We start from the raw sequence: 112,775 nt of genomic DNA, 5'->3' as shown, positions 1-112,775 counted from the left end.
GCCCGCGACGCAGGCTGGTGCGGGTGAAGGCCGCCCAGCCGGCGTGCGAGGCGGCGTCAATGCGGTGCCCGGCACGGGCGAGCACCCGAGCGGCGTGCTCCGCCCAGCGGCCGGCGGTCGCCGCCGCGTCGCCCCACAGCTCGCGGCAGGCCGCGACCGCGAAGGCGACCTGTTCCGGCGCGCCGGTGAACCCGGCGGGTCCGTCGGCGACCCGGATCGTGCCGTCCGGGCGGACCCGCACGCTCGGGAAGTGGTGGTGCAGGCTGGCCAGCGTGGCCAGGTGGGTGGCGTCCCGCCGGCCGGCGGCGAAGCCGGCGCGCAGCTCGTCGTCGTCGCGGCGGTGCCGGATGGCGTGCAGGACCAGCGCGTCGCCGGCCGCCTCGATCCGGGCGACCACCTGCACCGGCGCGCTCCAGGCCGACGGCGAGTTCGCCGACCAGAACGCCAGCCAGGCGGCGAGCCGGGCGTGGAAGTCGGCCTGGACGGCGACCGGGAGCGCTGACCCGTCGGGCGCGCGCAGCGCGGCGGCGGCGATGCGGTCCCGGGTGACGAGCGGCGTCGCGGGGCGGCTCGGAGCGGCCGCCGCGGCACCGGTGGTGGAGGCGACGGCCAGGCCGGTCACGGTGACCGCCGAGGCCGCCGCCGCGCCGGCGAGCAGTCGCCGACGGTCGAGCGGTTGTCCGTTGTCGTTCATCGTCGGCCCTTCGTCGACGGCAGTGGCCTGACGGTATCGACCGGAAGCGATCAGAAAAACACCCTGCGTGACGGGAGGCCGACAGGAAAACCGGGGATACCCGGCGGCGTGAACGACTGTTCCTGTGCCCGGTTCACGCACCACCCGTCCGGACGGACGGTCAGGCCCGGAGCAACCCGGCCACGGCCCGCTGCGCGTGCACGACAGTCGCCGCCGGCAGGTCGAGCGCCCAGAGCGCGGCGGCCAGGTAGTCCAGGACGCGCCAGCACTGCTCCCCGGTCAGCGGCGACCGCCGCGGTCCACCGAGGACCGGCCCAGCGGCGTCCGCGGGCCCGCCGTCCGGACTCCGCCCCATCCCGCGCAGCGCCGCGTCCAGCCGGGCGGTGAGCAGCGCGGCGAGCCGCCGGCGGTCCACCCCGATCAGGTACGGCGCCAGCTCCGCGTCGGCCGCGATCAGCCGCAGCCAGCGGTGCACCGCCGCGCGCACGGCGACCGGGCCGAGCCGGTCGGAAGGCTCGCGGGAACAGGTCACCAGCTCCGTGGTCCGCACGACCAGGGGTACGGATGATCGAGCCCGGTCAGTTCACCGCAACGCTTGATATCGATGATTGCCGATATATAGGCTGGCGGCGTTCCGCTCACCCCCCATCCCAAGGAGTGCGAACCATGCGTAAGCCCAAGCTGTCCCGGATCCTCGCCACCCTCGCGGCCGCGACGCTGGCAGCGCTCGGCGCGGTAGCCGTCAACCCGGCTCCGGCCTCCGCCGCCGTCCGCAACGTCTGCTACAACATCAGCCAGGCCGGCCCGTTCGCCAACACGGCGGTGCAGGCGGCGGCGATCTGGAACAACTACACGAACAACATCAACATGGCCCAGTGCGGGTCCAACCTGCGGATCACCTACACCTACGGCGGTGGCTCGTACGCCCAGCGCACCAGCCTCGGCAACGGCCGCGTGGTGATCGACTACTACCAGGCCCAGCAGTACTCGCCGCTGCGCATCATGACGCACGAGATCGGCCACATCCTCGGCCTGCCGGACAACTACAACGGCAACTGCGCCCTCCTGATGTCCGGCGGCAGCGCCGGTACGAGCTGCACCAACCCGTACCCCAGCTCCGCCGAGGCCGCCCGGGTCGACTCGCTGTTCGGCTTCGCCGCCCGCAGCGCGACGCCCGCCCAGGTCTTCACCGGCAGCTGGCCGGCCGCCTCGACGGTGGGCGCGCAGCGCTGACGACGCCTGACGACGGGGTCGGCGGGTCACCGCCGGCCCCGTCCGCGCGTCCGGCCCTTCCCCGCCGCACCGGCCGCCGCCTTGCCGGGCTTCCCGGCCGCAGCCTTGTCCGGCCGCCCGGTCGCCGGCCTGCCGGACTTCCCGGCTCCCGTCCTGTCCGGCCTCCCGCCGCCTGGCCGGTCCGCGCGCCGGCCGGACGTCGCGTCGTCGGCGAGATCCGCCGCGCGGCCGCTCAGCTCCTCGACCCGCTCCCGGAGCCGGCGGAGCGACTCGGCACCGCCGTCCACGCCGGACACGTCGTCGAGCAGGCCGACGTAGTCGGCGGCCAGCCGCCGGTACGCCGGGGCGACCGGCCCGGCGCGCCCGTCCAAGTCGATGATCTGCTGGGCGAGAACAGCGGTGGCGGCCCCGAGCGCGGCCCGCTCGTCGGCGCGCGCGTCCCGCCCGGCCCGCCGCGCGTCGGCCAGCCGACCGGCCCGCCGCCCACCGAACCAGAGCACCGCCGCACCGGCGACGACCCCGGCCACCGCGCCGCCGGCCAGCAGATAGCGGGGCAACGACGGGCTGATGGTACGAGCACCGTCCGGCACCAGACCGGCCCGGACCAGCCGGTCGTAGTTGAGCACGATCACCTTCAGCGCCTCGACCGGCCGGTCCACGAACGCGTCAGCGCCCCGGCCGATCGTGGTCTCGACGACCACGGCCCGCCCGAGGTCACGCGGGCCGTCGCCGCCCAGGCGGGAGCAGCCGTACGTGTCCCAGTCATCACCGTCGCGGCTCATCGCCAGCACCAGCGTGCCCTGCGTGGCGCGCTCGGTGTCGTCGCACGCCTCCCGCAGGTCGGCGCCCGGCTCCATGATCAGCACCACCAGCCGCCGGTTGCCGACGACCCGTTCGGCGGCGGCCCGGTCCAGGTCCACCCCGGGCGCCGCGTAGACCGAGGAGCCGCGTACCTGCCGCGCCACCGGCCCGTCCAGGATGCCGCTGGTCCACAGCGCCCAGCCGGCCAGCGCCAGGCAGGCCAGCACCGCCCGGCCGAACGCGGTACCGACCAGGCGGCCCAGCAGCCGGCGCGGGCCGGTCGCCGCCGCGCCACGACGGGCCGCCGCCCGCTCCGGACGGGTCGCGACGCGGCTCACGACAGCCTCGCCCGCAGGTAGACGTCCGGCCGGTAGCCGGGCATCCGCACCTCCCGGGCCACGTCGTCCAGCTCGGCCGCCGCGTCGGCGAGCAGATCGCGTACGTGCCGGTCCGGCAACCCGTCGTCGAAGGCGTCCCGGGCCGCCCGCAACCGGCCCACGCCCCGGACCAGCGCCGGGTCGCTACGCGCGTCGGTGAGCAGCGACAACTCCACCGCCAGCGCGGAGAGCCCGGCCAGCCGGGCCGGCGTGCCACCGGGACCGACGTCGGCCCGACGGCGGCCGGACCCCCGCACGGTACGGATCGACAGCACCACGAAACCCGCCACGCACCCGGCGAAGAGCCAGGGCAGCGCCGGCAACGCCACCCGCAGCGGGTCGAACGGCCGGTACGGCAGCGGGCGGTCGAACAGCCCCGCGTACCGCACGTCGGTCACCTGGGCCAGATACGCGCCGAGCACGTTCTGCTGGGGATAGGCGTAACGGCCGAGCCGCCCGCCGAACTGGGCGTAGAAGCTCGCGGCGGCGACCTCGGCGAACGACGCCGCACCCGGACCGTGGTACTCGATCCAGTCGCCGTACATCACCACCAGCGGCTGGTCCGGGGCGAGCCGGTGCAGCGCCGGCCCGTACGCGGGCAGCGGCTCCCCGTACGGCTGGACGGGCAGCACCACGAACCAGGCGCCGTCCGGGAACGCGGCGCCCGCCGCCTTCTCCGGCAGCCGGGGCAGCGAGGCGCCGGTGCCCACGTACCGGCCGGTGGCGCGCAACGCGGTGACCACCGGGGCCAGTTCCGGGCCGGTCGGTTCCCGCCAGCGCAGGTCGTCGCCGTCCGGCGGGGTCGGCTGGTCGTGCAGCGTCGCCAGCAGCGTGAGCAGCGGGCCGGTCACGTCGGCGGTGGCGAACCGGGCCCGCCAGCCCGGCAGGTCGTCCGGCGAGGCCACGTAGATGCCACCGCTGACCTCGGTGCCGACGATCCGGATCCCGGCGCTCTCCACGTCCTTCACCCGCCGGCGTTCGGCCTCGTCGAGACCGGGCGGGGCGACCAGGATGCGGGTGCCACGGTCACCGATGGCGGCCCGGACCCGCTGCTCGTCCCAGCGCGCGACAGCGCCCGGCAGCCGGACCACCGGATCGGCCGCGACCAGCGCGGTCATCTCCTCGACCGAGGGCACGCTCGCGTCGCTCAACTCCCCGGCCGAGCCCTCCGGCAGCGCGGCGGTCGACGGGGAACGCCCGTAGCTGACCTCCACGCTCTGCCGCTGCGCCACCAGGAACACCACGAGCACGGTCGCCGCGGCGGCCAGCAGCGACCAGCGCAGCAGCTCCCGGCGTACCCTCGTCATCGCCCGGCCCGCCACAGCCCGTCGGCGCGGCGGGCGTGCTCCGCCGCCGCGCGGGCCGCGTCGGCGCCACCGCGTGCGGCGGCGAGCAGCTCGGCGCGGGCCAGCAGACGCTCGGCCTCCGGCACCGCCGTCAGGGACGCGTCCCGGCTCACCGTGGCATCGTGGATCGCCGCCCGCGCCGACGACCAGGCGACCCGCCGCCCCTCGGCCCGGGCACGGCGCCGGGGCAGCAACACGGCGAGGAAACCGGCGGCCACCGCCACCACACCCCCGACCAGCCACTGCAGCACGCTCGCGGTCATGATCTCTGTCTAACGCACCGCCGCCAGCCCCGCGCGCCGAGGGTGGCGGTGTACCACCGGCCTGCCACCTACGACGACGAATAGCCCTCGTTGAAGCCCTCCATGAACCCGCCCGCGAACCCGGAGACGACACATCCGGCACAGCACAGGATCACCAGCAGCGCCGGCACCATGACCCACAGGACGATCGCCCACCTGCCCATCCCCTCGCTCGGCTGCTCCACGAACGCCGGCGGCGGATAGTGCGGCTGTTGCGGGTACGGCTGCTGTTGGTACGGCTGGTGCTGGTACGGATCCTGCTGATAGGGATCGTGAGGGTACATCCGGCCATCGTGCCCACCGGCCGGGACCGCCGGAAGATCCGAACGGTCCGCCGGTCATGCCGCGACGGCCCTCTCGTCACGCCCGGTGGGCATCGAGGTGGGTCAGTACCGTCTGGTTGGCCTCCCAGCCGTCCGGGAACTTCACCGGCACGTCCAGGTGCACCCGCTCGGTCGACGGATAGGCGTCGAGCAGCTCGCCGATCCCGGCCCGCGCCACCACCACGCAGGCGTGCCGGTGCCGCGAAGCCAGCACGCACAGCCGCCCCGACTCCAGGTGGAACGCGGTGGCGTCACGTCGCCCGGAGAGCGGGTGCAGCACGATCGTCACGTCGTACTCCCGGCCCTGGAGCCGGTTGGCGGTGTCCACCGTGATGCCCGCCCCGGCCGCGCCCAGCCGGGACCGGATGGCCGCGACCTGGTCGCGGTGCGCGGCCCCGACGGCGATCCGGTCCGCGGTGACCGGCGCACCGCCGGGCGCGGCCTCGCTCACCGCGACCGCGCCGCGCCGCAGCACCCGCAGTGCCAGCTCCGCGCAGGCCGCGGCCGCTTCTCCGTCGGTACGCACGGTGTGCCGGGCCGGCAGCTCGTGCAACGCCCAGCCGGTGGCGGCGGCCACCTCGACGGAGGCGTCGTAGGCGTCACCCGCACCGGGCTCGGTGAACGTCAGCGCCCGGTCGGCCGGCCCGGTCCCGGCGCGGAACCCGGTGAACGGGTAGAACGCGGCGGACACCACCGGGGCGGCCGAGTCGGGCAGCCGCCACGACACCGGCAGCCGGTGCACCGGCAGCTCCGGGTTGTGCCGCAGCAGCGTGGCCACCGCCGACTGCATCGGATCCCAGGTCAGGCCGGTCCAGCGGAACGTCTCGACGGTGCTGAACGGATCGAGCTGACCGGGGTCGCCGACGAACAGGGCCCGCTCGAACCGCCCCGCCACGCGCAGCAGCGCGTCGGCGCGCATCTGGTACGCCTCGTCCACGATCGCCCACGGCCAACTCCCCTCGGTGACGGTGGCCCACTTGGCCGCCGTACCGATGGTCACCGCCGGCCCGCCCAGGTCGGCGACCTTCGCCGCGACCCGGACCGCCGGGTGGGCGTTGACCCGCTCGGTGGGCCGGTAGTCGGTGGCGGAGAGCCGCCCGACGCGCAGTTCCGGCGCCCTGCGGCCCAGCCGCTCGATGAGGTCGTCCACCTGCTCGTTGGTCTGCGCCACGATCATCAGCGGGTCGCCGGTGGCGGCGGTCTCGACGGCGGCACGGACCACGAGGGTCGACTTCCCGGCACCGGGAGGCGAGTCCACGACGACGCCGCGATGCGTGCCGTCGCGCAGATCCCGCAGCACACGCTGGATCACCTGCTCGGCTTCGTGCAAGGAAGGGCCCCCTTTTAACGTCTCCGGTAGAGGCGGGGCCCCTTCTTAACACGCCACGGGGCAGGACCGCGCGGCGACGCCAGGGAGATCACCACCCATCGATCACCTTGCACCCGGCTGCCACACTCTCCGTCAGGGACGACGGGGGAATCGCAGGCGAGACGATGGACCTTCGCCGCAGTCGCATCGGTTGTGTCATCGCTTTCGTCCTGCTGCCGTTCGGTCTCTGCATGGTGCTGTTCGGGCTGGGCGGGAGCACCCTTCGAATGATCGGCGGGCTGATCCTCGGCGGGCTCGTCATGCTCGCCGGCGTCGCGGGCGTCGTCGAGGCGGTCCGGCCGTTCCGGTTCCACATCGGCCTCGAAGGCTTGACCGTCCGGACGGCCGAGCTGAACCGGCTGCTGCCCTGGGCAGAGATCGACCACCTGGTCCTGTACCAGCCACCGCCGGTGCTGGCCGACAAGTGTCCGCACCCACTTGCGGCCTCGTACCGCCTATGGTTTGCGGGCGAGCAGGCCGACGAAGGTGTGGTAGGTGTCGGTCTGCTCCGGGGCGGGCGCGTCCGGGTCCGGACGCCACTCGGCCAGCGGTACCAGGCCCGGCTCCAGCAGCGTCAGCCCGTCGGCGAACGCGAGGATCTCCTCGTCGGTACGCCAGCGGCCGGTACCGAGCGACTCGTTGAACACCCGCTCGACCTCGCGGGCCTTGCGGGAGCCCTCAGGATCCCGCTCACCCGGGTCGCGGAAGTGCGAGATCGCGACGTAACTGCCGGACGGCAGCGCGTCGATCAGCGCCGCCGCCACCGATCGCGGATCCTCGTCGTCGCCGATGTGGTGCAGGATCGCGAACAGCAGCAGCCCGATCGGGCGGTCGAAGTCGAGGAACCGGCGGACGTCCGGGTCGTTGAGGATCTCCTCCGGCTCCCGGATGTCGGCCTGGATCACCGTCGCGGTGCCCTCCGCGGCGAGCAGCGCCCGCCCGTGCGCCAGGACGATCGGGTCGTTGTCCACGTACACGACGCGGGCGGCCGGGTTGTGCTCGACGGCGACCTCGTGCACGTTGCCCTGGGTGGGCAGCCCCGACCCGATGTCGAGGAACTGGTCGATGCCCGCCTCGGTCACGAGGTGACGGATCACCCGGCGCAGGAACGCCCGGTTCGCCTGACCGGCGGCCGGCCCGTCCGGCGTGATCCGCAGGGCGTGCTCGGCGACCTTCCGGTCGACCTCGAAGTTGTCCTTGCCGCCCAGGAAGTAGTCGTAGACCCGGGCCACGCTGGGAACGGTGACGTCGATTCCGGGCGGTGCGGCCTTGTCGCGGGTCACAGGCTTCTCCAGAGTCCGTGGGCGGTTCCGGGCGTTTTCGGGGAGTGTAGCGACCGTACCGTGTGGATGGTCACCCTCCTTGGGATCGCTCCCAGCGGACCAGCCCGTCACCAGGACGTTCATCGATCGACACGCCGAACCAGCGCCGGGCTCACCGCAGTTCCGCCGCCCCGCACGACCCGCCGTGACCGTCCCGTAGTCCGCAGCGCCCGCCGCCGGGCAGCCGTACGTCGCACCAGACCCGGTATCGCAGGTGCTGCGCGTCCTCCTCGCTGAGCGTCGTCTCGCCGAAGTCGACGGCGTCCAGGTGCCCGAGCGACCGGGCGAGCGCGGCGGCCAGCTCGGCGGCGACGTCCCGGCACGTCAGCGTGGTCGGCAGGTGGATGATCCAGCGCGGCTCACTCATCGTGCCCGCGCCGCCGGCAGCCGTTGTGGCGGGACTGCCACTGCCGCAGCGCCTGGCGGACCCGCTCCGACTCGGTGCGCGTGGTGGTCAGCTCCCGGTGCAGCCGGTCCATCTCGTCGGCGACCCGGCACAGGTAGTCGTGCACCTGCGCCGGGTCCAGCCCACGCCAGCGGGTGTCGAAGACGGCGCTGCGCACGTGGTACGCCTGCACCTGCTCCCCGGTCACGTAGATCACGACGCCACCGCCCCGGTCGCCACGGCCTCGTCGGGCAGCCCGGCCGCGGCGAGCGTCGCCCTCCCCCACCGGGCCAGCCGACAGGGGTACGGAACGCGCTCGCTGCGGCACAGCGGCCCCTGCGGCCAGTGCTCGGGTACGTGTACGCGCACGGCCAGCGCGGCGACTAGCAGTTCCTCGTCGGTGACCGGGGTGTGTACGGGGAAATCGGCGAGTACGGCGGACATCGGCAGGCGCCTCCGGGGTCGGGTCTGGTGGAGTGGCGCCGGGGCGGGCGGGGACGGCGGGAGCCGCGATCGGGGGACGCGATACCACCGGAGCCCAGCACCCGCCCCGGGCCATGCGCCGACCCTCAGCCCTTCTCGGCAGACGGCGCATGCCCTGATGATCGTGGCCGCCATGCACACGCCGCATACACTCCGTCACCGTCACGGAACACCGGGCGATATACACGGTGCGTATACCGGGCCGCTCCGGAACGGGTTGAATGGCTAGGCTCGACTTCGGACACAGGTTCTCCGCGAACGGCGAGGTTGCCGGTGACACCTGCGAACTGCCCCCGCTGCGGCGGCCGCCTGGCGCGCGACAACAGCACGGGACGCTGCGCGCCCTGCCAGGCCGCCGAACGCGACCGCCTCAGCACGCCGCCCGCCGTACCCGACTCGTTCTGGGACCATGAACCGGTACGGACGGCGCTGGCCCGGCGGCATCTCGGGCAGGTGATCCGGGCGTACCGCCACCACCCGTACCACGGGCGGAGCCCGCTGCCGCAGAGCGTCGTCGCGGGGTGGCTGGGGATCACGCAGGCACAGTTGAGCCGGATCGAGAACGGGCCAGCCCTGGTGCATCTCGACCGGCTGACGCACTGGGCGACAGTGCTCCGCATCCCGCCGGGTTCTCTCTGGTTCTCAGTCGGTCCAGACTCTCCGGCCAGTGCTCCGGCCGACGGGATCCGCGCAACACCAGACCTGGGCCGGCGAACCCTCCTGGCCGGCATCGCCGCAGTGTCAGCAGGAGCCGGGCTGGTCGGGGTCGCTGAGCAGCTCCGGCCCCGGCGTATCGGCAGTGCGGACGTCTCTCGGCTGAATGCGGTCCTGGAGCTCTACCGGTCGGTCGACTACGAATGCGGTGGCGGCCTGCTCTATCGGGAGGTCGCTCGCTTCGCGGAGTCGGTGTACCGCATGCTCGACTGGTCGCACGCGCCCGGGCTGACACCTCGCCTGGTCGCGGCGGTCGCGGCGGCGCGTCAGTTGGCCGGCTGGACCGCGCTGGACGCCGGCCGGCACGCGGACGCTCAGCGGCATTTCGCCGCCGGCGAGCGGGCCGCGATTTCCGCTGACGATGCACCACTGGCGGCCCTGATCCGCTATTCGCAGGCCAAGCAGCTACAACACCTTCGGCACAACCAGGACGCTCTGGCCGCTTTGCGGCTGGCGCAGACTCAGCTGGGATCCCGGGCGACCCCGGCCGTGAAGGCGCTGCTCTGGGGCGCGGAGGCCGCCTCGACAGCCGCACTCGGCGACCACCGAAGCGCGCTGACCCTCCTCGGTCAGGCGAGTGATCAGTTCGAGCGTGTGGATCCCGGACGTGAGCCGACCTGGATGGCCTTCTACGACCGTGGCGAGCTGCTAGCTCAGTACGGTCGCGTGTACCGCGACATGGCCCGGCAGGCCGGAACGCACGCGGCACAGGCGGTGCGGAGCGTCGAAGAGGCGATTGTCGCCTTCGGCCCGGCGAACGTCCGCAGCATGGTCCTGAACGAGGTCGGCTTGTGCAGCGCGCTCTTCCTCACCGATGAGCCCGAGCGGGCGGTCGCTGTCGGCACGCGCGTGGTGGAGCAGTCGCGTGCGCTGACTTCCAGCCGAGTGGTTGATCGAGTTATCAACCTGCGCCGTGATCTGGGACGGCACCGTCACCTTCCCGTCGTTGCCGAGTTCGAACGGACGCTCAGCGCACGAGCCGCGGCCACGGTATGAGCGGACGGTTCTCGGAAGAAGCGATGACCCGCGCCATGCGGGAGATCGCCGACGGTCTTGACGTACCAGCCGACGACGCTCGGCTCCTGCGGCTGACCAACAACGCCGTGTTCGCGTTGCCGGAATCCGGGCTCGTCATCCGCATCGCGCGGACGCACCGGCTCCGGGACCGGGTGACGAAGGTCGTTCAGCTCGCGCGATGGTTCGCCGAGCTGGACGCGCCCACGATCCGGCTGACGCCCGGCGTGGCGCAGCCGGTTGCGGTCGGTGAGTTGACCGCCTCGGTATGGGCCTACGTGCCACCCATCGCACCTGCTCCAACCGTGGGTGACCTCGGCTCGGTGCTGCGGCGGTTCCATGCGCTCGGACCCCCGCCCTTCCCTCTGGCCAACTGGGATCCGATCGGGGATGCGCGTCGACGCCTGGCAGATGCCGACGGGTTGAGCGCAGAGGACCACGACTGTTTGATGACGTGGTGCGACCGCTTGGAGCCGCAGGTCGCCGATCTCAACCAACGCGTGGAGCAGTCGCTCATCCACGGGGACGCGCACGTCGGCAACCTGCTCCGGGATCCGTCGGGCGGCATCCTGCTCTGCGACTTCGACGCCACTTGTCTCGGGCCTTGGCAGGTGGACCTGGCAGCGGTGGCCGTGGGCGAGGCGCGCTTCGGAAAGGCCGGGGCGCATCGGGCGCTCGCCGAGGCGTACGGGTACGACGTGACGTGCGACCGCGACTGGCCACTACTGCGGGAAGCTCGCGAGCTGAAGATGATCGCTGCTGCCACGCCGCTTCTCGCAAGTTCGGCGAGCGTGGCGGCCGAATTCTCCAACCGATTGAAGTCAGTCGCACAGCACGATCACGATCTACGTTGGAAGCCATTCGCTGATCTCGGCTGATCGCCCTTCGTCGAGCGCCCGCCTCGGTCCGACTCCAACTTCGTCCGGGATCGCCGGAAGAGGTGGCAGCGGCCTTCGCCCGGTACAGTGACAGCCTGCGGGCATGAGTGAAGCGCCGGAGCTCTGCCTCTCATCGCCTTTGCCCATCGGGTCAGACGATTCGTCGAGCTGCCCATGGCTGACGGCTAGCGAGGCTGAGCAACCCGACTCGCAATCGAGCGCCCCGTTTACCCTTGGGCATCGGTACCGAGGAGGTTTCATGGCACGGGTACGGTCAATCAGCGCATCCGGGCAGCGCATCAAGCCCCATCCCACTGAGGTCGACTGCGAGTACGCCGTGATTGAGGAAGGCAAGTTCGCCTGTTGCACCTCAGCACCTTCGGAAGCGACGACCGCGCAAGCGAGCGTAAATCCAGTCAGAGTCTCCAGCTGGATCTGCAAACCGCGCGTCAGCTCATTGAGGTGATTGAGGATGCCTTTCCCGGGATCCGTCGGCAGTGAGCAGTGAGCCGGTACAGGGATACTTGGCTCGAAGCGGACCTTCGCCAAAGAATCGACCAGGACGTCTGAATGGTGCGGGCAGCACCCGACCCAGCAGCACTGCCACCCCACCGGCGATCACCCCGACCATCGCCCCGGTGACCAGGCTCGACATCACCGCCGTACCCCGCAACAACGCCTCCCGCGCCCCCGACTCCAGCCCGGCCAGCCCCGGCGCGTCCATCCCCAGCGACGAGTCCCAGAACACCTGGTGAGCGGCCGCCAGGAACACGCCGTACAGCGCCCCGATCACCACCATCATCAGGAACGGTCGCGGCGGCCGCCGCCACAGCACGGCGGCCACCCAGCACAGCGGCGGCCCGACCGCCAGCAGCGCGGCCACGACAGTGCCTTCCGGCACGACGTCCAGATCGTGCAGCGCCACGCGCGGGGCGGCCAGCGCGGCGAGCGCGACCAGCGCCGGCCAGGAGAAGCCGAGGGTACGGCGACCCGCGCTCATCGCGTCACCTCCGGCGAGACCGAAGCCGGCGCCGGTGCCGGAGCGGACACCGGATCCGATGCGCGAGCCGGCACCGAGCCCGGCGCGGTCGAGCGCACGAAGCGAAGCAGCGCGACGAACGCCAGGACGGCCGTCACCGCACCTCCGGCGAAGCGCACCCAGTGACCGGCAACGAACTCGGCGGCGACCTGACGCAGGTACTCGGCGGAGTGCGTGCCGGGCGGGTCGACGAACATGATCTCGTTGCGCGGCCAGAAGAAGACGGCGGAGAACAGGAACTCGCAGACGACGAACACGGCTGTGGCGCCGGCGACCCACCAGCGCAGCCGGCGGTCGCGCCAGGTGAGCAGGGTGGCGGCGACGCTGCTCAGGATCACCGACGCGCCGAGCGGCGGGAAGTAGTCGTGCGGGCCGCCGTGGACGAGGAACTCACGGGCCCGGTCGAGCGAGGCCGGCGTGTCGTTGAAGATGTTCGGGTAGAGCATGACGGTCTCGGCGGCGACCCCGCCGAACGACATCATCGACGCCCATACCATGACAATAAGGGCGATCCAGGTCAGTCTTGTGCGTACCACGAGGGCTCTCCTCACGTTTCGGGGACGCCATCGACGCTAGGTCCGCCGCCCTCGACCGTCGTCCGCGTGGCCGCGCGACCGGATGTCGCTCCTCGGCGTACGCCTCGGGCTCGTCCCTGACGCCTGCGGACGACAGCGGTGAGGGTCCGTGCGGACCTAGGCTCGAAGGCGTGCCCGACACCTCGCCCACCCGCGCCGACGTGCTGCTCGCGGCGGCCACGCTCGGCCTGGTCGCGGTGGCCGTGGCGGCCGAGCGGCCCGCGCCCGGCGGCGCGGCGCTCGCGGTCGTGGTCGGCGCCGTGCTCGGCGGACTGGTGCTGTGCGCCAGGCGGTGGCCGCTGCCGGCGCTGCTGGCGACGGCTGTCGTCATCCTCGGGTACTACACGCTGGACCTGCCGCCGGTCGGGGTGGCCGCCCCGGCCGCCGCAGTCCTCTACCGGGCGTCCGAGCGCGGGCGTGTCGTCCCGGCCGCCGTGGTCGCCGGGAGCCTGCTGGCCGTGTCGGTGGCCGCTCGGCTCGCCGAGGGCGACGACATCGCGGTTGTCGTCGGTACGGAACTCGGCTCCGAGGCGGCGTTGGTGCTCGCCGTCATCGCTCTCGGTGACGCGGTACGCAACCGCAGGTCGCTGCGAGCGGCACTGGTACGGCAGGCGGTCGCGGCCGACGAGGAACGCCATCGGGAGGCGGCCCGGCAGGTCGAGGCGGAACGGCTGCGCATCGCCCGGGAGGTGCACGACGCGCTCGGGCACACGATGTCGGTGATCACGTTGCAGTCCGCTGTCGCCCGGGAGGCGCTCGCCGACAGCGATGCGGCGCAGGCGGAGGACGCACTGGCCGCCATCCGGTCGGTGAGCGGCAGCGCGATGGCGGAGCTGCGGGCGACGCTGGGCACGCTGCGCCGCGAGCCCGGGCCACGAGAACCGGTCCCCGGCTTCGACCGGCTCCCGGCGCTCGTGGACGGCGTACGCCGGGGTGGGCTGGTCGTGGACCTGCGGATCGAGGGTCCGGTGGACACGCTGCCCGCGGTGGTGGGCAGCACCGTCTACCGGGTCGTGCAGGAGGCGTTGACGAACGTCCTGCGCCACGCCGACGCCACCCGGGTCACCGTGACTGTGCGCGCCACGCCCGGCCGGCTCGCGCTGGAGGTGGTGGACGACGGCCGCGGCGGTCTGCCCGCCGGGTACGGGACGGGCCAGGGCCTGCGCGGCATGGCCGAGCGGGTGGCCCTGCTGGGCGGCACCGTCGAAACCGGCACCGTCCAGACCGGCCCCAGAGCGACCGGCGACACCGGCGGCTTCCGGGTGTCGGTCCACCTGCCGCTCGCGGGGGTGGCCTCGTGAACCCGATCCGCGTCGTCCTCGTCGACGACCAGCACCTGGTCCGCACCGGCCTGCGCGCGCTGCTCGACCGGGCACCGGACATCGAGGTGGTGGGCGAGGCCGGCGACGGCGGCAGCGGACTCTCGGTGGTACGGCAGCAGCGGCCCGACATCGTGCTGATGGACGTACGGATGCCCGGCGGGGACGGGCTGGCGGCGACCCGGCGGATCCTGACCGACCCCACCTTGGACGGCGTGCAGGTGGTCATGCTGACCACATTCGACGACGACGAGTACCTGTTCGAGGCGATCCGCGCCGGGGCGGCCGGTTTCCTCCTCAAGGACACCCCGCCCGACGCGCTGCGGGACGCGGTCCGGACGGTGGCCGGTGGCGACGCGCTGCTCTCCCCCGCCGTCACACGTCGGGTGTTGGCCGCGGCGGCCCGTTCACCGGTGGCCGATCCGGGGCGGCTCGCCGGACTGACCGCCCGGGAACGGGACGTGCTGGCGCAGGTGGGCACCGGACGGTCGAACACGGAGATCGGGCAGGCGTTGTTCCTGAGCCCTGACACCGCACGCACCTACGTGAGCCGGCTGCTCCAGAAGCTGAACGCCCGCGACCGGGCGCAGCTCGTCGTGATCGCGTACGAGAGCGGGCTGGTCCGCCCCGGCGAGGGCTGAGCCGCGCCGGGGCGGGTCACAGTCAGGACGACGCCGCGTCCGCCGGCTCCGTAGCCGCGTGCCGGCCACCGTTGCGCCGTTCGTCGCCGTGCCCCGGCCACCACGCCTTGTGGCCGATCAGCCCGGTCAGCGCCGGTACGAAGAACATCGACATGACGAACGCGGACAGCACGATCCCGATCGCCACCGCGAAGCCCATCTGCTGGAGGAACGAGATCGGCGCGAGCATCAGCACCCCGAACGTGCCGGCCAGGATCAGCCCGGCGGCGGCGACTGTGGGGCCGGCGTGTTCCACCCCGATCGCGGCGGCCTGGTGCGGCTCGTGACCCTCGCGCGCCTCCTCGCGTAGCCGGGCGATCATCAGGATGTTGTAGTCGGTGCCGATCGCCACCACGAACAGGTAGAGGATGATCGGCAACTGGAACGTCACACCCGGGTTGCCCTGGAGCCCCTGGAACACGTAGACCGTCGCGCCGAGCGTGGCGGCGAAGTTGAGCAGCACCGCGATCACCAGGTAGACCGGTGCGACGAGGCTGCGCAGCAACAGCGCGAGGATGAGCGCGATCAGGGCGGCGGCGACCGGAAGGATCACCGACAGGTCCCGGTTGTTGGCCGAGTTGATGTCCGCGAAGATCGCCGTGGCGCCGCCGACCAGGGCCTTGGTGCCCGGCGGAGCGGCCTCGTGCAGCGCGTCCCGCAGGTCGTCGCGGACCAGCGTGATCGCCTCGTTGGACATCGGGTTCTCGTCCAGCAGCAGGTTGATCCGGGCGACGCTCGGGTCGGTCGCGCTGCGCTCCGGCGGCTGCGCCTGCCCGACACCGGGTGCCCGCGCCGACGCGGCGGCGAAGTCGTTCACCTGCTGGTCGGTGAGCGGAGTGCCGTTGCCGGTGGTCAGGTAGACCTCGGTGGGCGCGAGCGCACCGGCGGCGAATCCGCGCTGGAGATCCTGTGCGGCCCGCGCCGACTCGGTGTCCTGCGGGAAGCCGGCACTGAAGTCGTAGTCGGCCTTGTAGCCGAGCACCCCGGCGGCGAGCGCGACGAGCAGCGCGCCGGAGGCCGCGGCCACGACGGCCGGACGGCGGCCGACGACGACGCCGAGCCGCCGGGACAGCGTCGCCTTGGGCGGGCGCTGCCACGCCTTCGACGGCCAGAACACCCACCGGCCGAGCAGGGACACGAGCGCCGGGATCAGGGTCAGCGAGGTGACGAGCATGACGCCGACGGCGATGGCGAGCGCCGGGCCGAGCGAGCCGAAGAAGCCGAGCGAGGCGAGCAGCAGCACCAGGAACGCCACGATGACCGCACCGGCGGCCGAGGTGATGACCTCGCCGACCCGCTGTACCGAGACGATCATGGCGGTGCGCTTGTCGTCGCCCGCGCGCAGCCGCTCCCGGTAGCGGAACAGCAGGAACAGGATGTAGTCGGTGCCGATGCCGAACAGCACGATCAGCAGGATGGTCTGCAGGTCCTGGCTGACGTTGAGGTCGAACGCCTTGCCGGCGGCGGCGACCAGCCCGGTGGTGACGGACATGACCACGCTGATGACCACCACCGGCAGCAGCGCGGCGATCGGGCTGCGGAAGATGATCAGGATCAGCCCGATGATGAGGACGATGGTGGCGACACCGACGACGGCGAACGCCTCGTTGAACGTGTCCTCGTTGTCGACGAAGCTCGCCACGTCGCCCGCCACCCCGGCGGTCAGGCCGCTGCCGGCCAGGTCCGCGGCGAGGCCGGCGCGCAGGTCGCGTACCGCGTCGAGCAGCTTCGGGTCGTCGGGGCTGTCGGCGTCGAGACCGACGGTGATCACCTGCACCGACCGGTCCGGCGCGACCGCCTGCGGGCCGGTCAGATAGCCGGTGGTCTGCGGGATGTTCCGGGCCTTGAGCGCGGCGGCGAGCTGCCCCACGCGCGCCTCGTCGGCCGGAGTCAGCGGCTTGCCGTCGCTGCGTTTGACCACGATCGTGGCGGTGGCGGTGGCCGCCTGCGGGAACGACTTCTCGGCCAGCTCGGTGGCCTGCACCGATTCGTAGGAGCGCGGCAGGAAGCTCTCCTGGTCCGCGGAGGTGATGTCGCTCAGCGAAGGGCTGGCGGCGATGATCGCGATCGCGGCGACGACCCAGCCGCCGATCACCCACCATGCCTTGCCCACGACGAATCTGCCCAGGCGCTCGAACATCGTTTCCCCCGTGTGTTCGGCTGTGTCACGCGTGATCCTACGCTGTGTGAGCAATCCCTTTCGGACGCCTCGCGGACTTCCGTCGATGATCCGGGTGATCCAGGATCGACCGATGAGCGTGCGACTGCCCGGTCCCGGAGTGCTGACGGCCTGGTTGGCCGCGACCGTGCCGGCGCCGCTCGTCGTCTACGAGTGGACCCACCGGTGGGAGGAGGACCAGCCGCTCTCCACCGCGCTGTGGTGGCCCGTACTCGGGTCGCCGGTGCTCGCCGCCGTGGTGGCGGCCCGGCAACCCCGGCGCCCCATGGCGGCCGTCGGCGTGTCCACGCTGGTCACCGCGACGCTGCTCGCGGTGTCACTGGCGTACTTCCGGTGGGTCGTGCCGCTGACCGGCGAGGCCCGCTGGGGGCAGGCACTGCTCACCGGCGCGGCGCTCGCGGTGGCCGGCGCGCTGATCGGGTACGCCGTGGGCGGGCGCCTGCCCCACCGGGCCCGCCCGGCGTCGCGGCGCGGCTATCTGGTCGGCGGGCCGGTTCACGGTGCCGGCCGGCGGGGCGTACGCGGTCTTCTCGGTGGGCTTCTCCCCGGCGGACCCGGACTGCCGTGTCACCGGCGGCGGCTCGGCGGTCCGGGCGGCCGAGCCGGTCTCCGTCCCGCCGGGCGACTACGGCGGCGACGCCGCCACCTACGCCTGGGTGGCCACCGTGCGGGTGCCGTCGCCGGGTCCGTGGACGCTCGACTGCCGCGCGGACGACCCGGAGGCGTCCTACGTGGTGGGTGACGTGCCGGAGATCCGGGGCGCGGTGGGCGAGGTGATCCACTGGCCGGTGGGCGTGATCTGGCTGCTCGGCGCGGTGCCCGGCCTGCTGATCGTCGCGCACACCGCCCGGCGACGGCGCGCGTCCTGCCCGACGGTCCTTACCGCCGCCGGAAATACATAGAGGTAAAAGCGATATGCCTCAGAGTCATAATCATGACTCTGAGGCATATCGGTCTCGACGGCATACGTCTTCAACGAGGCTGGACCACCGAGCCCCGGCGCTCGACGACGGCTGGCGTCACCGACGGCTGCCCGGCGGCGGCGGACGCGACGTGAACCGGGCGGCGGAAGTGTCGTAGGCGACTCGTAGCCTGACGCGGTCAACGACGATCGCAGGGAGGCGACGTGCTCGACCACTTCTCCGTAGCGGTGCGCGACCTGGCGGCCAGCGGCGCCTTCTACGACGCCGTCCTCGCCCCGCTGGGCGGGCGGCGGCTGATGGAGCCGGGCCCGATCGGCTACGGCGTCGACGCGCCCGACTTCTGGGTGGAGCCCGCACCCTCCGGCGCCACGCCGGTGCCCGTGCACATCGCGTTCAGCGCCACCGACCGCGCGACGGTCCGGGCGTTCCACGACGCGGCCGTCGCGGCCGGCGCGGAGGTGCTGCACGCGCCGAAGGAGTGGCCGGAATACCACGCCGCCTACTACGGTGCGTTCGTCCGCGACCCGGACGGCAACAACATCGAGGCGGTCTGCCACCGTCCGGAGTGAGTCCGGGTGCGTCCGGGAGGCACGATGGACCGGTGGAGATCGAGCCGGTCGAGCACGCTCCAGTACGCGCCGTCCGCAGGGCCTGGCTGGCGCAGCGCTGGCACGATCTCGCGTTCCTGCATTGGGCGGTCCCGCCGGAGCGAGTGGCGCCGCTGCTGCCCGCCGGCACCCGGCCGGACACGCTCGACGGCGTCACCTACGTCGGGCTGATCGGTTTCCGGATGGTCGGGCTGGGGCTCGGCCGCGGCCCGGGTGTGCCCTACTTCGGCACGTTCTGGGAGACGAACGTCCGGCTCTACTCGGTCGACGGCTCGGGGCGGCGCGCGGTCGTGTTCCGCTCGCTCGACGCGTCCCGGCTGGTGCCGGTGCTGGTGGCCCAGGTGAGCCTGCGCCTGCCGTACAAGTGGTCTTCGATGCGGCTGGACCGTGCCGGCGACACGCTCACCTACCGCTGCCGCCGCCGCTGGCCAGGTCCGGCCGGCGCGACCAGCCGGATGACGGTCCGCGTCGGCGCGCCGATCCCCGAGCCGACGCCGCTCGAACACTTCCTCACCGCCCGCTGGGGCCTGCACACCCGGGCATACGGCCGTACCCGGCACCTGCCGAACTGGCATCCGCAGTGGCCGCTGCACCGCGCCGAGCTGCTGCACCTGGACGACGATCTGGTCACCGCCGCCGGCCTGCCCGCACCGGACGGCCCACCGGCGAGCGTGCTCTACTCCCCGGGCGTCCCGGTCGTCTTCGGCGGCCCCACGTCGGTCGGGTGACCGCCAGCCGCACGCGAGGCACACCGGCCGGGCGGCCGTCAGCGCACCGGGTCGTGGGTGCCGTGCGGCACGTCGGGACGGCATCGGCGTACCCGCTCGGCGGCCATCCGACCGCCTGCCGCCAGCCCGTACCGCTCGACCGCGGCGAGCCCGTACGCGCTGCACGTCGGCGTGTAGCGACAGGTCGCCGGCCAGCGGTGCGACAGCCAGCGCCGGTAACCGAGGATGGCGGCCCGGCCGGCCCGATCCACGGCGGGCCGCCGGACGACACCGGCGGTCACCGAGCCGAGGGTGAGCAGCATCGAGAAGAGGCCCAGGTCGCAGCAGCCCGGCCCGTCACAGGTGGGCACGTCGCAGTTGCACCAGTCCCGGCTCTTCTTCCTGTGGCGCCGCTTCCGGAAGATCACCACGCCATGATGCGACACCCGCGCCAGTGTCGACGAGGCGACCGGACCGGGTCCGGTGCGATCGGGCCGGCGGGCGTCCGGGAACCTAGCGTCGAGGGCGTCACCAGGAAGGAACATCGGGTGCTGGATCGGTTCAACGCGGCGCTCGACCACCTCGAACAGCGGCTCGACCAGCCGCTCGACGTGGCCGCGTCGGCCCGGATCGCGGGCGTGTCGGAACACCACTTCGGCCGGCTGTTCTCGGCGCTGGCCGGGCTGCCGCTGTCGGAGTACGTGCGCCGCCGCCGGATGACGCTGGCGGGCGCCGACGTGCTCGCCGGCCGGGAGTCGCTGCTCGCCGTGGCGGTCCGCTGGGGGTACGGCTCGAACGAGGCGTTCGCCCGCGCGTTCCGGGCCGTGCACGGCGTCGGGCCGACGCAGGCCCGGCAGGCCGGGGCGGTGCTGCGGTCCCAGCCCCGGATCTCCTTCCGGCTCGTCGTCGAAGGGAACACCAGCATGGACTACCGGATCGTGACCAAGGACGCCTTCCGGCTCGCCGGGCTGACGGCCCGGGTGCCGCTCGTGCACGAGGGGATGAACCCGCACATCGTGGCGTTCGTCAGGGGCATCGAACCGGCCACGGTACGCCGGATCGAGGCGCTCTCCGACCAGGAGCCGCACGGGGTCGTCAACGTCAGCGCCGAGCTGACCGGCTCCCGCGACGAGGGCACCGAGCTGGACTACTGGTACGCGGCGGTGACCGGCGCGGACGTGCCGGACGACCTGCGCAGCCTGCCCGTCGAGGCCGGCGACTGGGCGGTGTTCTCCAGTTCCGGCGCGTTCCCGGTGGCGGTGCAGCACCTGTGGCGGGCCGTGTTCACGTCCTGGTTCCCGTCGAACCCGTACGAGACCCGCCCGGGGCCGGAGATCTCGCGGGTCCGGGTCGCCGAGGACGGTGGCACCGCCGACGCGGAGCTGTGGATCCCGGTGCGCCGGGTCTAGGGCCGGGCCACCGCCGCCGCTCGCGCCGACGCGGCCGGCACGTCGTGCACGTGGTACGGGTGTTCGCCCGGCTCGATGGCGGCGAGGAACATCGCGTACACGGCGGCCTGCCGCAGCGGCGCGACCGGCCGGAGCAGGTCGACGGCCCGGCGCGGGTCGCTGCCGGGCACGTCGGTCCGCCACCGCCGCGCCCACGCGTCGACCAGCCGGGCGGCGGCGTCCGCGTCGACGTCCTCGGTGAGGCGCAGGATGTCGAAGGCGGGGTGGCCGACGAACGAGTCCGCCCAGTCGATCACGGTCCGGTGCCGGTCGTCGCCGCGCACGTTGCCGGGGTGCAGGTCGCCGTGCACGAGCGTGTCCGGCAGGCCGCAGTCGACGACCTGCCGGAGCCGGTGGTCGAGCCCGTCGAGCAGACCGGCGGCGGCCGGCACGTCGTGCCCGGCGAGCATCTCGCGGATCCAGGCCGCGAGCCTCGCCCCGCGCAGATCGGGCACCCCCGCCGCGACCAGCTCATCGACGACCCCGCACGCCCGCAGTTGCACCGCATGATGCCCGGCCGCGATCGCGGCCCGCTCCCGTTCCCCGGCCCCGTACCGGTCCTCGCCCGGCACGTCCGCCAGCAGCATCCGCCCCTCCCTGTCGGCGGCGAGCACCACCGGCCCGTCGACCAATTCGCCGGGGAAGGTCAGGACTGTGGGCTCGTGGTGGGCGAAGGGCGGGAGCTGCTTCAGCCACGTGGGGCCCTGATCCGTGTCGAGACGCCAGATGGCGGAGAGGTTCCAGGTGCGCTGCTGCGCCACCGCCGCCACCCGGCGGCCGAGCCGGCGCAGCTCGCCGGTCGCCCAGGCGATACTGCGGGCCGGACCGCCCGCCTCCGCCCACGGCTGGCGCAGCGGATGCGGCGCGAGGTCCACGACTGCGGGTTCCGGGGGTACGCCAAGCGCGCCCACGGCCGGTTCCAGCGGTACGGCCGGCGCGGCGACGACCTGCGCCAGGTAGCGGACGTGACCGCCGGGCGGCGCCGGGCGGTCGGCGTCGAGCAGTCGCAGCACGGCGACCTCCAGACCGTGGCGCTGCCGAACCTCAGCCACGATCGAGCCGACCTCCTGCCACCACGGCTCCGGTACGCCGAACGGAGGCAGCGCGCCGAGCGGGCGACCGGTGGCGTCGAGCAGGACCAGCGTCACGGTGCGGGACACGGCCGGACGGTATCCGGGCACCCCTACGGGAGGCGAGCGGATTCACCGCCAGACGGTACGTCGGAACCCCTTGTGACCGGCGCACACGTCGCGCTGGCCGCCGGTGCGGCTGACCGACCCGTCGCGGCACTGCACCAGCCAGCCGCGATCGGACCAGAACCCGGGTACGCACTCGAACCAGTCGCACACCCCGGCGGCCGGCCGGCGGATGCGCTGGCCGCCGCAGAAGTCGTACCCGAAGGGGTTCGCCGGGGCGCCGCAGAGGCGCTCGACCGGCGGCTGCGGCGTGCCGCGCGGCGGTGCGGGACGGGCGCGGGACGGCTCGGGGCTCGTGCTGGGCCGGACCTGGACGGCGGGCGCGACGTGCGGCGGCGCGGGCGTGCCGTTGGCCCCCGGGGTCGCGGCGGCGGCGCGCTCCGAGCCGGCCCGCGTGGGCGGGTTGGACTCGACGAGCATCGCCGGCACGATCAACGCGAGCGCCGCGCCGACCGCCACTGTCCGGCGGCCGCCGGGCACCAGCGCGGTGACGCGGGCCTGGGCGGGGGTGAGCACGGCCGGGCGTTCCGGCCGCGCCGCGGTGTGCTCCGCGATCAGCTCGTCCAGCTCGGCCACGACCGCGGCGCGCTGTTCGATCGCGTCGGCGAACGCCAGCGTGAGCGTGAACCGGAAGTCGGCCGCCGCGCCGGTGGGCAGCAGCAGCCCGGAGGTACGCCGCCGGTCCAGCACCTGGATCAGGGTGACCGGCGCGCCGGGGTCGTGGGACAGGCCGGTCATCCGGCCGTACGCCCAGTCGCGCCGGCCGCGTCCGCCGAGCAGCACCAGCCGCCGGTTGGTGAGCACGGCGAGCCCGGCGTCGACCACCTTGACGCCCTCGGGGCGGCGGGGCCGCAGCGCGGGCGGGTCGGGGTCGACTGTCAGTTCGGGGGCGGGCAGCACGGCGGTGTGCCGCACCTCCACCAGTTGCGCGGCCGGGAGTGTCCAGAAGACCACCTCGCCGGGGGCCAGCTCCATCGGCAGGCCGACCCCCGCCTGGGCCGAGCCGTGGAAGGACACCGCGAGGGTACGCAGGCGGCGCAGTTCGTCGTCCCGGCGTCGCCACGCCTCGTCGGCGGCGCGGAAGGCCCGCTGACGCCGCTCGTTCTGCCGGTGCGCCCACCGGTACCGCCATGTGGAACCCGTCGAATCAGTCTTCGCCACGCCGACTCCTCCGCCGCGCGAGCCCACCAATCGGGGTGTCATTCATGTCAACGGTGCGGCAGGGGTACCAAGACACGCGAAAGCCACCAATTAGACCGATCGGCTGATTGACCGACACAATCGGCGGAAACTCTTGCGTCGATTCACGTTCCGTGCCGCCGGGTCGCGGCGGTCTCGCTTCCTCATGCGAGCGCGTGGACACGTCGGTAACGTCAGCCGCAACGGCGGGGCGGAGCGGCCCCGGGCGGCGAGGAGGTGCACCGGTGGGCGACCCGGCCGTGGTGGTGGGAGTGGACATCGGCACCACCAGCTCCAAGGCCGTCGCGTTCGACACCACCGGGCGGCAACTGGCCAGCCACTCGATCGGCTATCCGCTGGAGGAGCCGAACCCGGGCTGGGCCGAGCAGGATCCGGACCTCATCCACCAGGCCGTGGTCGGCGTGATCCGCGCGGTCGTGGACGAGTTGCCCGTACCGGTGACCGGCCTGTCGTTCAGCACCGCCATGCACAGCCTGATCGGGCTGGACGCCGACGGCAACCCGTTGACCCCCTCGATCACCTGGGCCGACTCGCGGGCCAGCGCGCAGGCCGAGCGCCTGCGCGCCGCGCCGTCCGGGCTCGCCCTGCACCGGCGCACCGGCACCCCGGTGCACCCGATGGCACCGCTGCCCAAGCTGGTCTGGTTCGCCGAGCAGGAACCCAAACTGCACGAGCGGGTCGCGCACTGGGTGGGCATCAAGGACCTCGTCCTGCGGCGGCTCGCCGAGGCGCTGGTCACCGACCACTCGGTCGCCTCCGCAACCGGCCTGATGGACATCCACCGGCTGGCCTGGGACACCGAGGCGCTCCGCGTCGCCGGCATCACCGAGGAGCAGCTTCCCCAGCTCGTACCGACCACCCACGTGCTCCCAGGGCTCACCGCCGAGGCGGCGCGGGTCACCGGGCTGCCTGTGGACACCCCGATCGTGGTGGGCGCCGGTGACGGACCGCTGGCGAACCTCGGGCTCGGCGCGGTACGGCCCGGCGTGGTGGCCTGCTCGATCGGCACCAGCGGCGCGATGCGGGTCATGGTGGAACGCCCCGGCGTGGACCCGCTCGGCGGCGTGTTCTGCTACGCGCTCACCGAGGACCGCTGGGTGGTCGGCGGCGCGATCAACAACGGCGGGATCGTCCTCCAGTGGGCGAACGACGCGCTCGCCCCCGAGCTGGGCGAGAACGCCGAGGTGGAGCTGCTCGACCTGGCCGCCACCGCGCCGGTCGGCTCCGGCGGGCTGATCATGCTGCCGTACCTGCTGAGCGAACGGGCGCCGCACTGGAGCGCGCTACCCCGCGGCGCGTACGTCGGGCTGACCCACGGTCACGGCCGGCCGCACCTGGTCCGAGCCGCGCTGGAGGGCGTCTGCCAGCAGCTCGCCCTGGTCCTCGCCTCGGTCCGGGCGGCCGGCAACGAGGTACGCGAGATCCGCGCCAGCGGTGGTTTCGCCCGTAGCGCGCTGTGGCGGCAGATCCTCGCCGACGTGCTGGGCATGCCGGTGCGGTTCCCCGCCGGGCACGAGGGGTCCGGCTTCGGCGCCGCGCTGCTCGGCATGCAGGCGCTCGGCCTGATCCCCTCGATCGAGGTCGCCGCCGATCTGGTCCGGATCGAGGAGACGGTCCGCCCGGATCCCGCCTCCGCCGCCACGTACGCGGCGCTGCTCCCGCTGTTCTCCGAGCTGTACGACGCACTCGTACCCACGTTCGCGTCCCTGCGGCGGATGGCGCCGAGCCTGCCGCCGGAGCCGCCACCCACCGCACCACCCCGCTGACGACCGAAGGGCGTGATAGCCGTGGTCACACTGCTCGCCGCACCCGCGGAACCGCTCACGAACGCCGGTGACACCCAGCTCGTCCTCGCGGCCCTGCTGGGCATCGCCGCGGTGGTGCTGCTCATCGCGTGGGGCAAGGTGCACCCGTTCCTGGCGCTGATCCTCGGCGCGGCGGTGCTCGGCGTGGTCGCCGCCGTACCCGTGGACAAGATCGTCACGTCGTTCAGCGGCGGCGTCGGCTCCACAGTCGGCGGGGTGGGCCTGCTGATCGCGCTCGGCGCGATGATCGGCGGCCTGCTGGCCGAGTCCGGCGGGGCGGACGGCATCGTGGAACGGGTGGTCGGCCGGGTCTCCGGAACCGCGCTGCCCTGGGCGATGGCCGGGGTGGCCGCGCTCATCGGCCTGCCGCTGTTCTTCGAGGTCGGCGTGGTGCTGCTGGTGCCGATCGTGCTGCTCGTCTCGCTGCGGGTGGACGTGCCGCTGATGAAGATCGGCATTCCCGCGCTCGCCGGCCTGTCGGTGCTGCACGGCCTGGTGCCGCCGCACCCCGGCCCGCTGGTGGCGATCGACGCGCTCGGCGCCAACCTCGGTCAGACGCTCGCCCTGGGCCTGCTGGTGGCGATCCCCACCGTGATCATCGCTGGCCCGGTCTTCGGCAACCTCATCGCCCGGTACGTGCCGGCCACCGCCCCGGCGGAGCTGCTGCCCACCCGGCGGGACGTCGCCGCCGACCGCAGCCCGACCCGGCCCGGTGACGGCCGGCTCGACGCCGACGGCGACCTGGTCACCGAGGACGACCTGCTCAACCCCGGCACCGGCCGCCCCGGTGCCGCGATCGAGGAACCGGCCGGGCGGCGGTCGACCCGGCCCCCGGCGCTCTGGGCGGCAGTGGTCACCGTGCTGCTGCCGGTGGTGCTGATGCTGCTGCGGGCGATCGGTGAACTGTCGCTCGACGAGGGCACCGCCGGCCGCAAGGCGCTGGACATCGTCGGCACCCCGATCATCGCGCTGCTCGCGGGCGTCATCTTCGCCATGATCTTCCTGGGCTACCGGTCCGGCTTCAGCCGTACCCAGGTCTCGGGTTTCCTCGGCGGCTCGCTGCCGCCGATCGCCGGCATCCTGCTGATCGTCGCCGCCGGTGGCGGCTTCAAGCAGGTGCTCGTCGACGCCGGCGTGGGCGACCTGGTCGCGGACGCCGCCGAGGGCGCGAACCTCTCCCCGCTCCTGCTCGGCTGGCTGGTGGCGGTCGGCATCCGGGTCGCCACCGGCTCGGCCACGGTCGCCACCATCACCGCCGCCGGCATCGTCGCGCCGCTGGCCGCCACGCTCGCCGGCCCCGAGGTGGCGCTGCTGGCGCTGGCCATCGGCTGCGGGTCGCTGTTCTTCTCCCACGTCAACGACGCCGGCTTCTGGCTGGTGAAGGAGTACTTCGGGTTGACCGTGGGGCAGACCATCAAGAGCTGGTCGGTGATGGAGACCATCATCTCGGTGGTCGGCTTCCTCGGCGTCCTGCTGCTCGACGTCTTCATCTAGCCGAGGTCAGGGAGCCTCGACGCCGGAGATGCGGAACTTGTGCACCTCGGCGCCGAGGATCTCCGTCACCTGCTCGGCCTCCGGGCCGGAGCCCCGGAACGCCAGCAACTGCTCGTCGGACTCCCACCGCTCGTAGACGTTGATCCGGCCCGGCTCGACCAGGTCGGCGCTGACCGCGAAGTCGACGCAGCCGGGCGCGGCCCGGGCCGCGCGGACGGCGGCCTCGCAGGACGCCAGGTAGGCGTCCCGCCGGGCCGGATCGACGTAGAGGGTGCCGGCGACGATGAGCATGCCGGCCATCCTGCCACCGGCTCCCGGTCAGGACCGGGTGATCGCGTTGGCGTGGATCGCCTCGTTCAGGTACGCCGCCATCCCGGGCCGCAGCGCCTCGAAGTACGCGGTGAACCGCGGGTCCGCCACGTACATGTCGGCCAGGCCGGTGTGGATCTCGTACGAGCAGTCGTACCACCACGTCGTGATGAGCTGCCGGTGCTCCTCGGCCAGCGCCATCGCCTCCGGCCCGTCAGCCGGCGCGCCCGAGTCCATGAGCGCGGCGAACCGCCGCCCCCAGTCCTCGTTCTCCGCCTTGTTGCGCAACCAGTCCTCCTTCGAGTAGCGGCCCGCGCGCTCCTGCGACTGCCGGTACGCCTCGGTGTCACCCCAGCGCTGCTCGGCCTCCTCGGCGTGCTCGTCCGGGTCGAAGTCCCCGAACACCTCGAACCGCTCCTCCGGCGTCAACTGGATCCCCAACGTCCTCGCCTCCATCGCGTGTTCGATCGCCGCGACCATCTCCTGGAGCTTCCCGATCCGCCCGGACAGCAACTCGTGCTGCCGGCGCAGGTGCGCCACCGGGTCGGCGTCCGGATCGTCCAGGATCTCGGCGATCTCCTCCAGCGGGAACCCCAGCTCGCGGTAGTACCGGATGAGCTGCAACCGGTCCAGGTCCGCCTCGTCGTAGCGGCGGTAGCCCGCCGGCGTGCGCCCGCTGGGCCGCAGCAGCCCGATCTCGTCGTAGTGGTGCAGCGTCCGGACCGTCACCCGGGCCGCCCGCGCCACCTGACCCACCGTGTACGCCATGGTTCCCTCCCTTCCGCGACCAAGACTCCCGCCTCCCGCTGCGTGAGGGTCAAGCCGGCAAAACACGCCGACGCCCCCGACCAGGATCGGCCGGGGGCGTCGCCGGTGCGGTCAGTTGGTGACCTTCTCCTTCTCCGGGGCGGCGAAGGTCGCGTCGGCGGGAGTCCGGAAGGCGTGCACCAGGCCGGCGATCGAGAGCAGCAGGAGCAGGCCCGCGCCGAGGTACATGGCCAGGGCGCCCTGCTCGGCCTTGCGGCCGAACTCGCTGAAGCCGTACGAGGTGAGCAGCAGGCCGCGCAGCGTCTCGCCCTTGAACACGGTCTCCCGCTGGGCGGTCACCTCGGCGAGCTGCTTCTGCAGGTCGGCCAGGTTGGCGGCGTTGCTCTGCTGGGCCTGGGCCACCTGCTCGCGCAGCGCGCTCTGCGGCTCGCCCAGGTCGGCGTAGGTCTTGCCGCCGGCCATGTCCTTCAGGTGCAGGCCGATGTAGTCGTTGGCGTAGCACTCGGCCTGCTTGCCGGTGGTCATCTTCTGGCCGGCGTACTCACGCAGGCAGTCCGACTGCTTCTCCTCGTCGGACAGCTCGTCCGCCGGGGTGAAGGTGATGTGCTGCGCGCCGAGCTGGTCGCGAACGTAGTCGTTGGCGAAGTTGGCGTTCGTCGTCAGGACGACGCCGACGACGAGCAGCAGGACCGCCAGGCCCAGCCCACCGATGCTGAACAGCAGGTCGAGCGTCCGTCGCTTCATATCAGGCTCCCGTGTGGAGGATGTGTTCCCGTGAGGTGTTGACGAGAACCATCCTGGCGGTGGCCGACCCGCTGCGAGCAGGGTCGAACCCCCTGTCCCCGCCGGGACCTTCGGCCCCCGTGCACCCGGGCCGGTCAGCGCTCGGCGCCGGCCCCGGACAACGCGGGAAGCAGGTCCGGCAGGGCGGCCGGACGGCCGTACCGCCAGCCCTGGCCCTGCCGGCAGCCGATCGCGGTGACCGCCGCGTGCTGCGCGACCGTCTCCACGCCCTCGGCGACCACGGCCAGGTCGAACGCACCGGCCAGCCGGTTCACCATCTCCACGGTGGCGTAGGCGCGGGCGTCGCCGGCGTCCAGCCGGGACACGAACGACCTGTCGATCTTCAGTTCGGTGGCCGGGATGCGGTGCAGGTAGCTCAGCGAGGAGTATCCGGTGCCGAAGTCGTCGATGGCGATGCGGATGCCGAGGTCACGCAGCTGGGACAGCCGGTCGAGCACCGACTCGCTGCCCTCGATCAGCGCCGACTCGGTCAGTTCCAGGGTGAGCGCGCGGGGCGGCAGACCGGCCGCGCCGACCGCGCCGGTGACGGTGGCGATCAGGTCCGGCCGGCACAGGTGGGCGGCGGCGATGTTCACCGCGACCGTCACGTCCGGCGCGTGCTCGCGCCAGGTCGCAGCGGCCCGGCACGCCTCGTGGATGACCCACCTGTCGATGGCGACGATGAGCCCGGTCTCCTCGGCCAGCGGCAGGAACCGGGCCGGGGTCAGCACGCCCAGCCGGGGATGCCGCCAGCGCACCAGCGCCTCGGCGCTGCGTACCGTCCCGGTGTCCAGGTCCACGATGGGCTGGAACTCCATCAGCAACTGCCCCTCGTCGACCGCGCGGCGCAGGTCGGCGATGAGTTCCGCCCGGCTGACCGCCGACTCCCGCAGTTCCGGGGTGCACGTGCGGTACGCGGCTTTGCCTGCCGCCTTCGCCGCGTACATGGCGATGTCGGCGTCGCGGAGCAGGTCTGTGTGGGACGTGTGCTGCGGCCCGTACTCGGCGATGCCGATGCTCGCCGACGGGTGGACGCCGAGATCCTCCTCGCCGGGTAACGGCTCCAGGGCGGCCAGCAGCCGGACCGCGAGCCCTTCGGGTGACACCTGACGTTCCCCTGCGACCAGCACCGCGAACTCGTCGCCCCCGAGCCGGGCGATCATCCCGTCCGGGCCGACCGCGTCCCGCATGCGCTCCGCGGTGGCGGTCAGCAGCCGATCCCCGGCGGCGTGCCCGAACCTGTCGTTCACCTGCTTGAAGCCGTCCAGGTCGAGCAGCACCACGGCGACCGGGCCACCCGCGCGCAACGCCCGCCGCAGCCGCCGGACGAACGTCAGCCGGTTGGGCAGGCCGGTGAGCTGGTCGGAGTATGCGAGCCGGCGCAGCCGCCCGACCAGCCGCAGGTTCTCGTTCGCGGCCAGGCCCTGGCGCAGCGCCAGCACCCCGAGCAGGCCCATCATGCCGACGAAGACCACCTGCGGGGTCTGCCCGCTGGGCTGCCGCGACAGCAGGACCGCGACGATCGCGCCACCCACCGGCAGGTACGGCAGCGCGACCCGCCACCACGGCGGCAGCGGCGAGTCGACCACGTCGTCCTCGCCGTCCCCGTCGTTCGGCGGCGGATAGCGGGTGGCCAGGCCGACCAGCAGGTAGCTCAGCGGCCAGCAGACGTCGACCGGGTGGCCCGGCGTGTAGTCGCCGCGTGCGACCAGGGAGACGTAGACGGCGTCCGCGCCGGACCGGATCGCCAGGCCCGCACCGATCACGGTGAGCGCCCGCCACATCGGACGGCCCGGACCGGCGACCGCCACCAGGATGGTGAGCTGCATCAGGTCGAACATCGGGTAGAGCAGCCCGAACGTGCGCATGGGGTCCGCCAGGTCGGCGTCGGTGATCCGGTGGAACACCACCACCCAGCCGATCGGGATGAGGGCCAGCCCCACGATCACCCCGTCGAGCAGGGTGCGCGCCCGGCCGATCACGCTCCGCGGGCCGGTACGGGAGCAGAGCAGCGCGCCGGTGCCGGTGACGATGCCGGCGGCGAACAGGCCCGCCACCAGCGGAGTGTGGGGCAGGCCGAGCCCGCCGAGCCGTTCCACGGTCCACACCGCACGGCCGAGCGCGGCGAGGGCCATGGTGGCGGCGAGCAGTTCCCAGAATCGGCGCAGCCCGGCCGGCTGACGTCGCGAGGCGCCGGCGCAGAGCACTGCCGCCCAGCTCGACACCGCCATCGCGCCGAGGTCGCTCACCAGCGCCGCACCGGGCAGCCGGGCGGCCAGCCAGGCCATCTCCCCGAGTACGACGACAGCGGCCGCGACGAGTCCGACACGGCCGACGAGCGGATGACGGGCCGGCGCCGCCGCGGCGAGGCTCACGTCGTGCTGGGATACAACAATGCGCTCCGGCTCTCTTTCAGACGTGCACCCTCGACGACGAGGACCGGACGACGGACGGCGCAAGCCTAGCCAGCGCCGGGGACGGCCGCCAGAGTCGGCGGCTGTCGGTCAGCGGACCGCAGGCGGGTGCCGGTAGACGGAGACCAGGACGCCGTAGCGTGCCTGCCCCGGCGGCGCCTCCTCGGCTTCGCCCACCAATGCGTCCAGCGTGGACCGCAGCCGCTGGGCCTGGGCCGGGGTGAGCCGCAGGTGCCGCAGGTGCACGAGCGGGTCGGGGTCGCCGGCGAGTTCCTCGGCGTACGCCCCCAGAAGTGCCGCCGTGGCGCCCGCGTCGGTGTCGACGCCGGCGAGCCGGCGGAACGCGCGTTCGTGGTAGCGCTCGGTGCCGCCCCGGACCTGGCGGCTGTGCGCCGGGCGGACCATGCCGGCCTCGGTCAGCACCCCGAGGTGGTGGGCCACAGTGCCCTTGGCCGCGCGGAGCCGGGCGGCGAGCTGGCTGACCGTGGCGGGTCCGGCCCCGAGCGCGAACAGCAGCCGGTGCCGGAACGGGTGGGCCAGCGCCTTGAAGTGCGCCGTGCTGTGGATCTCCAGGTCGTCGGTCACCACGAAAGCGTCTAGTTCTCTTGACGCTTTTGTCAACCGGCTGCTCTACTTCTCCCCCACCACGAGAACGGGGAACCGATGCATCCGGACGAGATCACGAGCATCGTCGAGCGGGCCGCCGGCCTGGTCGCCGACGAGTACGTCCTTCCCGACGTCGCCGACCGGATCGCCGGCCACCTGCGCGAGCGATCGCGCGCCGGGACGTACGCCGGTGCGGGCGACCCCGCCACGCTCGGCGCGCTGGTCACCGCAGACCTCCAGTCCGTCAACGGCGACCTGCACCTGCGGCTCAAGCACCACGACCAGCCGCTGTCCGACAAGGCCGACGACCCGACCGGGGAGCACTTCGCGCGCCTCGCCGCGCTCGGCATGGGCGGCGTGACCCGGGTGCAACGGCTGCCGGGCAACGTCGGGCTGCTGGAGATCCAGCCGTACGTGTTCCCGCCCGACCTGGCCGGCGACGCGCTGACCGCCGCGCTGCGGCTGCTCGCCGGCACCGACGCGCTCCTGCTCGACCTGCGCGACACCGAGGGTGGCAGCCCGGACGGGGTCGCCCTGATCTGCGGCTGGTTCTTCGCCGAACCGACGCACCTGCACACCATGCACGAGCGCTCCGGCACCACCCGCCAGTTCTGGACCGCCGCCTGGCTGCCCGTCCCCCGGTACGCGCCGGACAAGCCGGTCCACGTGCTCACCGGCCCGGCCACGTTCTCCGGCGGCGAGGAACTGGCGTACGACCTTCAGCAGTTCGGCCGCGCCACAGTGGTCGGTGAGCCGACCCGCGGCGGCGCGCATCCCCGCATCGGGCACCGGCTGCACCCGCACCTGGAACTGACGGTGCCGGTGGCCCGGCCCGTGCACGCGGCGAGCGGCACGAACTGGGAGGGCTGCGGCGTCGCCCCGGACGTGGCGACCCCGGCCGACCGGGCACGCGACGTCGCGTACCGCAGGAGTCTGGAAGCGCTGCTGGCGGCGGACCCGGACCGGCCGACGGCGGCCGAGACCCGGACGGCTCTCGCCGCCCTGGGCTGATCCGCGCGGGTCAGGACCAGTCCTCCGCCGGGGCCGGGTCCGGCGACGCGACGGCCGCGCCGGGCGGCCCGCCGTGCGTCCACGGCGTCTCCTCCGGCGCGGGGAACGCGCCGCCCGGCAGGAAACCGTCGGACAGGCTGGTCAGGCAGATCCGCTCGCCCACCTCGGGCACGCTTCCGGGCGGCGCGGTCAGTCCCCGGCCCATCCCGCCGGACAGTTCGAGCACCACCTCGGTCTTCCCGTCGCCGCCCGGCGTCACGAACACGACCTTCGCCTTCTGGCCCGGGCGGGCCGGGGAGTACAGCGTCGCGCCCACCGGCATCGGCACCGGCTCGGTGGTGACCACCTGGATGCGCGGGCGCAGCACCGGCCGCTTACCGGAGTCGTCCACCCGCGCCGGGTCGGCGAGCGTCACCTCACCGACGAACGCCTCCCCGGACAGCCGGTGCTCGGCCATCACCAGCGGATCGTCGTAGGCGCGCTGCACCGCCCACGCGGTCGACGCCCGCTCCAGCCGCTGCAACCGCAGCGCCGCCGCCACCGCGCCGTCGCGCCGCGGCTGCGGGCCGCCGCCTGCGTCGACGTGCTCGGCGTGCGCGGTGAACGCGTCCCGGTCACCGGCCCACCGGCCGGTCACCCGCGCGCCGGCCGGCAGCGTCCGCAGCAGCCCGACGCCGCGCCACATCAGCTCCCAGGTGGGCGCGAGCTGGTCGCGCAACAGGCCAGCGAGTTCGTCGTACGCGGCCGCGCGCGCCGCCAGGTCGCCCTCGGCCCGGGCGTACGCCTCGATCGCCGGGGCGAGCCGGCGGTTGTCGAAGTCCGGATCGGTGGCCGGCCCGGCCGGCGGGCAGCGTGCCGGATCCTCGGCGCGTGCCGCCGCCTCGGCGCCGGTCAGCCCGTCCGGCGGGTCCAGCCAGCCCAGCACCGCCGGCAGGTGCAGATCCTCCACCACGCTCTGCCCGGTCGCCCAGTGCAACGTCAGCGCGTCGGTGACCGCCAGCAGAGCCGACGAGCCCGGTTGCTCGGCGCGCTCCGCGAAGAACGTCAGCCAGCGGCCGAGCAGCGGCACCGAATGGTGCACCGGATAGTCGCCGTCGGTCCGGCGGAACCGGGTCGAGCGGCCGAACAACCGCAGGAACGTGATCCCGGCCGGGTTCGGCACCAGCAGTTGCGGCGCGTCGACGTACCGGTGGCGGACGTCGCGGCCCCGGTCCACCGGCACCGCCTCGGTCAGGTCGCGGAACTCGTCCAGGTACGGCAGCACGATCCCGGCCAGCTCGGCGGCGAACGCGAACCGCTGGTCCCGGTTGCGCGGCTGCGGCACCACCAGCAGCCGGGCCTCGTCGGGTGCGGCGCCCACCATCGCCGCGAGCGGGGCGTTCGCCTCACCGGCCAGCGCGAGCGGCACCAGCACCAGCGGCCGGTCCGACAGGTGCAGGTGGCGGACCGTGGCCACCGGTTGGGCCCGCCCGGCGGCGACCGCCTGCGCCCGGGCGAGCGCGCGCAGCGTACTCACGCGGGGTGTCCGGCGAGGGCGTCGGCGCGCAGGCGCGCGGCGGCCCGCAACAGGGCGGCGGCCTCCGCCTGCTCCGGCTCCGGCGCGGCCACGCCCTCGGCCAGTGCCAGCACATCGGCGACGTCCTCCACGCCGCCCAGCGCCTCACGGACCGGCCGGCCCAGCGCGCCGGTCTGCCCGCGCGCCTCGTGCCGGCAGAAGTACGCCAGCTCGCAGGCGGCCAGGCAGTCGGGCGCGTAGCGCGCCGGCACCCGGTGCAGCGCGGCGGCGAGCGTGGCCGGATCGGCCGCCGGGTCGACTGTGAACCCGGCCGGTACGGCGGCGAGCAGCTCCTCGACCCGGGCCATCCGGGCCAGCTGGCGGCGCAGCACCAGCAGTTGCCGGCGCACGTCGAGCAGGCTGGCCACCGGCTGGTTGGCGAAGTCACGCGGGCAGACCAGCACCACCTCGTGCGACACCAGCTCCGGGTCGCGTCCCTCGGCGGCGAGCAGCTCGCGCAGCGCCAGCACGTACACGGCGGACTGGATCGCGGCGGCGGCGACCTTGCCCGGGTCGGCCTGCCCGTCGATCACCGGAAACGACTTGATCTCCACGACGTGGAACCGGCCCGCCAGCCGGGCGGCGACCAGGTCCGGTTCCAGGTACACCCGGGTACCCGCCACGTCCAGGCCGAGCAGCGGGTGGTCGAACAGCGCCGGGCCGTCGCCGCTCGCGGTCAGCGCCGCCCGCGAGCGTTCCGGCCGGTCGTCGTCGGCGCCCAGATCGGTCCAGGTCGCATCGGCCGGGACCGGTACGCCGAGCCGCTCCGCGACCAGGCGCAACAACTCCGTCCCGCCGTCGGCCTTGACCTGGGCCTCGAAGGCGTTGCCCCGGGTGATCGCGAAGCGGGACTGGCCGAACCTCGCCGGGAAGCCGAGCTGCTCGGCGAGCGCCGGCTTGTCCGCACCGGCGCTGTCCAGCACGGCCCGCCGGGTGCAGCCCGGGTTGCCGGTCAGCGCGGCGATGGTGCGGGCGTTGTGCCGCCGGGGCGGCCCACCACCCCTGATCTGCGCCAGCCGTTCCTCCACCCGGTGAAGTGTAAGGAAGGGCCCCTTGTTAACGCCTCCGGTAGAGGAAGGGGCCCCTCTTAACGCGGCGGCGGACCCTCCGTCAGCGGCCGGCGGAGCGGTTCCAGGGCGAGCGCGGGGACTGCGCTCCCGCCAGCGGACGACGCCGGCGGCGGTGCCGGCGCCCCGGCGCGCAGGGCGGACGGGCAGCGGTGTGCACCGGTGGGGCGATCGGGGTGGCCGGCGGGCGGCCGATCAGCCAGCAGAGGAAGCGGGTCACGGTCAGCCGACCGGGAGGCGCTCGGCCTCGGCACGGGAGATGTCGTACTCGGCGCCGCAGAACGTGCACTGCTGCGCGTACCGGGTGCGCAGCGGGATCAGCGGGATGAAGAAGAGGCTGAACTTGGTGACCCGGCGGGTGATCACCTGGGCGGCCTGGTTGCCGCAGTTGCGGCAGACCTCGGTGACGACGCCGGACCGGACGACCTTGGTCCGCAGCCCGAAGATGAAGAACATCGCCCGGCATTACCCACCCGGGGTCCATGTTAAAAGGGGCCCCCTCCTCTACCGGAGACGTTAAGAGGGGGCCCTTCCTTACACCTCAAGCGAGCCAGATCGGCTTCCAGTCCGGCATCTCGTGGAAGCGCCGCAGCTCGGCGAGCCCGGCGACGGTACCGCTCCAGGCCGCGTACGGGGGGTTGCCCTCGTCGAAGCCGGACTGCACGAACGTCAGCTTCGTACGGCCCTCGGACTCGGCCAGCTCCCACGAGGTGACTCCGACCGGTCCCCAGTCGACGGAGATGGCCTTGCCCGGCGTCACGTCGAGCACCTTGGCCGCGTAGCCGGCGTCGAAGCCGCCCATCGCGTACCGGCCGCCCTCCCAGGGCTCGATGCCGATCGGGTAGCCGAACCAGGCGCTGGCCTGCTCCGAGTCGGTGAGCGAGGTCCACACCTTGTCCATCGGCGCGTCGATGAGCATCTCGCCGCGCATGTCTGCGGAGGTGAAGTCGGTACGCGGCAGCAGCGGCCGCCCCTCCAGGTGCGCGTTGAGGTTGGCGATCGCCAGCGCCCAGTACGTCTGGAGCACGCCCCGGATGCCACTGCCGCTCATCGCCGCCTCGAAGTCGAAGTGGCTCTGCCGCAGCGTGAGTATGGTGGCGTCGCCGTCGGGCTCCAGCTCGAACTCGGTGGTGGTCTCCACCCCGTCGAGCGTCCACGCGAAGCGCAGCGTCCGGTCGTCGGCGTGCAGCAGCCGCTGGTGTGGCGCGTCGCCCTCGGGCGTGTAGCGCCCCCAGAACTCGTACCGCCGGGGCAGCTCGACCTCGGCGTGCTCGGCCAGCCACACGCGCAGCTCGGCGGGGTCGGTCAGGGCCCGGCGGACGGTCGCCACCGGGGCGGCGAGGCGGGCGCGGACGGTCATCGGCTCAGTCATGCTTGTCGCCTTTCGGGTAGCAGGCCACGGCGAGTTTGAAGGCGTCTCCCTCGGCGCCGCCGTAGCGCGTGAACAGGTCCTGCAACGTCGTCTGCAGGTCGTGCAGGAACTCCTGCCGCCGCTCGGCGGGCACCCGGATCTCACCGGAGACGCCGATGGACGGCAGCTCTGGGGCGGTGCGGTCGAGCGCGGCGATGTCGGCCTGGACCTCCTCCATCAGGTCGAGCAGGTAGCCCAGGCTCAGCTCGTCGCGGGCCCGGCGGGTGCCGCCGATGCGGCCGACCAGCCGGGGCGAGAGCCAGTAGGACCGGGCGACGGCCTGGTAGATGCCCTCGGTGATGCCGCGCACCTGCCGCTGCGCCACCTGCTCGGCCAGCCCGGCCGCGACGAGCTGCTTGACGTGGTAGTAGACGCGCTGCGGCGTCTGCTCCAGCCGGGCCGCGACCTCGGTGCAGGTGCGGGGCTCGGCGAGTTGCCGCAGCACCTCGATGCGCTGCGGCTTGAGCAGGACTTCGGCCTGCTCGCGCTGTTCCAGGTACAGGACGTCTCTCATGGCAAAATCAGTTTGTACGTACAAAACTTCTTTGTCAATGGCTCCGGAGAAAGGCCGCGCGGTTCGCGCGGCCTTTCTCCGGTACGTCGCGTCAGGGCGTCCAGTCCGGACGCAGCGGGTACCCGTTCACCCCGTCCGGGCCGTTGTGCGTGGCGAGCACGTGGTGCAACTGGATGCCGTTGCGCTCGAACGCCAGCCGGGAGCCGGCCATGTAGAGCCCCCACACCCTGGCGGTGCCCGGCCCGACCTCGCCGACGCAGAAGTCCCAGTGCTCCACCAGGTTGCGGCACCAGCCGGCGAGCGTCAGCGCGTAGTGCTGCCGCAGGTTCTCCTCGTGGTGCACCTCGAACCCGGCGTCGTGGATCTCGCTGATCAGCCGGCCCGGACCGGCCAGCTCCCCGTCCGGGAAGACGTACCTGTCGATGAACACGCCGGAGCGGTGCGGCGCCCGGTTGTCGGCCCGGGTGATGCAGTGGTTGAGCAGCCGCCCACCGGGCTTGAGCCGGGCGCGCAGCGCACCGAAGTAGGCCGGGTAGTTGCGGACCCCGATGTGCTCGGTCAGCCCGATCGAGGAGATCGCGTCGAACTGCTCGCGCGGCGCGTCCCGATAGTCCAGGTGGCGCACCTCGGCCAACTCGCTCAGCCCTTCCCGCTCGATCGCGGCCCGCGCCCAGTCGGCCTGCGCCCTCGACAGCGTCACACCGAGCGCCTTGACGCCGTACTCCCGGGCCGCGTGCCGGACCATGCCGCCCCAGCCGCAGCCGACGTCCAGCAGCCGCATCCCCGGCTTGAGCGCCAGCTTGCCGGCGACCAGGTCGTACTTGTTCCGCTGCGCCTCTTCCAGGGTGTCGCCGGGACTGCGGAAGACCGCGCAGGTGTACGTCATGGACGGCCCGAGCACCTTCTCGTAGAAGGCGTTCGACACGTCGTAGTGGTGCGAGATCGCGGTGCTGTCCCGGGTACGCGAGTGACGCAGGCCGGTCATCAGCCGCCGCCAGCGCGGCGCCGCCTCCTGCGGCGGGGGCGGCGGCGGGCGCAGCCGTTCCCAGCCCAGGCCCCGGACCAGCGCGAGCGCCTCGCTCATCGCCGGGACGCGCCGCGGCACCTCGTCCTTGATCACCCGCAGCGCCTCGTACGGGTCGCCCGGGTGCACCCCCTCCAGCCCCAGGTCCCCGCTGACGTAGGCCCGGGCCATGCCCAGGTCGCCCGGTGCGGTGAGCAGGTAGGACAGACCCCGCTCGGTGCGGATCGCCAGGGTGATCCCGGCGTCGGCCGGGCCCACCGCGCTGCCGTCGTAGCCGGTGACCCGGACGGGCAGGTCGCCGGTGGTGACCGCGCGGACCACGTCCGCGACTGTGGGTCCGGTACGCCGCCCGCCCGCCGGCGGGCCGGCCGGGGTGCTCGCCGCCCCCGGTGTTCGGTCGGTCAGACTCATGCTCGGGATACCGCCTTCTCGTACAGTCCGGTGAGTCGGTGGTCCGGGTCGTAGCGGTCCTTCACGGCACGCCAGGTGTCCCCGCCGTAGAGGCGGTCGAACTCGCCCCGGTCGTAGTACGCGTCGGAGTAGAGCGACTTGTGGCCGCCCACCTCCGACACCATGCGCTCGATCTGGCGGTTCACGTCACCGTCGGCGGCGCCCGCCGCGATGGGCACGCTTCCCCAGAAGCCGATGTTCACATACGTTTCGCCCGGTTGGAGCGGATATAACGGCCACGCCTTCGCCGACCCGGGACCGGACGGCTCCCGCAGCCGCAGCGGGCACAGCCACACCGGCGTCATGCCCACGTTCGCGGCGAACCAGCGCAGGAACTCGGGCGTGCGGTCGAGCGGGACCTCCACGTCCTGCACCACCCGCTCCCGGGCCGGGCGGCCCCGCCACCTGTCGACCCGGGCGGCCACCTGGTGCCGGTGCTCCAGCCGCACGATCCGGTGGTAGACGTCGCTGCGCCGGTAGCGTCGCGGCCACAGCCGCCGTACCACCGGGTGCTGCACCCCGAACGCCGCCGAGCACCAGAACCAGTCGGTGTCCCAGCGCCAGAGATAGTCGTACGCGGTGAGCGCGTCCCGGGTGCGCCGGCGCAGCGAGCGGTAGTAGATCTCCTGGCCGGTGTAGTCGGACGGGCCGTCGTCGGCCTCGTCGGTGAACGCGCCGAGCACCAGGTAGGCCTCGCCGGGGCTGAACACCACTCCGTCCATGGCGTCGACCGGCTCCCCGCCCCAGGCCCCCTTGGCGACCACCTCGCCGATCGCGTCGACCAGTTCCTCCAACCGGGTGAACCGGATGTTGCGCAGCGACACGTGCCGGCCGATCGGTTGCAGCTCGATGCGCAGCCGGGTGGCGTAGCCGAGGCTGCCCAGCGAGTTCGGGAAGGCCCGGTGCAGGTCGGCGTGCTCGCCCCGGGGCCCTGTCGTGACGATCTCCCCCGCGCCGGTGAGCACGTCCATCTCCAGCACCGACTCGTGCGGCAGGCCGTTGCGGAAGGAGGTGGACTCGATGCCCAGACCGGTCACCGCGCCGCCCAGCGTGATGGTGCGCAACTGCGGCACGACCAGCGGCATCAGACCGTGCGGCAGCGTCGCGTCGACCAGATCCTCGTAGGTGCACATGCCCTGCACGTCGGCCGTGCGCGCGGCCGGGTCCACGGCGAGCACTCCGGTCAGGCCGCTCACGTCCAGCCCCGGCGTACGGGGCGCGGAGCGGGGCCGGAACAGGTTCGAGGTCTGCTTGGCCAGCCGTACGGGCTCCCCGGCGGGCACCGCGGCGTAGGAGCGCCGCAGCGTGTCCACCGCCCGTTCATGATCACGGACAGCGTGCATGAGATCACCTTACGCTCGGGTACGACAAGTTCGTGGGATGTCCACGGTGGCCTTTCGGCGACTCGCCGCCGACGGGCGCGTTACCGTGACCGCCATGCCGAATCCCGCGCTGACCGCTCTCGATCACGCCGGCCTGCCGTACCGGGTGATCCGGCACGGTCCGGTCGCGAGCCTCGCCGAGGCGGCCGCCGCGCGCGGCGTCGAGGTGCCGGACGTGGTCAAGACGATCGTGGTCCGCCGCGGCGAGGGCGACCTGCTGTTCGTGCTCACGCCCGGCGGCCGGGTGATCTCCTGGCCGAAGCTGCGCGCCCTGCTCGGGGTCAGCCGGCTGTCGATGCCCGACGCCGAGGCGGCGAAGGCCGCCACCGGGTACGCGCGCGGCACCATCACGCCGTTCGGCTCCACCACCGCCTGGCCGGTGGTCGCCGACGAGCGGCTGCGCGGCCGGGAGATCACGCTCGGCGCGGGCGAGCACGGCCTCGCCGTCGCGGTCCACGCGGACACCGCGCTGGCCGCGCTGGGCGCGACGGTGGCCGACGTGACCGACGAGGAGCCGACGCGCTGAGCGGTAGCCGACGCGCGCAGCGGTGGCCGGTACGCGGTCACCGGCATAGCGTGGAGGGCATGCCGAAAGCCGTCTGGAACGACCTCGTCGTCGCCGAGAGCGACGACACCGTGCTGGTCGAGGGCAACCACTACTTCCCCCGTACCGCGCTGCGCGACGACCTGATCCGCTCCTCCGACACCCACACGGTCTGCCCGTGGAAGGGCACCGCCTCCTACTACACGCTCGAACACGGCGGCGCCACCAGCCCGGACGCCGTCTGGTACTACCCCGATCCCAAGCCGGAGGCGGAGATGGTCCGCGACCGCGTGGCCTTCTGGAAGGACGTCCGGGTCGTCGACTGAGCCACCGTGCCGCCGGGGCGACTGGCACCCGGCGGCCCCGGTGGGTCACTATGCCCCCATGGCCGACCCGCGTTCCGACCCGTCCGGCACCGTGTACGGCGGCGCCCGCCGCGCCCGTGGCGTGCGTGGCGTCCGGCTGCCCCGGGATCCGCTGATGCGGGTCGCGCTGGGCGTCGGCGTGGCGGGCGTACTCCTCGGGGCCTTCTTCGCCACCGGAGTGCTCGGTGGCGGCGGCGACCGGCCGGTGGTGCCGGCGGCCGCAGCGCCCACCGCGGCACCGAGCGAGCCGAGCGCGGAACCGACAGCGGAGCCCGCTCCGTCGTCGTCACCCTCGCCGAGCGCGGCGCCGAGCAAACCCGCCGCGCCGGTCGCCACGCCGAGGGTGATCCGGGGCGTACCGTCCGGGCGGTGCCTCGGCGTCACAGGCGACGAGGCCGAGGGCGCGCAGGCAGCGCTCGCCGACTGCACCGGCGGGCCGGAGCAGCAGTGGGTGGTCACGCCGGTCACGAACGACACCTACCTGCTCGTCAACGCGGCGAGCAGCAAATGCCTGGACGTCAACGAGGCGAAGACCGACGACGGCGCGGACGTGCAGCAGTGGTCCTGCAACGGCCAGGCCAACCAGCAGTGGCGGTTCCAGGCGGCCGGCAACGGCGCGGCGCTGCTGGTCGCCGTGCACAGCGGCAAGTGCGCGCAGGTCGACGACGCGGGCACCGAGGCCGGGCGCGAGCTGGAGCAGGCGCCGTGCGGCGGCGCTCCCGAGCAGCAGTGGGCGGCCGGCTGACCGGTCAGCCCCGGTAGCTCCAGGCCCGCCGGCCCGCCGCGACCGGCAGCGCGAACGCGGGTTCTCCGGCGGGACGCCGACGCAGGAGCAGCGACAGCCCGGCCGCGCCGATCGACAGCGCACCCGCCACGTACCAGGCCAGCGCGTAGTCGCCGAGCCGGTCCCGGACCAGACCGGCGCCGGTGGCCGCGAGCGCGGCGCCGAACTGGTGCGCGGCGAACACCCAGCCGAACACCACCGCGCCGGACGCGCCGAACCACTCCCGGCACAGCGCCACGGTCGGCGGGACGGTGGCCACCCAGTCCAGCCCGTAGAAGACGATGAAGACCAGCATGCTCGGCTCGGCCGTACCGGCGAACAGGCTCGGCAGCACCAGCAGCGACGCCCCGCGCAACGCGTAGTAGGCGCCGAGCAGCAGCCGGGCGTCGACCCGGTCGGTGAGCCAGCCGGAGGCGATCGAGCCGGCGATGTCGAAGAGCCCGACCACGGCGAGCAGCCCGGCCGCGGTGGTCTCCGGCATGCCGTGGTCGTGCGCAGCCGGCACGAAGTGCGTACCGACCAGGCCGTTCGTGGTCGCGCCGCAGATCGCGAAGCCACCGGCGAGCAGCCAGAACGGCCGCGTCCGCGCGGCGGCGGCGAACGCGCCGACCGCCCGCGCCGCCGCGCCGCCCTCCGGCCGGGCCGACGGCACGACCTCGGTCGCCCCGTAGGCGGGCCGCCCCAGGTCCGCCGGATGCTCCCGCAACAACCACACCACAAGGGGTACGACCGCCAGCGCGGCTCCGGCCACGACGAGTGCCGCCGTGCGCCAGCCGTGATCGCGTACCAGCAGCGCGAGCAGCGGAAGAAAGACGAGCTGCCCGGCCGCGCCCCCGGCGGTGAGCACACCCGTCACCAGGCCGCGGCGCTTGACGAACCAGCGCCCGGTGACCGTCGCCACGAACGCCAGGGCCATCGAGCCGGTGCCCAGCCCGACGAGGACGCCCCAGCACAGGACGAGCTGCCAGCTCTCGGTCATCCCCACGGTCAGGCCGCTGCCGGCGGCCACCAGCACCAGCGCGCCGGCCACCACCCGGCGGATGCCGAACCGGTCCATCAGCGCGGCGGCGAACGGCGCGGTGAGGCCGTACAGCAGCAGGTTGACCGAGACGGCGGCGGAGATGGTCGCCAGCGGCCAGCCGAACTCGCCGTGCAGCGGGTGCAGCAGCACACCGGGGGTGGCGCGGAAACCGGCCGCGCCGACGAGCGCGACGAAGGCGACGGCGGCGACGAGCCAGGCCGGGTGCAGACGGAAGCGGGTCACCAGCCGAGTCTCGGGCCGGGCCGTTCCGCCGACGAGTGGCCGGAAAGCCATCATGCGCAATAATCGGGCCATGTCCGTACCGCACCGGGTCGCCGTCCTCGCCCTCGACGGCGTGGTGGCGCTCGACCTCGGCACCCCGGCCCAGGTCCTCGGCGCCGCCCGCGCCGACGACCGGACCCCGCTGTACGCGGTGGCGACCTGCACTCCGGGCGGGCGGCCGGTCCGCAGCAGCGCCGGCTTCCAGATCCTCCCCGACCACGGCCTGGAACTGCTGGAGCGCGCCGACACGGTGATCGTCCCCGGCATCCACACCGGTTCGCCGCTGCACGAGGGCACGGTGGCCGCCGAGGTGGCCCAGGCGCTGCGCGCGGCGTACGACCGGGGCGCCCGCGTCATGTCCATCTGCACCGGCGCGTTCGTGCTCGCCGCCGCCGGCCTGCTCGACGGCCGCCCGGCCACGACGCACTGGGCGTACGCGTCCCGCTTCCGCCGCCTGCACCCCGGCGTACGGCTCGACCCCGACGTGCTCTTCGTCGACGACGGTCGCGTGCTCACTTCGGCCGGCGTGGCCGCCGGCATCGACCTGTGCCTGCACGTCGTCCGCACCGACCACGGCAGCGCGGTGGCGAACCGGGCGGCCCGGCGCTGCGTGGTGCCGCCGTGGCGCGACGGCGGGCAGGCCCAGTACATCGAACGGCCGGTGCCCCGCGGCGCTGAGAACGGCACCGCCGCCACCCGCGAGTGGGCACGCCAGCGGCTGCACGAGCCGGTGGCGCTGCGCGAGATGGCGGCGCACGCGCGGATGAGCGTCCGTACGTTCACCCGGCACTTCCGCTCCGAGACCGGGCTCAGCCCGGCGCAGTGGCTGCTCCAGCAGCGCACCGAGCACGCCCGGGTGCTGCTGGAGACGACGGATCTGAGCGTGGACCGGATCGCCCGGGACTCGGGTTTCGGCACCACCGCCGCACTGCGCCAGCACTTCCACGCGCGAGTAGGCGTGTCCCCCACCGCCTACCGCCGCACGTTCCGCCGCCCGCCCCCCGCCGCGCCCGCCGTTATCGTCGATCTTGGAGTTGCGGCGCCCGGAAGGCCGGGCATGTCGCAGTTGTCCACCGCCACAACTGCATGATCGCGTCTCTGCCGGTCAGGCGAGGTGGGGCTGGCGGCGCAGGGCGCGGAGCTGGGCGAGATGCAGCGGCAGGTGCACACGGATGTGCAGGTCCAGCACCCTCCCCCACGGCAGGGAGTCGTCCACGTCCAGGTCGAAGCCCTCGCGTAGCACCGTGTCCACCGGCGTCTCCGCCGCCGGGCCGAGCCGCTCCGCCAGCGCGCACAGCTTCTGGCTGGTGGCCCGGAACAGTGCCGCCAGGCCGTCCACCCCGCCGCATTCGGAGACGAGCGCATCCAGTTGCGGCCGGTGGATGGTGTCCAGGTCGTAGTAGGCGAACGGTGAGCCGGCCAGCACCGCCTCGGTCGCCTCGCTCATCAGCTCGTCGTTGGCGGCGAGGTGCGCGACGATCTGCTCGGCGCTCAACTGCCCTTCCGGCGGCGGGCCGAACCCGCCCGCGTCCAGTTCCGCGAACAACTCCTCGTACGCCTGCCGCAGTGCCGGGGCGTCCACCTCGTCCATGCCCCGCATCCAACCCCCGCCACCGCTGCACCCACCCCGGCTACAGGGCCCGGTTCACCCGGACGCGTGAAGGCCGGCACCCCGTTGGTTCGGGGTGCCGGCCTGTCTCGCTGTGGGTCTTACTTGGTCCAGTGTTCGGCGACCAGGTCGGCGGCCTGCTGTTCCCACTGGGCGTAGTGGTCGGGGTAGGCGGAGACCTGGACGGTCTGGGCGGCCTTGGTCAGCGGCATGTCCTGCCAGCCGTCGACCTGCTTCAGACCCTTCAGGAACGCCGTGGTCGAGTACTCGGGGTCGGTGATCTGCTCCACCGTGCCCCACCCGCTCGACGGGCGCTGCTGGAACAGGCCCTGCGAGTCGTGGTCGTTACGGTCACCCAGGTGACCGAGGTTCTCCAGCTTCGACTCCTGCAACGCCGTCGCGATCGACACCACCGCGGCACGCTCGTCCATCCCGGCCTTCTTCGTCGCCGCGATGATCGCCTTCACATTCGCGACCTGCTCGTCGTTCAGCTCGATCCGCGACTGCTCACCCTGCACACCATGCGGGACCAGCTTGTCACCCTGCACGGTGGCCGTGACCGGCGTGGCGCTCGCGGTCGTGTCGGCCGCGTGGGCGGCGACGGGGCCGGCGAACACGCCACCGGTGAAAGCCAGGCCAGCAATACCCAGGATGCTCTTACGCAGGATCGTGTTCATGAGGGGGCTCCATTCGGGGGTCGACACACCCGCAGGGGCGGGATGCGTGGGCACCGTCAGGCGCTCAAGAAGTCTTCGGGGGATTTCTCGGCTGCTCGCGGGGCGGAGGGCCACTACGCGGCGCCGGAAGCATGTCCAACGACCCGCCACCCGGCATCATTCCCGGGCACCTCGGCCGCCGGGCAGCGGCGGGCTCATGTCGTCGGAACCATGCTCAACGACCGGGGCCTAAGGTCTGTTCCCACCGAAGGCGAGGCGCTCGGAGGCGCGGGCCTTGCTCGGTCGTTCACCCGGTTACAACGCCACCGGCCCGCCCACGATTCCGGCACCAGAGTGCCACCCACCACCCCCGAACCCGACACACACCCCACTCACAGGGTTGATCATGAAGTTGACGGCGACAAAACGGACACCAAGTGCCGTCAACTTCATGATCAACTTGGCCGGGCAGTGCGGCGACTGGACGGGAGCGGAGCAGCCGCCGACGGGTCACGCGATCTTGCAGTTCGAGCCCTCTGAGCGCCCTATTTACGCGGTTTACGGGGCACCGAAGTGCAAGATCGCGGGTCGGGGCGACGAGAGCTCCCCCCGAGAAGGCCCCGGGTCGGCGATCTTGGAGCTGTGGTCCTCGCATACCTCGCTAAACGGGCATCCTGGGTGCCGTAAATCCAAGATCGACGAGGCGACGTGGGGAGCGCGGGTCAGCGGCGGCCGTGGCGGGCTCGTAGGTAGTCGGAGACGACGTACTCGCCCAGGTCGTCCAAGTCCGGGGTGAACATGCGGCCACCCGAGCGCCGCGCCACCGCGTCCACGAACCGGCGCAGCCCCGGATCGTCGCCGAGCATGAACAGGTTGAGCGTGGCGCCGTACCGGGTCAGCCGGTCCACCTCCCGGATCGTCGCCGAGATGGTCTCCGGCAGCGGCGGCCAGTGGAAGTACGCCTCACCGTCCTCCGGGTCCAGGTGCGCTGTCGGCTCGCCGTCGGTCACCACCAGCACCACCGGCTCGGCGCCCGGGTGGCGGCGCAGGTGCCGGCCGGCGATCCGCAGCGCGTGCTGGAGGTTGGTGCCCTGCTGCATGTCCGGCTCCACCGCCGCCAGCTCCTGCTGGGTGAGCGGCATCGCCTCCCGGCCGAAGCCGACGATCTGCAGCGCGTCCTGCGGGAACCTGGTCGCCATCAGGTGCGACAGGGCCAGCGCGGTCTGTTTCATCGGACCCCAGCGCCCCTGCGAGATCATCGAGTACGACAGGTCGACGCAGAGCACCACCGCCGCCGAGGCCCGCCGTTCGGTCTCCATCACCTCGAAGTCCTCGACCGCGAGCGGCACCGGCACTCCGGGCCCGGCGCGACGGACCGCGCGGGTGAGCGTGCGCACCACGTCCAGCGGCTGCTCGTCGCCGTACTCGCAGGGGCGGGACGCACCGCTCACCTCGCCCGCCGCACCGGCCGAGCGGAGGTCGTGCTGGCCGCGTGGGCCGGCGGTCAGGTCGGCGAAGACGCGTCGCAGCGCGGTGCCGGCGAGCCGGCGCAGGGCCTTCGGGCTGAGCGTCAGCCCTTCCGCGTCACGGGTGACCCAGCCCTGGCGGCGCAGTTCGCGTTCCAGCTCCCGCAACCGGCGTACGTCGTCGGCGGCGTCCCGGCCCAGCGTGCGGGCTACCGCCTCCACGTCGACGTCGTCGAGCGTGGCGCCGGGCTGGTCCTGGTCGAGGGAGTCCAGCAGTTCGTCGAGTTCGGCGATCTCGTCGAGCGCGCCGGTGGCCTCGCCGTAGCCGAGCGGCTGGTCGCCGCGGACCCGCTCGCCGCGCTGCCAGTTCAGGTCCGGCCGCAGGGACCGCAGGTGGGCGTCGAGCTGGGACAGTTCACCGGCGAGCCGGTCGCCGAGCGACTGGCGCATCAGCCCGCCCAGTTCCTCGCGCTGCCGGTCCGACAGCGAGCGCATGAGCCGCTCACCCGCGGCGGCCCGCCGGGCCAGTACGTCGATCAGCTCGTCGACGTCGCGGGGCCGCTCCGGGAAGAACTCCCCGTGCCGGCGCATGAACTCGGCGAACGCGTCGGTGGTGTCCTCGGAGCGGGCGTGCCGGGCGAGCAGGTCGTTGAGGTCGCGCATCATCTCGGCGAGCTGCCGCTGGACGGCCGGGTCGGCGGTGGCCCGTGCCGCGTCGCGCAGCCCGGCGAACCGCTGCTCCAGCACGTCGCCGCGCAGCCCGTCGAGGATCCGCTGGTACGTCTGCCGCGCCTCGGCGCTCGCCCAGTCGTACCCGGAGAGCTCCGACACCGCGCGGGCGGTGGAGCGGGGCAGGTTGTCGAGGACTGCCTCGGCGAACCGGGCGTCGTCGCCGTCGCGGCCGCGCAGCTCGTCGCGTTCGGCGGCGAGCGCCTGGTCGAGCAGTGCCCGGGCCCGGGTGACGGCGCCGTCCAGGTCGCCCCGGCGCAGCGCCTCCCGGCGCAGGCGGCGGGCGCGGGCGGCCAGGTCGTCCAGCCCGCCGCGCCCCTGCGGGCCGCGCCGCAGCAGCTCGCGCAGCGACTCGCGCAGGCTGCCGCCGGCGAGCACGTCCGAGCCGACCGCGTCCACCGCGGCGCGCACGTCGTACGGCGGGGCGAGCGGGTCGGGTCCGCCGCGCCACTGCCCGTACCGGAAGCGGTTGCCGCCGGCCACCGTCAGTCCCGGTCCCCGTAGACGGTGCGCCCGGCGTCGGTGACGTCCTTGCCGAGCCGGCGGGTCAGGTGCAGTCCTTCCAGCACGAACTCGATGCCGGCGGCGGCCTCCTCCGGGCTGGGCGCGTCGCCGAGGCCGAGCCGGTCGAGCACCTTGGCCAGCCCCGGTACGGTCCCGACCTGGCGCAGCAGCTCGGCCGAGGAGACCAGTTCCCCGGTCTCGACCGCGCCGCCCTCGGCGACGATCGCGGTGAAGCCGGACAGGTCGAGTCCGGCGAGCCGGGCGCGGAACGTCTCGGCGGTGGCGGTACGCAGCAGGTGCGCGAGCACCTCGATCTCGCGCCCCTCCTCGCCGCTCTCGAACTCGACCTTGCCGCGCAGCGTGGAGGTCACCGACACGGTGTCCCCGATCCGGGCCACCGGCGCCTCCGGCCGAGATCCCGACCCGGCACCGGCACCGGCACCGGCACCGGCACCGGCCAGCAGACCGGAACGGCGCAACGCGGCGGCGGCAACCGTCTCCGCGGCGGCGATGGCGAACCGGGCGGACACGCCGGAGCGCGGGTCCACCGACGGGGATTCCCGCACGTCACGGGCGAACCGGGCCAGCACCTCCAGCACGTGCTCCGGTACGACGGCGACCAGGTCGGCCTCCTGCCGGATCAGCGCCAGCTCCAGGTCCAGGTCCAGCGGGTAGTGGGTACGGATCTCCGCGCCGAACCGGTCCTTGAGCGGCGTGATGATCCGGCCCCGGTTGGTGTAGTCCTCCGGGTTGGCGCTGGCCACCAGCAGCAGGTCGAGCGGCAGCCGCAGCTGGTAGCCCCGGACCTGGATGTCGCGCTCCTCCAGCACGTTGAGCAGCGCCACCTGGATGCGTTCGGCCAGGTCGGGCAGCTCGTTGACGGCGAAGACGCCCCGGTTGGTACGCGGTACGAGCCCGAAGTGGATGGTCTCCGGGTCGCCGAGCGTACGGCCTTGGGCGAGGCGGATCGGGTCGACGTCACCGATCAGGTCGCCGACGCTGGTGTCCGGCGTGGCGAGCTTCTCGCCGTACCGCATCGAGCGGTGCAGCCAGCCGATCGGCAGGTCGTCGCCGGCCGAGTCGGCGAGCGCGCGGGAGGCCGGGGTGATCGGGTGCATCGGGTGCTCGTTCAGCACCGAGCCGGGGATCACCGGGGTCCACTCGTCCAGCAGCGCGCCGAGCGAACGGATCAGCCGGGTCTTGCCCTGCCCGCGCTCGCCGAGCAGCACCATGTCGTGCCCGGCGAGCAGCGCGCGCTCGACCTCGGGCAGCACCGTGTCCTCGTAGCCCACGATGCCGGGGAAGCGATCCTCGCCGGAACCCATCCGGGCGAGGAGGTTGTCTCGGAGTTCCTGTTTGACCGTGCGGTAGCGGTGGCCTGCGGCGCGCAGCTCGCCGAGCGTGGTCGGCAGGTCGGCGGGCGGGACCGGGGAAACCTCGTTGGGAGCGGTCACCCGATCCACGCTAGCTCAGAATTCGCGTACCGCCCGGGGGTCGGTCCCGCCCCGTGCCGGGACCGGCCCCCGGGCGGTATCTCAGGCGCGGCGTCGCAGGTGGTACGCGTACGCGGCGCCGGCCAGGGTGACCGCCCAGACCGGCCACAGCGCCATCGGCAGGGCGGCGGCGTTGCCCTCCCGGATCAGCTCGGCGAACTGCGGCGCGGCGAGCAGGTCGAGGCTGGCCGCCAGCACGGCGAGCGCGACCAGCCCGGCCGGGATCACCGCGAGGAGCACCGGCACCCGCCGGCCCGCCAGCCCGGGCAGCCAGCGCGGGAACCGCTCTCCCCAGCGCGCCACCAGCCCGAGCGTGAGCACCGCGCCGACCACGGCGAACGCACCGAGCCCGGCGCCCGCCCAGATCACACCGTCGGCCCGCATCTCGGCGATCTCCTCCCGGGACATGCCCAGCGGAACGCCGGCCACCCAGGCGAACCGGGTGAGCGCGTAGAGCACCGGGATGACGGCTGCCGTCCACGTGGCCCACCGGCCCCACCGGGCGGCCGCGGCGGGCGCGGTCCAGCCCGGAGCGGACCCGTCGGCGATCCGGCGACGCCAGCGCAGCAGCGCGCCGGCCAGCAGCATCCCGCCGGCCAGGGAAGCCATCCGGGCGAACAGCGGCCAGGTGAAGATGTCGCCGTAGTCCACCGGAGGCCAGCCGAACGGCGCCCCGATGATCAGCATCGGCGCGTAGCCGAGCAGCGCGAGCACCCGCATCCCGGGCACCACCACCGCCAGCGCGAGGGCGACGGTCGTGGCGTACCCGGTGATCAGCAGGCGCACCGGGCGGGACGGACGCCTCGCCGGGCCGGTCATGGCCAGGGCGGCGACGGCACCGGTCAGCAGCACCGCCGCGAACAGCGGCGGGCCGACGGAGTCCGGCAGCAGCCGGAGCAGGCCGGCGGCGTCCCCGCCGTGCGGGTCGTTCGTGCCGAACGGGTAGCCGCTGCCGGTGAGCGCGGAGAGCAGGGCGAGCACACCCCAGCCGCCGAGCCAGGCGACGGCGAGCGGGGCGACCGGGTCCAGCCGGGTGCGGGTGTGCCGGGGAGGTGCGGAGGCGATTGTCTTCGTCATGCCCTCAGCCTGGACCGGACGGCCGCGCGTTCCCTCCCGCCACGGGGTGGACCCGCTCCCCCACGGGAGGGACAGGTCAGCCGGCCGGGACCACGAAGCCCGACTCGTAGGCGGCGACCACCGCCTGGGTGCGGTCCCGCACCCCGAGCTTGGCCAGCACGTTCCCGACGTGCGTCTTGACCGTCTCGACGCCGACGACCAGCCGGGCGGCGATCTCCGGGTTGGACAGGCCGGCGGCCATCAGCCGCAGCACCTCGGCCTCGCGCTCGGTCAGGCGCGCGGCCCGTAGCCGGTCGCCGCCGCGCCGCCCGTACGTGTCGACGAGCTGCCGGATGGCGGCCGGGAACAGCAGCGACTCCCCGGCCGCCACCACCCGGACCGCCTGCACCACCTCGGCCGGGCGGGCCCGTTTGAGGAGGAAACCGCTCGCCCCGGCGCGCAGCGCCTCGTAGACGTACTCGTCGTTGGCGAACGTGGTGACCACCAGGACCCGGGGTGGGTCGGCGGAGGCGGCGAGCAACCGGCGGGTGGCCTGGATGCCGTCGATGGCCGGCATCCGCACGTCCATCAGCACCACCCGAGGCCGCAGCTTCGCGACGAGCGGCGGCACCTGGGCCCCGTCCGCCGCCTCGCCGACGACGCGCAGGTCCGGCTGGGCGTCCACGATCGCCCGCAGGCCGACCCGGATCAGCTCGTCGTCGTCGACGATCAGCACGTCGATGGTCACCGGGTCTCCCCCCTCGGTACCGGCAGGGTGGCCCGGACGCGCCAGCGATCCCCGTCGGGGCCGGCGTCCAGGCGTCCGCCGAGCAGCAGCACCCGCTCCCGCATGCCGTCGAGCCCACGCCCGCCGCGGGCCGGCCCGGTGGCGCCCCGCACGGCGTTGACGAGCTCGATCGCCAACCCCTCCGGGGGTACGGCGACCCGCAGCGCGACCGGTCCGCGACCGTGCCGGGCCGCGTTCGTCAGCCCTTCCTGGACGATGCGGTAGCCCTCGCGGGACACCACTGGGGGCAGCGCGTCCAGCGCCCCGTCGACCCGGGACTCGACGACCAGCCCGGCGGCGCGGGCCGCGGCGACCAGCCGGTCGAGCCCGGCCAGGGTGGACTGCGGCGCGGGTGCCGTCACCGCGTCGGCCTCGCGGAGCAGCCCGAGGACGTGGTCCAGGTCGTCCATGGCACGCCGGCTGGTCTCCTCGATGGCCGTCAGCGCCCGCCGGCTGAACTCGGGGTCGGTGTCGAGCAGTTCCCGCGCGGCGCCGGCCTGGAGCGTCGCCACGGTCAGGGCGTGGCCGACCGAGTCGTGCAGTTCCCGGGCCAGCCGGTTGCGTTCGGCCAGCCGGACCGCGTGGGTCTCCAGCGCGGCGATCCGTTCGGCCTGGGCCGGGCCGAGCAGCACCGGCGCCATCGAGGCGGCGAGCGCGCCCAGGCCGGCGACGGCGTAGCCGAGCCCGCCCAGGACGGCCACCCCGGCCAGGCCGGCCTGGACCGGGTGCGCCGGGTCGACGGGGCCGAACCGCTGGTCCGCCACCGCGCCGGTGTCCATCCCGGCCAGCCCGGCGACGAAGACCAGCGCCATCGGAAACGCGCTGATCGCGGCGAACCACACCACCGCGCCGGTGCCCAGGTGCAGGGCGATCCAGAGCGCCGCGCGCAGCCGGGTCTCCCGGTCGATCCGGTGCCCGGGCGCGGGTTCCGGCAGGTCGACGGCGAGCAGCGCCCGGGCGGCGGCGATCTCCAGCGCCCGGCTGCCGGCCAGGAACACCGGCACCACGGCGAGCCCGGCGGCCACCAGCAGCAGGCCGAGCACGAGCGGGCGGGGCGCGGCCGCGCTGCCCAGCATCTGCGCGAAGACCACCGCCAGCAGGGCGTACGGCAGGGCGAGCACGCCACCGAGGAGCAGGAACACGGCGCGGCGCCAGGTGCTGGCGCGCACCAGCGGCGCGAACACGCCCCGGACCGTCACCCGGTCATTGTCGCCCCCCGTCGCGCCGGTCCGGCTCCCCCGTGCCGGGGAGATTCCGGCCCGGCTCACCCGCCCAGGCGGGCGCGGACCATCCGGGGTACGGCGGCCAGCCCGGTGACCGGGCGGAACGCGTGCGCGGCGGTGACCAGTGCGGCGTACTCGTCGTCGGCGAGGTCGATCTCGGCGGCGGCCGCGTTGCGTTCCATCTGCTCGACCCCGGAGGCGCCGGGGATGGCCACCACGTTCGGGTGCCGCAGCACGTACGCGAGCGCGATCTGGCTCGGCGTGGCGTCGTGCGCGTCGGCCACCTCGCGCAGCGTGGCGATCAGCTGGGTGCCGCGTTCCAGGTTCTCCGGCAGGAAGTACGGGTTGGCCCGGCGTACCGCCCCGGCGGGCGGGTTCGTGGCGTCGTAGCGGCCGGAGAGGAAACCCTGCGCCAGCGGGGAGTACGCCATGACGATGCGGCCGGCCTGCTCCGCGTACGGGATGAGGTCTTTCTCGGGGCCGCGGTCGATCATGCTGTAGCGGACCTGGTTGCTCAGCACCCGGCGGCCCAGCGCGGCCTCGGCGAACCGCCACCGGCGCAGGCCGTAGTTGCTGACGCCGACCTCGCCGACCAGCCCGACGTCCTGCAAGGTGCGCATGCCGCGCATGGTGGTGGTGTCGGCGACCACCGGGTTGGCCTGGTGCACCTGGTAGAGGTCGATGCCGTCGACGCCGAGCCGGGCGGCGGAGGCGACGGCGCGCTGCTGCACCACGGGGGCGACCGGCAGCAGCGGGAAGATCTTCGTGGCGACCACGACCTTGGCCCGGTCGTCGCCGAGCGCCGCGCCGAGGATGCGCTCGCTGCGGCCGAAGCCGTACAGCTCGGCGGTGTCGAACAGGGTGACGCCCAGGTCGAGCGCCCGCCGGACGATCTCGGCGGCCCGGCGCTCGTACTCGGGGCCGTAGCCCCACTCCCGCGACCCGAACTGCCACGTGCCGAGGCCGATCCTGGAAATGGGCTTGGGGGTGTCGAGCCGCACGTAACGCATGAGGCCGAAGGTACCCGCGCCGCTGCGTGCGCACTCCGGTCCGGACAGAATGGCCTGGTGACATACCTCGCCAGCGACGACCGTTACCACGAGATGATCTACCGGCGCAGTGGCCGCAGCGGGCTGAAGCTGCCTGTCGTCTCCCTCGGCCTGTGGCACAACTTCGGACCGGACCGGCCCTTCGAGCGGCAGCGCGACATCGTCCGCCGTGCCTTCGACCTCGGCATCACCCACTTCGACCTCGCCAACAACTACGGCCCGCCGCCCGGTTCGGCGGAGGAGAACGTCGGCCGGCTGCTCGCCACCGACCTGGAGCCGTACCGGGACGAGCTGGTGATCTCCAGCAAGGCCGGCTATCTGATGTGGCCCGGCCCGTACGGCGAGTGGGGCTCGCGCAAGTACCTGATCTCGTCGCTGGACCAGTCGCTGCGCCGCCTCGGGCTGGACTACGTCGACATCTTCTACTCGCACCGGTTCGACCCGGAGACTCCGCTGGAGGAGACGATGGGCGCGCTCGACGCGATCGTCCGCTCCGGCAAGGCGCTCTACGTGGGCGTCTCCAACTACGACTCGGAGCAGACCGAGCGGGCCGCCGCGATCCTGCGCGATCTGGGCACGCCGCTGCTGATCAACCAGCCGTCGTACTCGATGATGAACCGCTGGACGGAGAGCGACGGCCTGCTGGACACGCTGGAGCGCGTCGGCGCCGGCTGCATCGCGTACAGCCCGCTCGCCCAGGGCCTGCTCACCGACCGTTACCTGAAGGGCATCCCGGCCGACTCCCGGGTGCGCACGAGCGTCTTCCTGAACGAGAGCGACCTCGACGACGAGACGATGGCGACGGTCCGGGGGCTCGCCGCGGTGGCGCAGCGACGCGGGCAGACGCTCGCCCAGCTCGCCCTGGCGTGGGCGCTGCGCGACCCGCGCATGACCAGCCTCATCATCGGCGCGAGCAGCGTGGCGCAGCTGGAGGGCAACGTGGCCGCCCTGGACAACCTCGACCTCGCCGGGGAGGACCTGGCCGAGATCGAGGAACTGCTCGGCTGAGTCACCAGACGCGGCGCCGCCCGGCGCGGTGGTTGCGGACACCGCACGGCCGTCCGGGCGGCGGCCCGCCGGCCCGGCGCAGTCCGACCACCGCCGCCGCGAGCAGCGCGGTGACGAGCGCCGCCGCACCGAGAACCAACGGCCGGGAGAAGGGTCCGTCGTCGGTCACCGTCGCGACCGGCACCGCGGGCTCGTCGTCGGCCGCCGTCCCGGCGAGGGTACGCGGAGGCGACGCGCTCGCCTTCGGCGCTGCCGGCGGCGGGTCCGACGCGCCGCGTGCCGCCCGGAAGATCACGTCCGAGCAGGAGTAGTACGTGTCCTGGGTGTCCGAGTTCTGCCAGATGACGTAGACGATGTGCCGTCCGGTACGCCCGGCGGGCAGCTTCCCCCGCATCTCGTACGCGCCCGCGCGGATCGGCGGGTCGGTGACCTCGAGGAACGGCTTCTTCTCCAGATCCGCCCAGGTCAGCACCCGCCGAGGCGAGTACGAGCCGGTGGTGACGTAGTACCGGAACGTGCCCCGGTGCGGGATGGTCGTGCGGTAGCGGAACGTGTGCCGCGCCCCGGCTGTCAGCGTGGTGGCGGGCCAGTCGGCGCGCGGCAGGTCCAGCCCCCGGTACGCGGACAGCCCGCCGCTGCACAGCTCCCCGTCCGGGATGCGTTCCCGGTCCCGCCCGTCGATCCGGGCCACCCGGATGTTGTCCCACTCGCGTACCGCCGCTCCGGCGGCGATCGCGGCCCGGCACGCGGGCGTCTTCGCCCGGCCCCCCTCGGGCCCGCACGCGGCGGACCGGCTCAGCGGGCTGGTCGGCGCACCGTGTGCCGCGGCCGGCGCGGCGGTCAGCGGCACCGTCGCGGCGACGGCGGCGAGCGCGGCGAGCGCGCGTCGTGCGGCCATGTGATCGACCTCCCGCGCACTGGTACGGCCGCGAGCCGCGAAAGGTTCGATCCGCGCCGATCGGCCGGGGCGACATGACCGAACGGACAACCGGGGCGGCGACGGACGCCGGAGGGGCCCTAGAGTGACGAAACCCTGTGATCGAGGAGCGTCCCTTGTCCGAGCCGGTCCCGTCCCCCGAGCCGTCCCGCGCCGCCCCCGCGGCCGGGCCCGCACCGGGTGACGTCCCCGCCCCCGCGCAGCCGCACCTGCTGGTCCTGCCCACCATGGAGGGCGCGCCCAGGCCGGTGCCCTGGCCCGGCGCCGAGGGGCAACCCGGCTGGGCGATTCCGGTCAGCGTTCCGCCCGGCACTCAGGGGTACGCGTTGTTCCTCCCGCTGGTCCCGGCGCCCGGCCAGCCGGCGGCGGCGGTGCCCACCCAGGCCGCCGCGCCCGCCGCCGAGCGCTCCCCGGCGGAGGGCTCGGTTCCGTCCGCCGGCACTGGCGGCCGGGCCCCCGCTGCCGTGTCCACAGCGGTCGAGGGCTCGGTCCCTCCCTCTGGCGCGAGCGGCTCGACCACCGGGGCCGGCTCCACACCGGTCGAGGGCGGCGCGACGGCAGCGACCGAGGGCGGGAGGCCCGTCGCCCCCGCACCAGCCGGCCGCCCGGCGGGCGGAGAGCCTGTCGCAGCCCTGCCGGACGCCGTTCCCACGGCTCGCCCGGAGCAGGCGGGCGGAACGTCCCCGGCCACCGGCGACGCCGCAGTGTCCACCTCGGAGCTGGTCGGCGCGGAGCCGTCCGTCCCGGCTGCCACCCCGGCGGGTGCGGCCACGGCCGACTCCGGTGGGTCCGGGACCGGCATGCGCCCCGGTGACGGCGCTCCGCAGACGGCCACCTCCGCGACCTCAGACCCGGCGGGGGCCTCGCAGACGCCTGCCGCTCCCGCGGGCCCGCCACCTGCCTCCGGGTCGTGGGCCGCGCCGGGCGCGCAAGGCGCTCCGGGTACGCCGCCTCCGCACGGCGGTGGGCCGATGGCCGCGCCGCCGTACCCGGGAATGGGTTGGGGCGGGCACCCGCAGGCGCAGACGTGGGCGCCGCGGCCTCCGGTGCCGCGGACGTCGTTCCTGGGCGCGCGGTGGCCCGGCCCGAAGGCGGCGACCGGGCGGGCCGCGCCGCTCGCGGTGCTGGCCGCCGCGGTCGGCAGCGCGGTCTTCGTGCCGCTCGGCCGCGTCGGCGTCGGCTGGTTCCTGGGGTGGCTCACGCTCACGCTCGCGGTGGTGCTGGCGGTCCGGTCCAGGACGGCGGACCTGCCGCGCGCCGACAAGCTCATCCGGGCCGGGTGGGCGGTGGCCGCGCTGGCCCTGATCGCGGTGCCGGCGTTCCGCAACGCCTGGTGGCTGGTGACGTTCTGTGTGCTCGGCGCGCTCGGCTGCGCCACCCTCGCGATCGTCGGCGGGCGGCTGGTGCGCTCGATCCTGTTCGGCCTGGTGGCCACGCCGTTCGCGGCGTTGCGGGGCCTGCCCTGGGTGCGGCGGCACATCACCGCCTCGCCGCAGGAGGCGACGGTCCGCAAGGTCACCGTCTCGGTCGTCGCCACTGTCGTGGTGCTCGTGGTCTTCGGGAGCCTGCTCGCGTCGGCCGACGCGGCGTTCTCCGAGGCCCTCGGTTCGCTCGTCCCCGAGATCAACGTCGGTACGGTGTTCGGCTGGCTGTTCCTCGCAGTGGTGGGCGGTCTGATCGCTGTCGCCGCGCTCTACACGCTCGCCGCGCCGCCCGACCTGTCCACGGTGGATCGGGCGGGTGAGCGCCGTCTCGGCCTGCTGGAGTGGGCCCCGGCCATCGGCGCGCTCACGCTGCTGTTCGCCGGGTTCGTGGTGGTGCAGTTCACCACGCTCTTCGGCGGGCAGCGGCACGTGCAGCGGGTCGCCGGGCTCAGCTACGCCGAGTACGCCCGCAGCGGCTTCTGGCAGCTGCTGTTCGTCACGCTGCTGACGGTGGCGGTGCTCGGCGGGGTGAGCCGCTGGGCACGCCGGGAGCGGACGGCCGAGCGCATCCTGCTGCGCGTCCTGCTCGGGTTGATCAGCGCGCTGAGCGTGGTGATCGTGGCGTCGGCGCTGTCGCGGATGTGGACGTACCAGAAGGTCTACAGCTTCACCGGCGAGCGGATCTTCGTGATGGCGTTCGAGATGCTGCTCGGCACGGTCTTCCTGATGATCATCGCGGCCGGCGTCAAGTGGCAGGGGCGGTGGATTCCCGGCACCACGCTCGCGCTGGCGGTCGCGATGCTGCTCGGCCTGGCCGTGCTCAACCCGGAGGCCTACGTCGCCCGCCGCAACACGCTCCGGTACGAGCAGACCGGCAAGATCGACGCGTGGTATCTGCGGGCGCTGTCCGCCGACGCCACCCCGGCGCTCGTCAAGCTCCCCGACTCGGTACGCCGGTGCACGCTGAGCTGGATCGCCGACGACCTCGCCGAACCCGACCCCTGGTACGCCTGGAACCTGGGCCGCCAGCGCGCCCGCAAGGCCCTGGAGGAGGTCGGCCCGCAGGCGGTCGGCGGCCCGAAGGACTGCCGCCGCGCCGACCAGTTCGACCTGCCGAAGACCCGGCGTCCCCGCTGACGTCGCAGGCCGGGCCGCGAATCCACGCGGCCCGGCCGGCCCGGTCAGGCCGGGCCGCCGCCGAAGCCGATCTCGTTGCCGTCCGGGTCGTGGAAGATCACCTTCCGGACGCCGTTGTCGTAGGTCTCCTGCGCGGCCGGCGTCAGACCACGGGCGGCGATCGCCGCGACGCGGGAGTCGAGGTCGCCGACGAAGACCGTCTGCATGGCGTGACCGGCGTGCTCGGGCCGCACGTCGACATAGAGGTAGCGGTGCTGGGCCAGCTCCCACACCGCCTCGCTGTCGTCGGGCCGGAACTGCGGCGGGGCGCCGAACAGCCGCTCGTACCAGTCCGTCGCCACCGCGAGATCGCGCACCGGGACGCCGGCGAACAGGTCGACAGTCATCCCGCCAATCTATCCGGGTCGACGTGCCGGCGCGGGCTCACGCCGTACCGGCGCTTGAACGCCGTACTCAGGGCGAACGAGCTGCCGTAGCCGACCCGGCGGGCCACCGCGCCGACGGTTGCGCCGGGCTCGCGGAGCAGGTCGGCCGCGAGCGCCAGCCGCCAGCCCGTCAGGTACGACAGGGGCGGCTCCCCCACCAGCCCGGTGAAGCGCCGGGCCAGCGCCGCCCGGGACATACCCACCTCCGCGGCGAGCGACGCCACCGTCCACGGCCGGGCCGGGTCGTGGTGCAGCATCCGCAGCGCGCGGCCGACCACCGGATCGGCGTACGCCCGGTACCAGGCGGGTGCGGCGGCACCCGGCCGAGCGAACCACTCGCGCAGCGCGGCGATGAGCAGCAGGTCGAGCAGACGGTCGAGCACCGCCTCCTGGCCGGGGTCGTCCTTGACGATCTCGGCGGCCAGCAGCGGCACCAGCGGCGTGTCCCAGGACTCGCGCCGGACCACGGCGAGCTGCGGCAGCGCGTCCAGCAGCCGCCGCCCAACAGTGCCCTGCACCGGGTACGTGCCGGTGAGCAGCACGGTCCGGCCGTCCGGCCCGTTGCCCCAGGTGCGTACGCCCCAGCGTGTCATCGCGAACAGCTCGCGCCCGTCCGGCGTGGTGCAGCGCTGCCCCGGGTGCACGACCACCTGCGGCGCCGTGGCGGGATCGTCCGCGACCGTGTACGGGGCCGGGCCGCGCACGATCGCCACGTCACCGGAGGTCAGCCGCGCGGCCTCGCCCTCCTCGGGCACGATCCAGCCGTCCCCGTGCACCACGGCGACCAGCGTGAGCGGCGCCTCGTCCCGGATCAGCATCGACCAGGGCGGGGTGAGGATCGAGCGCAGCAGGAAGGCGCCCCGGGCCCGGGGACCGTCGAGCAGACCGGAGACGGCGTCCACGGAGACGATTGAACACAGGATCGCGCGTCCTGGCCATGGGCCGTCCCACCGCGCGGCGGTTCGATGAGGACATGCGACTCGTACACCTTCTGACGCTGGTCGGCGCCACAGTCGGGGCCGGGCTGATGGCGGGCCTGTTCGCCGCGTTCGCGTACGCCGTGATGCCGGCGCTGCGCGGCGCGGACGACCGCACGTTCGTGGACGCCATGCAGCGCATCAACGTCACCATCGTCAACGGCTGGTTCCTGCTGGCCTTCCTGGGTACGCCGGTGCTGGCCGCGCTCGCGGCGGTCCTGGCGTGGCGCGGGGCGGCCCGGCCGGCGCTGCCGTGGATCGTCGCCGGGCTCGCCCTGTACCTGGTGATGTTCGTCGTCACCGTGGCGGTGAACGTGCCGTTGAACGACGCGCTCGCGGCGGCTGGTTCCGCCGATCTCGCCGCGGCGCGGGAGCGCTTCGAGTCCGCCTGGGTCACCTGGAACGTGGTCCGGACGCTGGCGAACACGGCCGGGTTCGCCGCGCTGTGCTGGGCGTTGGTGCTCGCGGGCCGCGCGACCGGTTGAGCCGCTATGACCCGTCTTCGAGCAGCGGCAGGTAGTTCTCCGGCAGCCAGCGGACGACCATCTTCGGGAAGATGATCCCGCCGAGCCGCCGGTAGAACCGCTGCGCGGCCTCGTTCTCCGGCTTCACCTCCCAGCGGATGACCAGCCGCTCGGCGGCGGCCCGCTCGGCCAGCGCGACCATCAGTCGCCGCCCCACCCCGCCGTCCCGCGCCTCCGCGCGGACGAACAGATCGTCGAGCGCGAGGATGTCCGTGCCGCTCCACATGTGCAGCCGCCGCTGCGCGGAGACGTAGCCGAGCGCCTCGCCGTCCCGCTCGGCCAGCAGGACCGTGACGTCAGCTCGGCCGAGCACCTCACGCCACCGGTCGGGGGTGGCGCCGACGTGCTCGCTCTCCCCCTCGTGGGCCGCTATCTCCCGGACCAGGGCGTCCACTGCGGCCGCGTCGTCCGGACCGGCCCGGCGGATGCGGATGGCGTCGTTCACGGTGCTCTCCCTCACGGTCGGGGCATGGGTGCAAGCCTGCGTGTCCACGCCTTGACTATGCCCGGGTCGAAGATGGCGGATGACAACAAAGACCCCCCGGGAGGGTCTTTTGCCCTTACCTGGCACCCTTTGACCATCCATGAGCCGACGACTCCGCATGGACCTGCCGCCCGGCCCAGGGCCGGGGGCAATCGGGTTCCGCCGGCCCACCTGATCGCGCCGCGGGCCCGTTCTGATCAGCGCGAGCGAGATCACGATCATGACGAGGCCGAGGCCCGCCAGGACGGTCGGCACCTGCAGGAGCAGATCCTCCGTCGCGTACCCGTCGGGCGTGGCAGCCAGGGTCGGATCCGTTCTGTCGACGCGTACGTCGAGCAACTCCCCGACGCGGAACTCACTCTCGTCGAGTTCGCTGGAGAACCGCTCCCGATACCGCACGCCGTCGAACGTGTAGTCCACGGTCAACCTCGTGGCGGAGAACGATGAGGTGATCTTGAACCGTTCGACGTGGGTGACCCGCCCTGTCGTCTCGGCGCCGACGCGAACCCGCTCGTCGATCGCCTCGTTCAGCCGAACGGTGAGCAGCATCCCCGCGCCGATCAGAAGGGTGCCCAGGACAACCACGAGGACCAGCTTCAGCTCTCGCCGGCCGAACGGGCTCTCCACCACCGGCCCTCCTCGTGTCTCGGTTCGCACCGGTCAGTCGGCCATCGGGACAGGTGCGCCATAGAGCGTTGGGCAGGGCCGGGCCCTGAGCACTGAACTGATCCGTCCCGGCAGCACATGCTCTCCGCGCCGGAGCGGGTCGAAACGCCATCTTCCTGGGAAAGAGCAGGCGGCGAAAGCCCCACATTCGTGACGAAATCTGCGACCCAAAAGATCAAGAAAAAGCGGCATTCCTCAATGAGAAATGCCGCTCGACCTGCACCAAAACAAGGTGGAGCCGAGGGGACTCGAACCCCTGACCCCCACACTGCCAGTGTGGTGCGCTACCAGCTGCGCCACGGCCCCTTGCGGTCGTCCCCGGTCGCCCGGGCACGGAGAGAACTATACACACGCCGTCCGGCATGGTCATCTCGCGGGGGTCCCCCGCTCCCCGCGTCAGTTCAGCGCCACGTCCGGCGGGAAGTGGGCCACCGCGGCCATCATGCCGCCCTGCCGGCGCAGCACCATCGGCCAGAGATCATCCGGTCGGTCGACGAAGGCGTCACCGGGCAGCGCGTCGAACACGAACCAGGAGCCCTCCTCGATCTCGCGCTCCACCTGCCCGGCGCCCCAGCCGGAGTAGCCGGCGAACACCCGGATCCCGCCGACGGACTCACGCAGCTTCTCCGGGTCGACGGAGAGGTCGATGGTGCCGACCGCGCCGGAGACGCGGTGGAAGCCTTTGACCGGCCGGACGGGGTGCCGCATCCGGGCCAGACAGATGGCCGAGTCGGGCTGCACCGGGCCGCCCTCGAACAGCACCGCCGGGTCGCCGGCCAGGTCGCTCCAGTCGCCGAGCACGTCGGCCACCGAGACCTCGGTGGCCCGGTTCAGCACCACCCCGAGGGCGCCGCCGGGTTCGTGGGCGACGAGCAGCACGACCGTACGGTCGAAGTTCGGATCCTTGAGCCCCGGTGTCGCGACCAGCAGTCGTCCGGTCATCGACTCCATGGCTCGGCCACCGATCGCCTGCCCCTCACCCTGCATGTCCGACACCCGTCAGCCGTGCGCCCGTACGGGCGCGAGGCTGTCGACCGTCCACCCTGTCAACGCCATGTCACGCACCATAGCCTGCGCCCGGCCCGCTGGTTAAGGTCTGACGGCGGGTGATCGCGACGGGATCGAGGGAGGGCCGGATGGCGGTGCAGGCCGAACTGGCGGTGATCGGCGGGTCGGGGCTCTACGCCCTGCTCGACGGGGTGGAGCACGTGGTGGACACCCCGTACGGCGAGCCGTCGGGCCCGATCACAGTCACCGAGGTGGGCGGTCGCCGGGTGGCGTTCCTGCCCCGGCACGGTCGCGATCACCGGTACCCGCCGCACCTGATCCCGTACCGGGCGAACCTGTGGGCGCTGCGGTCGCTGGGCGTACGCCAGGTGCTGGCGCCCTGTGCGGTGGGCGGCCTGCGGCCGGAGCTGGGTCCGGGCACGTTCGTGGTGCCGGATCAGTTGATCGACCGCACCAGCGGGCGTACGCAGACCTACTACGACCGGGGCGCGGTGCACGTGTCGTTCGCCGATCCGTACTGCCCGGCCGGGCGGCGCACCCTGCTCGACACGGCGGCCGGGCGTGGCGTGCCGGCGGTGGACGGCGGGACCGTCGTCGTGGTCGAGGGTCCGCGCTTCTCGACCCGGGCGGAGTCACGCTGGTTCACCTCGATGGGCGGCACGATCGTCAACATGACCGGTCACCCGGAGGCGGTGCTGGCCCGCGAGCTGGCGCTCTGCTACACGTCCATCGCGCTGGTGACGGACCTGGACGCGGGCGTCGAGGGGGGCGAGTCGGTCACCCACGAGGAGGTGTTCCGGGTCTTCGCGGAGAACACCGACCGGCTACGCGGGCTGCTGCTGGATGCCGTCGCGGCGCTGCCGGCCGAGCGGGAGTGCCCGTGCGGGAGCGCGCTGGACGGAATCAAGCTGCCGTTCCCGCTGCCCTGAGCGCGGGAAGCGCCCGAAAAGTCGCCTTCGGCCCGATAGATTCGGCTGGTCGGGGGACAGGGCACCGGGCCGTCTCCGGCATCCGCGTACGGAACGGAGGCAGCCGGCGATGGCGACGGTGCGCGAGGCGACCTACGACCTGCTGCGCGCGCTCGGCCTGACCACCGTCTTCGGCAACCCCGGCTCGACCGAGGAGCCGTTCCTGGCCGAATTCCCGGCGGACTTCCACTACGTGCACGCGCTCCAGGAGGCGTCGGCGGTCGCGATGGCCGACGGCTACGCCCAGGGCACCGGCCGGCCCGCGCACGTCAACCTGCACACCGCGCCGGGCACCGGCAACGGCATGGGCAACCTGGTCACCGCCTGGCACAACCGGACCCCGCTGATCGTCAGCGCCGGCCAGCAGACCCGCGAGATGCTGCTGATCGAGCCGCGCCTGGCCAGCCCCCGGGCGGTCGAGCTGGCCCAGCCGTACGTCAAGTGGGCCCACGAACCGGCCCGCGCGCAGGACATCCCGGCGGCCTTCATGCGGGCGTACGCCTCGGCGGTGCAGCCACCGGCCGGGCCGGTCTTCCTCTCCCTGCCGATGGACGACTGGGACCGTCCGGCCGACCCGCCGCCGCAGGTGCGTACCGTCGCCACCCGGATCGCTCCGGACCCGGACCGGCTGCGGAGTTTCGCCGGGGCGCTGGCCGCCGCCCGTGCCCCGGCGCTGGTGCTCGGCGCGGCGGTGGACCGGTCGGACGCCTGGCGGGACGCGGTCGCGCTGGCCGAGCACCTGGCCGCGCCGGTCTGGGCCGCCCCGGCGCCGGAGCGGGCCGTGTTCCCGGAGCGCCACCCGCACTTCCGGGGCGTGCTGCCGTACGCGATCGGACCGCTGTCGGAGGCGCTGCGCGGCCACGACGTGGTGCTGGTGGTGGGCGCGCCGGTGTTCCGCTACTACCCGCACGTGCCGGGTGACTACCTACCCGGCGACGCGCGGCTGCTGCACGTCACCGACGACCCGGACGAGGCGGCCCGCGCCCCGGTCGGGGAGAGCCTGCTCGGCGACGCCGGGCTGACCATGGCCGCGCTGCGGAAGCTGCTGCCGCCGACCGACCGGCCGGCGCCGCCATCGCGCCCACTGCCGGCCCCGCCCGAGCCGGCCGACCCACCGAGCGCCGACGCGTTGTTCGCCGCGCTGGCAGCCGCGTGGCCTGCGGACGGGGTGCTGGTGCAGGAGTCGCCGTCCAATCTGGCCGCGCTGCGCCGCCGGCTGCCGATCGAGCGGCCGCGCTCGTACCTGACGATGGCCAGCGGCGGTCTCGGCTTCGGGCTGCCGGCGGCGGTCGGCATGGCCCTCGCCGAACGCGACACCGGCCGTGGCCGCCCGGTGGTCGCGGTGGTCGGCGACGGCTCTTTCCACTACTCGGTCCAGGCGCTGTGGACGGCGGCGCGGCTGCGACTGCCGCTCGCCGTCGTGGTCCCGGTGAATCAGCAGTACGCGATCCTCAAGGCGTTCGCCGAGCTGAAGCACACCCCGGGCGTGCCCGCGCTGGACCTGCCCGGGTTGGACGTGACGGCGGTGGCGCACGGCTACGGCTGCGCCGGTGCGGTGACCACGCTGGACGAGCTCGGTGCGGCGCTCGCCGCCGCGCTCGCCGCGGACCGGCCCACCGTGCTGCCGGTGCAGATCAGCACCGACGTGCCACGGATCCTGTGAACCTCAGCCGGGCCGTACGGTCAGCGCGGTACCGCTGCCGGCATCGAGCACCACGCGCCCGCCCACCGGCGCGGCGAGTGTGACGCTGACCGGCTTCAGCACGAGTTGCATGGTGCAGGGGCCGGTCGGCGAGACCACCGATCCGCCGATCACCACCACGTCCGGCCGTTCCAGCACCAGCGGCGTGGGCGGGCCGTCGCAGGCGCCGACGCCGAGCAGGTAGTCGATGCGGTTGCCCTCGACCGCCCGTAGCTGCTGCGCGGACACCAGGCCCGCCGGGAGCGGCTTGCCGGGCACCGCGCCGTCGGGGGTCCGGCCGGTGACGCGCGGCGCCACAGCGACCCGCGCCACGGGTACGGCCAGCTCGTCCACGGTGAACAGCCAGGCGGGCACCTCGGCGCGGCCCCGGCTGGTCCACACCGGTGCGCTGCCCAGCCGTACCTCGGTCACGGTGAGCGGGACGCACGGGGTCGGCGCCGAGGTCGACACCGGGTCGTCCGGGCCGGGCGATCCGGTCGGTGCCGGGTCCGGTGCGGCCGGGCGCCCGTCGCACGGCGGCGGATCGCCCTGGTCGAGTCGGGCGTACGCGTCGGCGGCGCTGACCAGCGGCACCCGCAGCGTGCCGTCGGGGAACCGGATCGTGCCGTCGGGCGGCACGGCGGCTGGGATCGGGATCTGGTCCCGGTACCAGCCGGCCCCGAACGCCGTCTTCGTCTCCGCGGTGAAGCCCGGGTCGCCGGTGAGCACTGTGGCGTCTTGGAGCGGCACGTACCCGTCCCGCCAGCCCGGCCCGGGCCGCCAGCCCGCGGCGACCTCCTCGGCCCGTTGGGTGAACGCGGGCCGCTGGTCCGGGCCGGTGGGCGGGGTACGCACCGGAACCCCACCGGGTGCGGCGCACGCGGAGAGGGCCAGCAGCGGGATCCCGAGCAGGGCGAGCACGCGACGCATACCGCTTGGACGCGTGCCGGTCCCGGACGGTTCCGGACTCAGTCCTCGCCGCCGAGGTCGGCCTGGTACGCCTCCCAGACCAGGTCGGCACCGTGCCGCCGGTGCCGGTCGAGCGCCCGCAGCAGGTCGCGGGTGCGTGCCCGCAGCTCCACGGCGGACACCCCTGGTAGGCGTACGGCGTGCTGGAGCGCTGCGAGCGCCGCGCTGATCGCGACGTGCTCGCCGACGAGCAGGCGCACGCCCCGGTCCAGCCGGGGCGCGACGCGCACCAGGTCCGCGTAGTGCCCACCCGCTCCCTCGGTGACGCGGACGTGCTCGGTGAAGCTCCGCCGGACGGGGTCCAGGTCGGTGAGAAGTCGTTCCCGCCAGCGCGGCCCGGCGGTGGCCAGTGCCCGCCCGAGGGCGCGCAGGTCACCGAGGGCGCTCGGGAGCACGGCGCTCGGCTGCTGGAGAGGACTGGTGACCATGGGACACCTCCCGCTGCTGGGTGCGAACCCGTATGGCGATGGTGGACCCGGTTCGCGGGCCTGTCCAGCGGTCGGCGCCGCCTCATCTGTCCCGTCCGCATCAGCGGCCCCGGGAGGTGACACGGACCCCGGAGACGACTGTGCGCCCCGGTCCGGGTGGACCGGGGCGCACAGGCCGTGTCGTGGAGGTGCCGGGAATCGAACCCGGGTCCTTCGCCGGTTTGTCAGGGCTTCTCCGAGCGCAGCTCGCTATGCCTCTACTCGGCCCCACCGCTCACGCGAGCAAGTTGGTGTGACGGGCCCAGTCGCTGATTGATCTCGCCGCACGGACCCCGCGACCGGGTCCGGTTGGCCAGCCTTCTAGCTGATGCCGGCAAACTGGGTCGAAGGCACTCCCAGGCCGACAGACTTGCTACTCGCCTCAGGCGGCGAGAGCGAAGTCAGCGCGATTGTTCTTGGCGCTTATTGGTTTCCGACGACCGATTCTCGAGACGACGTCGGCTTCCTCGGCTCGCTTCCCCTGTCGCTGCGTACGAAGTCGAAACCAGTCACCCCCTCGTAGCGCTGCCCCTGTCGGCAGCACACCAAGCCTAACGCCTGGCACAACCGGATTCATCCCGAGGCCCGCCCGAGGCGGGCCAGCGAATGAACCGGACATATCACTCAGCCATGCCCTTGCCGCGCCGACCCACCGCCCGGGCGATCTCCCGGTCGGCGTCCCGCTTGGCCAGGTCCTGGCGCTTGTCGTACGACTTCTTACCCCGGGCCAGGCCGATTTCCACCTTCGCCCAGCCGTCGGAGAAGTAGACCTGCAGCGGCACCAGCGTCAGGCCGCTCTCCTTGAGCTTGCCCAGCAGCCGGTCGATCTCCAGCCGATTGAGCAGCAGCTTGCGGGTACGCCGGGGCTCGTGGTTGGTCCAGGTTCCCTGGGCGTACTCCGGGATGTGCATGGCGTGCAGGTAGATCTCGCCGTCACGCTCCTGGGCGAACGCGTCCACGAGCGACGCCCGCCCGGCCCGCAGCGACTTGACCTCGGTGCCCGTGAGCGCCATGCCCGCCTCGTACGTGTCGAGGATGGCGTAGTCGTGGCGTGCCTTCTTGTTGGAGGCGACCACCTTGCGACCCTTTTCCCGTGGCATCGGCGCCACCCCCCTCCTGATCGGCTCACCGGCCACCGGCCGGCGAGCGGAGATCATGCTACCGGAACCACAAGGGCCCTCCCGCGCCGTTTATTCCGGGCGGAAGGGCCCTCGGTGAGCCGGAGGAGGCGACTAGACCCGCAGGTAGAAGCGGAGCGTGACCCAGGCGGTGACCGCGCTGACGACGCCACCGACGGCGGCCATCAGCGGGAAGGTCAGGAAGATCTCGGACCAGGAGATCGGGGTGATCAGGCCCTCCAGGGCCGCCATCGAACTGCCCGCCGACAGCAGCTTCACCGCGACCAACGCGAGCAGGCCAAGGATGGAGCCGAACAGACCGGCCACCACCGCCTCCAGCACGAACGGCGCCTGGATGAACCAGTTCGACGCGCCGACGAGCTTCATGACCGCGACCTCACGCCGCTTGCTGTACGCGGCGACCTGAATGGTGTTCGCGACGAGCAGCAGGGCGGCGATCGCCATCACGGTGGCGATCGCGAGGGCGCCGTTCTGGAACCCGCTGAGCACGCCGAAGACCTTGTCGAGCAGCTTGCTCTGGTCGACGATCGTGTCGATGCCCTCGGTGGCCTTGTACTTGTCGTAGATCGCCTTGTACTGCTCCGGGTCGTTCAGCTTGACCCGGTACGACTCGGGAAGCTGGTCCGGCTTGACGGCGCTGACCAGGTCCGGGGCGTCGGCGTACATCTGCTGGAAGCGCTCGTACGCCTGCTCCTTGTTGACGTACGTCGAGTCCCTGACCAGCGGGTCCTGGTCGAGCTGCTGGCCCAGCGCGTCGACCTGTTCCTTGGTGGCATCGGTCTTCAGGAAGATCGAGACCTCGACGTTCTCGTAGTAGAGGTCCTTCATGTCGCCGACCTTCTGGTACAGAAGGCCGCTGCCGCCCAGCATGAACAGCGACACCGCCATTGTGATGATCATGGCGATGGTCATGGTGACGTTGCGCCACAGCCCGACCAGTACTTCGGACAGGACGTACTTCATCCGCATCGGGATATTCCTCCGGCTCTCCGGCGTGAGGTTTCGTCGTCAGGGTCTACGGAACGTCGTCCGGCTCAGCCGTAGACGCCGCGGGCCTGGTCGCGCACGATGCGGCCGCTCTCGATCTCGATGACCCGGCGTCGCATCTGGTTCACGATGTTGGAGTCGTGCGTGACCATCACGACGGTCGTACCGGTGCGGTTGATCCGGTCCAGCAGGCGCATGATCTCGATCGAGGTGTCCGGGTCCAGGTTTCCGGTCGGCTCGTCGGCCAGCAGGATCAGCGGCCGGTTGACGAACGCCCGGGCCACCGCGACACGCTGCTGCTCACCACCGGAGAGCTCGTGCGGGTAGCGGTGCTCCTTGCCGCCGAGGCCGACCAGCTCCAGCACCTCCGGCACGACCCGGCGGGCGACCGCCTTCGTCTTGCCGATCACCTCCAGCGCGAACGCGACGTTCTCGTACGCGGTGCGGTTCGGCAGCAGGCGGAAGTCCTGGAAGACGCAGCCGATGGAACGCCGGAAGTGGGGTCGCTTCCAGGAACGCATCGAGGTGACGTCCTTGCCGTTGACGACGACCCGGCCCTTGTTGGGCGTGACCTCGTGCAGCAGCAACTTGATGATGGTGGACTTGCCGGAGCCGGATGGACCGATGAAGAAGACGAACTCGCCCTTCTCGATCGAGACGGACACGTTGTCGAGCGAAGGCCGGGACGCCTTCGGGTACGTCTTCGTCACTTGCTCAAGCTGAATCACGGGTCGGTAGTCTACGCGGTGTAACCGCAGAGCCAAGCCCCCCGCCCCGCCGAAGCGGCGCGCGTCGTCGATTCACCCGGTCAGACCGAGATCGATGACGCGCTGCGTCCGACCGTGATCACGCACCGTCAGCGGAGAGCTGCTGCTGCTTCCGCCAGCGGATTCCCGCCTCGATGAAGCTGTCCAGTTCGCCGTCGAAGACCGAGGACGGATTGCCCGTCTCCTGTTCGGTACGCAGATCCTTCACCATCTGATACGGGTGCAGGACGTACGAGCGCATCTGGTCGCCCCAGGAGCTGGTGCTGCCGGTCTTCAGGCCGGCCAGCTTCTCCTCCTCCTCCTGCCGCTTGCGCTCCAGCAACCGGGCCTGGAGCACCCGCATCGCGGAGGCCTTGTTCTGGAGCTGGGACTTCTCGTTCTGGCAGGTCACCACGATGCCGGTGGGGATGTGGGTCAGCCGCACCGCCGAGTCGGTGGTGTTGACGCTCTGCCCACCCGGCCCGGACGACCGGTAGACGTCCACCCGGACCTCGTTCTCCGGAATGTCGATGTGGTCGGTCTGCTCGGTGACCGGCAGCACCTCGACGCCGGCGAAGCTGGTCTGCCGGCGGCCCTGGTTGTCGAACGGGCTGATCCGCACCAGCCGGTGCGTGCCGGACTCCACGCTGAGCGTGCCGTAGGCGTACGGCACCTTCACCGTGAAGGTGGCCGACTTCAGGCCCGCCTCCTCGGCGTACGAGGTCTCGTAGACCTCGGTCGGGTAGCCGTGCCGCTCGGCCCAGCGCAGGTACATCCGCAGCAGCATCTCGGCGAAGTCGGCGGCGTCCACGCCACCGGCGCCGGCCCGGATCGCGACGAGCGCCTCCCGCGAGTCGTACTCGCCGGAGAGCAGCGTGCGGACCTCCATCTCCTGGATGGCCTTGGTCAGCCCGGCGATCTCCGTCTCGACCTCGGTCAGCACGCCCGGGTCGTCCTCGGCCTGGGCCAGTTCCAGCAGCACGCCGGCGTCGTCGAGCCGGGAGCGCAGGTCACCGAGCTTGGTGATCTCGCCGTTGACGTACGACAGCTGCGACGTCACCTGCTGCGCCTTGGCCTGGTCGTCCCAGAGGTCGGGCGCGGAGGCCTCCTGCTCCAGCCGGGCCTTCTGCTCGCGCAGCTTGTCGAGGTCGAGCACAGCCTCGATGTTGCGCAGCGTGGCGTCGAGATCCTTGAGCTGTTCGGCGTAATCGGCAGCGGTCACGACAGACAAGACTACCGGCGCGTGCGAGGAGTGAGCTTGCGAGCCCCGCAGTCACGCGCGAAAAGTCGGCGCTGCGCGTGCGAGGAGTGAGCTTGCGAGCCCCGCAGTCACGCGCGAAAAGTCGGCGCTGCGCGTGCGAGGAGTGAGCTTGCGAGCCCCGCAGTCACGCGCGAAAGACTGCTGCGTGGGTCCGTCGACCTGTTGCAGGTGGTCAGCCGACGGGCGCGGTCTTCAGCCAGGACAGCGCCGCCTTGTGGTAGGCGACGGCGAACTCCAGCGCGCTGGCGTCGTAGCTGTCGCCCTCCTTCTTGGCGTTCTTGACCTGCTCCCGCACCGCCGCCAGCGCCTCGGTGTGATACTCGTTCGCCGAGGCGTACAGGTTCTTCAGCTGGCTCGACGAGTGCAGGTTGCCGAACGCGATCCGTAGCGCTATCGGGTTACGGATGGTGTCCTTGCCGGGATTCTCCGCCAGCCAGCGGGAGAATGTCCGTTTCCCGGCCGCCGTCAGCGCGTACGGCTGACTCATCCGCGGCCCGGGCTTGCCGAGCCGCACCAGACCCTTCTCGGCCAGGACCGGCAGCTCCCGGTAGACCTGACTGCGGGTCATCGACCAGTACGGCGCCAGCCGGCGCTCGGCGGCGGCCATCAACTGGCCGCCAGTCATCGGGCCGTCGTGCAGCAGGCCGAGCAGAGCTGCTGCCGTCGGGTTGACTCCGGATTCCGCCATGCCCTCTAAGCTGCCACTTTGTCGGCTCTGGCGTCCAGGATTTGCTTATTTCGGCACCCGATGACGGGTCCGATGTGCACTGTCGGGTGAGGAAGAGGGCCCGCCCCGGCCGGGACGGGCCCTCGTGGAGCGTCTCAGCCCATGTGCGGGTAGGTGTGATCGGTCGGCGGGACGAACGTCTCCTTGATCGTCCGCGGCGACATCCAGCGGACCAGGTTGTGCCAGGAACCCGCCTTGTCGTTGGTGCCGCTGGCCCGGGCGCCGCCGAACGGCTGCTGCCCGACCACCGCGCCGGTCGGCTTGTCGTTGATGTAGAAGTTGCCGGCGGCGTACCGCATCTTCTCCGCCACCTGGTCGACCACCCGGCGGTCGGTCGCGAAGATCGACCCGGTCAGCGCGTACGGCGCGATCGACTCGGCCTGGGCGACCACCTCGTCGAAGCGGGCGTCGTCGAAGACGTGCACGCCGAGGATCGGCCCGAAGTACTCGGTGGTGAACGTCTCGTGCGCGGCGTCGGAGCACTCGAACAGCGTCGGCCGGACGAAGTAGCCGACCGAGTCGTCGGCGGTGCCTCCGGCCAGGATCCGGCAGGAGTCGTCGCCCTTGATCAGCTCCAGCGCGGCGGTGTGCCGGCCGAACGCCTTGTCGTCGATCACCGCGCCGCCGAAGTTGCTGAAGTCGGTCACGTCGCCGTAGGTCAGCGAGTCGGCGGTGGCGGCGAGCCGGTCGCGCAGCCCACCCTCCCAGATCGACCGCGGGACGTACGCCCGGGAGGCGGCCGAGCACTTCTGGCCCTGGTACTCGTAGGCGCCCCGGATCAGCGCGGTGTGCAGCGCGTCCACGTCGGCGCTGGAGTGGGCGACCACGAAGTCCTTGCCGCCGGTCTCGCCGACCAGGCGGGGGTAACCCCGGTAGCGGGCGATGTTGTCGCCGACGGTCTTCCACAGGTGCTGGAACACCTTGGTCGAGCCGGTGAAGTGGATGCCGGCCAGGTCCGGGTCGGCAAGCACCACCTCGGAGACCTCCTCGCCGCGCCCGGTGACCATGTTGATCACACCGGGCGGCAGGCCGGCGGCCTCGAACAGGCGCATGGTGAAGTGCGCCGCGAACTGCTGCGTCGGGGACGGCTTCCAGACCACCGTGTTGCCGAGCAGGGCCGGCGCGGACGGCAGGTTGCCGGCGATCGCGGTGAAGTTGAACGGGGTGATCGCGTAGACGAACCCCTCCAGCGGCCGGTGGTCGAGGCGGTTCCAGATCCCGGGCGAGGACAGCGGCTGCTCGGCCAGGAGCCGCCGGGCGAAGTGCACGTTGAACCGGAGGAAGTCGATCAGCTCGCACGCCGAGTCGATCTCGGCCTGGACGGCGGTCTTGGACTGGCCGAGCATGGTGGCCGCGTTGAGCGTGTCCCGCCAGGGGCCGGCGAGCAGGTCGGCGGCGCGCAGGAAGATCGCGGCCCGCTCCTCGAACGGCAGCGCCCGCCACATCGGCGCGGCATCAGTGGCGGCCCGGACCGCGGCGCGGGCGTCGTCGTGGGTGGCGTGCCCGGTCACGCCGAGGACGTGCGCGTGCTTGTGCGGCTGCACCACGTCGATCGACGCGCCGCCGGCCATCCGGCGCTCACCGGCGATCGTCATCGGCAGCTCGATCCGCTCGGCGGCCAGTTCGGCCAGCCGCCGCTGGAGCCGTTCCCGGTCGGCGCTGCCGGGCTCGTAGGTGTGTACCGGCTCGTTGAGCGGCTCGGGTACGGAGAACACGGCGTCCATCACAGGCTCCTGGCGATCTCGGCGGCGACGGCGAAACCGGACCCGCGGGCGCCGGCCGGGCGGCCGGACGCCGGACGCCGCGGGGTGCAGCGGCGGCGGGACCTGGCCCGATTCTGTCACGACAAGCCCGCTCCGGACGCGCCTCCCCGGCACAGCGGGCGGCCAGGCCGACTCCGGACCGTCGACCCCAACCGACCCGATCCCGACGAAACATCGGACCACGACTCCTTTTTTCGTCGATTCGTCAGAGCGCACCCGGTGGACCGACGCGCAGGCACACGACCCCGCCCCGTCGGGCGGGCATGCCCGGCTCGCGGATATCGGCCATTGATCCACTCCATCCCGGGGAGGTGGCGGTGTCCGAGCTCTCGGGATGCCACCACATCGGCGAACCGCAGTCGATCAAGGCGCGCCCGCCCGAGGAGCGGCAGCGCGCCGCGTACGCTGGATGACCGGTGACCTGCCCGGCGCGGGGAGATCCGGCGACCGTCGAAGGGAAGACGATGAGCAACCAGCCCGGCAGCTCCACGGCCGCGGAGACGGACCAGCCCGAGGCCGTCGAGCCGACCACGGGCGAGGCGACGGCTGCCGAGGCGCCGGCCGGCTCCGACCACGGGCCGTCCGGCGAGGCGGGCACCGACGCAGCAGCCGGGCACGAGGCAGGCGCCGACGAGGTCGTGGCCACCGGCGGGCGACCGGAGTTCGCGCCGGGCGCGCTCGTGCTCGCCCTGCTCTCGATCGGGTGGCTGGCCGCCATGCTCTGGTCCACCCGCGAGGCGATCCACTCGACGGCGGCCGGCGTCACCGCGATCAGCCTCTCCGCGTACGCGCTGCCCGGCGTCATCACCGCGGCGCTGGTCACCGGCGCCACTGTGGCCCTGCTCGCGACCAACCGGCTGGGCCGCACCACGCTGCGCTTCCTGGCCGCCGTCGGCACCGGCCTCCTGGTCGGGCTCGTCACCGCGGTGGCGGTCAACCTGACGTACGCGGACAACGCCACCACGAACACGATCGCCGGCACCGCGGCGGCAGCCGCGATCATCGGCGGGGCGATGGCCGGCGCGCGTCAGGCCCGGGTGGTCGGGGCGATCACGCTCGCGACGCTCACCGCGCAGATCTTCGTGGTGCTGTTCAGCCGCGCCCGCGATCCGCTGTCCGAGCTGTTCGGCGCCGGGGAGACCCAGCAGTCGGTGCTCGACGCTGCCAAGTGGGTCTCGCGTACCGAATCGCTGCTCGCCGGACTGCTCGCCGGCCTGGCCGCGTACCTCTATCTGACCTGGTCCCGGCGCCGGGCGGAGCGCCGCGACGGCGCGGCGTCGCCGCTGCGCTGGCCGGCCTACCTGGTCGCCGGGGCGGGCGCGGGCCTGCTCCTGCTGCTCACCGAGGTGATCATCCGGATCGGCGGGCGCGGTCTGCTCGACCTGGCCGCCGCGCTCAGCGAGGCCGACGAGGTGGCGCAGACCGCGCTGGGCACCTCGCGGGTGGACAACGGGATCTGGGTGCTCTTCGTGGGCGCGCTGACCACGCTCATCGTCTTCGGGCGCACGCTGGGCCCGCGCCCGGTGGACGACGACGAGGACGAGCCGGCGACCTGAGCCGCCGTCAGCCTGCTTCGCGTAGCAGCAGGTCCAGCTCGGTCACGTCGTACCACTCCAGTTCGTGGTCCTCGGCGCCGTCGACTGTGAACTGGGCGTCCGGGTCGCCCGCCTGGGCCTCCACCACCACGTCGACGGCGGCTGCCACGTCCTCGACCGCGTCCGCGCCGTCCACGTGCAGCGCGGCGACCGACTTCACCGGCACCGGCCCGGCCGGCCGGACCACGCTCGATCCCAGCTCGCCGCCGACCCGGCCGAACGCACGGGCCGGCAGGTCGGCCGAGACCACCACCCGTCGCCGGGGCGCGGCGGGGTCGTGCCGGAGCAGGAGCAGCGCGTCCTGCGCGGCCCGGGTGAAGGCAACGTACTCCAGTTCCTCCTCGTCGCCCTCGGCGTACCACTCGCGTAGCTCCGGGGTCACGGCGTGCGCCGCCTCGGCGCTCAGCCCCTCCTCGCGCAGCCGGGCGAGCATGGGGACGGTAGCCGGCAGGTACACCCGGACAAGCTCGTCGGTCACGGGTCACTCCCACACTCAGGCCGCTCGTCGGCGGACGCCGACTCCGGGCGCCGATCATGCCGTACGCCGAGACCGTCATACACCCGGCACCCGCGCGGGTGAAGTCTTCCGCCGGTGTGTCTCCCGAACGAGCTCCCGGCGATGTCAGCAGGTGATGGCAAACTGAGGCAAACGAAACCAACGCCGGGAGTCACACCGTGGAGTCGAGGTTCCTGCTGCTGTCCGACGTCGCCGCCGAGCTGAACGTCTCGGACTCGCAGGTCTACCACATGGTCCGCAGCGGCGAGCTGCCCGCCATCAAGATCGGTGGCCGGGGCCAGTGGCGAGTCGAGCGCGCCCGGCTGGAGGAATACATCGAGCGCAAGTACGCCGAGACCGCCGAGTGGGTACGCGGCAACCCGCTCGGCGAGCGCGACGAGGAGTGACCGCCCGGGGACCGTGAGCCATTGACGGCGGTCGCAGGCATCCGGGAAGATGAGAGCCTATCGGAGGCAAACGAAGGCAAACGCAAGGATTCGAGATGGTCGACACCCGCCGTCCCCGCGCACCCCGCCCGCCGGTCCGTCTCCGGCCCGCCCCGCCGCTCGACCCGCCGTGCACCGACGAGGAGCCGGCCTGGAGTCCCGTCGGGCAGCTCACGCTCGACCTGGCCGACCCGCGCCGCCGTACCGCCGCGCGCCCGGCCGGCCGGGCCCCGGACCCGGCACCCGCCTGGCCACGCTGGTCCGGCGCACAGGCGTCAGCCCTCGCCTCCGCCACACCCGAGGGAGCACGGGCGGCGCACCGGTTCGTGCGCACCTTCCTGGAGATCGTCAACGGCTTCCGACCACCCGGTCAGCTCCGGCCGCTCTGCCTGCCCGAGTCGGCCGGCCCGGTGGCCGCCGAGCTGACCCGTGCGGCCCGCCGGGTGACGCCGGTCCGCCGCCGTACCGCCCGGCCGGCGCTCCTGCTGCGGCGCCTGCGGGTGTGCGAGCCGCGCCCGGGCGCGGTCGAGGCCACCGCCGTGTTCGCCGGCGCAGCGGGCGCGAGCTGGGCGGTGGCGGTACGCCTGGAACGCCGCCGAGGCACCTGGCTGTGCCTGGTGCTGGACGTCCTTTGAGCCCAGCCATCGCCGCCCCGACCTGGCTCGACGCGCCGCGGGCCACCCACGTCGATCGGTGAGCGGGCGTAGTCAACCGGCTCCCGGCTCCCGGCTCCCGGCTCCCGGCTCCCGGCTCCCGGCTCCCGGCTCCCGGCTCCCGGCTCCCGGCTCCCGGCTCCCGGCTCCCGGCGAGATCTTGGTACCAAACGGCCCCCATAGGGGCCCTTTCCCACCAAGATCTCCACCGCTCCCACCAAGCGGAACGCCAATCTCGCTTAACGGGAGGCTCGCCGCAGCAACCAGCCGAACGAGGATCTCCGGCCCCACGCCACCCCACAAACCCCGCGATCTTGCACTTCGGACCCTCGATGCCGGCATGAATCGGTCACAACGGGGGCCGCAACTGCAAGATCGCCGAGGGAGGGCGCGGGGACGGGCGCGGACGGGCGGGAAGATGGGCGGGAGGACAGCGACGGGCCCCGGCCGGGAGGCCGAGGCCCGTCGTGGGGGCGTTCGGGGTCAGTTGCCGCCGTTGGGCGAGCCGTGGCAGCGCTTGTACTTGCGGCCCGAGCCACACGGGCAGGGCGCGTTACGGGACGGGCCCTCGCCCCCGTCGACCTGGCCCGGCGCGGCCCGCCGGGCGGTGCTCGCGGCAACCGCCTGGCCGCTCGCCCCGGCCGGCGCACGGCGCGGCGTGGAGGCGGCCGGGCGCTCCGAGGACTGCTGCCCGATGCCGAGCGCCGGCGCCTGCTGCTCGGGCCGCTCGATCACCGGAGCGCCCCGGCCGGCCTCGCCGTCCACGGCGGGCGCGGAGTATTGCAGGCCCTGCTGCTGCGGCGCGCGGTTGAGACCCTTGGCCCGGATCTCCACCGGCTTTTCCAGCAGCTGCACCTCCTCGGCCTCCGGCTCCGCCTCCTCGACCTGCACGTCCAGGTTGTAGAGGAAGCCGACCGTCTCCTCCTTGATGCCGTCCATCATGGAGGCGAACATGTCGAAGCCCTCGCGCTGGTACTCGATGACCGGGTCGCGCTGGGCGTACGCCCGCAGGCTGATGCCCTCCTGGAGGTAGTCCATCTCGTAGAGGTGCTCACGCCACTTACGGTCGATCACCTGGAGCAGGACCATGCGCTCGAGCTGGCGTACCGCCTCCTCGCCGAGGTTCTCCTCACGCCTGTCGTACGCGGCGTGCGCGTCCTCCTTCAGGCGGGCGAGCAGGAAGTCCTGGTCGATGCCGGAGCGGGAGCCGACCTCCTCCTCCAGCTCCTCGACTGTGACGCCGACCGGGTAGAGCTGCTTCAGGCTCGACCAGAGCTGGTCGAGGTCCCAGTCCTCGGCGTAGCCGTCGCTCGTCGCGCCGACCACGTACGCGGTCACCACGTCGTCGATCATGTTGCGAACCTGGTCGGACAGGTCCTCGCCGTTGAGCACCCGGAGACGCTCGGCGTAGATCACCTGGCGCTGCTTGTTCAGCACCTCGTCGTACTTGAGGACGTTCTTGCGGATCTCGGCGTTCTGGCCCTCGATCTGGGCCTGGGCGCTCCTGATCTGGCGGGTGACCATCTTCGACTCGATGGGCACGTCCTCCGGGATGTTGAAGCGGTCCATCACCGCCTCGACCGCGCCGGCCCGGAAGCGCTTCATCAGCTCGTCCTGGAGCGACAGGTAGAAGCGGGACTCGCCCGGGTCACCCTGCCGGCCGGCGCGACCGCGCAGCTGGTTGTCGATCCGGCGGGACTCGTGCCGCTCGGTGCCCAGCACGTAGAGCCCGCCGGCGGCGGCCACCTCCTCCGCCTCGACGTCGCACGCCTGCTTCCAGGTCGGAAGGATCTCCTCCAGCGCCTTGGCGTACTCCTCCGGCTGCTCGACCGGGTCGAGCCCGCGCTGGCGCAGCTCGTTCGCGGCGAGGAACTCGGGGTTGCCGCCGAGCAGGATGTCCGTACCGCGGCCGGCCATGTTGGTCGCGACGGTGACCGCGCCCTTGCGCCCGGCCTGCGCGACGATCTCCGCCTCCTTGGCGTGGAACTTCGCGTTCAGCACCGAGTGCGGGATGCCCCGGCGGCGCAGCATGTGCGACAGGATCTCGGAGTTCTCCACCGAGACGGTGCCGACGAGCACCGGCTGGCCCTGCTCGTGCCGCTCGGCGATGTCCTCGACGACGGCGTTGAACTTGGCCTTCTCGGTCTTGTAGATGACGTCGGGCCGGTCGAGCCGGACCATCGGCCGGTGCGTCGGGATGGTCACGACGCCGACCTTGTAGACCTTGTTGAACTCGCCCGCCTCGGTCTGGGCGGTACCGGTCATGCCGGAGAGCTTCTCGTAGAGGCGGAAGTAGTTCTGGAGGGTGATGGTGGCCAGGGTCTGGTTCTCCTGCTTGATCTCCACCCCCTCCTTGGCCTCGATCGCCTGGTGCATGCCCTCGTTGTAGCGGCGGCCGTGCAGGATGCGGCCGGTGAACTCGTCGACGATCAGAACCTCACCGTCGTTGACGATGTAGTCCTTGTCGCGCTTGTAGAGCTCCTTGGCCTTGATCGCGTTGTTCAGGTAGCCGACCAGCGGGGTGTTCACCGACTCGTAGAGGTTGTCGATGCCCAGGCGGTCCTCGACCTTGGCCACACCGCGTTCGGTGATCGCGATGGTGCGCTTGGCGTAGTCGACCTCGTAGTCGCCCTCGCCGTCGGTGCCGGGCTGGAGCCGGGCCACCACGGTGGCGAACTCCTGGTACCACCGGGCGGAGTGCTCCGCCGGACCGGAGATGATCAGCGGGGTACGCGCCTCGTCGATCAGGATCGAGTCGACCTCGTCGACCACGGCGAAGAAGTGGCCGCGCTGGACCAGCTCGTCCTTCGACCAGGCCATGTTGTCGCGCAGGTAGTCGAAGCCGAACTCGTTGTTGGTGCCGTAGGTGACGTCGCACTCGTAGGCCGCGCGGTGCTCGGTGGCGGGCCGGTTCGGCAGCACCACGCCGACGCGCAGGCCGAGGAACTCGTGGACGCGGCCCATCCAGGCGGCGTCGCGCTCGGCCAGGTAGTCGTTCACCGTGATCACGTGCACGCCCTTGCCGGCGAGCGCGTTCAGGTAGACCGGCATGACCGAGGTCAGCGTCTTGCCCTCACCGGTCTTCATCTCGGCGATGTTGCCGAAGTGCAGCGCCGCGCCACCCATCACCTGGACGTCGTACGGGCGCTGGCCGAGCACCCGCGAGGCGGCCTCGCGGCACACCGCGAACGCCTCGGGCAGCAGGTCGTCGAGGGTCTCGCCATCCTCGAGCCGCTCCTTGAACTGGACGGTCATGCCGCTGAGCTCGTCGTCGCTGAGGTCGACGTAGTCGTCCTCGATCGAGTTGACGGCGGCAGCGATGGCCTTCAGCCGACGCACCATGCGGCCCTCGCCGGCGCGAAGGAACTTTTCCAGAATCGACACGGATCAACGCTCCCCTAGACGGTCTCGAACCATCGTAGGCGCTCCGAGGCGACGATGGTCACTGGTGGCGGCGGTCCGGGCTCCGGAACCCGACATAACGCCGCGACCGTGCGCCATCGGCCGCTAATCGGGTTACGCCGTGCGCGAACGATCCGGCACGATGGCTCGAATGGAGCCTGTGGAGATCATCGAGGACGGCCTGCTGCTGCGCCCGTGGCGTGCGGAGGACGCCGACGCGGTGTACCGCGCCTGCCAGGATCCGGACATCCAGCGCTGGACCACCGTACCTCGCCCGTACCTGCCGGAGCACGCCACCGGGTTCGTCACCATGATCAGCGCCACCGGCTGGGCCGAGGGCACCGCAGCGCAGTTCGCGGTCTGCGACGCCGGCACCCGTGAGCTGCTCGCCTCGATCGGCCTGGTCTCGGTCGACCGCGCGCGGGACTCGGCCGAGGTGGGTTACTGGACGGCGCCGTGGGCCCGGGGCCGGGGCGTCGCGGTCCGCGCCACCCGCGCCCTCGCCCGCTGGGCGTTCGACACGCTCAAACTGCTCCGGCTCACCTGGCAGGCCGAGATCGGCAACCACGCCTCCCGGCTGGTCGCGCTCCGGGCCGGCTTCCGGATCGACGGTGAGCTGCGGCTGGCCCACCCCAGCCCCGGCGGCCGGGCCGAGGGCTGGATCGGCTCGCTGCTCCCCGGCGAGGTCGCCGCCACGGGCGACCCGGTCCCCTACGGCCCGGACACGCTCCAGGCCCGCCGGGCGGCGGTCTTCGGCCGGCCGCAGCCGGTCCTGTTCGCCACCGCCGGGGACACCGAACTGCGGCTGCGCGCGCTGGAGGAACGCGACCTGGCCGAGGTGACCCGCACCTGCCAGGACGATCAGACGATCCGCTGGACCACGGTGCCGCACCCGTACCGGCCGGAGCACGCCGAGGGCTTCCTGCGCGACCTGGTGCGCCCGGCCTGGGCGCGGGGCACCGCCGCGACGTTCGCCGTGGCCGACCCGGACGACCGCTACGTCGCCTCGGTCGACCTGCGTCTGCTGCCCGGCAACCCGCTGGTGGCCGACGTGGGCTACATGACCGCGCCGCACGCACGCGGCCGGGGCTACCTGCCGGCCGCGCTCGCCGCGGTCTGCGCCTGGGGCTTCACCACGCTCGGCCTGGCCCGGATCGAGTGGCGGGCGAACGTGGGCAACACCGCCTCGCGGCGGGCCGCCGAGAAGGCCGGCTTCACCGTCGAGGGCACGCTGCGCGGCGGCGTCCAGCACCGCGGCGAGCGGCAGGACGTGTGGATCGGCGGCCTGCTGCCGGGTGACCTGGCTTGACCCCTGAGACGATCGAGGGGTACGGCGTACGGCTGCGGCCGTGCCACCTCGCGGACGTGCCCGAGATGGTGGCCGGGTGCGCCGACCCGGAGACCCGCCGGTTCATGCCCCTGCTGCCCGACCCGTACGACTCCGACGCCGCCCGGTGGTGGATCACCGAGGGCGCGCCCGCGGCGTGCGCGGCGGGCGGAGCCGCGTACACGATCGCCGACCCGGCGAGCGACCTGCTGCTCGGCAGCATCGGGCTGACAAGGCTCAGCGCGGAGCGGGCCACGTACGAGATCGGTTACTGGGTGGGACCGGCGGCGCGCGGCCGGGGCGTGGCGAGGGCCGCCACCCGCCTGCTGACCGAGCGGGCGTTCGCCGCCGGAGCGGCCCGGCTGGAGTTGCTCACCCGCACGGAGAACGTGGCGAGCCAGCGCATCGCGCTCGCCTGCGGCTACCGGCACGAGGGCGTACGCCGGGCGGCGGGCGCGGGCGGCGACAGCGTACGCCAGGATCTGATCGCCTGGGTGCGGCTGGCCGACGACCCGCCCGGGCCGGTCGCCCGCCTGCTGCCGGACCTGCCGGACGGCCGGCTGACCGACGGCGTGGTGACGCTGCGCCCGGTGGAGCCGGCGGACACGGACGCGCTGTTCCGGCTGCATTCGCTGCCGGAGGTGGTGGCGAACCGGGTGCCGCCGGTGCCGCCGGAGCGGTCGGCGCTCGCGCGCCGCTGCCGGCTGGCGGCGAGCCGCTGGCTCGCCGGCGAGGCCGCCGACCTGGCGATCCTCGACGCGGCCACCGGCGCTGTCGTCGGTGGCTGCGCGCTGTTCTACGACGAGCCAACCACCGGGCAGGCGATGATCGGATACAGCCTGCTGCCCGAGGCGCGCGGGCGCGGGCTGGCGGCCCGGACGGTCCGGCTGGTCGCCGGGTGGGCGTTCGGCATGGGGGTGGCCCGGCTCTGGGCCGGCACCCGGCCGGACGACGTCGCCTCGCAGCGGGTGCTGGAACGCGCCGGCTTCCGGCGGGAGGGGCTGTTGCGCGGCCGGCTGCCCGGCCCGGACGGGGGCCGTGTCGACTCGGTGGTCTACGGCCGGCTGGACACTGACGACAGCTGCGGACGGGCCCCCGCGCGGGGGCCCGTCCGCACCGGTCAAGGGGTCACGCGTCGAGCTGGATGATCCCGTAGTCGTACGCGTGCCGCCGGTAGACCACGCTCGGGCGGCCGGACTCCTTGTCCTGGAACAGGTAGAAGTCGTGGCCGACAAGTTCCATCTGGAACAGCGCGTCGTCGACGGTCATCGGTTCGGCGGGGTGGACCTTCGCGCGGGCGATGTGCCACGGCTGGTCGTCGGGTTCGCCGTAGCCGCTCTCGTCGGGGCGTTCGGCGACCGCGGTGGCGGTGCCGTGGCCGTCGAGCGCCGCCAGGCCGGGCCCGTCGAGGTCGGCCACCGGCAGGCCGGCGGTCGCGGCGGCCACGGAGATCGGCGCGTGCCGGCCACGGTGTACCCGACGACGGTCCGCCGCGCGGCGGAACCGCGTGTCCAGCTTGGCAATGGCGGCGTCGAGCGCGCTGTAGAAGTCGTTCGTGCAGGCCTCGGCCCGGATGACCGGGCCGCGCGTCACGCACGTGATCTCCACCCGCTGGCAGGTGTCCGCCTGGCGTGGATTGCGCTCGTGGAACAACTCGACGTCCACGCGAATGAGCTTCTGGTCGTAGCGTTCGATCTTCGCGAGCTTCTCGGCTACGTGCACCCGGTAATGGTCCGGCACTTCGACGTTACGGCCCTTGACCACGATGTCCACGTGACCTCCCTTGTTCGGACGGTCGTTCGGTCCGGATCATCCGGCCGACGCACCCGGGAGGGCCCCGCTCGGCGTCGACCGGTGTTGTTCGGCTACGCCTCCTTCCAGTGCCGGGGGAAGGTTTGAAGTCTCACTACCCCCGACACCGAAACGCTAACTCCTGTACGGCCACCCGTCACCCCTGGTTGCCGAAGGCGGTCGCGAAATTTAACAGCTCATACACCTTGGGGTGAAACGGATACACGAAGCGTCACCGACGACGCCGCTTTTGCGTTGCGGCGAGCACCGCCGCGGCCTTTGGCGTCATTCCCGCGCGATGCAACATCCGGCTCACCGCCGCCAGCGTCGCGCCGGTGGTGACGATGTCGTCGAGCAGCACGACGCGCTCCCCCGGCCGGTGGCCGGTCGGCGGACGGCGCAACCGGAACGCCTCCCCGGCCGCTGCGGCCCGCCCGGCGCTGTCCAGCGCCACCGAGTCGGTCCGGGGCAGCGCCCGCAGCGGGCGCAGCACGCGTACCGGCCAGCCGGCCGCGCGTAACCGGGCCGCCGCCGGCCGGACCAGCCGGTCCAGGTGGTCGCCGTAGCGGGCCCGGGCCGCGCGCGCGGTGTCGGGCACCGCCACGAGCGCCACCGGGCCGGGTGGCCCCGCCGCAGCCGCGACCACCTCGGCGAGCAGCGCGCCCAACGGCCGGGCCAGCCCGTGCCGGCCCCGTTCCTTGTACGCCAGCAGCCCCTCGCGCAGCGCGCCGCCGTACGGGCCGAGCGCGACACAGGGCGGCAGGCCGGGCGGAGCCGGATCTGGCCGGGCGGGTGCGGGACGCAGCGACTCCAGCTCCCGCACGCAGCCGGGGCAGAAGCCCTGCCGCAGCCGCACCGACCCCGTGCCGCAGCCCGCGCACCCGGTGGGCAGCACCAGGTCGGTCAGGTCCGACCAGAGCCCGCCCAGGTCGCGCACGGACAGCTCAGTAGAGGAAGAAGGGTGCGGTCGGGTTGGTCGCCCGGCTGCCCGACGGGACGTCGAGCACCTGCTCCCGCTTGACGTAGTCGAACGGGTTGTTCCGCCAGGCCGCGCCGTCCGTCTCGAACATGAACGAGAACGCGGCCAGGCCACGGTCACCGCCGCCCGGATACCCGGCGAGCTGGGTCACCGGGGCACCGATCTCCACCGCCAGCGGGGTCTCCCAGGCGCCGTCGACGGTGAGCTGGTGGATCGCCGAGCGCCGGTCGGCCTCGTTGCCGGCCAGCGCCAGCTCGTTCTCCGCCACCCAGTCCACCACCGTCACGCCGGTGAGCAGCGTGGTCACCCGGCGGGGCTGCCCGAGGCTGACCACACCACCGTCGACGCTCACCGCGGCGACGAAGACCGCGCCGCCGGACGCCAGCGCGATCCGGTGACCGTCGAGGGAACCGGCCACGGCGGTCACCGGCCCGGGAACCGACAGCGGGATCTCGCTCATCCGGCCCGCACCGTCGAACCGGTAGAGCCGGCCGTCGGCGGCCACCAGACCGGCCGGACGGGCCTTGTTCAGCGACCGCAGCCAGGTGGGACGGCTCATCGCCCGGAACGTCCGGTCGCCGGGGCTGAGCATCGCGACCGGCTCCGGGCCGATGCCCACCTTGAGCCGCCTGCGGTTGTCCGGCCCGGTCACCACGAGCGCGGCGAGCACCTGGTCGTCGGCGCGGGCGAGCGACGCGGAGACCACGTTGCGGTTCTCCGCCGGTGGCAGCGGCACAGCGGCCCGCGACTCGTTGCCGAACGCCAGGGGACGGACGGCGCCGTCGTAGACGGCGAACCGCATCGGATCGCCGCCGCGTGGATAGGCGGCGGTGGATGCGCGCTCGCGCCGCAGGTCGACGGTGAGCCGCTTCTGGTTCTGGATCTTCAGGTCGACCTGGCCGTCCAGGTCCGACAGGGACCACGCCAGCTGCGTGCCGAGCCGGGTCAGCCGCTGCTCGTTGGCGCCCGGCATGTTGAGGTTGATCTCCCAGTGGCCGTCCGCGCCGGTCGCGTTGTTGATCAGCTGGGTGCCGTCGGGCAGCCCGGTCACCCCGGGGGCCAGCCAGTCCGAGGGGCGGTCGGCCAGCCACTTCATCACCTCGGTGATCCGGCGCTCGGTCGGCGCCGACGAGGGCAGGTAACGCTGGTCCGGCACCAGCCGGGTCAGGTCGGTGTTCCAGAAGTAGACGGTGCGCGGACGGTAGTACTCACGCATCGCCGAGTCGCTGGCCAGCAGCACGTTCGGCAGCTCGGTGATCAGCAGGCCGGTGCCGGCCGGCTCGGCCCGGCGCAGCTCGAAGACGTACTGCGTCTCGCTCGCCACCGGCGGGCCGAGCGTGCCGTCGGCCCGCAACACGCCCACCTGCTGCACCTTGAGCGTCACGGTGCTGGTGCCCTGGTTGTTGGGCGGCGTGCTCTCCGGCTTCTCCCGCAGCCGCACCACGGTCAGCTCGATCTCGCTGGTCTGCGGCTTGCCCGGAAGCAGGTCGCGGGCCTCCGCGGCGAGGAACTTCCGGGCCCGGTCGTACGCCTGGTCGCGTTCCCCGGCCGCGGCGGCCCGCAGGTAGTTCTCGATGAACGGCACCGGCTCGCTGCTGTCGCCCGGCTCGGGCGGCCGGGCCGGACTGCCGTTGAGCGCCCCGGCCTCGGCGGCCGGCACCGAGCCGTCCACCTGCACGTCGGTCTCCGCCGGGATGCCGCATCCGGCGAGCACGGCCGGCAGCAGCACGCCGGTCAGCAGCACGGCCAGGACGCGGCGGTTCACGGCCGGGCCTCCGCGTGCTCGGCGCTGTCGGCCGGGGAGGCGGTCAGCGCCGCGACGGCACCGGCGGGGCCGATGGCGGGCAGCCCGCCGTCGCGGGGGCCGCCGAACGGCACCGTGGCGTCGGCCGGCACCAGCCGCAGCGGAGAGGTGGTGAGCCGGTCCCCGGCCCGGGCCGGCAGGGTGAGCCGGAACTGGGCGCCCTGGCCCGGCGCGCCCCACGCCTCCAGCCAGCCGCCGTGCAGGCGGGCGTCCTCCAGGCTGATCGACAGGCCCAGCCCGGTGCCGCCGGTCTGCCGGGCGCGCGACGGGTCGGCCCGCCAGAAGCGGTTGAACACCAGCTTCTCCTCCCCCGGCTTGAGGCCGACGCCGTGGTCCCGCACGGTGATCGCCACCGCGCTCTGGTCCTGGCCCAGGGTGATCCGTACCGGTTTGGCCTCGCCGTGCTCGACCGCGTTGCCGACCAGGTTGCGCAGCACCCGCTCGACGCGGCGCGGGTCGACCTCGGCGATCACCGGAGTGTCCGGCAGGTCCAGCTCGATGGTCACCCCGACCCGCTCGGCCAGCCCGGCCAGCCGCTCGGTCACCCGGTGCACCACCGGCACCAGGTCGGTCGGCTCGCTGTCCAGCACCGCGAAACCGGCGTCGAACCGGCTGATCTCCAGCAGGTCGGTGAGCAGCTCCTCGAACCGGTCCAGCTCGGCCTGGAGCAGCTCGGCGCTTCTGGCCACCGCGGGGTCGAACTCGTCGCGCTCGGCGAAGATCAGGTCGGCGGCCATCCGTACCGTGGTCAGCGGTGTCCGCAGCTCGTGCGAGACGTCGGAGGTGAACCGGCGTTGCAGCCGGGACATCTCCTCCAGCCGGAGGATCTGCCGTTGCAGGTTCGTCGCCATCTGGTTGAACGAGGCGGCCAGCAGGGCCAGGTCGTCCTCGCCCGAGACCACCATGCGCTGGTCGAGCAGGCCGGCGGAGAGCCGCTGCGCGGTGCGCGCGGCCACCCGTACCGGCGTCACCACCAGGCGGGTGACCAGCGCGGCCAGCAGGCCGAGCAGCAGCACCAGCGCGACGCCGGTGGCGACCACCGTGGCCCGGGCGTCGGCCGCCGTCGCGTCCTGCCGGGCCAGGGGTACGAGGTAGTAGAGCTCGACCTGCCCGAACTTGGTGGGCACCGGGGAGCCGTAGACCAGGTATTTCGTCCGTTCGCCGCCGAGCGAGCCGGTGCGGATCTGGTGCGCGACCTTGCCGGAGGCGACCGCGGCCCGCAGCTCGTCGCCGATCACCGCGCCCACCGGCACGTCGGGCGTGGTACGCGGCTCGATGAACTCGGCGAAGTTGTCGGCGGTGATCGCCACCACCACGCCGCTGGTCTGGGTGGGGTCACCGCCGGCCAGGTAGTTCACGGTGCCGTCGATGGTGTTCTGGAGCTGCGCCTCCTGCGGCTGGCTGTAGAGGTTGAACTGCTTGGCCGCGTACTCGCTGCCGTTGCTCAGGCGCAGCCGCACGTCGGTCTCGGCGTTCTCCAGCAGGATGCTCGTGATCTTGTCGGCGATCAGGTAGGCGAAACCGCCCACCAGCAGGCTCGACGCCACCAGCGTGATGGTGACCACACGGACCTGGAGTGACCGCCGCCACGCCTGGTGCACCGCGGCCACCAGCCGGGCGACCCGGCCGGTCAGGGCGAGCCAGAGCGCCCGCGCGGCGTGGAGCCGGCGGGGCGCGGCGGTCGGCGGGTCGGGCAGCGGGGTGGTCACCACAGTGCTGACCAGGCTATCCGGTCCCCGCCTTGTAGCCCACGCCCCGCACGGTGAGGATGATTTCGGGTCGCTCCGGATCCGGCTCGATCTTGGCGCGCAGCCGCTGCACGTGCACGTTGACCAGGCGGGTGTCCGCCGCGTGGCGGTAGCCCCAGACCTGCTCCAGCAGCACCTCGCGGGTGAAGACCTGACGCGGCTTGCGGGCGAGTGCGACCAGCAGGTCGAACTCCAGCGGCGTCAGCTTCACCTCCTCGCCGTCGCGGCTGACCGTGTGGGCCGGCACGTCGATGGTGATCTGGTTGCCGGGCGGGCCGATGGTCAGCATCTCCGGCGCCACGTCCTCGCCCCGGCGCAGCCGGGCCCGCATCCGGGCCACCAGTTCCTTGGGTTTGAACGGCTTGACCACGTAGTCGTCGGCGCCGGACTCCAGCCCGAGCACCACGTCGACGGTGTCGCTCTTGGCGGTCAGCATCACGATCGGCACGCCGGACTCGCCCCGGATGGCGCGGGCCACGTCGATGCCGCTCATGCCCGGCAGCATCAGGTCGAGCAGGACGATGTCGGGTCGGTTGTCGCGGAACGCGGCCAGCGCCCGTTCGCCGTCCGCGACGAAGGACGGCACGAAGCCCTCGCTGCGCAGCACGATGCCGAGCATCTCGGCGAGGGCGGGGTCGTCGTCGACCACGAGTACCCGGGCTCTCATGGGGTTTATCGTTCCATCCCCGTTCGTCTGGAGTGTTCGGCGTCTCCACGGCACCGTAGCGCCGAGCGGCCCCGTGCACCACAGGAGTCGGCGTGGCCGCCCAGTGTGGCGCGCCGGGCCGGACGGGTCCACCGGATGCGGAACCGCCGTGCAACCATGATCCCCCGGGCGTCGCCCCGCCCGCCACCTCCGCTCACCCCGCCCAGGAGTACGCGTGCCCGACGCCGGCCCGACCGCGGTGCTGCCGCGCCGTCCGCTGACCGTCGGCGAGCTGCTCGACGCGGCCGTGCTGCTGCTGCGCGACCAGGCCCGGGTGCTCGTCCCGCTCGCCCTCCTGCTGGCCCTCGCCGAACAGGCGGTGCTCCACCCGCTGCGCATGCTCGCCGGGGCCGAGCCGCCGTTCTGGTGGCCGGCGGAGTTCGACGACTCTCTTCCCGGGTACTGGCTGCTGCTGGCCGCCGGCGCGGGCACCGAGGCCGCGATCATCGCGGTGCTCGGCGCCCCGGCCGCGCGCGGGGCCGGAGCGGCGCTGCTGGGGCGCCGTCCCGCACCGTCGGAGCTGCTGCGCGGCGCCCGGCTCGGCGTGGCACTGCCGGCCGCCGTGCTGGTCGGGCTGACCGTCACCGCCGGCGGGCTGACCGGGCCGGGCTGGTTCCCGGCGTACGCGCTGCTCGGCCTGGTGGTGCCGGTGCTCGTGCTGGACGGGGTGCCCGCGCACCTGGCGCCCTGGCGGGCGGTGCGCCTGGCCGGCCGGGTCAGCGCGCGGGCCGCCGCGATCCGGCTGCTGGGCTACCTGGGCTGGTGGCTGATCCGGCTCGGCATCGGGCTGGGCGTCTACTACGGCCTCACCATGCTGGGCCTGTTCGACGTCTCCGCCTGGGCGCTGCCGGTGACGGTCGCCGCGTTCACCGCGGTGAACGCGCTGGCGTACCCGGCGCTCGCCTGCCTGGACGCGGTACTGCACCTGGAGGCCCGGATCCGCACCGAAGGGCTGGACATCCGGCTCTCCCGCGCGCCGGCCGGTGTGCCCGAGCCGGCCCTGCTGGCGGCACACCGGTGAGCCGGTGGTGGACCGAGACGGTCGCGGCCCTCGGTGACGTGGTGCCGCTGCCGCTGGCCGCGCTGATCCTGCTGGCGGCCGCGCTGCTGGTGGCACTGGGCTGGCATTTCTTCCCGGCCTGGCTACCCCGCCGGCTGCCCCGACTCAGTCTTCCCCGGTGGCGGCGCCCCCACCTGCCCCGGTTCCGGCTGCCCCGGCTGCGGCTGCCCCGGTTCCGGCGGCGTGCCCGCCGGCCGCGCACCGATCCGCCGCCCGTGCGTCTGCCCGCGCCCCGGCTGCCGGAACCGGCGGCGGCCGGGCTGGCCGACCGGCTGGCGGCCGAGGGCCGGTACGCCGAGGCGGTCCGGGAACGGCTGCGCGAGATGGTCCGGCTCCTGGTCGTCCGGCACGTCGTGGAACCCCGCCCCGGGCTCACCGTCGTCGAGCTGACCGAGGCGGCGGCCCGCACCCGGCCGCAGGTCCGGCCGACGCTGCACGCGGCCGGGGCGATCTTCTCCGACCTCTGGTACGCCCAGCGCCCCGCGACCGCCGCGCACGACCGGCGGATGCGTGAACTCGCCACCGACCTGAGTCGCGAGCTGACCGGGGAGGAGCCGCGGTGACCGCCACCGTCGTACCGGAGACCGCGTCGGCGCCGCGCCGGCGTCGGTACCGGTTGCTCGTCCCGCTCGGGCTCGCCGTGCTGCTGATCGTGACCACGCTCGTGCTGCGCGCGGTCGACCGGCCCGACGCCGACGAGCCCGGGTTCCTGTCCCCGGTCGCCACCGACGACGACGGCGCGAGCCGGCTCGCCGGGGCGCTGCGGACGCAGGGCGTCCCGCTGCGCCGGGAGACGGAGTTCGAGGCGGCGCTGCGTACCGCCCGGGCCGAGCCGAGCACGCTGTTCGTGCCCGCGCCCGCTCTGGTGCATCCGAACCTGCTCGACGACCTCACCACCCTGCCGCCGGGCAGCCGGTTGGTGCTGGTCGAGCCGTCCCGGCGAGTGCTCGCCGAGCTGGACACCCCGGTCGGACCGGCCGGCGGGCGCTGGGCCGCCCGTGCGGTGCCCCCCGATGCCGGCGGCACGCGGTGCGCGCTGCCCGAGGCGGTCCGGGCCGGCACGGCCGCGATCGACCTCCAGCGGTACGCCGGACCGGCCGAGGTGGACAGCTGCTACGGCGGCGCGCTGCTGCGCGTCCCCGGCCGGGTCGAGGTGGTGCTGGCCGGCGCCAGCGACCCGTTCCGCAACGACCGGATCGGCGAGTGGGGCAACGAGGCGCTCGCCACCGGCCTGCTCGGCGGCGACCGCCCGCTGGTCTGGCTCGACCTGCCCGAGCCGGCGCCGGCCCCGACCGGGCCGAGCTGGTCCCCGGAACCGGTCACCGGGGAGCCCGCCCCGGCCGGGAGCGGCAGGGCGGACCGGCCCGACCCGCCCGAGACCGCCGACCCGCCGCGGGAGAACCCGCTCTGGGGTGCCTTCCCGCTGTGGTTCTGGGCCCTCCTGGTGCAGCTCGCCCTGGCCGGCCTGCTCGTGGTGCTGTGGCGGGCGCGCCGGCTCGGGCCGCCGGTGTCGGAGCCGCTGCCGGTGACCGTCCGGTCCGCCGAGACGGTACGCGGCCGGGCGCGGCTCTACCGCCGGGCGGGTGCCCGTGACACCGTCGCCGGGACGCTGCGCGCCGCCGCGCTGGACCGGCTGACGACCCGGCTGAATCTGCCCCCTGACACGCCCGACGACGAGGTGGCCGCCCGGGTCGCCGAACGCGCCGGCGCCGACCCGGACCAGGTGGCCGACCTGCTCTACGGCCCCGTCCCGGAGAAGGACCGCGAGCTGCTGGAGCTGGCCCGCGAACTGGACGCCCTGACCCGTACCCTGGCCCCGCATCCGAGCGAAGGAGACCCCCGGTGACCGGACCCGTCACGACCACCGCCCCGTCCGGCGCCCGCGCCGCCCTGCACCGGCTGCGCGCCGAGGTCGGCAAGGCCGTCGTCGGGCAGGACGCCGTGGTCACCGGCCTGGTGATCGCGTTGCTCTGCCGGGGGCACGTGCTGCTGGAGGGCGTACCGGGGGTGGCCAAGACGCTGCTGGTCCGGACGCTGGCCGCCGCGCTCGACCTGGACGCCAAGCGGGTGCAGTTCACCCCCGACCTGATGCCCGGCGACGTCACCGGCTCGCTGATCTTCGACCAGCGAACCGCTGCGTTCACGTTCCGGGAGGGGCCGGTCTTCACCAACCTGCTGCTCGCCGACGAGATCAACCGCACCCCGCCCAAGACGCAGTCGGCGCTGCTGGAGGTGATGGAGGAGCGGCAGGTCTCCGTCGAGGGCGAGCGCCGCCCGCTGCCCGATCCGTTCATCGTCGCGGCCACCCAGAACCCGGTCGAGTACGAGGGCACCTACCCGCTGCCCGAGGCGCAGCTCGACCGCTTCCTGCTCAAGCTGACCGTGCCGCTGCCGGAGCGCGAGGAGGAGCTGGGTGTCCTGCGCGCGCACCACGCCGGCTTCGACCCGCGCGACCTGCGTGCCGCGGGCGTACGCCCGGTGGCCGACGCGTCGGACCTGGCCGCCGCCCGGGCCGAGGTGCGGATGGTGCACGTCGCCGAGCCGGTGCTCGGTTACATCGTGGACCTGTGCCGGGGCACCCGGTCCGCCCCGGCGCTGGAGCTGGGCGCGTCCCCCCGGGGCGCCACCGCGCTGCTGAACGCCGCCAAGGCGTGGTCCTGGCTGGCCGGCCGCGACCACGTCACCCCGGACGACGTGAAGGCGGTCGCCCGGCCCACACTGCGGCACCGGCTGCGCCCGCGTCCGGAGGCGGAACTGGAGGGCGTGACCGTCGACGCCGTGCTGGACTCGGTGCTGGCCACCGTGCCGACGCCGCGATGACCTGGCGGGCGGGTCTGCTGCTCGGCGCGGGCGCGCTGACCCTGCCGGCCTGGCCGGCGCCGTTCCTCGGCGTCGCCGTGCTGACCGCTGCGGTGCTGCTGCTGGTGTTGCTCGACCGGGCGATGGCGGTCCCGCCGGACGCGCTCACGGTGACCCGGTCCGGGGAGCGGACGGTCCGCCTCGGCGGCACCGCCACCGTCACGCTGCACCTGGCCAACCCCACCGATCGCACGCTCCACGCCCAGGTACGCGACGCCTGGGTGCCGTCGGCCGGGTCGCGCCCCGACGTGCCGCCGGACCGCCTGCTCACCGTGCCGCCCGGTGGCACCGCCACGCTGCCGGTCCGGCTCACTCCGACCCGGCGCGGCGACCGGCCGGCGGTGGAGCTGACCGTACGCTCGCTCGGGCCGATGCGCCTTGGCGCCCGGCAGCGCGCCGGACAGCCCGCGACGCCACAGTGGACCCTGCGGGTGCTGCCGCGCTTCGACTCCCGCCGGCACCTGCCGGAGAAGCTGGCCCGGCTGCGGGTCATCGACGGTGTCCAGGTGACCCGGGGACGCGGTCACGGCACCGAGTTCGACACGCTCCGCGAGTACGCGGTGGGCGACGACGTCCGCTCGATCGACTGGCGGGGCAGCGCCCGCCGCGCCGACGTGCTGGTGCGCACCTGGCGCCCGGAGCGGGACCGGCGCCTGGTCTGCGTCCTGGACACCGGCCGCACGTCCGCGGTGCGCCTCGGCGACGAGCCCCGGCTGGACACCGCCATCGACGCGGCGCTGCTGCTCACCGCGCTCGCCGCCCGGGCGGGTGACCGGGTGGACCTGCTGGCGGCGGACACCGAGATCCGGGCCCGGGTGACCGGCAGCGGCCGTCCGGCGCTGCTCGCCCGGCTGGTCGACGCGGTGGCGCCGTTGCAGCCCGCGCTGGCCGAGACCGACTTCGAGCTGATCGCCGCCGAGGTGCTGCGCCGGGAGCGGCAGCGCAGCCTGGTGGTGCTGTTCACCGCCCTGGAGGCGGGCGCGATCGGCGACGGGCTGCTGCCGGTGCTGCCCCGGCTGGCGACCCGGCACCGGGTGGTGCTGGCCGCGGCCGGCGACCCGGTGCTGAACCGGCTGGCCACCGCCACCCCGGCCGGGCCGGACGACCCGTACGCGGCCGCGTCGGCGTGGCGGGCGCTGGCCGAGCGGGACCGGGTACGCGCCGCCCTGTCGCGCTACGGCGTGACTGTGGTGGACGTTCCGGGGCACCGGCTGGCCCCGGCCGTGGCCGACACCTATCTGCGGCTCAAGTCCCTCGGCCAGCTCTGACCGCGCGCCGGCCGAGCACCAGCGCGTACGCCAGGAAGGCCAACCACACCGCGGCGCCGGCGGCCACCCGCAGCGGGACCGGCACCGGCGCCGGGGTCACGAACGCCTCGATCAGCGCGGAGACCGCGAAGATGCCGACCAGGCCGGCCGCGACCACGACGGCGAGCCGTCCCGCCTCGGCGAGAGCCGGGCCCCGCCCGAGGTGCGCGGGCGGGGCGATCCAGGCCCAGGCGGTCCGCAGTCCGACCCCGGCTGCGACGAAGATGCCGGTCAGCTCCAGCAGCCCGTGCGGCGTGATCATGCCGAAGAAGACGTCCGCCCGGCCGTAGGAGATCATCACTCCGCCGACCACGCCGATGTTGAGCGCGTTCTGCCACAGCAGCCAGAGCACCGGCACCACGAGCACGCCGGCGGCCAGGCACTGGGCGGCCAGCCAGGCGTTGTGCGTCCACAGGTGGAACGCGAACGTGGGCGCGGCGAACTCGGTGTAGTAGCCGGCGAAACCGGAGTCCACGAGTTGCCGCGCCGCCTCGGGGCCGACGAACGCGGCGGCGGTGTCCGGGTTTCCGGCGACGAACCAGATGAGGAAGGCGGTCAGGCCGCTGAACGCCGTGGCCACGCCGCACCACCAGGGCCAGGCCTGGTAGAGGGCGGCGGGCAGGTCGGCGGCCAGGAACCGGCCGACCGCCGCCCAGGACGGCCGGGGGCGGCCGGTGACCCGGGCGCGGGCCGCGAGGACCAGGTGGGACAGGCGGTTCACCAGCGCCGGTTCGGGTGCCCGGGCGCGCAGCGCGGAGAGGTGCGTGGCGCTGCGCTGGTAGAGCGCCACCAGTTCGTCGACCTCGGCCGCGTCGAGGCGACGCCGGCCGGTCAGGTGCTCCAGCCGCCGCCATTCGGCGCCGTGCTCGGCCACGTACGCGTCGAGATCCACTCACCCTCCCCCGTTCGGCGTCCATGGTGTTCACTGTCGGGGTGCGCGCGCAACCTACCCCACCGCCCCGTTGGGCCGACGCCGGTCTGGTCAGCGGCGAGGCGGTGGAGCTGGACGTCCGGGTGGCCCGGCTGGGCTCCCGGGTGCTCGCCCTGCTGATCGACGCCGTGCTTCAGCTCGTGCTGTTCCTGCTGCTCGGCGCGGTGCTGGCGATGGTGGCGCTCGCCCTGCTGGGCGACGTCCTCGACGCCGCGCTGGCCGGCGGGCTCCAGGTCGTGCTGCTGGTGCTGGTCCTGCTCGGTTATCCGGTGGTGATGGAACGCTTCGCCGATGGCCGGACGGTGGGCAAGCTGGTCGTGGGCCTGCGGGTGGTGCGGGCCGACGGCGGCCCGGTGGGCGTCGGCCAGTCGCTGACCCGGGCGCTCGTGGGCGTCGCGGTGGAGTGGCCCGGGCTGGTGCTGCCGCTGCTGAGCTGGTTCGCGAGCGTCACGGTGATGCTCACCGACCCGCGCGGCCGGCGGCTGGGCGATCTGGTCGCCGGCACGCTCGTGGTGCACAGCCGCGGCGCCGCGCTGTGGCGGCCGTTTCCGCCGGCTCCGCCGCCGCTGCTGGCCTGGGCGGCCACGCTCGACCTGACCCGGTTCGACGACGGGCTGGCGCTGGCCGCCCGGCAGTACCTGGATCGGCTGCCCCAGCTCGCCGAGCCGGACCGTTCCCGGCTGGGCCGGGCGTTGTGGGCGGAGGTCGAGGCGGTCACCTCGCCGCCTCCGCCGTGGTCCGCGCCGGACTGGGTCTACCTGTCCGCCGTGCTGGCCGAGCGGGGGCGCCGGGCCGCGCTGCGGCTGGGCCGCGCCCGGGCGGTCACCGCCGCGCTCTGGCCGGAGCTGGTTCCGCCCCCGGCCGTCGTGCCGCACGCGGCCATGCCGGCCGCCCTGCGTCCCGCCGCGCCGGTCACCGGCCGGTTGCGGTCCGCCGTCCCGGACGCGGGCCCCGATCCGGTACGCCGCTGAGCCGGGCTCAGCCGAACAGCCCCCGCCCCCACCAGTCGGCGGCGTCGCGTACGCCGGGCGGGCAGGCGAACAGGCCGCTGGAGACGTGCCGCAGGTACTCGTTCATCGCGTCGTTGCGGGCCAGCCGGGTCTGGATCGGCACGAACTGCCGGCGCGGATCCCGCTGGTAGGCGATGAAGAAAAGACCGGCGTCGAGCCGGCCCAGCCCGTCCGAGCCGTCCACGAAGTTGTAGCCGCGGCGCAGCAGGCGGGCGCCGTCGTTGGCGTCCGGGTGGGCCAGCCGTACGTGCGCGGTGTCGGCGATGAGCGGCTCGCCGTCGTCGCCCTTTGCGGCGAAGTCCGGCTCGTCGAACTCGTCCCTCCGGCCCAGCGGCGCGCCGCTGCCCTTGGTCCGCCCGACGATCATCTCCTGCTCGGCCAGCGGGCTGCGGTCCCACGTCTCGATCAGCATCCGGATCTTCCGGGTGACCAGGTAGGAGCCGCCGGTCATCCAGTCCGGACCGTCGCCGGGCTGCACCCAGAGCTGGTCGCGGAGCAGGCCCGCGTCCTCGGCCTTGAGGTTGGCGGTGCCGTCCTTGAAGCCGAACAGGTTGCGCGGCGTCGCCTGGTCCCGCGACGTCGACGAGGTACGCCCGAAGCCGAGCTGCGACCAGCGGACGCTGACCACGCCCATGCCGATCCGGGCCAGGTTGCGGATGGCGTGCACCGCCACCTGCGGGTCGTTGGCGCAGGCCTGGACGCAGAGGTCCCCGCCGGACAGCTCCGGCCTGAGCGCGTCCCCGGCGAAGTGCGGCAGGTCGGCGAGGGCGGCCGGACGCCGGGCGGCGATGCCGAAGCGGTCGCGGCCCTGCCCGTCGCGGAACAGCGTCGGCCCGAATCCCACGGTGAGGGTGAGCTGCGACGGGGGCAGTCCGAGCGCCTCGCCGGTGTCGTCCGGCGGGGCCTCGGGCATGCCGCCGACCGCGCCGATCACCCCGGCGTCCTTGCCGGCGGTCATCCGGGCCGCGGCGGCGGTCCACTCCTGGAGCATCGCGACCAGCCGGTCCCGGTCCTTGGTGACCACGTCGAACGCGACGAAGTGCAGCCGGTCCTGGGCGGGGGTGGTGATGCCGGCCTGGTGCTCGCCGAGGAACGGTACGGAACCGGCGGCCGATCCGGTCGCGGACGCCTCGTTCCCGCCGGCGAGCAGCGCGCCCGCGCCGCCCGCCACCCCGGCAACGCCTGCCACGCCGACACCGGCCAGGGTCATCGCCCGGCGTCGGGACAGGCCGCGGCCGGTCCGTTCGCGGTTCGGCTCGCTCGTCGCGTCACCGCCGGCCGGGCGGGTCATCGCGCGACTGCCGCCGCGACCTTGCTGACCGGCTCGGCCAGCGCGTTCACCGCGTCCGACAGCTCCTTCAGCTCGGCCTTGCCGAGCTGGGTGTGCAGCTTCCAGCCGTCGCCGGCCCGGTGCTTGCCAAGCGTGGCCTCCACGTTCGCGAACTCGCTGTCGAGCTGCTTCACCAGGTCGGGCGCGCGCTGTTCCAGCGCCGGGCGCAGCGCCGCGACGGCCGCCTTCGAGCCCTCCAGGTTGGCGTTGAAGTCCCACAGGTCGGTGTGCGAGTAGCGCTCCTCCTCGCCGGTGATCTTGCCGCTGGCGACCTCGTCGAGCAGCGCCTTCGCGCCGTTGGCGAGCTGGAGCGGGGTGAGCTTCTCGGCGTCCGCCTTGGCGACGATCGCCTTCACGTCGACCAGGAGCCGGTCGGCGATCGGGCCGTCGGAGCTGACGTCTCCGGTGGTCCAGAGGTCCTTCTCGATCCGGTGGAAGCCGGTGAACTCCATGCCCTCCTCGACCACCTCCTCGCGGCCGTCGATCTTCGGGTCGAGGTCGCCGAAGCTCTCTGCCACCGGCTCGATCCGCTCCCAGTAGGTGCGGGCCACCGGGTACAGCGCCTTGGCCTTCGCCACGTCGTTCGCCTTGACCGCCGCCACGAACTCCTCGGTCCTGGTCAGCAGCGCGGCGGTCTGGCTGCGCACGTACCGCTGGTAGCTCTCGGTGGCCTGGGTCAGCGCGGCGTCCGGGGCGACAGTCGCGGGGGTGCCGGAGACCTTCAGCGCGCCCCGGATGCCCCGGCCGCTCATCCCCGGCTTGCAGGCCGTCTCGTACGTGCCCGCGGTCAGTTCGACGCGCAGCTCACGGCTGAGGCCCGGGGCGATGTTCTCCACCTCGCCCATCACCCGGTCACCGGCCGCGTAGACGTAGAACTCGTTGACCTTGGAGCCGGTGTTCGTCACTTTGAAGCTCACCTGACCGGCGTCGATCTCGGTGTCGCCGACCTCGCAGACGGTGTCGGTGGCCTTGACGGCGATCGGTCCGCCGTTCGTGGCGTCGGCGTCGTCACCGCCCCCGCAGCCGGCCAGTCCGGCGACGGCGAGCAGCCCGGCGGCGGCGGGCGCGACGAGTCGAGTGGTACGCATCGTGCGGGGTCTCCTCGGAAGCGGCGGGTCAGGAGCGGGGGGACGGGACGGCGGCGACGTCGGCCGGGTCGGCGTCCGGTTTGCCGGGCTGGGCCGGCTCGGCGGGCTCGGCGGGCTTGGCGGGCCTGGCGGGCTCGGCGGGCCTGGCGGGCTTGCGCAGGAAAAGGACGAGCACCGGCACCGCGTACGCGACCCAGGCGACCAGCTCCAGCACCGTCGGCGCGGCGGTGACGTTGAACATGCCGGCGAGCAGCGCGCCGTACCAGGAGCCCGGGTCGAGCGTGCCCGAGATGTCGAAGGCCAGGTCGTTCAGGCCGGGCAGCACGCCGGCCTCCTGGAAGTCGTGCACGCCGTACTTGAGGATGCCGGCGGCGACCAGGATGAGCAGCGCGCCGGTCCAGGTGAAGAAGCGGCTCAGGTTGATCCGGACCGCGCTGCGGTAGAGCAGGAATCCGATCACGACTGCGGTGGCGATGCCTCCGGCCAGGGCGAGCAGCGAGCCGGGGCCGGTGCCGCCGGCCGCGCTCTCGGCCGCGGCGTAGAAGATCAGTGCGGTCTCCAGGCCTTCGCGGATCACGGCGAGGAACGCCATCCCGGCGACGGCCAGTGAGCCGACCGCGAGCGCGTCGGTGAGCTTGCCGCGCAGTTCACCGGCGATGGTGCGGGCGGCCCGGCGCATCCAGAAGATCATCCAGGTCACGAAGACGACGGCGGCGACCGAGGTGACCGCCTCGAACAGCTCGCGCGACTCGGAGGTGCGCAGCAGCGAGGTGGACGTGTACTGGATCAGGGAGCCGAAGCCGACGGAGAGCGCCACGGCCAGGCCGACGCCGGCCCACACCTGCGGCAGCCGGTCCCGGCGCTGCGACTTGACCAGGAAGGCGACGAGGATGCTGACCACGAGTGTCGCTTCCAGGCCCTCGCGCAGGCCGATCAGGTACGTGGCGAACATCAGCACTCCGTCATCGCTGAGTTAGGGCAGGCATACCTTGCTCCTGTTCACAGCAAACGTCAAGCTGATCCGGGTAACGTCACCCGCTTCGACATCCGCCGCCCCTCCCCGTACGCGAAAAGGGACCGGGACGGCCGCGCGGCGGCCGACCCCGGTCCCTCCGGGAGCGTGGAACTCAGTAGCGGTAGTGGTCCGACTTGAACGGGCCCTCCGGGGAGACGCCCAGGTAGGCGGCCTGCTCCTTGGTCAGCGTGGTCAGCTTCGCGCCGAGCGCGTCCAGGTGCAGCCGGGCGACCTTCTCGTCGAGGTGCTTGGGCAGCACGTAGACGCCGATCGGGTACTCGTCCGTCTTGGTGAACAGCTCGATCTGGGCGATCGTCTGGTTGGCGAACGAGTTCGACATCACGAAGCTCGGGTGGCCGGTGGCGTTGCCCAGGTTCAGCAGGCGGCCCTCGGACAGCACGATGATCGCGTGGCCGTCGTCGAAGCGCCACACGTCGACCTGCGGCTTGATGTTCTCCCGGGTCACGTCGCTGCGCTTGGCCAGGCCGGCCATGTCGATCTCGTTGTCGAAGTGGCCGATGTTGCCCACGATGGCCTGGTGCTTCATCCGGGCCATGTGCTCGTTGGTGATGACGTCGAAGCAGCCGGTCGCGGTGATGAAGATGTCGGCCTGCTCCACCACGTCGTCGAGCGTGGCGACCTGGTAGCCGTCCATCGCCGCCTGGAGCGCGCAGATCGGGTCCACCTCGGTCACCACGACCCGGGCGCCCTGGCCGCGCAGCGACTCGGCGCAGCCCTTGCCCACGTCGCCGTAGCCCATGACGACAGCCATCTTGCCGCCGATCAGCACGTCGGTGGCGCGGTTGATGCCGTCGATGAGCGAGTGGCGGCAGCCGTACTTGTTGTCGAACTTGCTCTTGGTCACCGAGTCGTTGACGTTGATGGCCGGGAAGAGCAGCGTGCCGGCGCGGTGCATCTCGTAGAGCCGGTGCACACCGGTGGTGGTCTCCTCGGTGACGCCCTTGATGTCGGCGGCGATCCGGGTCCACCGCTGGCCGTCGGAGGCCAGCGAGCGGTGCAGCAGTTCGAGGATGACCGCGTACTCCTCGGAGTCGGCGGACTCGACCGGCGGCACGACGCCGGCCTTCTCGAACTCGGCGCCCTTGTGTACGAGCAGGGTGGCATCGCCGCCGTCGTCCAGGATCATGTTCGGGCCCTGCCCGTCCGGCCAGTTGAGCACCTGCTCGGTGCACCACCAGTACTCCGGCAGCGTCTCGCCCTTCCAGGCGTAGACCGGCACGCCGGCCGGCGCCTCCGGGGTGCCCTCGGGGCCGACCACGATCGCCGCGGCGGCGTGGTCCTGGGTGGAGAAGATGTTGCAGGACGCCCAGCGGACCTGCGCGCCGAGCGCGACCAGGGTCTCGATCAGGACGGCGGTCTGGACGGTCATGTGCAGCGAACCGGTGATGCGGGCGCCGGCCAGCGGCTGGGCCTCGGCGAACTCACGCCGGATCGCCATCAGGCCGGGCATCTCGTGCTCGGCGAGCCGGATCTCCTTGCGCCCGAACGCGGCGAGCGACAGATCCGCCACCTTGTAGTCGCCCTCGGCGAGGGTGCTCGGCCGGGCCTGCGACGACGCGCCGCTGGAGGCCGCCGGGAGGGTGCTGGTCATGGAAGCTCCTGTCGAACGATGGTGGTGCGCAGCCTTCCACCTTACGCTCGCGGGCCACTCGGCCCGTGCCCGGTTGGCCGGCCGCGCAATCGGCCGGTCGGCGGACAGCGCACGGGGCGGTCGGTCGTGAGCGGACTTTCCACTCACGGCCCGGCCGCCCCGCGCATCCCCCCGGTTTGGTTCCCCCGCACGTCACCGGACCTTCGTCGCGACAACGCTGCGTACCCATAGAGTCACACCACACAGCGTGACCGTCAAGCTATTTCGGGAAAGTCGGACTTGTGCGGATCAGTGCATGCCGCAAGTGGCGACGAACGCCTCGCCCGCCCCGGACACCGTGAGCGGGCCACCGGCCGCCGTACCGACCGCGGCCTGACCCGCGTCCAGCGTCACCACGCCCACGCCGTCGTCCACTGACAACTTCCCGGACCGGCACAGCACCACCCGCGGCCCGGGCAGCGTCAGCCGCACCCCCGGCGACCCAGCGGCCACCTCGACCCGGTGCAGCGCGAAGTCCTCCACCGGCACCGGCCAGGTCAGCACACCCGGCTCCACCTGCTCCGGCCCCAGCACCGGCTCGGTCAGCACCTCGAACCGGAGCACCCGCAGCAGCTCGTCCACGTCGACTCGCTTCGCGGTGAACCCGCCGCGCAGCACGTTGTCACTGGCCGCCATGATCTCGACGCCGGTGCCGCGCAGGTAGGCGTGCAGGTTCCCAGCCGGCATCCAGATACCCTCGCCGGGCGCCAGCCGGACGTGGTGCAGCAGCAAGGCCACCACCACGCCCGGGTCGTCCGGGTAGCCGGCCGCCAGCGTGCGGACCAGCTCGGCGTCCGCGGAGGCCGGCCCGGCCTCCGCGGCCGCCAGCACGGCCGCCACCAGCCCGGCTCGCTCCGCCCGGGGCCAGCTCAGCAGCAGACGTACCGCCTCCCGCAGCCCCGCCGGCCCGTCGCGCAACGCCGCCACCACAGGCTCCAGCGCGGGTACGCCGAACGCGGCGATCGCCGCCGCCGACTCCCCCGGGTCGCGGAAGCCGCACAACGCGTCGAAATCCGAGAGCGCCACCAGCAGCTCCGGCTTGTGGTACGGGTCGACGTAGTTGACCCGCCCGACGTCGGCGGCGTGCCCGGCGCGGGCCTGCTCGGCGTCCGGATGCGCCTGGAGGCTCAGCGGCGTGTCGGCGGCGAGCACCTTCAGCAGGAACGGCAGCCGGGTGCCGAACCGGCCGACCAGCCGCTCACCCAGCCAGTGGCCCGGCTCGGCCACCAGCAGCTCGGTGAGACTGACCGGCCGGCCGTCGCGCTGCACAGTGGCCGGGGCGCCCGGGTGGGCGCCCAGCCACAGCTCCGCCTCCGGCCCGTCGCTCGGCACCGGCCGCCCCTGCAACTCGGCGATCGCGGTGCGCGAGCCCCAGGCGTAGTCCCGGATCCGGCCCTGCAACAACTCCATCGGTCAGCTCCCGGACCGCCCGGCCACCTCGCCGGCCGTGTGCGTCCCACCACTGGTCACGGCCTCCGGGACGGCGGTGTCCGCCGCCTGCCCGGTGCCGGCCCGCTCCGCCTCCGGCGAGTAGATGTCCGGCTCCAGGTAGATCACTCGGGCGGTGGGCACCTCGCGGCGGATCCGCGCCTCGACCGCGTTGATGTCGCGCGCCAGGTCCTGGGCGGTCTCCCAGGCCGGCACGGCGATCTTCGCGGCCACCATCAGCTCCTCCGGGCCGAGGTAGAGCGTCTTCATGTGGATGATCCGCTCGACCTCGGGGCCGTTCGTCACGGCCTGCTCGATCTTCGTGAGCTCGCCCTGCTCGGCGCCCTCGCCGAGCAGCAGGCTCTTGGTCTCGATCGCCAGCGTGATCGCGATGACCACGAGCAGGACACCGATCATCGCGGTGCCCGCCGCGTCCCACATGCCGTTGCCGGTGATCAGCGTCATGCCGACGCCGAACAACGCGAAGACCAGACCGACCAGGGCTCCGAAGTCCTCCAGCAGCACCACCGGCAGCTCCGGGGCCTTGGCCCGGCGGATGAACCGGACCCAGGTCTGGTTGCCCCGGACCAGGTTGGACTCCTTGATCGCGGTACGGAACGAGAAGCTCTCCATCACGATCGCCGCGACCAGCACCGCCACCGGCACCCACTGCCACTCCGTGATCGGGTGCGGGTCGGACGCCTTGTGGTACGCCTCGTAGAGCGCGAACAGGCCACCGAGGCTGAACAGCACGATCGCCACGATGAACGCGTAGATGTAGCGCTCCCGGCCGTACCCGAACGGGTGCTGCGGCGTGGCCTGCCGCTTGGCCCGCCGGCCGCCGAGCAGCAGCAGGCCCTGGTTGCCCGAGTCGGCCACCGAGTGGATCGACTCGGCAAGCATCGACGACGATCCGGTGAGGGCGAACGCGATGAACTTGGTGACGGCGATGCCGAGGTTCGCCGCCAGGGCGGCGACGATGGCCTTGGTGCCCCCGTTTGCGCTCATTCCCCGCCTCGCTCGATGCCCCGTGTGCTCACTGGTTCGCCAGCTCCTTCATCTCCGTGATGGCCGGTACCGCCATCGGGTCCAGCCCGTGTGCCAGGGCCAGGTAGATCGAGGCGAAATCGGGGACCGCGACCAGCGACGCGAGCCGCTCCAGCGCGGAGCCACCCTCGGCGGTCACCACGTCGCAGCGCACCCCCCGCCGCTCGGCGAGCGTCTGCACCGCGTCCGCGCGGCGCTCCTCGACCGCCAGCGGCTCGTCGGTGTCGTCGTCGGCGTTGAGCCCGCCGTCGCGCAGCAGCACCAGCCGCAGCCGGGTGCCGTCGGACTCGTCGTCGCCCGGGTCGGCGAAGATGTCCCGCTCGCCCTCGGCCAGGCCGCCGAACACCCCGTCGAGCAGACCGACGCGGCCCCGGCCCGCCTCGCCCAGCGCACCGGCGACCACCGGGTAGCGGGCGTTGGCGGACAGCGTGTCGCCGAACCGCCGGGCGGCCACGGTGGCCAGCGGGGACGAGCCCCACACGATCGGGATCGAACCGGCCAGGCCCAGGGCCAGCGACTTCGCCGGGTTGACGAAGGACTCGGCGGTCGGCCGGCATCGATCGGCGTCGGCGTCCAGCCGGGCCGCCGTCTCGGCCAGATCCGCCTCGTTGACCTTCACGAGCCCGAGCGTACGGGCGGCCAGCAGAACCGGCACGGTGAGCGCCCAGAGGCTGGCCCGAGCCGGTGCGCGCCGGGGTACCGGGATGAACGGCGCGCGGGCCCGCTCCGCCACCGACTGGAGTTGCGAGTCGGGCGCGCCGACCGCGACCAGCCGGGCGCCCCGCCGGTGCGCCGCCTCGGCCGCGCCCAGCGCCTCCGGGCTGCGGCCGGACGCGCTCACCGCGATGACCACGTCCGCCGCGCCCACCCAGCCCGGCACGCCGGCGCTGCGGTGCGGGATGACCGGCACCGGACAGCGCGGCCCGGCGACGGTGGCCAGCACGTCACCGGTACGCCCGGCCGTGCCGATGCCGGCGATGACCACCGCGCGGGGTCGCCCGTCGTCGGCGAGCACCGACAGGTTCGCCTCGGCGGCCAGCGCCGCCGACTCACGGACCTGGGCGCCCGCGGACGCGGTGAACCGGAGCATGCCGCCCGGATCCCGCTCGGAGAGCTGCGCCGCGTCGTCCAGCAGGGCCTCGTCGGCGTGCCGGTGGCCGCTGACCCCGGCCGTACCCTCCATCACCGCGACGACCCGCCCCGCGCCTCGTCGGCGGCGGGTCCACCGCGCGCCTCGTCGAGCAGGAGCACCGGGACGTCGTCCCGGACCTCGAAGATGCGACCGCACTCGGTGCAGGTGAGTGTCTGCACCTGCGCGTCGTAGTCGAGCGGGGCGTGGTGCGTGTCCGGGCAGGCGAGGATGTCGAGCAACTGCGGGTCCAGGGCCACGGCGCGGCTCCTTCCACGTATGCGGTCTCACCGGTCGGCGGTGCCGGTCGGCGCACGCGATCTTATCGGCCGGGCGGCCCCGGCACCGGGCCCCGTTCGGCCCCGGCGTTCCGTCCTCCGCTCGGGCAGGTGACACCCACCGGGTAACGGTGCGAACACCCACCGTCACGGTAACCCCGGGAGTGGGTCGGGTTCCGGCTCAGTCCGGCAAGCGGGGCAGGACGCTCGTCGCGTCCCCACCCGCCGAGGGCGGGGGCAGGACGCTCGTCGCGTCCGCGCCTGACGGGGCCGGTGACGCCGGGGCGGGCGCGGGCGCGCCGTACACGTTGCCGGCCGGGCGGGGCGGCGTCGCGCCCCCGTACACCGTGGGGGCCGGTCCGGGCGTGCCGGAGCGGTAGGTGGTGGTGCTGCGCGGCAGCGGGACCGGTGGGGGGCCGGCGTCCGGGCCGCCGTCGGTGCGGTCGGCGCGGTTGCGGCGCAGCAGCAGGACGATGAGAGCGGCGCCGACGAGCACCAGCCCGATACCGAACCACATGATCATGGAGCCTCCGAACGACGAGTCGTCGGCCGCGGCGGTGGCCGGAGCGACGGCGGCGGCCACCGGCGACGTGTCGGTCGCCTCGACCGCCGTGGTCTCGCTCGCGCTGGGCGTCGGCGAAGGCTTGCGGGACGGGCTGGGACTCGGGGTACGCGGGGCGCCCACCAGCCGGGCCGACCCACCGGCACGGCCGAGCACGTCCCCGTTTGCCGCGCTCGCCTCACCGGCCAGCTCCAGCCGCCCACCGACGGCGCCGGGCAGGAAGGACACCCGGTAACGCACGGTGACGCCCTTGCCCTTGCACAGCGGCCGGTCGACCGGGGCGACCGTAGCGGTGGCGACGGCACCGCCGCCGCCGGAGACCCGCACCGGAACCCATCTGCCCCCGGACGCGACCTGCACCCGGACCTGGTCCGCCCGCAGGCCCTCCAACCGGAGCCCTACCGCGGTACGCAACCGCACGCAGCCGTCCGTGCGCTTGCGCACCTCGACCGCCACCGTGCCCGGCGGACCACCGGCGGTGAAGCTGTTCGCCGACCGCAGTCCCACCTGGTCGTCCCGCGCCGACGCCGGTGCCGCCGGGACGGCGATCAGGCCACCCAGCAACGCGCCGACCATGGCCCACCGCGCCGCGTGCCGCCCTGCCGACATCTCCACCTCACCATTGCGTCCGGACCGGATCCGCCGGTCAGGTTACTACCGGCCCCTCGGGGCACCCGCGCATCGAGCACGCCACATGTGCGCCGCGCCACGCGATCACCGCCCGCCCAGGTCGCCGCCCGATGCGCCTGCCTCGGCGAGGGCCCGCCGGCAGAGCCGGTCAGCCGTCCGGGTGGTCTCCGGCAGCCGGTACCGGGGCGTCAGTGCCAGTACCCGGTCCACCGCCTTGTCCAACCCCATCCGGTGCCCGACGCTCACGAAGACCGGCCGGACACCGTCCTGAGTCCGCAGCACCCGCCCGACCACCTCGCCCTCGTCACGCAGGTCGGCGCTGTCACCACGCTCGGGGCCCGGCCCCGTCCACGAGCCGACCAGCGGCGTCTTGCCCACCCCGATCGTGGGCAGCCCGGTCACCAGGCCCAGGTGACAGGCCAGCCCGAACCGGCGCGGATGCGCCAGCCCGTGCCCGTCACAGACCAGCAGCTCGGGACGGGTGGTGAGCCGGTCCAGCGCGGCGAGCAACGCCGGCATCTCGCGGAACGCGAACAGCCCCGGCACGTACGGGAAGGCAGGCCGCCCCACGCACACCGCCTCGTCCACCACGTCGAGGGTCGCCGAATCCAGGACCGTGACGGCCGCGGCGAGGAGGTCACCGTCCTGCCCGTACGCCACGTCCAGCCCGGCCACCGTCGTGGGTGCGGCAGGACCTGGCCCGACCAGGTCCACCCGGGATCGCAACTCCTCCTGTACGCGTCTCGCCTCGGACACGTCGGCGGGCGGCACATAGGGCACGGGTGGGCCTTGCGAGGAGGGCATGACGTTCCCGGCCGCTGTCAGGATGCGGTGGAGGCGATGGTGGGGTCGGCGGCGGGGTCGCCGGCCTGCTGGAGTTGCTCCTCGAACATCACGAAGGTCCGCCGCCGGACACCCTTGATGAGAGCCGCTTCCTCCGTGGTGAACGGTCGCCTCTCCGCGATGGCGGGCGCCTCGAGCGCTCGGACCGTCTCGTAGAGCGCGAAGATCGGCCCCTCTCCGCTCAGGCTCAGGCCCCGCTCTTCTTCGACCCGCTGCACGAACCGCTCGGGCGAGAGCACGAAGATCTCCTGCTCCCTGGCGAAGATAATCTCATCGATGATGTCGTTCGCAGCACGCCAACCGCCCGTGGTGCGGTCGAGCCGCCACGCGGCGAGGCCACCGTCGGAGGTCGGAACGAACTTCACCGGATTGTCGTAGTAGTCGTAGTAGCCCGCGAGGCCGAGTTCAGCCACTGCATCCATCACTGCCGCTCACCGTTCAAGGTCGATTGAAGCGCAGCCCAGAAGTACTCACGCTGCCGTCGGACAATGCCCTTCCGGATCGCTACCTCCGTGGCAGACATGCTACGAGCCTCGCTTCTGGGGACTGCCTCCAGGTCACGCCAAACTTCGAACAACGAGTGCTCCCACTGCGCCACCTGGTCAAGCGCCGCCAGATGAAGACGGAACTCACCGATGTGCCCGGTCGAGGTCTGCACCAAGAACTGAATGTCTCGATATCCGCTGTCCTGGGGCTCCCGGAAGCGATCGCTGAACTCCGCCACCTGGAAACGAGGGTTATTGCTCAGTTCGGCCAGCCCGACATACAGGTCGTCAAGCGTTTGGTATGCGACCCGCCCTGCAGCAAGGTCGCGGAGGCGAGCAGCATTGCCACCATTCCGATCGATCTTGTCCTCAGCTCGAACGCGATCCTTCGGTCCGGGTCGTGGCTTGTACTCTGCCCCGTTTGCCGACACACCGGCCAGTTCACGCCCCAGCGAATCAAGTTCTCGCTGAGCGGTCACGGCCTCCTGGTATAGGTGATCCAAATACTGCTTGCGATATGCGAGATCGCCGGAGCGGGACTTGTCAAAGCTCGGCTGGACAGCCACCGACCGTTCGCCATCGAAGCGACTGCTCACCTGTATCTGGTGTGGACTGAGCGGGGTCGGCTCGATCGAGGGCGTGGGTGCAGTGGCAACAGCCTCGGAGCCGCGGTCTCGTATCTCCACCAACACGTCATTCAGTGAGCCATTTTCATCCTGCGTAGCGGTTCGCTTCGACGTGGTGCAGGGCGAGGATGGCCTGGACGATCGCGGTGGCTCGGCGTGGGCAGCAGCGCAGCTTGACCAGAATTTTCCAGGTCTTGAGCGTGGCGATCGCTCGTTCTCCGCGGGCGCGGATCTTGGCGTTGGCCCGGTTCACGGCCTTTTGCCGGCGTGACAGCTTCGGGCGGAAGCGGCGTCGCTTGAACGGGGTGCGCACGCTGCCACGGGCGCCCTGGTAGCCCTTATCGGCGAAGGTCATCACATCCGCGCGGGTCAGAGCATCGATGATGCCGTGATGGCGGGCGGCGGTCAGGTCGTGTACCGACCCGGGCAGTGCCGGTGATGCCCACACGAGCCGGCCGGCGGCGTCCGCGATGACCTGCACGTTCACGCCGTGGCGTTTGTGCTTGCCGCTGTAGTAGAGCCTCTGATCGGCGACTCGGTCGATCGGGATGAGCGTGCCGTCCAGGATCGCGTACGCCAGCAGCCGGATGCGTCGCATCGCGGTGTCCAGGTCATCGGCTGCCGAGCTGAGCAGGGCGATCGCTTCCTGGACGTAGCGCCAAGCAGTGGCGACGCCGATCTCGAATCCGGCCGCGAGTCGGGTGTAGGTGTCGCCGTTGCGCAGATGGGCGAGAGCGAGCAGCGCCTGCCGGCCGGGTTCGAGACGCCGCCACCGGGATCGGCGCTGCTTACGGTGGCCGCGGATGCGTTCGGCGAGGTGGTTCAGGGTGCGGCTGGACAACGGAATCGTGGCGGGGTAGGACAGCATGGCGAGGCTCCCGGTCGGGGCTTCGAGTCTTGGTCGACAGCTGTCCTACCTGGAGCCTCGCACCCATCGATCACCGGGCCTACCGCAACCGCCCTGAGCTGCAAGATCAGCTTGGAAAAGGCTCAGTACGTCGATGGCCTGCTGGTGGCTGGCCAGGTGGTGCAGGGTCAGCGGCCGGGCACTCAGCGAGTTGGCGAGTTCCGGCGTCGCCAGGATCATCCGGACCAGGTCGGGCCGCTCCGCTAGTTGCCGCACCAACGTCTCGGCCAGCAACTCCTCCCGTCGCGGCGGAGCCTCCCAGCTCTGGTCGAGCATCCGCTGTACGCGCGGATCGGCGAACAACCGGGTGAGGTCGGCGGCGGCGCACTCGTCCAGCCCGGGTACGAGCCGCCGCAGCGTCGGCACGTCGGCGTGCTGCGCCAACTCGACGGGCGTCACGCCGCCGGCGAAGGCGTCGTCGAGGTTCCCGCTCTGCGCGAGCGCGTCGCGCACGTAGAGCCCGGCGGCGATCCGGTCGGCGTGCGCCTGCCGGTGGTCCTGGCGTACCCGGTCGGGCTCCGGCTCCACCGGCGGCGCGTTCCCCGGCAGCGGCCCGTCGCCGCGGCGATAGATGGTGGTGGACTCGCCGAGCAGGTGGACGTGGTTGAAGTCCGGGACGTGGCCGTCGGCGATCGGCGGCGGGGCCGGCGGCCGTGGCGGCGCCGGACGGGGTAGCGGCTCGGGCAGGACGTTGTAGGTGCCGGGCGGGCGGCCGGCGAGCGGCATCGGCCGGCCGTCGGGGCCGAGCACCAGAGCGTCGACGCCTACCACGTTGCTGCGGGCCGGACGGCCGCTGTGGTGGTAGATCGGCCGGTCCGCCACCTCGCCCGTCTGCGGGTCGACGAAGAGGATCGAGCCGTTCTGGTTCAGCGCCACCCACGCGTGCGAGCCGCCGCCCTCGAAGCTGGTGATGAGGAACGCGTAGCTGCCGTGGCCACCCGATGCGAGCTGCGCGTACAGATCCCGGTAACCGCCGTCCACCAACAGCTGCCGGTCCCGGCCGGTGATACCGGGCCGGTCCGGCCGGCAGAGGTCCTGGAACCGGCCGCCGGTCGTCTGCTCGACCCGCAGCGGCCCGTCCGCCTCGCCACCCACCGGCCGGTTCACGTCGCCGTGCAGGTAACCGTCGAACGTACGCGGCGCCGCGACGCGCGGCCGCCCGTGGACCCAGGTCTCGAACAGCGACAGCGTGCAGTCGAGGCAGTTGATCCCCCGGGTGGCGTCGGCCGCCGGTCCGCCGTCGTTCGCGAGGCGGAACCAGCCGCCGCGCCGGGGATCGGCGGTACGCGTCACGCTGCCGTCCGGGTTGCGGGGCATCTGCCGTTCGAGGTCGGTCTGGTGCAGCGCGAGCGGAGGCCGGAGTCCTCCCCGGCGGCCGTAGGGCCGGGATCTGTCGATCGGCTCGGGGTGGCCGTGGCCGGTGAGCGCGGAGTGGTCGGCCGTCTCCACCGCGCCGACGGCCAGGTCTGCCACGTCGTCGTTGATGCGATAGAAGTCGAGGTCGTCCTCGACCATTACCTCGCGCGGCAGACGCTGGCCGGCACGGACCGCCTCCACCTCGTCAACGGCTCGATAGTGCAGGCGCTCTCGCCGCCGCCCCTCCCACACGTGCCGGTCAGCGAGGTCGTGTCGCCCGGCTTGGCGCAGCTCGTGTGCCTGCATGAGGAGCCAGCGCGCCGCCTCGTAATGCTGTTCGGCGAGATCACGTAGCTCCTTGATCTGCGCCTGCCGTCTGTTCTCCTCGTGCAAGGCACGTTGGGACTGCAGATAGCCCTGGTAGCGCCGCCGGTCCAGACCCTCCCGATCGGCCTTCAGCCGCGCGGCGCGCTGCTCGGCGGTCTCACGGGGCCGCGACTGGACATCGAACGGACCAGGGTGGGGCCCCGGGGAGTCGGTGGGATCGCGAAGCGGAGCCAAGGACTCCAGCAGCGGAAAACGGGGATTCGGACCCGGTCGAGGCTCGGGCCCGACGGCCGGCGCTCCCGGATACGGCCCCGGCTGAGGGCTGACCGGTGCGACCGGAGGCGGCCCTGCCTGACCTCCGTTGCTGATGGGGGCGGCGCGATCCGTCGTGGGTGGCGCCGCGACCTGCGGGTGGTCGGCAGACGGTGCAGGCAATGTCGCCGGTGCGGCTGCGACCTGGATCGGGTTGTTCGAGGACGGCGCGGGGTGATTGATCGGCGTCGCTACCGGACCTGCGCCGTTGTGGACTCCGGGCGCGATCGACGGGGACGAGGCGACGGGCGCGTCCGTGATCACCGAGGACAACGTGGGGCTCGTGGTGACCGTCGGACGTGCCCCGTCGTGCGGCACGGCATCGCTGAGCGTCGACGTCGACTCCGGCGCCGGGCGGGGCAGGTCCACGGCGAGCGGGTGCGGGCCGGCGGCTTGGGGCGTGACGTGCGTGGGTGCCACGGGGACAGCACCCGCGATCGTCTCGCCGCTCTGGACGATCGGCTCGGCGACCCGCTGGGCCGGGATCAGCCCGACGGGATCGGCGGCGACCGGCACGTCCAGGCCGACCGGCGAGACCGTCAATCCGCTCAGTTGCCCGTCGAGGCGGCGTTGCAGCGCCGAGTCCGCCTGGTTGGTGGCGGAGCCGGTCGCGCCGGATGCCGCCGCACGCGCCAGATCCTCGAGTGACGGACCCTGGCCGGTCGCCAGACCCGCCGCGGTCTCGGCGAGCGTCTCCCCGGCCATCTCCCGCCCGAACCGCTCGCCGATCTCCGCGAACCGGCCGTTGGCATGCCGGCCCAGCCCAGCGAGCGGCGCGACCGCGCCGCCGGCGAACCCGCCGAGCGCCGACGTGCTCACGTCCCTGAGATCGAGGCCGTCCCGCCGGCCGGTGGAGTTCTGGTACGCCTGCGTGCCGAGGCTGGTGCCCGCCTCCTGACCGGCCTCCAGCAGGCCGCCGATCGCGGCCCGCCGAGCGAGCGAGCGGGCACCGGACCTGGCCACCTCCTTGGCGGCCCGTTCGCCCGCCTCCTTGAGGCCCTGCTTGACCGCCTTGCGGGCGAGCTGGGCCACCAGCCGCTTGAAGATCTGCTGCACCACGACCCGTGTGGCGGTGATCGCGGCAGCCGCCGCCGGGGAGGCGGCGCCCAGCGTGAGCACCGTGGCGACGGCCAGGGCCAGCAACTCGATGACCAGGATGCCCAGCTCGATCCAGGCTTCGAGCTTCGCGCCCTCGATGTCGCAGCCGCAGGAGTCGACCAGGCGTGCCAGCTCGTCGGTGGCCGCGACCAGGACGTGCAGCGGCGCGTCCTCGCCTTCGGCGAGCTTGTGCCAGGCCGTGTCGAATGCGCCGGCGACCAGGCCGACTCCTCCGTACCCGCTCTTGACCTCGCCGGCGGCCGTGATCGCGTCGTCGCGCGGGCGGGCCAGGACGCCCGCCACGCCGTACCACTGGTCGGCCAGGTCCCAGACGGCGCGCTCGTTGCCTTCCGGCCACTCGACGCCGACCACCCAGTCGAGCGCCTCGTAGATCCAGCCGGGCAGGTCCCACGGGCAGAAGTCGAGCGGATGCGGGATCGGGCTGGGCAGGATGCTCACGCGCGGGTCCTCCGGTGGTCAGCGCCGGGGCCGATGGGGGTCGTGCCCTTGCTGCGGGATCTTCCCGAGGTCACGGGCGTTGCTCAGGTCCGTCTCCACGGTGGCCGTGACCGATCGGACGACATCCGACCCGAGCACCTCCAGTGACCGGCCGAGAAGCTCCCACGCGCGCAGCAGCGTCTCGGCGTAGCCCTGGTAGTGCTTGTCGAACGCGGCGCCGATGTCGTCGCGGCCCCAGGGCCGCTGGGCGCTCGCGGCGGCGATCGGCTCGCCCGTCTCCCGCCGGGCCGCGCTCACCGCCCGCCCCGACAGCGCCAGGTCGGCGCCGCCGCGGCGGGCCCGGTCAGGGTCCAGCCAGATCTCTCCCCCGGCCACCTGTCACTCGCCGCGGGCCAGCACGGAGTCGGCCCGGCCGAGCAGCGCGCCGAAGTCATGGGTACGCAGGAACTCGACCGACGGGGAACCCGGCGGCAGATAGCCGGATACCAGTTCGCGAGTGGCGGTGGTCGCCGCGGCGGAGGCGCGCAGCACGGTCTCGGTGATCTTCCGGCTCAACGCCCGGGCGTCCCGGTCATGGAACGCCGCCGGGCTCACCTCGACGCTGATCAGCTCGCCTCGCGCGCCGACGACGGCGGTCACCTGGCCGTCGTCGGAACGTTCGGTGACCCGCAACTCGGCCAGCTTGGTCTGGAGGTCGTCCAGACCGGACCGCAAGCGCTGGTATTGGCCGTACACCTCGTCGAATCGCGCGCGTAGTGCACGGTTCGCATCCCGGTCCGCACTCTCGGCCACCGTCGCTCCCCTTCCGTCACCGTGGGTAGGGCCGACCATACCGGGTGCCACGAAATCCGTGGGGTCCGGTAATTTCAGGTGGTGATCGAGCGACAGCAGGCCGAGCAGATCGCCTCGGTGTGGGCCCGGCGCGACTCCGACCGCCTCGGTTTTCCGTGCACGCCCGAGGTCGAGGAGTTCGACCTGGGCTACGTGGTGCAGTCCACCGTGTCCACCGAGGCGCGGGCGCTACCGGGCGATCTGCCGACCACTGTGATCGACAAGGAGACCGGCGAGGTGTCCACCTGGCCCCGGGTGCCGGCTGCGGCGGTCGAGCGGATGTACCGGCAGCGGCGTCCGGCCGAGCCGCGCGCTCCGCGTACCGTCGATCCGGCCGCGCAGTTGCTGCGTGAGCTGACCCGCCTGCCCACGCCCGGCACGGCGGCGCACCTGGCGCTCGACGGCCGGCAGCACGTCGCGCAGGGCGCGAAGGGCGACATCGAGGTGCGCCACCACCCGCTGGTGCAGTCCTACCTGGACGAGCTGCCCGCAGGCCATCTCGTACGCGGTGGGGAGCGGCACGCCGAGATGATCGTCGTTTCCGACGCGCTGTACGAGCACGACCACCGCCGCGCCGCCGAGGGCTTGCCGCCGCTGTCCATCGAGGATGCGCGTGACCTGCTCGACACCGGCCGGATCGAGGTGTATCGCAGTCGCGAGCCGGGCGACCCACTGGGCGGGCCGG

The 112,775-nt window shown here is 73.2% G+C and carries 111 protein-coding genes, 1 tRNA gene and 1 other RNA gene (2 of these 113 only partly in view); 35 read left to right on the top strand and 78 right to left on the bottom strand.

Translation table 11 applies throughout. The features are described from left to right. Together KSK32_RS17985 and KSK32_RS17980 are read right to left on the bottom strand one after the other, a co-directional pair. Positions 1-694, bottom strand: partial view of a hypothetical protein gene (locus KSK32_RS17985; protein ID WP_216932257.1) — the 5' portion only. 23 nt of this gene lie to the left of the window's left edge; 694 of the gene's 717 nt are visible here — the first part of the coding sequence; its start codon is at positions 692-694; its stop codon lies beyond the left edge, outside the window. 160 nt (positions 695-854) lie between these two features. After that, on the bottom strand, positions 855-1,244 hold the full coding sequence (locus KSK32_RS17980) for a globin (RefSeq protein WP_289256308.1): 390 nt from the start codon (positions 1,242-1,244) through the stop codon (positions 855-857). Positions 1,245-1,360: 116 nt separating this feature from the next. Here KSK32_RS17980 and KSK32_RS17975 point away from each other — a divergent pair, with 116 nt between their 5' ends. After that, positions 1,361-1,927, top strand: coding sequence for a snapalysin family zinc-dependent metalloprotease (locus KSK32_RS17975; protein WP_216932256.1), 567 nt, complete (start codon positions 1,361-1,363; stop codon positions 1,925-1,927). A 26-nt stretch (positions 1,928-1,953) separates the two neighbouring features. On the opposite strand, the gene KSK32_RS17970 is transcribed toward KSK32_RS17975, so the two are convergent. The 10 genes from KSK32_RS17970 to KSK32_RS17925 form a co-directional block, all read right to left on the bottom strand. After that, on the bottom strand, positions 1,954-3,066 hold the full coding sequence (locus KSK32_RS17970; protein ID WP_216932255.1) for a hypothetical protein: 1,113 nt from the start codon (positions 3,064-3,066) through the stop codon (positions 1,954-1,956). Then, the gene (locus KSK32_RS17965) at positions 3,063-4,412 is read right to left on the bottom strand and encodes a hypothetical protein (RefSeq protein ID WP_216932254.1); all 1,350 of its coding nucleotides are present in this window, start codon (positions 4,410-4,412) and stop codon (positions 3,063-3,065) included. The genes KSK32_RS17970 and KSK32_RS17965 overlap by 4 nt, the downstream gene beginning before the upstream one ends. Beyond that, positions 4,409-4,714, bottom strand: a complete 306-nt coding sequence (locus tag KSK32_RS17960) for a DUF6403 family protein (protein ID WP_216932253.1) — start codon at positions 4,712-4,714, stop codon at positions 4,409-4,411. The genes KSK32_RS17965 and KSK32_RS17960 overlap by 4 nt, the downstream gene beginning before the upstream one ends. 68 nt (positions 4,715-4,782) lie before the next feature. Next, positions 4,783-5,037 carry a hypothetical protein gene (locus KSK32_RS17955; protein WP_216932252.1) on the bottom strand — a complete coding sequence of 85 codons (255 nt, stop codon included), beginning with the start codon at positions 5,035-5,037 and terminating at the stop codon, positions 4,783-4,785. Between the two features lie 76 nt (positions 5,038-5,113). Further along, positions 5,114-6,406 carry an AAA family ATPase gene (locus tag KSK32_RS17950; RefSeq protein WP_216932251.1) on the bottom strand — a complete coding sequence of 431 codons (1,293 nt, stop codon included), beginning with the start codon at positions 6,404-6,406 and terminating at the stop codon, positions 5,114-5,116. 14 nt (positions 6,407-6,420) lie between these two features. After that, on the bottom strand, positions 6,421-6,879 hold the full coding sequence (locus KSK32_RS17945; RefSeq protein WP_216932250.1) for a hypothetical protein: 459 nt from the start codon (positions 6,877-6,879) through the stop codon (positions 6,421-6,423). Positions 6,880-6,900: 21 nt separating this feature from the next. After that, the gene (locus KSK32_RS17940; protein ID WP_216932249.1) at positions 6,901-7,728 is read right to left on the bottom strand and encodes an SAM-dependent methyltransferase; all 828 of its coding nucleotides are present in this window, start codon (positions 7,726-7,728) and stop codon (positions 6,901-6,903) included. 151 nt (positions 7,729-7,879) lie between these two features. After that, on the bottom strand, positions 7,880-8,134 hold the full coding sequence (locus KSK32_RS17935) for a hypothetical protein (protein WP_216932248.1): 255 nt from the start codon (positions 8,132-8,134) through the stop codon (positions 7,880-7,882). Further along, on the bottom strand, positions 8,127-8,369 hold the full coding sequence (locus KSK32_RS17930) for a DivIVA domain-containing protein (protein ID WP_216932247.1): 243 nt from the start codon (positions 8,367-8,369) through the stop codon (positions 8,127-8,129). Before KSK32_RS17930 ends, KSK32_RS17935 begins: the two co-directional genes overlap by 8 nt. Then, the gene (locus KSK32_RS17925) at positions 8,366-8,596 is read right to left on the bottom strand and encodes a hypothetical protein (RefSeq protein ID WP_216932246.1); all 231 of its coding nucleotides are present in this window, start codon (positions 8,594-8,596) and stop codon (positions 8,366-8,368) included. Before KSK32_RS17925 ends, KSK32_RS17930 begins: the two co-directional genes overlap by 4 nt. A gap of 312 nt (positions 8,597-8,908) precedes the next feature. On the opposite strand from KSK32_RS17925, the gene KSK32_RS17920 reads away from it, so the two are divergent. Together KSK32_RS17920 and KSK32_RS17915 are read left to right on the top strand one after the other, a co-directional pair. Continuing rightward, a complete protein-coding gene (locus KSK32_RS17920) occupies positions 8,909-10,345 on the top strand; it encodes a helix-turn-helix domain-containing protein (protein WP_216932245.1) in 1,437 nt (478 codons plus the stop codon). Beyond that, the gene (locus KSK32_RS17915; RefSeq protein ID WP_216932244.1) at positions 10,342-11,241 is read left to right on the top strand and encodes a phosphotransferase family protein; all 900 of its coding nucleotides are present in this window, start codon (positions 10,342-10,344) and stop codon (positions 11,239-11,241) included. Before KSK32_RS17920 ends, KSK32_RS17915 begins: the two co-directional genes overlap by 4 nt. Positions 11,242-11,695: 454 nt before the next feature. On the opposite strand, the gene KSK32_RS17910 is transcribed toward KSK32_RS17915, so the two are convergent. Continuing rightward, a complete protein-coding gene (locus KSK32_RS17910; protein ID WP_254187102.1) occupies positions 11,696-12,241 on the bottom strand; it encodes a hypothetical protein in 546 nt (181 codons plus the stop codon). After that, positions 12,238-12,777, bottom strand: coding sequence for a DUF1772 domain-containing protein (locus tag KSK32_RS17905; protein ID WP_254187101.1), 540 nt, complete (start codon positions 12,775-12,777; stop codon positions 12,238-12,240). The genes KSK32_RS17910 and KSK32_RS17905 overlap by 4 nt, the downstream gene beginning before the upstream one ends. Positions 12,778-12,986: 209 nt before the next feature. Between KSK32_RS17905 and KSK32_RS17900 the strand changes: the two genes are divergently transcribed. Both KSK32_RS17900 and KSK32_RS17895 read left to right on the top strand, forming a co-directional pair. Further along, positions 12,987-14,156, top strand: coding sequence for a sensor histidine kinase (locus KSK32_RS17900; protein ID WP_216932243.1), 1,170 nt, complete (start codon positions 12,987-12,989; stop codon positions 14,154-14,156). Next, a complete protein-coding gene (locus KSK32_RS17895) occupies positions 14,153-14,815 on the top strand; it encodes a response regulator transcription factor (protein WP_216932242.1) in 663 nt (220 codons plus the stop codon). Before KSK32_RS17900 ends, KSK32_RS17895 begins: the two co-directional genes overlap by 4 nt. 22 nt (positions 14,816-14,837) lie before the next feature. On the opposite strand, the gene KSK32_RS17890 is transcribed toward KSK32_RS17895, so the two are convergent. Next, positions 14,838-16,994 (bottom strand): MMPL family transporter, encoded by a 2,157-nt coding sequence (locus KSK32_RS17890; RefSeq protein WP_216932241.1) that lies wholly within the window; start codon positions 16,992-16,994, stop codon positions 14,838-14,840. 112 nt (positions 16,995-17,106) lie between these two features. On the opposite strand from KSK32_RS17890, the gene KSK32_RS17885 reads away from it, so the two are divergent. From KSK32_RS17885 to KSK32_RS17875, 5 genes are all read left to right on the top strand, one after another. Then, positions 17,107-17,775, top strand: coding sequence for a hypothetical protein (locus tag KSK32_RS17885; RefSeq protein ID WP_254187100.1), 669 nt, complete (start codon positions 17,107-17,109; stop codon positions 17,773-17,775). Next, positions 17,765-17,935: a hypothetical protein gene (locus KSK32_RS33475; protein ID WP_254187099.1), complete on the top strand. Its 171-nt coding sequence runs from the start codon at positions 17,765-17,767 to the stop codon at positions 17,933-17,935. The genes KSK32_RS17885 and KSK32_RS33475 overlap by 11 nt, the downstream gene beginning before the upstream one ends. 32 nt (positions 17,936-17,967) lie before the next feature. Then, complete coding sequence (locus tag KSK32_RS34205) at positions 17,968-18,090, top strand: hypothetical protein (RefSeq protein ID WP_256451497.1); 123 nt, start codon at positions 17,968-17,970, stop codon at positions 18,088-18,090. Between the two features lie 69 nt (positions 18,091-18,159). Continuing rightward, the gene (locus KSK32_RS17880) at positions 18,160-18,525 is read left to right on the top strand and encodes a VOC family protein (RefSeq protein ID WP_216932240.1); all 366 of its coding nucleotides are present in this window, start codon (positions 18,160-18,162) and stop codon (positions 18,523-18,525) included. 32 nt (positions 18,526-18,557) lie between these two features. Continuing rightward, positions 18,558-19,292: a YqjF family protein gene (locus tag KSK32_RS17875; RefSeq protein ID WP_216932239.1), complete on the top strand. Its 735-nt coding sequence runs from the start codon at positions 18,558-18,560 to the stop codon at positions 19,290-19,292. Positions 19,293-19,330: 38 nt separating this feature from the next. On the opposite strand, the gene yidD is transcribed toward KSK32_RS17875, so the two are convergent. After that, positions 19,331-19,699 (bottom strand): membrane protein insertion efficiency factor YidD, encoded by a 369-nt coding sequence (gene yidD, locus KSK32_RS17870; protein ID WP_289256306.1) that lies wholly within the window; start codon positions 19,697-19,699, stop codon positions 19,331-19,333. A gap of 120 nt (positions 19,700-19,819) precedes the next feature. Here yidD and KSK32_RS17865 point away from each other — a divergent pair, with 120 nt between their 5' ends. After that, positions 19,820-20,680, top strand: coding sequence for an AraC family transcriptional regulator (locus KSK32_RS17865; protein WP_216932238.1), 861 nt, complete (start codon positions 19,820-19,822; stop codon positions 20,678-20,680). Here KSK32_RS17865 and KSK32_RS17860 read toward each other — a convergent pair. Continuing rightward, positions 20,677-21,879, bottom strand: a complete 1,203-nt coding sequence (locus KSK32_RS17860; protein ID WP_216932237.1) for a phosphotransferase family protein — start codon at positions 21,877-21,879, stop codon at positions 20,677-20,679. The genes KSK32_RS17865 and KSK32_RS17860 overlap by 4 nt on opposite strands. A gap of 42 nt (positions 21,880-21,921) precedes the next feature. Then, positions 21,922-23,076 carry a hypothetical protein gene (locus KSK32_RS17855; protein WP_216932236.1) on the bottom strand — a complete coding sequence of 385 codons (1,155 nt, stop codon included), beginning with the start codon at positions 23,074-23,076 and terminating at the stop codon, positions 21,922-21,924. A gap of 263 nt (positions 23,077-23,339) precedes the next feature. On the opposite strand from KSK32_RS17855, the gene KSK32_RS17850 reads away from it, so the two are divergent. Next, positions 23,340-24,881, top strand: coding sequence for a gluconokinase (locus KSK32_RS17850; protein ID WP_216932235.1), 1,542 nt, complete (start codon positions 23,340-23,342; stop codon positions 24,879-24,881). A 21-nt stretch (positions 24,882-24,902) separates the two neighbouring features. Continuing rightward, the gene (locus KSK32_RS17845) at positions 24,903-26,414 is read left to right on the top strand and encodes a GntP family permease (RefSeq protein ID WP_216932234.1); all 1,512 of its coding nucleotides are present in this window, start codon (positions 24,903-24,905) and stop codon (positions 26,412-26,414) included. 6 nt (positions 26,415-26,420) lie between these two features. Here the strand turns inward: KSK32_RS17845 and KSK32_RS17840 are convergent, their stop codons facing one another. The 5 genes from KSK32_RS17840 to KSK32_RS17820 form a co-directional block, all read right to left on the bottom strand. Further along, on the bottom strand, positions 26,421-26,705 hold the full coding sequence (locus KSK32_RS17840; RefSeq protein ID WP_091418876.1) for a putative quinol monooxygenase: 285 nt from the start codon (positions 26,703-26,705) through the stop codon (positions 26,421-26,423). Positions 26,706-26,732: 27 nt separating this feature from the next. After that, positions 26,733-27,491 (bottom strand): MerR family transcriptional regulator, encoded by a 759-nt coding sequence (locus KSK32_RS17835; RefSeq protein ID WP_216932233.1) that lies wholly within the window; start codon positions 27,489-27,491, stop codon positions 26,733-26,735. A 111-nt stretch (positions 27,492-27,602) separates the two neighbouring features. Further along, complete coding sequence (locus tag KSK32_RS17830) at positions 27,603-28,235, bottom strand: hypothetical protein (protein WP_216932232.1); 633 nt, start codon at positions 28,233-28,235, stop codon at positions 27,603-27,605. A gap of 134 nt (positions 28,236-28,369) precedes the next feature. Next, positions 28,370-30,649, bottom strand: a complete 2,280-nt coding sequence (locus KSK32_RS17825) for a bifunctional diguanylate cyclase/phosphodiesterase (protein ID WP_289256305.1) — start codon at positions 30,647-30,649, stop codon at positions 28,370-28,372. 129 nt (positions 30,650-30,778) lie between these two features. Beyond that, complete coding sequence (locus KSK32_RS17820; RefSeq protein ID WP_216932231.1) at positions 30,779-31,273, bottom strand: transcriptional regulator; 495 nt, start codon at positions 31,271-31,273, stop codon at positions 30,779-30,781. Positions 31,274-31,351: 78 nt separating this feature from the next. Here KSK32_RS17820 and KSK32_RS17815 point away from each other — a divergent pair, with 78 nt between their 5' ends. Beyond that, positions 31,352-32,305 carry a S41 family peptidase gene (locus KSK32_RS17815; RefSeq protein ID WP_216932230.1) on the top strand — a complete coding sequence of 318 codons (954 nt, stop codon included), beginning with the start codon at positions 31,352-31,354 and terminating at the stop codon, positions 32,303-32,305. Positions 32,306-32,315: 10 nt separating this feature from the next. On the opposite strand, the gene KSK32_RS17810 is transcribed toward KSK32_RS17815, so the two are convergent. From KSK32_RS17810 to KSK32_RS17780, 7 genes are all read right to left on the bottom strand, one after another. Continuing rightward, positions 32,316-33,821, bottom strand: coding sequence for a hypothetical protein (locus tag KSK32_RS17810; protein WP_216932229.1), 1,506 nt, complete (start codon positions 33,819-33,821; stop codon positions 32,316-32,318). Beyond that, positions 33,818-34,888, bottom strand: a complete 1,071-nt coding sequence (locus KSK32_RS17805) for a hypothetical protein (RefSeq protein ID WP_216932228.1) — start codon at positions 34,886-34,888, stop codon at positions 33,818-33,820. Before KSK32_RS17805 ends, KSK32_RS17810 begins: the two co-directional genes overlap by 4 nt. A gap of 261 nt (positions 34,889-35,149) precedes the next feature. After that, positions 35,150-35,383, bottom strand: coding sequence for a zinc-ribbon domain-containing protein (locus tag KSK32_RS17800; protein ID WP_216932227.1), 234 nt, complete (start codon positions 35,381-35,383; stop codon positions 35,150-35,152). Between the two features lie 85 nt (positions 35,384-35,468). Continuing rightward, positions 35,469-36,299, bottom strand: coding sequence for an SRPBCC family protein (locus KSK32_RS17795; RefSeq protein WP_216932226.1), 831 nt, complete (start codon positions 36,297-36,299; stop codon positions 35,469-35,471). After that, the gene (locus KSK32_RS17790; RefSeq protein ID WP_091418858.1) at positions 36,292-36,852 is read right to left on the bottom strand and encodes a helix-turn-helix domain-containing protein; all 561 of its coding nucleotides are present in this window, start codon (positions 36,850-36,852) and stop codon (positions 36,292-36,294) included. The genes KSK32_RS17795 and KSK32_RS17790 overlap by 8 nt, the downstream gene beginning before the upstream one ends. Positions 36,853-36,943: 91 nt before the next feature. After that, on the bottom strand, positions 36,944-38,287 hold the full coding sequence (locus KSK32_RS17785; RefSeq protein ID WP_216932225.1) for a class I SAM-dependent methyltransferase: 1,344 nt from the start codon (positions 38,285-38,287) through the stop codon (positions 36,944-36,946). Next, positions 38,284-39,669 carry an FAD-binding oxidoreductase gene (locus KSK32_RS17780; protein ID WP_216932224.1) on the bottom strand — a complete coding sequence of 462 codons (1,386 nt, stop codon included), beginning with the start codon at positions 39,667-39,669 and terminating at the stop codon, positions 38,284-38,286. The genes KSK32_RS17785 and KSK32_RS17780 overlap by 4 nt, the downstream gene beginning before the upstream one ends. Positions 39,670-39,763: 94 nt before the next feature. Here KSK32_RS17780 and KSK32_RS17775 point away from each other — a divergent pair, with 94 nt between their 5' ends. From KSK32_RS17775 to KSK32_RS17765, 3 genes are read left to right on the top strand one after another with little or no spacing between them, the layout of a single operon-like run. Continuing rightward, complete coding sequence (locus tag KSK32_RS17775) at positions 39,764-40,234, top strand: aminoacyl-tRNA deacylase (RefSeq protein ID WP_254187095.1); 471 nt, start codon at positions 39,764-39,766, stop codon at positions 40,232-40,234. Positions 40,235-40,293: 59 nt separating this feature from the next. Continuing rightward, positions 40,294-40,578 (top strand): DUF427 domain-containing protein, encoded by a 285-nt coding sequence (locus tag KSK32_RS17770; protein WP_216932222.1) that lies wholly within the window; start codon positions 40,294-40,296, stop codon positions 40,576-40,578. A 58-nt stretch (positions 40,579-40,636) separates the two neighbouring features. Next, positions 40,637-41,362: an RICIN domain-containing protein gene (locus tag KSK32_RS17765; RefSeq protein ID WP_216932221.1), complete on the top strand. Its 726-nt coding sequence runs from the start codon at positions 40,637-40,639 to the stop codon at positions 41,360-41,362. A 4-nt stretch (positions 41,363-41,366) separates the two neighbouring features. On the opposite strand, the gene KSK32_RS17760 is transcribed toward KSK32_RS17765, so the two are convergent. Continuing rightward, the gene (locus tag KSK32_RS17760) at positions 41,367-42,665 is read right to left on the bottom strand and encodes an MFS transporter (protein ID WP_216932220.1); all 1,299 of its coding nucleotides are present in this window, start codon (positions 42,663-42,665) and stop codon (positions 41,367-41,369) included. Between the two features lie 52 nt (positions 42,666-42,717). Here KSK32_RS17760 and KSK32_RS17755 point away from each other — a divergent pair, with 52 nt between their 5' ends. Further along, complete coding sequence (locus KSK32_RS17755) at positions 42,718-43,794, top strand: GlxA family transcriptional regulator (RefSeq protein WP_216932219.1); 1,077 nt, start codon at positions 42,718-42,720, stop codon at positions 43,792-43,794. A 15-nt stretch (positions 43,795-43,809) separates the two neighbouring features. Here the strand turns inward: KSK32_RS17755 and KSK32_RS17750 are convergent, their stop codons facing one another. The 8 genes from KSK32_RS17750 to KSK32_RS17715 all read right to left on the bottom strand — a co-directional run bounded on the left by KSK32_RS17750 (position 43,810) and on the right by KSK32_RS17715 (position 53,237). After that, the gene (locus KSK32_RS17750) at positions 43,810-44,304 is read right to left on the bottom strand and encodes a hypothetical protein (RefSeq protein WP_254187093.1); all 495 of its coding nucleotides are present in this window, start codon (positions 44,302-44,304) and stop codon (positions 43,810-43,812) included. A 110-nt stretch (positions 44,305-44,414) separates the two neighbouring features. Beyond that, entirely contained in the window at positions 44,415-44,990 is a 576-nt protein-coding gene (locus KSK32_RS17745; RefSeq protein WP_216932218.1) for a hypothetical protein, read from the bottom strand. A 701-nt stretch (positions 44,991-45,691) separates the two neighbouring features. Then, positions 45,692-47,647 (bottom strand): VWA domain-containing protein, encoded by a 1,956-nt coding sequence (locus tag KSK32_RS17740; protein ID WP_216932217.1) that lies wholly within the window; start codon positions 47,645-47,647, stop codon positions 45,692-45,694. Between the two features lie 2 nt (positions 47,648-47,649). Continuing rightward, positions 47,650-49,131: a magnesium chelatase gene (locus tag KSK32_RS17735; RefSeq protein ID WP_216932216.1), complete on the bottom strand. Its 1,482-nt coding sequence runs from the start codon at positions 49,129-49,131 to the stop codon at positions 47,650-47,652. A gap of 72 nt (positions 49,132-49,203) precedes the next feature. Further along, entirely contained in the window at positions 49,204-50,238 is a 1,035-nt protein-coding gene (locus tag KSK32_RS17730) for a hypothetical protein (RefSeq protein ID WP_216932215.1), read from the bottom strand. A gap of 76 nt (positions 50,239-50,314) precedes the next feature. Then, a complete protein-coding gene (locus KSK32_RS17725; RefSeq protein WP_216932214.1) occupies positions 50,315-50,965 on the bottom strand; it encodes a response regulator transcription factor in 651 nt (216 codons plus the stop codon). Next, positions 50,962-52,203 (bottom strand): sensor histidine kinase, encoded by a 1,242-nt coding sequence (locus KSK32_RS17720; RefSeq protein WP_216932213.1) that lies wholly within the window; start codon positions 52,201-52,203, stop codon positions 50,962-50,964. The genes KSK32_RS17725 and KSK32_RS17720 overlap by 4 nt, the downstream gene beginning before the upstream one ends. Positions 52,204-52,268: 65 nt before the next feature. Then, on the bottom strand, positions 52,269-53,237 hold the full coding sequence (locus KSK32_RS17715) for an aldo/keto reductase (protein ID WP_216932212.1): 969 nt from the start codon (positions 53,235-53,237) through the stop codon (positions 52,269-52,271). A 57-nt stretch (positions 53,238-53,294) separates the two neighbouring features. Between KSK32_RS17715 and mgrA the strand changes: the two genes are divergently transcribed. Beyond that, entirely contained in the window at positions 53,295-54,284 is a 990-nt protein-coding gene (mgrA, locus tag KSK32_RS17710; RefSeq protein ID WP_216932211.1) for an L-glyceraldehyde 3-phosphate reductase, read from the top strand. A gap of 1 nt (position 54,285) precedes the next feature. Here the strand turns inward: mgrA and KSK32_RS17705 are convergent, their stop codons facing one another. Next, positions 54,286-55,182, bottom strand: coding sequence for a lytic polysaccharide monooxygenase (locus KSK32_RS17705; RefSeq protein ID WP_216932210.1), 897 nt, complete (start codon positions 55,180-55,182; stop codon positions 54,286-54,288). Between the two features lie 155 nt (positions 55,183-55,337). Between KSK32_RS17705 and KSK32_RS17700 the strand changes: the two genes are divergently transcribed. Continuing rightward, a complete protein-coding gene (locus KSK32_RS17700; protein WP_216932209.1) occupies positions 55,338-57,782 on the top strand; it encodes a DUF4153 domain-containing protein in 2,445 nt (814 codons plus the stop codon). 44 nt (positions 57,783-57,826) lie between these two features. On the opposite strand, the gene KSK32_RS17695 is transcribed toward KSK32_RS17700, so the two are convergent. Next, positions 57,827-58,168, bottom strand: coding sequence for a VOC family protein (locus tag KSK32_RS17695; protein WP_216932208.1), 342 nt, complete (start codon positions 58,166-58,168; stop codon positions 57,827-57,829). Continuing rightward, a complete protein-coding gene (locus KSK32_RS17690) occupies positions 58,165-59,109 on the bottom strand; it encodes an AraC family transcriptional regulator (RefSeq protein WP_216932207.1) in 945 nt (314 codons plus the stop codon). The genes KSK32_RS17695 and KSK32_RS17690 overlap by 4 nt, the downstream gene beginning before the upstream one ends. 71 nt (positions 59,110-59,180) lie before the next feature. Here KSK32_RS17690 and KSK32_RS17685 point away from each other — a divergent pair, with 71 nt between their 5' ends. Next, on the top strand, positions 59,181-59,669 hold the full coding sequence (locus KSK32_RS17685) for a DUF1772 domain-containing protein (RefSeq protein ID WP_216932206.1): 489 nt from the start codon (positions 59,181-59,183) through the stop codon (positions 59,667-59,669). A 4-nt stretch (positions 59,670-59,673) separates the two neighbouring features. Here the strand turns inward: KSK32_RS17685 and KSK32_RS17680 are convergent, their stop codons facing one another. The 3 genes from KSK32_RS17680 to KSK32_RS17670 form a co-directional block, all read right to left on the bottom strand. Next, positions 59,674-60,819 carry a GNAT family N-acetyltransferase gene (locus KSK32_RS17680; protein WP_289256304.1) on the bottom strand — a complete coding sequence of 382 codons (1,146 nt, stop codon included), beginning with the start codon at positions 60,817-60,819 and terminating at the stop codon, positions 59,674-59,676. Between the two features lie 272 nt (positions 60,820-61,091). After that, positions 61,092-61,164: transfer RNA gene (locus KSK32_RS17675), tRNA-Ala, on the bottom strand. A gap of 90 nt (positions 61,165-61,254) precedes the next feature. Beyond that, positions 61,255-61,845 (bottom strand): YqgE/AlgH family protein, encoded by a 591-nt coding sequence (locus tag KSK32_RS17670; RefSeq protein ID WP_216936174.1) that lies wholly within the window; start codon positions 61,843-61,845, stop codon positions 61,255-61,257. Between the two features lie 149 nt (positions 61,846-61,994). Here KSK32_RS17670 and KSK32_RS17665 point away from each other — a divergent pair, with 149 nt between their 5' ends. Continuing rightward, on the top strand, positions 61,995-62,795 hold the full coding sequence (locus KSK32_RS17665; protein WP_216932204.1) for an S-methyl-5'-thioadenosine phosphorylase: 801 nt from the start codon (positions 61,995-61,997) through the stop codon (positions 62,793-62,795). A 109-nt stretch (positions 62,796-62,904) separates the two neighbouring features. Then, positions 62,905-64,497: a benzoylformate decarboxylase gene (mdlC, locus tag KSK32_RS17660; protein ID WP_216932203.1), complete on the top strand. Its 1,593-nt coding sequence runs from the start codon at positions 62,905-62,907 to the stop codon at positions 64,495-64,497. A gap of 3 nt (positions 64,498-64,500) precedes the next feature. On the opposite strand, the gene KSK32_RS17655 is transcribed toward mdlC, so the two are convergent. From KSK32_RS17655 to pruA, 9 genes are all read right to left on the bottom strand, one after another. Continuing rightward, on the bottom strand, positions 64,501-65,445 hold the full coding sequence (locus KSK32_RS17655) for a hypothetical protein (protein WP_216932202.1): 945 nt from the start codon (positions 65,443-65,445) through the stop codon (positions 64,501-64,503). A 38-nt stretch (positions 65,446-65,483) separates the two neighbouring features. Then, a complete protein-coding gene (locus tag KSK32_RS17650) occupies positions 65,484-65,912 on the bottom strand; it encodes a hypothetical protein (RefSeq protein ID WP_216932201.1) in 429 nt (142 codons plus the stop codon). Between the two features lie 180 nt (positions 65,913-66,092). Further along, positions 66,093-66,468: a transfer-messenger RNA gene (gene ssrA, locus KSK32_RS17645) on the bottom strand. 103 nt (positions 66,469-66,571) lie between these two features. Further along, positions 66,572-67,051, bottom strand: a complete 480-nt coding sequence (gene smpB / locus KSK32_RS17640) for an SsrA-binding protein SmpB (protein ID WP_013284227.1) — start codon at positions 67,049-67,051, stop codon at positions 66,572-66,574. A 132-nt stretch (positions 67,052-67,183) separates the two neighbouring features. After that, entirely contained in the window at positions 67,184-68,059 is an 876-nt protein-coding gene (gene ftsX / locus KSK32_RS17635) for a permease-like cell division protein FtsX (protein ID WP_216932200.1), read from the bottom strand. Between the two features lie 65 nt (positions 68,060-68,124). After that, complete coding sequence (gene ftsE, locus KSK32_RS17630; RefSeq protein WP_013284225.1) at positions 68,125-68,805, bottom strand: cell division ATP-binding protein FtsE; 681 nt, start codon at positions 68,803-68,805, stop codon at positions 68,125-68,127. A gap of 118 nt (positions 68,806-68,923) precedes the next feature. Continuing rightward, the gene (gene prfB / locus KSK32_RS17625) at positions 68,924-70,045 is read right to left on the bottom strand and encodes a peptide chain release factor 2 (RefSeq protein ID WP_216932199.1); all 1,122 of its coding nucleotides are present in this window, start codon (positions 70,043-70,045) and stop codon (positions 68,924-68,926) included. Between the two features lie 211 nt (positions 70,046-70,256). Next, a complete protein-coding gene (locus KSK32_RS17620) occupies positions 70,257-70,772 on the bottom strand; it encodes a PadR family transcriptional regulator (protein ID WP_216932198.1) in 516 nt (171 codons plus the stop codon). 134 nt (positions 70,773-70,906) lie between these two features. Next, on the bottom strand, positions 70,907-72,535 hold the full coding sequence (pruA, locus tag KSK32_RS17615) for an L-glutamate gamma-semialdehyde dehydrogenase (RefSeq protein WP_216932197.1): 1,629 nt from the start codon (positions 72,533-72,535) through the stop codon (positions 70,907-70,909). Positions 72,536-73,038: 503 nt separating this feature from the next. Here pruA and KSK32_RS17610 point away from each other — a divergent pair. Then, on the top strand, positions 73,039-74,130 hold the full coding sequence (locus KSK32_RS17610) for a hypothetical protein (protein ID WP_216932196.1): 1,092 nt from the start codon (positions 73,039-73,041) through the stop codon (positions 74,128-74,130). 7 nt (positions 74,131-74,137) lie between these two features. Here the strand turns inward: KSK32_RS17610 and KSK32_RS17605 are convergent, their stop codons facing one another. Beyond that, positions 74,138-74,647, bottom strand: a complete 510-nt coding sequence (locus tag KSK32_RS17605) for a hypothetical protein (protein ID WP_216932195.1) — start codon at positions 74,645-74,647, stop codon at positions 74,138-74,140. A 197-nt stretch (positions 74,648-74,844) separates the two neighbouring features. Here KSK32_RS17605 and KSK32_RS17600 point away from each other — a divergent pair, with 197 nt between their 5' ends. Together KSK32_RS17600 and KSK32_RS17595 are read left to right on the top strand one after the other, a co-directional pair. After that, positions 74,845-75,072 carry a helix-turn-helix domain-containing protein gene (locus KSK32_RS17600; protein ID WP_013474124.1) on the top strand — a complete coding sequence of 76 codons (228 nt, stop codon included), beginning with the start codon at positions 74,845-74,847 and terminating at the stop codon, positions 75,070-75,072. A 95-nt stretch (positions 75,073-75,167) separates the two neighbouring features. Then, positions 75,168-75,746, top strand: a complete 579-nt coding sequence (locus KSK32_RS17595; RefSeq protein WP_216932194.1) for an Rv3235 family protein — start codon at positions 75,168-75,170, stop codon at positions 75,744-75,746. 501 nt (positions 75,747-76,247) lie between these two features. Here KSK32_RS17595 and secA read toward each other — a convergent pair. Next, on the bottom strand, positions 76,248-79,148 hold the full coding sequence (gene secA / locus KSK32_RS17590) for a preprotein translocase subunit SecA (RefSeq protein WP_216932193.1): 2,901 nt from the start codon (positions 79,146-79,148) through the stop codon (positions 76,248-76,250). Positions 79,149-79,317: 169 nt separating this feature from the next. Here secA and KSK32_RS17585 point away from each other — a divergent pair, with 169 nt between their 5' ends. Together KSK32_RS17585 and KSK32_RS17580 are read left to right on the top strand one after the other, a co-directional pair. Then, the gene (locus KSK32_RS17585; RefSeq protein ID WP_216932192.1) at positions 79,318-80,475 is read left to right on the top strand and encodes a GNAT family N-acetyltransferase; all 1,158 of its coding nucleotides are present in this window, start codon (positions 79,318-79,320) and stop codon (positions 80,473-80,475) included. Further along, positions 80,472-81,641 (top strand): GNAT family N-acetyltransferase, encoded by a 1,170-nt coding sequence (locus KSK32_RS17580; RefSeq protein ID WP_254187091.1) that lies wholly within the window; start codon positions 80,472-80,474, stop codon positions 81,639-81,641. Before KSK32_RS17585 ends, KSK32_RS17580 begins: the two co-directional genes overlap by 4 nt. Here the strand turns inward: KSK32_RS17580 and hpf are convergent. The 5 genes from hpf to mtrA form a co-directional block, all read right to left on the bottom strand. Continuing rightward, the gene (hpf, locus tag KSK32_RS17575; protein WP_018787590.1) at positions 81,622-82,266 is read right to left on the bottom strand and encodes a ribosome hibernation-promoting factor, HPF/YfiA family; all 645 of its coding nucleotides are present in this window, start codon (positions 82,264-82,266) and stop codon (positions 81,622-81,624) included. The two genes, KSK32_RS17580 and hpf, sit on opposite strands and share 20 nt — an antisense overlap. 250 nt (positions 82,267-82,516) lie before the next feature. Next, positions 82,517-83,221, bottom strand: a complete 705-nt coding sequence (locus tag KSK32_RS17570; RefSeq protein ID WP_216932191.1) for a ComF family protein — start codon at positions 83,219-83,221, stop codon at positions 82,517-82,519. Positions 83,222-83,228: 7 nt separating this feature from the next. After that, the gene (locus KSK32_RS17565) at positions 83,229-85,028 is read right to left on the bottom strand and encodes an LpqB family beta-propeller domain-containing protein (RefSeq protein ID WP_216932190.1); all 1,800 of its coding nucleotides are present in this window, start codon (positions 85,026-85,028) and stop codon (positions 83,229-83,231) included. Further along, positions 85,025-86,779 carry an MtrAB system histidine kinase MtrB gene (gene mtrB, locus KSK32_RS17560; RefSeq protein WP_216932189.1) on the bottom strand — a complete coding sequence of 585 codons (1,755 nt, stop codon included), beginning with the start codon at positions 86,777-86,779 and terminating at the stop codon, positions 85,025-85,027. Before mtrB ends, KSK32_RS17565 begins: the two co-directional genes overlap by 4 nt. Before the next feature lie 13 nt (positions 86,780-86,792). Next, positions 86,793-87,482 carry an MtrAB system response regulator MtrA gene (gene mtrA, locus KSK32_RS17555; RefSeq protein WP_013284210.1) on the bottom strand — a complete coding sequence of 230 codons (690 nt, stop codon included), beginning with the start codon at positions 87,480-87,482 and terminating at the stop codon, positions 86,793-86,795. Positions 87,483-87,696: 214 nt separating this feature from the next. Between mtrA and KSK32_RS17550 the strand changes: the two genes are divergently transcribed. From KSK32_RS17550 to KSK32_RS17530, 5 genes are read left to right on the top strand one after another with little or no spacing between them, the layout of a single operon-like run. Beyond that, positions 87,697-88,542 (top strand): hypothetical protein, encoded by an 846-nt coding sequence (locus KSK32_RS17550; protein WP_216932188.1) that lies wholly within the window; start codon positions 87,697-87,699, stop codon positions 88,540-88,542. Further along, positions 88,539-89,144 carry a DUF4129 domain-containing protein gene (locus KSK32_RS17545; RefSeq protein ID WP_216932187.1) on the top strand — a complete coding sequence of 202 codons (606 nt, stop codon included), beginning with the start codon at positions 88,539-88,541 and terminating at the stop codon, positions 89,142-89,144. Before KSK32_RS17550 ends, KSK32_RS17545 begins: the two co-directional genes overlap by 4 nt. Further along, positions 89,141-90,427 carry a DUF4350 domain-containing protein gene (locus tag KSK32_RS17540; protein WP_216932186.1) on the top strand — a complete coding sequence of 429 codons (1,287 nt, stop codon included), beginning with the start codon at positions 89,141-89,143 and terminating at the stop codon, positions 90,425-90,427. The genes KSK32_RS17545 and KSK32_RS17540 overlap by 4 nt, the downstream gene beginning before the upstream one ends. Beyond that, a complete protein-coding gene (locus KSK32_RS17535) occupies positions 90,424-91,401 on the top strand; it encodes a MoxR family ATPase (protein WP_216932185.1) in 978 nt (325 codons plus the stop codon). Before KSK32_RS17540 ends, KSK32_RS17535 begins: the two co-directional genes overlap by 4 nt. Next, positions 91,398-92,708: a DUF58 domain-containing protein gene (locus tag KSK32_RS17530; RefSeq protein WP_216932184.1), complete on the top strand. Its 1,311-nt coding sequence runs from the start codon at positions 91,398-91,400 to the stop codon at positions 92,706-92,708. The genes KSK32_RS17535 and KSK32_RS17530 overlap by 4 nt, the downstream gene beginning before the upstream one ends. On the opposite strand, the gene KSK32_RS17525 is transcribed toward KSK32_RS17530, so the two are convergent. Then, a complete protein-coding gene (locus KSK32_RS17525; protein WP_216932183.1) occupies positions 92,686-93,639 on the bottom strand; it encodes a stage II sporulation protein M in 954 nt (317 codons plus the stop codon). The two genes, KSK32_RS17530 and KSK32_RS17525, sit on opposite strands and share 23 nt — an antisense overlap. A gap of 41 nt (positions 93,640-93,680) precedes the next feature. Between KSK32_RS17525 and KSK32_RS17520 the strand changes: the two genes are divergently transcribed. After that, a complete protein-coding gene (locus KSK32_RS17520; RefSeq protein ID WP_308163684.1) occupies positions 93,681-94,649 on the top strand; it encodes an RDD family protein in 969 nt (322 codons plus the stop codon). 7 nt (positions 94,650-94,656) lie between these two features. On the opposite strand, the gene efeB is transcribed toward KSK32_RS17520, so the two are convergent. From efeB to KSK32_RS17440, 16 genes are all read right to left on the bottom strand, one after another. Continuing rightward, complete coding sequence (gene efeB / locus KSK32_RS17515; RefSeq protein WP_216932181.1) at positions 94,657-95,979, bottom strand: iron uptake transporter deferrochelatase/peroxidase subunit; 1,323 nt, start codon at positions 95,977-95,979, stop codon at positions 94,657-94,659. After that, positions 95,976-97,106 carry an iron uptake system protein EfeO gene (gene efeO / locus KSK32_RS17510; protein WP_216932180.1) on the bottom strand — a complete coding sequence of 377 codons (1,131 nt, stop codon included), beginning with the start codon at positions 97,104-97,106 and terminating at the stop codon, positions 95,976-95,978. Before efeO ends, efeB begins: the two co-directional genes overlap by 4 nt. Positions 97,107-97,134: 28 nt before the next feature. Next, a complete protein-coding gene (efeU, locus tag KSK32_RS17505; protein ID WP_216932179.1) occupies positions 97,135-98,058 on the bottom strand; it encodes an iron uptake transporter permease EfeU in 924 nt (307 codons plus the stop codon). A 175-nt stretch (positions 98,059-98,233) separates the two neighbouring features. Continuing rightward, positions 98,234-99,733: an adenosylhomocysteinase gene (ahcY, locus tag KSK32_RS17500; protein WP_216932178.1), complete on the bottom strand. Its 1,500-nt coding sequence runs from the start codon at positions 99,731-99,733 to the stop codon at positions 98,234-98,236. 288 nt (positions 99,734-100,021) lie between these two features. After that, the gene (manA, locus tag KSK32_RS17495; protein WP_216932177.1) at positions 100,022-101,182 is read right to left on the bottom strand and encodes a mannose-6-phosphate isomerase, class I; all 1,161 of its coding nucleotides are present in this window, start codon (positions 101,180-101,182) and stop codon (positions 100,022-100,024) included. Positions 101,183-101,185: 3 nt separating this feature from the next. Then, positions 101,186-102,208 carry a cation diffusion facilitator family transporter gene (locus tag KSK32_RS17490; RefSeq protein WP_216932176.1) on the bottom strand — a complete coding sequence of 341 codons (1,023 nt, stop codon included), beginning with the start codon at positions 102,206-102,208 and terminating at the stop codon, positions 101,186-101,188. A gap of 28 nt (positions 102,209-102,236) precedes the next feature. Next, positions 102,237-103,433 (bottom strand): SIS domain-containing protein, encoded by a 1,197-nt coding sequence (locus KSK32_RS17485; RefSeq protein WP_216932175.1) that lies wholly within the window; start codon positions 103,431-103,433, stop codon positions 102,237-102,239. Next, positions 103,430-103,636 (bottom strand): Trm112 family protein, encoded by a 207-nt coding sequence (locus KSK32_RS17480; RefSeq protein ID WP_216932174.1) that lies wholly within the window; start codon positions 103,634-103,636, stop codon positions 103,430-103,432. Before KSK32_RS17480 ends, KSK32_RS17485 begins: the two co-directional genes overlap by 4 nt. Positions 103,637-103,835: 199 nt before the next feature. Further along, positions 103,836-104,825, bottom strand: coding sequence for a hypothetical protein (locus KSK32_RS17475; protein WP_254188122.1), 990 nt, complete (start codon positions 104,823-104,825; stop codon positions 103,836-103,838). A 105-nt stretch (positions 104,826-104,930) separates the two neighbouring features. After that, positions 104,931-105,650 (bottom strand): deoxyribonuclease V, encoded by a 720-nt coding sequence (gene nfi, locus KSK32_RS17470; protein ID WP_216932173.1) that lies wholly within the window; start codon positions 105,648-105,650, stop codon positions 104,931-104,933. Positions 105,651-105,667: 17 nt separating this feature from the next. Next, positions 105,668-106,111, bottom strand: a complete 444-nt coding sequence (locus KSK32_RS17465) for a hypothetical protein (RefSeq protein WP_216936171.1) — start codon at positions 106,109-106,111, stop codon at positions 105,668-105,670. Next, positions 106,111-106,770, bottom strand: coding sequence for a hypothetical protein (locus tag KSK32_RS17460; protein WP_216932172.1), 660 nt, complete (start codon positions 106,768-106,770; stop codon positions 106,111-106,113). The genes KSK32_RS17465 and KSK32_RS17460 overlap by 1 nt, the downstream gene beginning before the upstream one ends. A 115-nt stretch (positions 106,771-106,885) precedes the next feature. Next, on the bottom strand, positions 106,886-107,668 hold the full coding sequence (locus tag KSK32_RS17455) for a transposase family protein (RefSeq protein WP_216930649.1): 783 nt from the start codon (positions 107,666-107,668) through the stop codon (positions 106,886-106,888). A 45-nt stretch (positions 107,669-107,713) separates the two neighbouring features. Then, positions 107,714-111,259, bottom strand: coding sequence for a toxin glutamine deamidase domain-containing protein (locus tag KSK32_RS17450; protein WP_289256303.1), 3,546 nt, complete (start codon positions 111,257-111,259; stop codon positions 107,714-107,716). A gap of 18 nt (positions 111,260-111,277) precedes the next feature. Continuing rightward, positions 111,278-111,634, bottom strand: a complete 357-nt coding sequence (locus tag KSK32_RS17445) for a hypothetical protein (RefSeq protein WP_216932171.1) — start codon at positions 111,632-111,634, stop codon at positions 111,278-111,280. 3 nt (positions 111,635-111,637) lie between these two features. Further along, positions 111,638-112,051: a YbaB/EbfC family nucleoid-associated protein gene (locus tag KSK32_RS17440; RefSeq protein WP_216932170.1), complete on the bottom strand. Its 414-nt coding sequence runs from the start codon at positions 112,049-112,051 to the stop codon at positions 111,638-111,640. Between the two features lie 78 nt (positions 112,052-112,129). On the opposite strand from KSK32_RS17440, the gene KSK32_RS17435 reads away from it, so the two are divergent. Further along, positions 112,130-112,775, top strand: partial view of an SUKH-3 domain-containing protein gene (locus KSK32_RS17435; RefSeq protein ID WP_216932169.1) — the 5' portion only. It continues 590 nt past the right edge of the window; 646 of the gene's 1,236 nt are visible here — the first part of the coding sequence; the start codon lies at positions 112,130-112,132; its stop codon lies off the right edge, out of view.

Source organism: Micromonospora sp. WMMB482 (assembly GCF_019038635.1).
Classification (GTDB): Bacteria; Actinomycetota; Actinomycetes; order Mycobacteriales; family Micromonosporaceae; genus Micromonospora; species Micromonospora marina.
The sequence above is the reverse complement of the archived record's forward strand: the minus strand, read 5'-3'. Positions and strand labels throughout refer to the sequence as shown.

Excerpts from the sequence above, each read along its gene's own strand:
- KSK32_RS17975 (WP_216932256.1), top strand. The coding sequence starts at position 1,361 with ATGCGTAAGCCCAAGCTGTCCCGGATCCTCGCCACCCTCGCGGCCGCG.
- KSK32_RS17965 (WP_216932254.1), bottom strand. The coding sequence starts at position 4,412 with ATGACGAGGGTACGCCGGGAGCTGCTGCGCTGGTCGCTGCTGGCCGCC.
- KSK32_RS17960 (WP_216932253.1), bottom strand. The coding sequence starts at position 4,714 with ATGACCGCGAGCGTGCTGCAGTGGCTGGTCGGGGGTGTGGTGGCGGTG.
- KSK32_RS17955 (WP_216932252.1), bottom strand. The coding sequence starts at position 5,037 with ATGTACCCTCACGATCCCTATCAGCAGGATCCGTACCAGCACCAGCCG.
- KSK32_RS17935 (WP_216932248.1), bottom strand. The coding sequence starts at position 8,134 with ATGAGTGAGCCGCGCTGGATCATCCACCTGCCGACCACGCTGACGTGC.
- KSK32_RS17925 (WP_216932246.1), bottom strand. The coding sequence starts at position 8,596 with ATGTCCGCCGTACTCGCCGATTTCCCCGTACACACCCCGGTCACCGAC.
- KSK32_RS17915 (WP_216932244.1), top strand. The coding sequence starts at position 10,342 with ATGAGCGGACGGTTCTCGGAAGAAGCGATGACCCGCGCCATGCGGGAG.
- KSK32_RS17910 (WP_254187102.1), bottom strand. The coding sequence starts at position 12,241 with ATGAGCGCGGGTCGCCGTACCCTCGGCTTCTCCTGGCCGGCGCTGGTC.
- KSK32_RS17905 (WP_254187101.1), bottom strand. The coding sequence starts at position 12,777 with ATGGTATGGGCGTCGATGATGTCGTTCGGCGGGGTCGCCGCCGAGACC.
- KSK32_RS17890 (WP_216932241.1), bottom strand. The coding sequence starts at position 16,994 with ATGTTCGAGCGCCTGGGCAGATTCGTCGTGGGCAAGGCATGGTGGGTG.
- KSK32_RS17885 (WP_254187100.1), top strand. The coding sequence starts at position 17,107 with ATGAGCGTGCGACTGCCCGGTCCCGGAGTGCTGACGGCCTGGTTGGCC.
- KSK32_RS34205 (WP_256451497.1), top strand. The coding sequence starts at position 17,968 with ATGACTCTGAGGCATATCGGTCTCGACGGCATACGTCTTCAACGAGGC.
- KSK32_RS17840 (WP_091418876.1), bottom strand. The coding sequence starts at position 26,705 with ATGCTCATCGTCGCCGGCACCCTCTACGTCGATCCGGCCCGGCGGGAC.
- KSK32_RS17835 (WP_216932233.1), bottom strand. The coding sequence starts at position 27,491 with ATGGCGTACACGGTGGGTCAGGTGGCGCGGGCGGCCCGGGTGACGGTC.
- KSK32_RS17830 (WP_216932232.1), bottom strand. The coding sequence starts at position 28,235 with ATGAAGCGACGGACGCTCGACCTGCTGTTCAGCATCGGTGGGCTGGGC.
- KSK32_RS17815 (WP_216932230.1), top strand. The coding sequence starts at position 31,352 with ATGCATCCGGACGAGATCACGAGCATCGTCGAGCGGGCCGCCGGCCTG.
- KSK32_RS17800 (WP_216932227.1), bottom strand. The coding sequence starts at position 35,383 with ATGTTCTTCATCTTCGGGCTGCGGACCAAGGTCGTCCGGTCCGGCGTC.
- KSK32_RS17795 (WP_216932226.1), bottom strand. The coding sequence starts at position 36,299 with ATGACTGAGCCGATGACCGTCCGCGCCCGCCTCGCCGCCCCGGTGGCG.
- KSK32_RS17790 (WP_091418858.1), bottom strand. The coding sequence starts at position 36,852 with ATGAGAGACGTCCTGTACCTGGAACAGCGCGAGCAGGCCGAAGTCCTG.
- KSK32_RS17785 (WP_216932225.1), bottom strand. The coding sequence starts at position 38,287 with ATGAGTCTGACCGACCGAACACCGGGGGCGGCGAGCACCCCGGCCGGC.
- KSK32_RS17780 (WP_216932224.1), bottom strand. The coding sequence starts at position 39,669 with ATGCACGCTGTCCGTGATCATGAACGGGCGGTGGACACGCTGCGGCGC.
- KSK32_RS17775 (WP_254187095.1), top strand. The coding sequence starts at position 39,764 with ATGCCGAATCCCGCGCTGACCGCTCTCGATCACGCCGGCCTGCCGTAC.
- KSK32_RS17770 (WP_216932222.1), top strand. The coding sequence starts at position 40,294 with ATGCCGAAAGCCGTCTGGAACGACCTCGTCGTCGCCGAGAGCGACGAC.
- KSK32_RS17765 (WP_216932221.1), top strand. The coding sequence starts at position 40,637 with ATGGCCGACCCGCGTTCCGACCCGTCCGGCACCGTGTACGGCGGCGCC.
- KSK32_RS17755 (WP_216932219.1), top strand. The coding sequence starts at position 42,718 with ATGCGCAATAATCGGGCCATGTCCGTACCGCACCGGGTCGCCGTCCTC.
- KSK32_RS17750 (WP_254187093.1), bottom strand. The coding sequence starts at position 44,304 with ATGCGGGGCATGGACGAGGTGGACGCCCCGGCACTGCGGCAGGCGTAC.
- KSK32_RS17745 (WP_216932218.1), bottom strand. The coding sequence starts at position 44,990 with ATGAACACGATCCTGCGTAAGAGCATCCTGGGTATTGCTGGCCTGGCT.
- KSK32_RS17730 (WP_216932215.1), bottom strand. The coding sequence starts at position 50,238 with ATGACGAAGACAATCGCCTCCGCACCTCCCCGGCACACCCGCACCCGG.
- KSK32_RS17715 (WP_216932212.1), bottom strand. The coding sequence starts at position 53,237 with ATGCGTTACGTGCGGCTCGACACCCCCAAGCCCATTTCCAGGATCGGC.
- KSK32_RS17705 (WP_216932210.1), bottom strand. The coding sequence starts at position 55,182 with ATGGCCGCACGACGCGCGCTCGCCGCGCTCGCCGCCGTCGCCGCGACG.
- KSK32_RS17695 (WP_216932208.1), bottom strand. The coding sequence starts at position 58,168 with ATGACTGTCGACCTGTTCGCCGGCGTCCCGGTGCGCGATCTCGCGGTG.
- KSK32_RS17685 (WP_216932206.1), top strand. The coding sequence starts at position 59,181 with ATGCGACTCGTACACCTTCTGACGCTGGTCGGCGCCACAGTCGGGGCC.
- KSK32_RS17670 (WP_216936174.1), bottom strand. The coding sequence starts at position 61,845 with ATGCAGGGTGAGGGGCAGGCGATCGGTGGCCGAGCCATGGAGTCGATG.
- KSK32_RS17665 (WP_216932204.1), top strand. The coding sequence starts at position 61,995 with ATGGCGGTGCAGGCCGAACTGGCGGTGATCGGCGGGTCGGGGCTCTAC.
- mdlC (WP_216932203.1), top strand. The coding sequence starts at position 62,905 with ATGGCGACGGTGCGCGAGGCGACCTACGACCTGCTGCGCGCGCTCGGC.
- KSK32_RS17655 (WP_216932202.1), bottom strand. The coding sequence starts at position 65,445 with ATGCGTCGCGTGCTCGCCCTGCTCGGGATCCCGCTGCTGGCCCTCTCC.
- KSK32_RS17650 (WP_216932201.1), bottom strand. The coding sequence starts at position 65,912 with ATGGTCACCAGTCCTCTCCAGCAGCCGAGCGCCGTGCTCCCGAGCGCC.
- smpB (WP_013284227.1), bottom strand. The coding sequence starts at position 67,051 with ATGCCACGGGAAAAGGGTCGCAAGGTGGTCGCCTCCAACAAGAAGGCA.
- ftsX (WP_216932200.1), bottom strand. The coding sequence starts at position 68,059 with ATGCGGATGAAGTACGTCCTGTCCGAAGTACTGGTCGGGCTGTGGCGC.
- KSK32_RS17620 (WP_216932198.1), bottom strand. The coding sequence starts at position 70,772 with ATGGCGGAATCCGGAGTCAACCCGACGGCAGCAGCTCTGCTCGGCCTG.
- pruA (WP_216932197.1), bottom strand. The coding sequence starts at position 72,535 with ATGGACGCCGTGTTCTCCGTACCCGAGCCGCTCAACGAGCCGGTACAC.
- KSK32_RS17610 (WP_216932196.1), top strand. The coding sequence starts at position 73,039 with ATGAGCAACCAGCCCGGCAGCTCCACGGCCGCGGAGACGGACCAGCCC.
- KSK32_RS17595 (WP_216932194.1), top strand. The coding sequence starts at position 75,168 with ATGGTCGACACCCGCCGTCCCCGCGCACCCCGCCCGCCGGTCCGTCTC.
- KSK32_RS17585 (WP_216932192.1), top strand. The coding sequence starts at position 79,318 with ATGGAGCCTGTGGAGATCATCGAGGACGGCCTGCTGCTGCGCCCGTGG.
- mtrA (WP_013284210.1), bottom strand. The coding sequence starts at position 87,482 with ATGAGAGCCCGGGTACTCGTGGTCGACGACGACCCCGCCCTCGCCGAG.
- KSK32_RS17530 (WP_216932184.1), top strand. The coding sequence starts at position 91,398 with ATGACCTGGCGGGCGGGTCTGCTGCTCGGCGCGGGCGCGCTGACCCTG.
- efeB (WP_216932181.1), bottom strand. The coding sequence starts at position 95,979 with ATGACCCGCCCGGCCGGCGGTGACGCGACGAGCGAGCCGAACCGCGAA.
- efeO (WP_216932180.1), bottom strand. The coding sequence starts at position 97,106 with ATGCGTACCACTCGACTCGTCGCGCCCGCCGCCGCCGGGCTGCTCGCC.
- efeU (WP_216932179.1), bottom strand. The coding sequence starts at position 98,058 with ATGTTCGCCACGTACCTGATCGGCCTGCGCGAGGGCCTGGAAGCGACA.
- ahcY (WP_216932178.1), bottom strand. The coding sequence starts at position 99,733 with ATGACCAGCACCCTCCCGGCGGCCTCCAGCGGCGCGTCGTCGCAGGCC.
- manA (WP_216932177.1), bottom strand. The coding sequence starts at position 101,182 with ATGGAGTTGTTGCAGGGCCGGATCCGGGACTACGCCTGGGGCTCGCGC.
- KSK32_RS17490 (WP_216932176.1), bottom strand. The coding sequence starts at position 102,208 with ATGAGCGCAAACGGGGGCACCAAGGCCATCGTCGCCGCCCTGGCGGCG.
- KSK32_RS17475 (WP_254188122.1), bottom strand. The coding sequence starts at position 104,825 with ATGTCGGCAGGGCGGCACGCGGCGCGGTGGGCCATGGTCGGCGCGTTG.
- nfi (WP_216932173.1), bottom strand. The coding sequence starts at position 105,650 with ATGCCCTCCTCGCAAGGCCCACCCGTGCCCTATGTGCCGCCCGCCGAC.
- KSK32_RS17465 (WP_216936171.1), bottom strand. The coding sequence starts at position 106,111 with ATGGATGCAGTGGCTGAACTCGGCCTCGCGGGCTACTACGACTACTAC.
- KSK32_RS17455 (WP_216930649.1), bottom strand. The coding sequence starts at position 107,668 with ATGCTGTCCTACCCCGCCACGATTCCGTTGTCCAGCCGCACCCTGAAC.